At 69.7% G+C, this 90,789-nt stretch carries 86 protein-coding genes, 3 pseudogenes and 1 riboswitch; of the genes and pseudogenes, 52 read left to right on the plus strand and 37 right to left on the minus strand.

Features of this window, described 5'->3' with window-relative positions; translation table 11 throughout:
* Positions 1–23 precede the first annotated feature (23 nt).
* On the minus strand, positions 24–1,070 hold the full coding sequence (locus ACIBCK_RS10510; protein WP_399388703.1) for a YncE family protein: 1,047 nt from the start codon (positions 1,068–1,070) through the stop codon (positions 24–26).
* 419 nt (positions 1,071–1,489) lie between these two features.
* On the opposite strand from ACIBCK_RS10510, the gene ACIBCK_RS10515 reads away from it, so the two are divergent.
* The 4 genes from ACIBCK_RS10515 (at position 1,490) to ACIBCK_RS10530 (ending at position 5,937) form a co-directional block, all read left to right on the plus strand.
* Entirely contained in the window at positions 1,490–2,737 is a 1,248-nt protein-coding gene (locus tag ACIBCK_RS10515) for a glycosyltransferase (RefSeq protein ID WP_399388705.1), read from the plus strand.
* Positions 2,738–2,885: 148 nt separating this feature from the next.
* A complete protein-coding gene (locus tag ACIBCK_RS10520; protein ID WP_399388707.1) occupies positions 2,886–4,139 on the plus strand; it encodes an ABC transporter substrate-binding protein in 1,254 nt (417 codons plus the stop codon).
* Positions 4,136–5,089 (plus strand): carbohydrate ABC transporter permease, encoded by a 954-nt coding sequence (locus tag ACIBCK_RS10525; RefSeq protein WP_399388709.1) that lies wholly within the window; start codon positions 4,136–4,138, stop codon positions 5,087–5,089. The genes ACIBCK_RS10520 and ACIBCK_RS10525 overlap by 4 nt, the downstream gene beginning before the upstream one ends.
* Entirely contained in the window at positions 5,086–5,937 is an 852-nt protein-coding gene (locus ACIBCK_RS10530; protein WP_399388711.1) for a carbohydrate ABC transporter permease, read from the plus strand. The genes ACIBCK_RS10525 and ACIBCK_RS10530 overlap by 4 nt, the downstream gene beginning before the upstream one ends.
* Positions 5,938–6,032: 95 nt before the next feature.
* Here ACIBCK_RS10530 and ACIBCK_RS10535 read toward each other — a convergent pair whose 3' ends face one another.
* The 3 genes from ACIBCK_RS10535 to ACIBCK_RS10545 all read right to left on the minus strand — a co-directional run bounded on the left by ACIBCK_RS10535 (position 6,033) and on the right by ACIBCK_RS10545 (position 9,556).
* The gene (locus tag ACIBCK_RS10535; RefSeq protein WP_399388713.1) at positions 6,033–6,758 is read right to left on the minus strand and encodes a transglycosylase SLT domain-containing protein; all 726 of its coding nucleotides are present in this window, start codon (positions 6,756–6,758) and stop codon (positions 6,033–6,035) included.
* Positions 6,759–6,763: 5 nt separating this feature from the next.
* Positions 6,764–6,918: riboswitch (cyclic di-AMP (ydaO/yuaA leader) on the minus strand.
* A 705-nt stretch (positions 6,919–7,623) separates the two neighbouring features.
* Positions 7,624–7,815 carry a hypothetical protein gene (locus tag ACIBCK_RS10540; RefSeq protein WP_399388715.1) on the minus strand — a complete coding sequence of 64 codons (192 nt, stop codon included), beginning with the start codon at positions 7,813–7,815 and terminating at the stop codon, positions 7,624–7,626.
* Positions 7,816–8,248: 433 nt separating this feature from the next.
* The gene (locus tag ACIBCK_RS10545; RefSeq protein WP_399388717.1) at positions 8,249–9,556 is read right to left on the minus strand and encodes a benzoate/H(+) symporter BenE family transporter; all 1,308 of its coding nucleotides are present in this window, start codon (positions 9,554–9,556) and stop codon (positions 8,249–8,251) included.
* A 152-nt stretch (positions 9,557–9,708) separates the two neighbouring features.
* Here ACIBCK_RS10545 and ACIBCK_RS10550 point away from each other — a divergent pair, with 152 nt between their 5' ends.
* Complete coding sequence (locus tag ACIBCK_RS10550) at positions 9,709–10,278, plus strand: helix-turn-helix domain-containing protein (RefSeq protein ID WP_399388719.1); 570 nt, start codon at positions 9,709–9,711, stop codon at positions 10,276–10,278.
* A 32-nt stretch (positions 10,279–10,310) separates the two neighbouring features.
* On the opposite strand, the gene ACIBCK_RS10555 is transcribed toward ACIBCK_RS10550, so the two are convergent.
* Entirely contained in the window at positions 10,311–11,819 is a 1,509-nt protein-coding gene (locus ACIBCK_RS10555; RefSeq protein WP_399388721.1) for an MFS transporter, read from the minus strand.
* 84 nt (positions 11,820–11,903) lie between these two features.
* On the opposite strand from ACIBCK_RS10555, the gene ACIBCK_RS10560 reads away from it, so the two are divergent.
* Complete coding sequence (locus ACIBCK_RS10560; RefSeq protein ID WP_399388723.1) at positions 11,904–12,353, plus strand: winged helix-turn-helix transcriptional regulator; 450 nt, start codon at positions 11,904–11,906, stop codon at positions 12,351–12,353.
* A gap of 195 nt (positions 12,354–12,548) precedes the next feature.
* Complete coding sequence (locus ACIBCK_RS10565; protein WP_399388725.1) at positions 12,549–13,223, plus strand: hypothetical protein; 675 nt, start codon at positions 12,549–12,551, stop codon at positions 13,221–13,223.
* 58 nt (positions 13,224–13,281) lie between these two features.
* Here the strand turns inward: ACIBCK_RS10565 and ACIBCK_RS10570 are convergent, their stop codons facing one another.
* Positions 13,282–14,283, minus strand: coding sequence for a helix-turn-helix transcriptional regulator (locus tag ACIBCK_RS10570; protein ID WP_399388727.1), 1,002 nt, complete (start codon positions 14,281–14,283; stop codon positions 13,282–13,284).
* A gap of 148 nt (positions 14,284–14,431) precedes the next feature.
* Here ACIBCK_RS10570 and ACIBCK_RS10575 point away from each other — a divergent pair, with 148 nt between their 5' ends.
* Complete coding sequence (locus ACIBCK_RS10575; protein ID WP_399388922.1) at positions 14,432–14,827, plus strand: RidA family protein; 396 nt, start codon at positions 14,432–14,434, stop codon at positions 14,825–14,827.
* A gap of 33 nt (positions 14,828–14,860) precedes the next feature.
* Here the strand turns inward: ACIBCK_RS10575 and ACIBCK_RS10580 are convergent, their stop codons facing one another.
* Positions 14,861–15,280, minus strand: coding sequence for an arsenate reductase ArsC (locus ACIBCK_RS10580; protein ID WP_399388729.1), 420 nt, complete (start codon positions 15,278–15,280; stop codon positions 14,861–14,863).
* A 47-nt stretch (positions 15,281–15,327) separates the two neighbouring features.
* On the opposite strand from ACIBCK_RS10580, the gene ACIBCK_RS10585 reads away from it, so the two are divergent.
* Both ACIBCK_RS10585 and arsB read left to right on the plus strand, forming a co-directional pair.
* Complete coding sequence (locus ACIBCK_RS10585) at positions 15,328–15,633, plus strand: ArsR/SmtB family transcription factor (RefSeq protein WP_399388731.1); 306 nt, start codon at positions 15,328–15,330, stop codon at positions 15,631–15,633.
* Positions 15,633–16,757: an ACR3 family arsenite efflux transporter gene (arsB, locus tag ACIBCK_RS10590; protein ID WP_399388733.1), complete on the plus strand. Its 1,125-nt coding sequence runs from the start codon at positions 15,633–15,635 to the stop codon at positions 16,755–16,757. The genes ACIBCK_RS10585 and arsB overlap by 1 nt, the downstream gene beginning before the upstream one ends.
* Positions 16,758–16,792: 35 nt before the next feature.
* Here arsB and ACIBCK_RS10595 read toward each other — a convergent pair whose 3' ends face one another.
* Positions 16,793–16,984, minus strand: coding sequence for a hypothetical protein (locus tag ACIBCK_RS10595; protein ID WP_399388735.1), 192 nt, complete (start codon positions 16,982–16,984; stop codon positions 16,793–16,795).
* A gap of 58 nt (positions 16,985–17,042) precedes the next feature.
* Here ACIBCK_RS10595 and ACIBCK_RS10600 point away from each other — a divergent pair.
* A pseudogene (locus ACIBCK_RS10600) lies at positions 17,043–17,258 on the plus strand (nitroreductase family protein); the annotation flags it as partial.
* 7 nt (positions 17,259–17,265) lie between these two features.
* Here ACIBCK_RS10600 and ACIBCK_RS10605 read toward each other — a convergent pair.
* The 3 genes and pseudogenes from ACIBCK_RS10605 to ACIBCK_RS10615 form a co-directional block, all read right to left on the minus strand.
* A pseudogene (locus ACIBCK_RS10605) lies at positions 17,266–18,646 on the minus strand (amidase family protein).
* Between the two features lie 74 nt (positions 18,647–18,720).
* On the minus strand, positions 18,721–18,933 hold the full coding sequence (locus tag ACIBCK_RS10610; protein ID WP_399388737.1) for a hypothetical protein: 213 nt from the start codon (positions 18,931–18,933) through the stop codon (positions 18,721–18,723).
* 53 nt (positions 18,934–18,986) lie between these two features.
* The gene (locus ACIBCK_RS10615; RefSeq protein ID WP_399388738.1) at positions 18,987–20,243 is read right to left on the minus strand and encodes a cytochrome P450; all 1,257 of its coding nucleotides are present in this window, start codon (positions 20,241–20,243) and stop codon (positions 18,987–18,989) included.
* 488 nt (positions 20,244–20,731) lie between these two features.
* On the opposite strand from ACIBCK_RS10615, the gene ACIBCK_RS10620 reads away from it, so the two are divergent.
* From ACIBCK_RS10620 to ACIBCK_RS10630, 3 genes are all read left to right on the plus strand, one after another.
* Positions 20,732–20,959 (plus strand): DUF5133 domain-containing protein, encoded by a 228-nt coding sequence (locus tag ACIBCK_RS10620; RefSeq protein ID WP_399388740.1) that lies wholly within the window; start codon positions 20,732–20,734, stop codon positions 20,957–20,959.
* Positions 20,960–21,078: 119 nt separating this feature from the next.
* Entirely contained in the window at positions 21,079–21,405 is a 327-nt protein-coding gene (locus ACIBCK_RS10625) for a plasmid stabilization protein (protein ID WP_399388923.1), read from the plus strand.
* Positions 21,406–21,560: 155 nt separating this feature from the next.
* Entirely contained in the window at positions 21,561–21,974 is a 414-nt protein-coding gene (locus tag ACIBCK_RS10630) for an SsgA family sporulation/cell division regulator (protein WP_399388742.1), read from the plus strand.
* Positions 21,975–22,006: 32 nt separating this feature from the next.
* Here the strand turns inward: ACIBCK_RS10630 and ACIBCK_RS10635 are convergent, their stop codons facing one another.
* Positions 22,007–22,234, minus strand: coding sequence for a DUF5133 domain-containing protein (locus ACIBCK_RS10635; RefSeq protein WP_399388744.1), 228 nt, complete (start codon positions 22,232–22,234; stop codon positions 22,007–22,009).
* Between the two features lie 509 nt (positions 22,235–22,743).
* On the opposite strand from ACIBCK_RS10635, the gene ACIBCK_RS10640 reads away from it, so the two are divergent.
* Complete coding sequence (locus tag ACIBCK_RS10640; RefSeq protein ID WP_399388746.1) at positions 22,744–23,616, plus strand: SDR family oxidoreductase; 873 nt, start codon at positions 22,744–22,746, stop codon at positions 23,614–23,616.
* Positions 23,617–23,629: 13 nt separating this feature from the next.
* Here the strand turns inward: ACIBCK_RS10640 and ACIBCK_RS10645 are convergent, their stop codons facing one another.
* Entirely contained in the window at positions 23,630–25,207 is a 1,578-nt protein-coding gene (locus tag ACIBCK_RS10645) for a phytoene desaturase family protein (protein WP_399388748.1), read from the minus strand.
* 53 nt (positions 25,208–25,260) lie between these two features.
* Complete coding sequence (locus ACIBCK_RS10650; protein WP_399388749.1) at positions 25,261–25,716, minus strand: SRPBCC family protein; 456 nt, start codon at positions 25,714–25,716, stop codon at positions 25,261–25,263.
* Positions 25,717–25,867: 151 nt separating this feature from the next.
* Here ACIBCK_RS10650 and ACIBCK_RS10655 point away from each other — a divergent pair, with 151 nt between their 5' ends.
* Complete coding sequence (locus ACIBCK_RS10655) at positions 25,868–27,184, plus strand: APC family permease (protein ID WP_399388751.1); 1,317 nt, start codon at positions 25,868–25,870, stop codon at positions 27,182–27,184.
* A 15-nt stretch (positions 27,185–27,199) separates the two neighbouring features.
* Here ACIBCK_RS10655 and ACIBCK_RS10660 read toward each other — a convergent pair whose 3' ends face one another.
* Positions 27,200–27,643 carry a DUF2267 domain-containing protein gene (locus ACIBCK_RS10660; RefSeq protein WP_399388753.1) on the minus strand — a complete coding sequence of 148 codons (444 nt, stop codon included), beginning with the start codon at positions 27,641–27,643 and terminating at the stop codon, positions 27,200–27,202.
* Positions 27,644–27,847: 204 nt separating this feature from the next.
* Positions 27,848–28,279: an Hsp20/alpha crystallin family protein gene (locus ACIBCK_RS10665; protein WP_367038614.1), complete on the minus strand. Its 432-nt coding sequence runs from the start codon at positions 28,277–28,279 to the stop codon at positions 27,848–27,850.
* Between the two features lie 130 nt (positions 28,280–28,409).
* Here ACIBCK_RS10665 and ACIBCK_RS10670 point away from each other — a divergent pair, with 130 nt between their 5' ends.
* Together ACIBCK_RS10670 and ACIBCK_RS10675 are read left to right on the plus strand one after the other, a co-directional pair.
* Positions 28,410–29,066, plus strand: a complete 657-nt coding sequence (locus tag ACIBCK_RS10670) for a type III effector protein (RefSeq protein ID WP_399388755.1) — start codon at positions 28,410–28,412, stop codon at positions 29,064–29,066.
* A 289-nt stretch (positions 29,067–29,355) separates the two neighbouring features.
* Complete coding sequence (locus ACIBCK_RS10675; protein ID WP_399388757.1) at positions 29,356–32,343, plus strand: CARDB domain-containing protein; 2,988 nt, start codon at positions 29,356–29,358, stop codon at positions 32,341–32,343.
* Between the two features lie 83 nt (positions 32,344–32,426).
* Here ACIBCK_RS10675 and ACIBCK_RS10680 read toward each other — a convergent pair whose 3' ends face one another.
* The gene (locus tag ACIBCK_RS10680; protein ID WP_399388759.1) at positions 32,427–33,461 is read right to left on the minus strand and encodes a sulfotransferase family protein; all 1,035 of its coding nucleotides are present in this window, start codon (positions 33,459–33,461) and stop codon (positions 32,427–32,429) included.
* Between the two features lie 134 nt (positions 33,462–33,595).
* Between ACIBCK_RS10680 and ACIBCK_RS10685 the strand changes: the two genes are divergently transcribed.
* Positions 33,596–34,711, plus strand: coding sequence for a MerR family transcriptional regulator (locus ACIBCK_RS10685; RefSeq protein WP_399388925.1), 1,116 nt, complete (start codon positions 33,596–33,598; stop codon positions 34,709–34,711).
* 147 nt (positions 34,712–34,858) lie between these two features.
* Here the strand turns inward: ACIBCK_RS10685 and ACIBCK_RS10690 are convergent, their stop codons facing one another.
* A complete protein-coding gene (locus tag ACIBCK_RS10690) occupies positions 34,859–35,362 on the minus strand; it encodes a transglycosylase SLT domain-containing protein (protein ID WP_399388760.1) in 504 nt (167 codons plus the stop codon).
* 452 nt (positions 35,363–35,814) lie between these two features.
* On the opposite strand from ACIBCK_RS10690, the gene gvpO reads away from it, so the two are divergent.
* The 10 genes from gvpO to ACIBCK_RS10740 are packed head-to-tail and all read left to right on the plus strand — an operon-like array spanning position 35,815 to position 41,812.
* Positions 35,815–36,144 carry a gas vesicle protein GvpO gene (gvpO, locus tag ACIBCK_RS10695; RefSeq protein ID WP_399388762.1) on the plus strand — a complete coding sequence of 110 codons (330 nt, stop codon included), beginning with the start codon at positions 35,815–35,817 and terminating at the stop codon, positions 36,142–36,144.
* A 39-nt stretch (positions 36,145–36,183) separates the two neighbouring features.
* Entirely contained in the window at positions 36,184–36,690 is a 507-nt protein-coding gene (gvpJ, locus tag ACIBCK_RS10700) for a gas vesicle protein GvpJ (protein WP_399388764.1), read from the plus strand.
* A gap of 2 nt (positions 36,691–36,692) precedes the next feature.
* Positions 36,693–37,484: a GvpL/GvpF family gas vesicle protein gene (locus tag ACIBCK_RS10705; protein ID WP_399388766.1), complete on the plus strand. Its 792-nt coding sequence runs from the start codon at positions 36,693–36,695 to the stop codon at positions 37,482–37,484.
* Between the two features lies 1 nt (position 37,485).
* On the plus strand, positions 37,486–37,728 hold the full coding sequence (locus tag ACIBCK_RS10710; RefSeq protein WP_399388768.1) for a gas vesicle protein GvpG: 243 nt from the start codon (positions 37,486–37,488) through the stop codon (positions 37,726–37,728).
* A gap of 44 nt (positions 37,729–37,772) precedes the next feature.
* A complete protein-coding gene (locus ACIBCK_RS10715) occupies positions 37,773–38,990 on the plus strand; it encodes a histone protein (protein WP_399388770.1) in 1,218 nt (405 codons plus the stop codon).
* Between the two features lie 6 nt (positions 38,991–38,996).
* Complete coding sequence (locus ACIBCK_RS10720) at positions 38,997–40,055, plus strand: SRPBCC family protein (RefSeq protein ID WP_399388771.1); 1,059 nt, start codon at positions 38,997–38,999, stop codon at positions 40,053–40,055.
* Positions 40,056–40,063: 8 nt separating this feature from the next.
* Positions 40,064–40,429, plus strand: a complete 366-nt coding sequence (locus ACIBCK_RS10725; RefSeq protein ID WP_399388927.1) for a gas vesicle protein — start codon at positions 40,064–40,066, stop codon at positions 40,427–40,429.
* A complete protein-coding gene (locus tag ACIBCK_RS10730; protein WP_399388773.1) occupies positions 40,429–41,301 on the plus strand; it encodes a GvpL/GvpF family gas vesicle protein in 873 nt (290 codons plus the stop codon). The genes ACIBCK_RS10725 and ACIBCK_RS10730 overlap by 1 nt, the downstream gene beginning before the upstream one ends.
* Positions 41,298–41,534 carry a gas vesicle protein gene (locus ACIBCK_RS10735; protein ID WP_367038579.1) on the plus strand — a complete coding sequence of 79 codons (237 nt, stop codon included), beginning with the start codon at positions 41,298–41,300 and terminating at the stop codon, positions 41,532–41,534. Before ACIBCK_RS10730 ends, ACIBCK_RS10735 begins: the two co-directional genes overlap by 4 nt.
* A complete protein-coding gene (locus ACIBCK_RS10740) occupies positions 41,531–41,812 on the plus strand; it encodes a gas vesicle protein K (protein ID WP_399388775.1) in 282 nt (93 codons plus the stop codon). The genes ACIBCK_RS10735 and ACIBCK_RS10740 overlap by 4 nt, the downstream gene beginning before the upstream one ends.
* Before the next feature lie 6 nt (positions 41,813–41,818).
* Here the strand turns inward: ACIBCK_RS10740 and ACIBCK_RS10745 are convergent, their stop codons facing one another.
* Positions 41,819–42,319 carry a polyketide cyclase gene (locus tag ACIBCK_RS10745; protein WP_399388777.1) on the minus strand — a complete coding sequence of 167 codons (501 nt, stop codon included), beginning with the start codon at positions 42,317–42,319 and terminating at the stop codon, positions 41,819–41,821.
* 50 nt (positions 42,320–42,369) lie between these two features.
* On the minus strand, positions 42,370–42,924 hold the full coding sequence (locus ACIBCK_RS10750; RefSeq protein ID WP_399388779.1) for a L,D-transpeptidase family protein: 555 nt from the start codon (positions 42,922–42,924) through the stop codon (positions 42,370–42,372).
* Positions 42,925–43,274: 350 nt separating this feature from the next.
* Here ACIBCK_RS10750 and ACIBCK_RS10755 point away from each other — a divergent pair, with 350 nt between their 5' ends.
* Entirely contained in the window at positions 43,275–44,072 is a 798-nt protein-coding gene (locus tag ACIBCK_RS10755; RefSeq protein ID WP_399388781.1) for a phytanoyl-CoA dioxygenase family protein, read from the plus strand.
* Positions 44,073–44,243: 171 nt separating this feature from the next.
* Positions 44,244–45,233: an SDR family NAD(P)-dependent oxidoreductase gene (locus ACIBCK_RS10760; RefSeq protein WP_399388782.1), complete on the plus strand. Its 990-nt coding sequence runs from the start codon at positions 44,244–44,246 to the stop codon at positions 45,231–45,233.
* Positions 45,234–45,372: 139 nt separating this feature from the next.
* On the opposite strand, the gene ACIBCK_RS10765 is transcribed toward ACIBCK_RS10760, so the two are convergent.
* Positions 45,373–46,197: an alpha/beta fold hydrolase gene (locus ACIBCK_RS10765; protein ID WP_399388784.1), complete on the minus strand. Its 825-nt coding sequence runs from the start codon at positions 46,195–46,197 to the stop codon at positions 45,373–45,375.
* Between the two features lie 88 nt (positions 46,198–46,285).
* The gene (locus ACIBCK_RS10770; protein WP_399388786.1) at positions 46,286–47,188 is read right to left on the minus strand and encodes a sigma-70 family RNA polymerase sigma factor; all 903 of its coding nucleotides are present in this window, start codon (positions 47,186–47,188) and stop codon (positions 46,286–46,288) included.
* Between the two features lie 87 nt (positions 47,189–47,275).
* On the opposite strand from ACIBCK_RS10770, the gene ACIBCK_RS10775 reads away from it, so the two are divergent.
* Complete coding sequence (locus ACIBCK_RS10775) at positions 47,276–47,734, plus strand: carboxymuconolactone decarboxylase family protein (RefSeq protein ID WP_399388787.1); 459 nt, start codon at positions 47,276–47,278, stop codon at positions 47,732–47,734.
* On the opposite strand, the gene ACIBCK_RS10780 is transcribed toward ACIBCK_RS10775, so the two are convergent.
* A complete protein-coding gene (locus ACIBCK_RS10780; RefSeq protein WP_399388789.1) occupies positions 47,703–48,356 on the minus strand; it encodes a GyrI-like domain-containing protein in 654 nt (217 codons plus the stop codon). The genes ACIBCK_RS10775 and ACIBCK_RS10780 overlap by 32 nt on opposite strands.
* A gap of 40 nt (positions 48,357–48,396) precedes the next feature.
* On the minus strand, positions 48,397–49,350 hold the full coding sequence (locus tag ACIBCK_RS10785; protein ID WP_399388791.1) for a YihY/virulence factor BrkB family protein: 954 nt from the start codon (positions 49,348–49,350) through the stop codon (positions 48,397–48,399).
* 177 nt (positions 49,351–49,527) lie between these two features.
* On the opposite strand from ACIBCK_RS10785, the gene ACIBCK_RS10790 reads away from it, so the two are divergent.
* Positions 49,528–50,142 carry a class I SAM-dependent methyltransferase gene (locus ACIBCK_RS10790; RefSeq protein ID WP_399388793.1) on the plus strand — a complete coding sequence of 205 codons (615 nt, stop codon included), beginning with the start codon at positions 49,528–49,530 and terminating at the stop codon, positions 50,140–50,142.
* A 95-nt stretch (positions 50,143–50,237) separates the two neighbouring features.
* A complete protein-coding gene (locus tag ACIBCK_RS10795; protein WP_399388794.1) occupies positions 50,238–50,537 on the plus strand; it encodes a hypothetical protein in 300 nt (99 codons plus the stop codon).
* A 116-nt stretch (positions 50,538–50,653) separates the two neighbouring features.
* Here the strand turns inward: ACIBCK_RS10795 and ACIBCK_RS10800 are convergent, their stop codons facing one another.
* Positions 50,654–51,508 (minus strand): calcium-binding protein, encoded by an 855-nt coding sequence (locus ACIBCK_RS10800; protein ID WP_399388796.1) that lies wholly within the window; start codon positions 51,506–51,508, stop codon positions 50,654–50,656.
* Positions 51,509–51,713: 205 nt separating this feature from the next.
* On the opposite strand from ACIBCK_RS10800, the gene ACIBCK_RS10805 reads away from it, so the two are divergent.
* The 3 genes from ACIBCK_RS10805 to ACIBCK_RS10815 all read left to right on the plus strand — a co-directional run bounded on the left by ACIBCK_RS10805 (position 51,714) and on the right by ACIBCK_RS10815 (position 55,344).
* Positions 51,714–52,277 (plus strand): dihydrofolate reductase family protein, encoded by a 564-nt coding sequence (locus ACIBCK_RS10805; RefSeq protein ID WP_399388797.1) that lies wholly within the window; start codon positions 51,714–51,716, stop codon positions 52,275–52,277.
* Positions 52,278–52,452: 175 nt separating this feature from the next.
* Complete coding sequence (locus tag ACIBCK_RS10810) at positions 52,453–53,925, plus strand: FG-GAP and VCBS repeat-containing protein (protein ID WP_399388798.1); 1,473 nt, start codon at positions 52,453–52,455, stop codon at positions 53,923–53,925.
* Positions 53,926–54,234: 309 nt separating this feature from the next.
* Positions 54,235–55,344, plus strand: coding sequence for a serine hydrolase domain-containing protein (locus ACIBCK_RS10815; RefSeq protein WP_399388929.1), 1,110 nt, complete (start codon positions 54,235–54,237; stop codon positions 55,342–55,344).
* A 44-nt stretch (positions 55,345–55,388) separates the two neighbouring features.
* Here ACIBCK_RS10815 and ACIBCK_RS10820 read toward each other — a convergent pair whose 3' ends face one another.
* Positions 55,389–56,207 (minus strand): GntR family transcriptional regulator, encoded by an 819-nt coding sequence (locus tag ACIBCK_RS10820; protein WP_399388931.1) that lies wholly within the window; start codon positions 56,205–56,207, stop codon positions 55,389–55,391.
* A gap of 265 nt (positions 56,208–56,472) precedes the next feature.
* On the opposite strand from ACIBCK_RS10820, the gene ACIBCK_RS10825 reads away from it, so the two are divergent.
* The 9 genes from ACIBCK_RS10825 (at position 56,473) to ACIBCK_RS10865 (ending at position 72,409) form a co-directional block, all read left to right on the plus strand.
* On the plus strand, positions 56,473–57,741 hold the full coding sequence (locus tag ACIBCK_RS10825; protein ID WP_399388800.1) for an extracellular solute-binding protein: 1,269 nt from the start codon (positions 56,473–56,475) through the stop codon (positions 57,739–57,741).
* A 120-nt stretch (positions 57,742–57,861) separates the two neighbouring features.
* Entirely contained in the window at positions 57,862–58,746 is an 885-nt protein-coding gene (locus tag ACIBCK_RS10830) for a carbohydrate ABC transporter permease (protein ID WP_399388933.1), read from the plus strand.
* Positions 58,743–59,579: a carbohydrate ABC transporter permease gene (locus tag ACIBCK_RS10835; RefSeq protein ID WP_399388802.1), complete on the plus strand. Its 837-nt coding sequence runs from the start codon at positions 58,743–58,745 to the stop codon at positions 59,577–59,579. Before ACIBCK_RS10830 ends, ACIBCK_RS10835 begins: the two co-directional genes overlap by 4 nt.
* A gap of 50 nt (positions 59,580–59,629) precedes the next feature.
* A complete protein-coding gene (locus ACIBCK_RS10840; protein ID WP_399388803.1) occupies positions 59,630–61,195 on the plus strand; it encodes a beta-N-acetylhexosaminidase in 1,566 nt (521 codons plus the stop codon).
* 74 nt (positions 61,196–61,269) lie between these two features.
* Positions 61,270–62,631, plus strand: coding sequence for a cellulose binding domain-containing protein (locus tag ACIBCK_RS10845; RefSeq protein ID WP_399388934.1), 1,362 nt, complete (start codon positions 61,270–61,272; stop codon positions 62,629–62,631).
* 296 nt (positions 62,632–62,927) lie between these two features.
* On the plus strand, positions 62,928–69,407 hold the full coding sequence (locus tag ACIBCK_RS10850) for an SDR family NAD(P)-dependent oxidoreductase (RefSeq protein WP_399388805.1): 6,480 nt from the start codon (positions 62,928–62,930) through the stop codon (positions 69,405–69,407).
* A gap of 43 nt (positions 69,408–69,450) precedes the next feature.
* Positions 69,451–70,668: a geranylgeranyl reductase family protein gene (locus ACIBCK_RS10855; RefSeq protein WP_399388807.1), complete on the plus strand. Its 1,218-nt coding sequence runs from the start codon at positions 69,451–69,453 to the stop codon at positions 70,666–70,668.
* A gap of 170 nt (positions 70,669–70,838) precedes the next feature.
* Complete coding sequence (locus ACIBCK_RS10860; protein WP_399388936.1) at positions 70,839–71,411, plus strand: FG-GAP repeat domain-containing protein; 573 nt, start codon at positions 70,839–70,841, stop codon at positions 71,409–71,411.
* Between the two features lie 230 nt (positions 71,412–71,641).
* Positions 71,642–72,409 carry a hypothetical protein gene (locus ACIBCK_RS10865; protein ID WP_399388808.1) on the plus strand — a complete coding sequence of 256 codons (768 nt, stop codon included), beginning with the start codon at positions 71,642–71,644 and terminating at the stop codon, positions 72,407–72,409.
* A 22-nt stretch (positions 72,410–72,431) separates the two neighbouring features.
* Here the strand turns inward: ACIBCK_RS10865 and ACIBCK_RS10870 are convergent, their stop codons facing one another.
* The 5 genes from ACIBCK_RS10870 to ACIBCK_RS10890 form a co-directional block, all read right to left on the minus strand.
* Entirely contained in the window at positions 72,432–73,028 is a 597-nt protein-coding gene (locus ACIBCK_RS10870) for a GTP-binding protein (protein WP_399388810.1), read from the minus strand.
* Positions 73,009–73,458, minus strand: coding sequence for a DUF742 domain-containing protein (locus ACIBCK_RS10875; protein ID WP_399388812.1), 450 nt, complete (start codon positions 73,456–73,458; stop codon positions 73,009–73,011). The genes ACIBCK_RS10870 and ACIBCK_RS10875 overlap by 20 nt, the downstream gene beginning before the upstream one ends.
* Positions 73,455–73,919, minus strand: coding sequence for a roadblock/LC7 domain-containing protein (locus ACIBCK_RS10880; RefSeq protein WP_399388814.1), 465 nt, complete (start codon positions 73,917–73,919; stop codon positions 73,455–73,457). Before ACIBCK_RS10880 ends, ACIBCK_RS10875 begins: the two co-directional genes overlap by 4 nt.
* Positions 73,916–76,393, minus strand: a complete 2,478-nt coding sequence (locus tag ACIBCK_RS10885; RefSeq protein ID WP_399388816.1) for a nitrate- and nitrite sensing domain-containing protein — start codon at positions 76,391–76,393, stop codon at positions 73,916–73,918. The genes ACIBCK_RS10880 and ACIBCK_RS10885 overlap by 4 nt, the downstream gene beginning before the upstream one ends.
* A 147-nt stretch (positions 76,394–76,540) precedes the next feature.
* Positions 76,541–77,323 (minus strand): MHYT domain-containing protein, encoded by a 783-nt coding sequence (locus ACIBCK_RS10890; protein WP_399388817.1) that lies wholly within the window; start codon positions 77,321–77,323, stop codon positions 76,541–76,543.
* Positions 77,324–77,677: 354 nt separating this feature from the next.
* On the opposite strand from ACIBCK_RS10890, the gene ACIBCK_RS10895 reads away from it, so the two are divergent.
* Entirely contained in the window at positions 77,678–77,986 is a 309-nt protein-coding gene (locus ACIBCK_RS10895; RefSeq protein ID WP_399388819.1) for a hypothetical protein, read from the plus strand.
* A 21-nt stretch (positions 77,987–78,007) separates the two neighbouring features.
* Here ACIBCK_RS10895 and ACIBCK_RS10900 read toward each other — a convergent pair whose 3' ends face one another.
* From ACIBCK_RS10900 to ACIBCK_RS10910, 3 genes are all read right to left on the minus strand, one after another.
* A complete protein-coding gene (locus ACIBCK_RS10900) occupies positions 78,008–78,442 on the minus strand; it encodes an SAM-dependent methyltransferase (protein ID WP_399388820.1) in 435 nt (144 codons plus the stop codon).
* A gap of 90 nt (positions 78,443–78,532) precedes the next feature.
* Positions 78,533–79,417: an aldo/keto reductase gene (locus tag ACIBCK_RS10905; RefSeq protein ID WP_399388823.1), complete on the minus strand. Its 885-nt coding sequence runs from the start codon at positions 79,415–79,417 to the stop codon at positions 78,533–78,535.
* A gap of 13 nt (positions 79,418–79,430) precedes the next feature.
* On the minus strand, positions 79,431–80,438 hold the full coding sequence (locus ACIBCK_RS10910; protein ID WP_399388824.1) for an NAD-dependent epimerase/dehydratase family protein: 1,008 nt from the start codon (positions 80,436–80,438) through the stop codon (positions 79,431–79,433).
* Between the two features lie 71 nt (positions 80,439–80,509).
* On the opposite strand from ACIBCK_RS10910, the gene ACIBCK_RS10915 reads away from it, so the two are divergent.
* Together ACIBCK_RS10915 and ACIBCK_RS10920 are read left to right on the plus strand one after the other, a co-directional pair.
* Positions 80,510–81,427: a LysR family transcriptional regulator gene (locus ACIBCK_RS10915; RefSeq protein ID WP_399388826.1), complete on the plus strand. Its 918-nt coding sequence runs from the start codon at positions 80,510–80,512 to the stop codon at positions 81,425–81,427.
* Between the two features lie 170 nt (positions 81,428–81,597).
* The gene (locus ACIBCK_RS10920) at positions 81,598–82,347 is read left to right on the plus strand and encodes a dienelactone hydrolase family protein (RefSeq protein ID WP_399388828.1); all 750 of its coding nucleotides are present in this window, start codon (positions 81,598–81,600) and stop codon (positions 82,345–82,347) included.
* A gap of 47 nt (positions 82,348–82,394) precedes the next feature.
* On the opposite strand, the gene ACIBCK_RS10925 is transcribed toward ACIBCK_RS10920, so the two are convergent.
* A complete protein-coding gene (locus ACIBCK_RS10925; protein WP_399388830.1) occupies positions 82,395–85,121 on the minus strand; it encodes a LuxR C-terminal-related transcriptional regulator in 2,727 nt (908 codons plus the stop codon).
* Between the two features lie 469 nt (positions 85,122–85,590).
* Here ACIBCK_RS10925 and ACIBCK_RS10930 point away from each other — a divergent pair, with 469 nt between their 5' ends.
* The 3 genes from ACIBCK_RS10930 to ACIBCK_RS10940 all read left to right on the plus strand — a co-directional run bounded on the left by ACIBCK_RS10930 (position 85,591) and on the right by ACIBCK_RS10940 (position 88,890).
* Positions 85,591–87,330, plus strand: coding sequence for a putative Ig domain-containing protein (locus tag ACIBCK_RS10930; protein WP_399388832.1), 1,740 nt, complete (start codon positions 85,591–85,593; stop codon positions 87,328–87,330).
* A 221-nt stretch (positions 87,331–87,551) separates the two neighbouring features.
* On the plus strand, positions 87,552–88,499 hold the full coding sequence (locus tag ACIBCK_RS10935; protein WP_399388834.1) for an endo-beta-N-acetylglucosaminidase H: 948 nt from the start codon (positions 87,552–87,554) through the stop codon (positions 88,497–88,499).
* Positions 88,500–88,653: 154 nt separating this feature from the next.
* Positions 88,654–88,890, plus strand: a complete 237-nt coding sequence (locus tag ACIBCK_RS10940) for a hypothetical protein (protein WP_399388836.1) — start codon at positions 88,654–88,656, stop codon at positions 88,888–88,890.
* Between the two features lie 84 nt (positions 88,891–88,974).
* On the opposite strand, the gene ACIBCK_RS10945 is transcribed toward ACIBCK_RS10940, so the two are convergent.
* The gene (locus tag ACIBCK_RS10945) at positions 88,975–90,444 is read right to left on the minus strand and encodes an FG-GAP-like repeat-containing protein (protein WP_399388837.1); all 1,470 of its coding nucleotides are present in this window, start codon (positions 90,442–90,444) and stop codon (positions 88,975–88,977) included.
* Between the two features lie 175 nt (positions 90,445–90,619).
* Positions 90,620–90,789, minus strand: a pseudogene (locus ACIBCK_RS10950) (ABC transporter permease); the annotation flags it as partial.

Consider the following 90,789-nt stretch of genomic DNA (forward strand, 5'->3'; position numbering starts at 1 on the left):
CTGCGCGGGGGCAGCGGACGCGGTCACCCGGCGCGCACATCCTGGCCGGAGGCAGCGGGCAACAGCACCGCGGAGTCCGGTTCCGACCGGGTGGCGAAGCCGCCGACGACGGTGAAACGGTCCAGGTCGACGACGGCGATCCGATCGGTGCCCAGGAGGGATACGTACGCCCGTGCCTTGCCCGGATGGAGGGTCACCGCCGACGGGGTCCCGTCGAGGTGAAGGGAACGGATGCGCCGCAGGTCGGTGCCCCATACGGAGAGGGTGTTGGCGACGATGTCCGTCACCAACAGCCGTTCGTCATCGAGCGTGTAGACCCGCAGCGGGTCTCCGCCCGTCTTCCTTGTCCGCCGCACCTTCATGGTGCGGGCGTCCAGGGCGACCAGTGCGGAACTCTTGCGAGCCCCGACGAAGAGCGTCTTCTCGTCCCGGCTCAGACAGCTGCTCTCGGGCAGCTGGCCGGGGGTGACGAGGACAGGCGGGACGGAGGCGTCGTGCGGGCGCACGAGACTCACCGTGTGGGACAACAGCCCAGTGACATAGGCTCGTTCGCCGTCACGGCTGAGCGTGAACAAGTGGGTCTTCACCCCGTGGGTGGGTACTGCCCTGGTCGGCGCGAGGTCGGTGGCCGGATCGTCGAACCCGAGCAGCACCGCCTTCTCCTCACTCAGCGCGTACAGCCGGTCGAGGCGGTCGATGCCCATCCCGTGGATGCGATTGAAGGGCCGGGTGTCGATCGTGCGGGCCAGGGACCGCTCGGCGAGGTCGATGACGAAGACAGCGGAGCCGCCCTCGCCGACGGTGGAGGACATGCGTACGCCGTAGTGCCCGACGTAGGCGAATCGTCTGCGCGAGTCGACGACCATCTCGTGGGGATAGTCGGGGAGTTGGACGGTCCGCAGGCGCTTGCCCGACTCGACGTCGTAGAAGCTCACCGCGTGGCTGCTCTTCTCCACCACCAGCAGTACGTCGGCTTCCGCCACCCGGGAAGCTGCTGACGCGGGTGTGGACAGCCCGCTCGCCAGCGTCCCCGCACCCATCGCCTTGATCACTGTCCGACGCGTCGCCACAGTCCCGCACCCCGATCTCTCGCCAACCTGCTTGCTCGCCTGCCCGCCATCGTGATCGGCGAGGGAGCCTGGCGTCCAGACAGCCCGCCCGGAATACACGGGAGGCTCCGACGAGTTGCCGTCGCGCGTGGGGCACGAGCCTTGTGGCGTAGAGGAAATGCGCAGGATCGGCCTGTTTTCGGCTGCGTAGGGGGAGGACGGTAGGGGTAGGGCGTACCGACCGCGACGAGCTCCCCTCCACGGCCGGTGCAGCCCGACCATGGACGCCGGCGAAGCGGGAACGCGTCGGCGTTCATGGGCGGCAGGGGGTGGGAGTGGGGGAGGGGCGGGGCACGGGGCCAGCTTCCCGCGCGCCGACACGCCATTGAGCGAACTCGTCGCGCTCGGCGCACGATCCCGGGGTCTGACATCCTGACGCGGTGCGCGTACTGATCGTTACGGCGGGAAGCTGGGGCGACGTCGCCCCCTTTACCGGACTGGGCGTGCGACTGCGCTCGGCGGGTCACGAGGTGGCCCTCGCCACCCATGAGCGCTTCGAGCAGGCGGTGACCGCCCACGGCCTCGGCTTCAGACCCCTGCCCGTCGACCCACGGCAGGAACTGGCATCGCAGGACGGTCAGGGCCTCGCCAGAGCGGTCAGCCCGCCCGTCGCCATGGCGCGATTGATGCGCATGGCGCGGGCGTTCATGCCCCGGCTGACGGCCGGCGTCGCGGACGCCGTGCGAGAAGGCACCGATGTGGTGCTGAGCTCCACGGTCACCGACCCCATGTGCGCGGCACTCGGCGAGGCACTGGACCTGCCGAGCATCGGGGTCTACCTCCAGCCGGTCCACCCCACGGGCGCCTTTCCGCCGCTCATCAGCGGCGCCCGCTCCCTCGGGGTGCACGGCAACCGCCTGGCCGCCCAGGCCCTGTGGCTCGGCAGCGACCCGATCTTCGCCCCCGCGGTCAGCGCCCTGCGCCGCGAACTGGGCCTGCCGCGCCGCCGATTCGGCGGTCCGCTCGGCCTGCCGCGCGGGCGTACCGTCCTGCACGGCTTCAGCCCGCGGATCGTCCCCCGCCCCACGGACTGGCCCGCGGGACACGAGGTGGGCGGCTACTGGTGGCCCCCGGCCGACCTCGACTGGCAGCCTGATCCGCGCCTGGTGGACTTCCTCGACGCGGGGCCACCGCCGGTGTTCGCCGGCTTCGGCGGTTTCGTCACCGCCGACTCCGGGCGGCTGAGCACCCTGCTCGCCGACGCCCTGCGCCGCGCGAAGGTACGCGGCATCATCCAGGCCGGCTGGAGCGGCCTGCACGCCGAGAACGACGACCTGATCACCGTCCAGGAAGTCCCGCACGCCTGGCTGTTCCCCAGGACAGCCGCCGTCATCCACCACGCGGGCGCCGGCACCACCGCGGCCGGACTGCGCGCCGGTACCCCTTCGGTTCCCGTCCCCGTCCAGCTCGACCAGAACTTCTGGGCCACCCGCCTGCACACCCTGGGCCTTTCATCGAGACCGGTGCGCTACCAACGCCTGACCGTGGACCGCCTCTCCCAGGCGATCACCACGGCCGTCCACAGCCCCGTCCTGCGGGCCCGCGCCCAGGACACGGCCACGATCCTCGCCCGGGAGGACGGCACTCGGCAGGTCCTCGCCGCGATCGAGCGACTCGGCCGACGATGAGCCCGGTGAACGACCCGGGGCGAGCCCGAGCACACCCTCCCCCCTGCCGCAGGCCGACACACGGCCGTAGTCCCTCTGTCGTAATCCGGCTGCATGGTTGATCGTTGGGCCGTCGGGATCAGCCGTACACCGAACAGGGGGACGACCTATGACCATCAGCCGCAGGGGACTGCTCGGGGCGGGCGCGGCGTTGGGGATGCTCACCGGATGTGGCTCCAACACCGGCCGGGACGACGGTGGTTCAGGAAACGGGCCGAAGCTGTCGCAGTGGTACCACCAGTACGGCGAGCAGGGCACCGAGCAGGCCGTCAAGAAGTACGCCGCCGCCTACAAGAAGGCGAACGTCACCGTCCAGTGGCGGCCCGGCAACTACGACGAGCAGACCGCGGCCGCACTCCTCACCGACTCCGGACCTGACGTCTTCGAGGTCAACGGCCCCTCCCTCGACCAGATCCAGGGCAAGCAGGTCGCCGACCTCACCGAGCTGTTCGACGGCGTCAAGGACGACTTCAACCCTGCCGTCCTCGCCCCGAAGACGTACGACGGCAGGATCTGGGGCATCCCTCAAGTCGTCGACATGCAGATGCTCTACTACCGCAAGAGTCTGCTCGCCGACGCGGGCGTGCAGCCGCCGAAGACGCTGGACGAACTCGTGGACGCCGCGAAGAAGCTCACGTCGAAGAAGACGAAGGGCCTGTTCCTCGGGAACGACGGAGGCGCCGGAGTCCTGGGCGGCACGCCCCTCTACGCGGCAGGCCTCGAACTCGTCACCGCCGACGGCAAGGTCGGCTTCGACGACCCGGCAGCAGCCCGCGCCCTCGGCAAGGTCCACCGGTTGTACGCCGACAAGTCGCTGCTCCTGGGCGCGCCCGCCGACTGGTCCGACCCGTCGGCGTTCGTCCAGGGACTGACCGCCATGCAGTGGTCGGGCCTGTGGGCGCTGCCCACCGTGCAGAAGGAACTGGGCGACGACTTCGGTGTCCTGCCGTTCCCGAAGGACGGTCCTGCGGGCAAGCCGTCGGTGCCGGTCGGGGCGTACGCCGCCGCGGTCAGCGCCCGCAGCAAGCACCAGAAGGCCGGCAAGGACTTCCTCAAGTGGCTGTGGATCGACAGCACCGACCGGCAGGAGGACTTCGCCCTCTCGTACGGATTCCACATCCCGGCCCGCATGTCCCTGGCGAAGAAGGCCGAGAAGCTCAGCAAGGGCGCGGCGGCCGACGCCGTCCGCTACACCACGGATCACGGCCACGCCGAACCCCTCCTGTGGACCCCGGCCAGCAGGAGCGCGTACCAGGACGCCCTGAGCCGCATCATCAAGGACGGCGCGAGCCCCGACGGCGAACTCAAGAAGGTCGTGCGCAAGGTGTCCGACGAGCTCGGCCGGGTGAAGAAGAAGTCGTGACAACAGCAGCCCCTCGCGAGCAAAAGGCAACAGGGCGAAGGAAGTTGTGGGGCCACCAGAACCGCACCCTCTGGTTCTGGGTGTTCGTCGGGCCCTTCCTGCTGGGCCTCGGCGTCTTCACGTACATCCCGCTCGGCTGGAGCGTCTACCTCAGCTTCTTCGACGCCCACAACACCGTCACCCCGGACGACTTCGTCGGACTTGGCAACTACACCGACATGCTGCGGAACGAGGCGTTCACCGACAGCCTGTGGACCTTCCTCGTCTTCTCGCTCTTCATCGTGCCCGCGACCTACGCGCTCTCGCTCGCGCTCGCCCTCATGGTCCACCGGCAGCGCCGCGCCCAGGCGTTCTTCCGTTCGGTCTTCTTCCTGCCCGCCGCCTGCTCCTACGTGGTGGCCGCGCTCATCTGGAAGATGTCGATCTTCAACGGCGTACGGTTCGGGCTCGCCAACACCGTCCTCGGCTGGTTCGGCGGCGACCAGATCGCCTGGCTCTCGACCACCGACCCACCCTGGTACTGGGCCGTCATCGTCACCGTACGGCTCTGGCTCCAGGCGGGCTTCTACATGGTGCTCTTCCTCGCCGGGCTCCAGCGCATCAGCCCCACCCTCTACGAGGCGGCGGCCGTGGACGGGGCGCGACCGGGCTGGCAGGTCTTCCGTCACATCACGTTCCCGCAGCTGCGGGCCACGTCCGTAGCGGTGGTGCTGCTCCTGGTCATCAACGCCTTCCAGGCGTTCGACGAGTTCTACAACCTGCTCTCGGACTCGCGCGGCTACCCGCCCTACGCCAGACCGCCACTCGTCTACCTCTACTACACGGCGCTGGGACAGGGGCAGAACCTCGGCCTCGGCAGCGCGGGCGCCGTCCTCCTGGCCCTGATCATCGCGGTGGTGACGGTAGGTCAGGCGAAGTGGTTCGGGCTCGGCAGGAAGGAGGCGGAATGAGAGACCACTCGAGGAACGACGCGAGGGTCAGGGCGGGACGCGCGCTGCGGCTCTCGCTGCTCATCGCGCTGGCGTTGCTGTTCCTGATCCCCTTCTACCTCCTCGTGCGCAACGGCCTCTCGTCCGAGAGCGACATCACATCGCCCGAGTGGACCTTCTTCCCCTCCACACTGCGGTGGGGAAACATCGAGGAACTCTTCGACGACACGTCGGTACCGTTCGCCCGCTCTCTGCTCAACTCCTCGCTCATCGCGGTCGCGACGACGCTCGGCACGCTGCTGCTGGCCTCACTCGCCGGCTACGGCCTGGCCCGCATCCCGTACCGCCACGCGAACAAGGTGTTCTACGCGATCCTCGGCACCCTGATGGTCCCGGCCTCCGTCACCTTCGTGCCGACGTTCGTCCTGGTGTCCTCGCTCGGCTGGGTGTCGACGCTGCGCGGTCTGATCGTCCCGACCCTGTTCTCCGCGTTCGCGTGCTTCATCTTCCGGCAGTACTTCCTCGGATTCCCACGGGAGTTGGAGGACGCGGCGCGTGTCGACGGGCTCGGTTACTGGCGCACGTACTGGCGGGTGGTCGTGCCCAACTCCAGGCCGGTGTTCGCGGCGGTGGGCACGATCGTCTTCATCGGCGCGTGGAACTCGTTCCTGTGGCCGCTGGTCATCGGCCAGGACCGTGACGCGTGGACGGTGCAGGTGGCTCTGTCGTCGTTCACCACATCGCAGGTGATCAGACTGCACGAACTCTTCATCGCGGCCGCCGTGTCGATCGTGCCGTTGCTCGTGGTGTTTCTCTTCTTCCAGCGGTGGATCGTGGCGGGGGTGGAACGCTCGGGCATCGACGACTGACACCACCGCATCGTGCAGGCCTGAGCCCCGGACACCTGGCGGGCCGGGGCTCAGAGCGGAAGAAGGGCGAGGGGCCGGATACGCGGCCGTGCGGCCTAGTACGGGCCGTTCACGTTGTCGATCGAGCCGTACCGGTCGGCCGCGTAGTTGCACGCGGCGGTGATGTTGGCGACCGGGTCGAAGCTGTCCAGCGAGGTGCCGGGCACGTGGTAGGCGTCGAACGTGGGCGCGATGACCTGCAGGAGCCCCTTGGACGGGGTGCCTGCGGCAGCGTTGACGTCCCAGTTGTTGGTGGCCAGCGGGTTGCCGGAGGACTCGCGCATGATGTTGCGGTGGATGCCCTCGTACGAGCCGGGGATGCCGCGCTGGGCCATGATGTCGAGCGATTCCTTGATCCACCCGTCGAGGTCGTTCGTGTACGCCTTCTTCGCCGGGGCGGAGGCGGGCTCGGCGGCGGACGCGTCCTTGCGCTCGGAGCGGTCCGCTCGCTCGGCGGGGGCCTTCTCGCCGAGGGTGAGCTTGAGGCCGGGGTGGATCAGGGCCGGGTTGCCACCGAGGGCGTCACGGTTGTCCTGGTACAGCTTCTTCCAGCCGCCGCTCAGCGAGTGCTCGCGGACGATCTTGGAGAGGGTGTCGCCCGCGGAGACGACGTAGGTCTTCGGGGCGGCGGCGGGCTTCGCGGCCGCGTCAGCCGGCGCGGCGGTGGCGGCGGTCGCGCCGAGAACCGGGAGTACGAGCACGGCCCCACCCGTGCCCGCGGCGGCGAAGCCCCGGCTGAGCGAGCTGGACTTGGGACGGCGGTGCTTACCCTTTGCAGGCATGACGAAATTCCTCTCCGTCGCCTACGAGGTGAGCTGTCGGGTTCGGACGGGAGATGTCCGGTCGCACAGCACGTGCGACTTCACCCCTAGCCGTTCCGCAATGCGGATCGGCGGCTTACCTGGGTCCCCCGCTCCTGCCGAGCGTCAGTGATTGATGGGAAGGGTTTCCGGACAGCGGCAGGATTCGGCGTTCCATCCGGATTGAGGTGACGTTAAGCGAGAAAGGCCGGACGGAACAAGGGCGGAATTCAATTAGGGAATGCGAGAGTCCCGCCCTCGCCGAGAGGGACCGCGCTCCTCCAATGATCGAATAGCCCCAACTTTCTTTGCGGAGAACGAAAGCGCGCCGATCTGTCTCCCTCGGACCCTGGGCGGTCGATGTGACCTATTCCACTGAATGGGAGAGGGGTGGGAGGGGAGTCGCGCGCGGTTTGGATCGCGCCATTTCGTGCTAGGGCTGCGCAATACGGGACAGGCTTTATTTGCGTCATTAACGGTGTGTAGAGGTAATTTATGCGGGCAAGATGGACACGGAGTGTGGGTGATGTTCTGTGCAAAAGGGGCATTTTGTTCATCGGTGGGGTCGATGAAGGTGGTGTCCCGGGCCAGGATGACTTCCTCGTCAGCCCGAGAGATGGCGCGGCAGAACAAAACCCTTTCGGTATCTGGCACTTGCAGGGAGGGCGATTGCGGCACGCGCGCGAGGAGTTCGAGGTGGTCCGCTTTCGAGGAGTTCGCTATCGGCGTTGTCGCTGAGCCAGGCGATGTGGTCTCCAAGAGCGGTCAACGGGTCCAATAAATAGGCCGGTTGTGGGTTTGCGTCCGAGGGCGTAAACGAAACCTGGGGCCGGAAGCGGGCGCGGTGCTAGATGTCGCTGTCTCCGCTGGGTAGTTCGTTGTGGCCCTCGGTCCAGTTGTTGACCCACCCGCACACCCCGCACGCGTAGCGGCCGTTGACGCCCGACACCTGGGTTCCGCACCGGCGGCAGTCCGTCGTGGTGATCTCCTGGGAGTCCAGGAATGCCATGGCCGGCGTATGGGGCCGTTCGGATGTCATGCGCTCGACCCTATCTGTGAGGTTGAGGTGGGCCTGGGGCGGTCATGATCAGGCGTGTGATGCAGGTTCCTCCGAAGCCCTGAGCGCCCTCGCTCAATGCCATTCCGAGCAGGGGAGCTGAGGCGATGACGACCTCAGTGCTGCGGGCCTATTCGCGTTACGGGGAGCCTGAGTTCGGCAGCACGCGGATCGAGTTGCGTCCCGAAGCCGCCCACGTCCCGTTGCTGTACGGGCTCGGAGTGACGCTTCCCGCGATCCAGTGGCACGTCGACGCGGCTACCGAACTCCCGCCCGGCGCAGCATGGTTGGCGTCCCGCGCGGCCTGGCCCCACGGTTGGGCTCGGAGCGACCGGCCAGGCAGGGCTTCGACAGGGCCGGTTGCACATCGAGGCGGTGGCCGACGGACGCTAGGCGGCCTCGGTGTGGTCGGTGTTCACGCTGAGGTTCGCTCGGGCGTGCGCGAGGTTGCCGTGACCGCCTGTGGGGTCTGCTCGGGCTCGAGCGCGGACTCGGGCGAGGGGTCGGGCGAGGGGTCGGGTTCGGGCGCGGATGTAGTGGCTCGGCGCCGACGCCCCGCCGACGCGATGACGCTGGTGAGTACTCCCGCGAGCAGCCCCCAGAACGCGGACCCGATGCCGAGCAGCGTCACGCCGGAGGCCGTGGCGAGGAAGGTGACGACGGCCGCCTCCCTGGACGCGGGGTCCGACAGGGCGGTGGCCAGGGAGGCCTCGATGGTGGCGAGCAGGCCGACCCCGGCGACGGCCAGGACGAGAGCGTGCGGCATCGCGGTGAGCAGCGAGGCGACGGTCGCGCCGAGCAGGCCGACGCAGAGGTAGAAGACCCCTGCCCATGCGGCCGCGAGGTAGCGCCGCCGCCGGTCGGGGTGGGCCCCGTCGCCGGTGCATATCGCGGCGGTCATCGCCGCAAGGTTGATGCCGAACGCTCCGAACGGCGCGAGCACCGTCTGTACGGCGCCCGTCCACGTCAGGACGGGCGAGATCGGTGCCTCGTAACCGGAGCCGCGCAGCACGGCGACTCCCGGCAGATTCTGCGAGGCCATGGTGACGACGAACAGCGGCACACCGACGCTGATCAGTACTTTCCAGTCGAACTCGGGAGCGGTGAACACGGGCTGAGCGAGCGACAGTTGGATGCGTTCCAGGTGCCAGCCGCCGATGAGGACGGAGGCGACGACACCGCCGCCGAGCGCGATGAGCACCGCGTAACGGGGCAGGAGCCGACGCGCGAGGAGATACAGCACGAACACCGGAAACGCGATCGCGAAACTGCCGCCCATCTGGGAGAAGAGCCCCGTCCCGAACTCCAGCAGCACTCCGCCGAGCAGCGCCGAGGCCAGGGGCACCGGGATCCGGTCCATGATCCGCGCGAACCATCCCGTCAGACCGCTCACCATGATCAGTACCCCGCAGAACACGAACGCGCCCACGGCCTTCCCCATGGACACCCCGCTCAGGCTCGTGGCGAGGAGCGCGGCGCCGGGCGTCGACCAGGAGGTGAGGATCGGGGCCTTGTGCCGCAGCGACAGACCCACGCTGGTCACGGCGATCCCGACGCCGAGTGCCAGCATCCAGGAGGAGACCTCCCGGGCGTCCGCACCTGCTGCCCGCGCAGCGGTGAACACGAGGGCAGCGGCGCTGGTCACTCCGACGGTGACCGCGATGAGCCCAGCCGCCAGGGCCGAGGGCGGTGCGACGGCGCGGATGCGGGCGAGCGGGGACATGGGGGCATCACTTCCGGAGGGGGTGAGGTGCAGAGGGGTGGGGGACGGGCGCGAGCGTTCCGTAAACAGATCGTTCTGTTTGTGGAACACTAAGGACGCGGGTGGCGGCAAGTCAAAGCGCCGGTGGGCGCAGGAACGGACGGAACCGGCGGATGGGTCTGAACGACGAGGTGGGGCGCAGGCTGAAACGACTGCGCCAGGACGACGGCCTGTCCCTTTCGGAGCTCGCACGCCGCTCGGGCGTCGGCAAGGGCACGCTCTCGGAACTCGAGACGGGTCGGCGCAACCCCACCCTGGAAACGCTCTACGCCCTGACCACCGCCCTCGGCCGCCCGCTCAGCGCCGTCCTCGACGACCCGGCACCCGGCGTCGCGGCGGGCACGGGCGGAGTCTCCGGCAGCGCCGTCACCGCGGTACTCCTGGAGCGGTACGAGGACGAGGGCGCGGCCACGGACGTCTTCCGCGTCACCATCGCCGATGGCACGACCCAGGAGTCGGCCGCGCACGTCCCGCACACCTCGGAAAGCCTGATGGTGCTCGCCGGTACCGCGGTCGTCGGCCTGCCGGACGCACCACAGATGGCAGGGCCCGGCGGCCATGCCCACTGGCCTGCCGACGTTCCGCACTTCTATAGCGCACCGCAGGGCGAGGTCCAGGGCATCCTCTTCGTCCGATACCCGAAGGGCCCGTCCCTCAAGGACCCTGCCCAGCAAGGGGCTTGAGGGCAGGTGGCCGTTCGTATCGAGCCAGCCGTTCAGTTCTCGTTCGGCGAGGGAACGGTGAGCTCTTCTGCGTTCATCACGGGCGCGCCGGCCGGTGCCGCGACGGCGGAAACCCCGGCGTCCGAGGCCTTCGGGGAGCGCAGGACCACGGCGGCAAGGAGGATACCGAGCACCTCCAGTCCGGCGGCCACGGCGAAGGACACGTGGTAGCCGCCCGTGGTGGCTTCGGCGGGGGTCTTGCCCTCGCCGAGCAATGTGTCGGCGCGATACGCGGCCAGCGCGGCGAGGATCGCCACACCGAGGGCCCCGCCGATCTGCTGCGTGGTGTTGACGAGTCCCGAGGCGAGACCCGAGTCGGCCGGGGTTGCACCGGACATGGCGAGCCCGATGAGGGCCGGGAGCGCGAGGCCTGCGCCGGCACCCAGCAGGAGCACCGACGGCAGGATGTCCACGGCGTAGGAAGCATCCACGGGCACGCGGCCCAGGAGGGCCAGCGCGACAGCGGTGAAGACCATGCCGGAGAGCAGCACGGCTCGCGGACCGAAGCGGCTGATCAGCTTCGCGGAGCAACCGAGCGAGATCACGGCGATGACGACGGGGCCCGGCAGGTAGGCCATGCCGGTCTTGACCGAGCTGTAGCCCGCCACCGACTGCAGATACAGGGCGAGCAGGAACTGGAAACCGAACAGGCCGGCCACGAACAGGAACATGACTCCGTTGGAACCCGACAGATAGCGGGAGCGGAACATCCGTAACGGCAGCAGCGGAGTGCCCGCCTTGGCCTGGCGCAGCACGAATCCGGTGAGCAGTACGAGCGCGAGGGCGCCGTATCCGAGGGTTCCGGCGGACCCGAGACCGTCGCTCTCGATCTTGTTGATTGCGTACACGACCAGCATCAGGCCCGAGGTCACCAGGAACGCACCCACCAGGTCGGCACCGGTGCCGAACCCGAGGCCCTGGTCGGGCTCGATGAGACGGACGGCGGCGACGAGAATGACGACTCCGATCGGCACGTTGATGAAGAAGATGGAGTTCCAGCCGACCGCCTCGGTGAGGACACCGCCGGCGATGACGCCGACGGAACCCCCTGCGGCGGCGACGAAGCTGAAAATGCCGATGGATGTGGCCTGTTCGCGGGGTTCTTGGAACATCGTCACGATCATGCCCAGGGTCACGGCGCTCGCCATGGCACCTCCGACGCCCTGGACGAACCGGCCGCAGATCAGCAGTTCCTGACTGCCCGCAAGCCCGCAGAGCAGTGACGCCGCCGTGAACAAGGTGATGCCGGCCAGGAACATCCGCTTGCGGCCGAGCAGATCGCCGAGCCGGCCCGAGAGCAGCAGGAGCCCACCGAACGCGATCATGTAGGCATTGACGAGCCAGGCGAGGTTCGACCGGGTGAAGTCCAGTTCCCTGCCGATCGTGGGTAACGCCACGGTGACGACGCTGCCGTCCAGAATGATGATCAGAGTCCCCGCGCAGAGCGTGTACAGCGCCAGCCGGCGTTTCCGCTCGGTCGGGGCGGCCGTGTCGGCAGCCATGAGTGACCTTCTCTCTCAAAGGGAACGACTTGTTACTGGGCTCATCATGTGTGACTCTCAAGTGCCGTGGAAGGAGGCACTTTTATGTCCCAGAGGAACAGCGCTGTGACCGCGAAGGTGCGGGCGAAGGCCGTCGACCGCGCCGTGGAAAACAAGGACTCCGCCTCCGCCGATCACGAGCGGACTGCGTGCACGGTGCTCCGGGTCCTTGAGCGGGTCAGCGGTAAGTGGGCGATCGGCATCCTGCTGGAGTGCGCGCACGGGCCTCGCCGGTTCACCGAGCTGGAGCGCGCGGTCAAGGGCATCAGCCGCCGCATGCTGACGCTCACGCTGCGCAATCTGGAGCGTGACGGCCTGCTGATCAGGACGGTCTACCCGGTGGTGCCGCCCAAGGTGGAATACACGGCGACACCGATGGCCCTGGAGCTGTACGAGTCACTGGTGGGCCTCGCCCAGTGGGCCGAGCGCCACCGATCCGCCATCGCCGACGCACGGGTGGAGTACGACCGGGGCGCGGTCGACCCCGTCGTGTGAGTTGTGAGAGGTCGTGTGAGCGACTGCCTGCCGCATGACCCGCCTCGCGCCTTAGCCGGAACGGACCGGCGCGCAATGCGGCACGGCGTGCTCCGGTGCGCCTGGCTGCGCCCCGACGCAATCGCTGGACCCGGCCGGTGTGCGTCGGGAGGGTGGGGGGGAGAAGCTCGTAGCTTCCCCTGCGAAGGAGAGCCCGTGATCCACATCAGCGAAACGCTCGTCCTGCAGACCGTAGAGGACTTCCTGACGCCCGAGGAGTTGTCTCAGCTCCGCAAGATCATGGACGACGAGCAACACACCACCGGCTGGACGCCCCGTTTCCAGGCCGAAGTCGTCCGCGCCCCCGCATCTGCCCAGGAACTCCTGCGGCACGCCACCAACCGCGCCCTGCCCGCCATCCAACGCGCCATGCCGTCCATCAAGGCCTGTGCCGACTGGGGATACACCGAACTGACCTCCGGCGGCCGGGTCCCTACGCACCTGGACGGCATCCCCGCCCTCGGCACCCTCCCGCACCGGATCGGCCGCATCGGTGTCGTGCTCGAAGAAGCGGACGCCGGGGGAGAGTTCTACGTCGAGACCACCTCCCACGACGGCGTCTGGACCGGAGCCGTGGCCGGTGAGGCGGACGGGTTCCAGCCGGGCACGGCACTCACCCACAAGCTGCCGCACTCACCGGGCCCGGACACCCACCAGCACGACAGCGAACCGGAATGGCTTCGAGGCGCGGCACGCAGCCGCTGGATCACCGACGCCGGGCCCGGCGTAGCCGTCGCCTATGGCGCCCAGGTCATTCATGGCGTGTTGCCCGTACGCGCCGGCCGCCTGCGCAAGTTCGTCACCGACCTGCTCGACTCACCCGCCGACTGACTGACCGCACGGCGCGCCTGCCCGAATGAAGCCGGCACGCAGTTACGCCCAACTCGTCCTACGGTCCTCGGGCGGGCAGCACCGGCCAGGCCGGGTTTCCGTAGCGGTCGGCCAGTGCGGACGCGCGGTCGCGCAGCGAAGTGCGCAGCGACTGCGGGGCCAGGGCCTCCGCGTCGATGCCGAGTTCCCACAGCGCCCATTCGGCATGCCGTGCGTCTTGGAAGGTCACCTCCAACCGCAACCAGCCGTCCGCGTCGGGGTCTTCCGCGCGGACGGCCAGCGCGGTGTCCAGCAACTCCTCCCGCCGCGCCGAACTCACCCTTAGCAGCACGGTGATGTGGTCGCCGCCGGACAGGAACTGGGCCGAGCGTTCACGCCAGATCCGGTCCAGGTCGACCCGGTCGGGGCGCTGTGCCGTTTCGGGGAGCTCCTCGGCGGCCAGTACCCGCGACAGCCGGTAGGTGCGATCGGCGCCGGATCTCGTCGCCAGCAGGTAGCTCCGGTCGCGTGCGGTCACCAGGCCGATCGGATCCACCGTGCGCCACTGGGGCGCCTGGCCCGTGGCCGCGTAGTGGATGCGCAGCTTGTGTCCGGCGAGCACCGCGCGCCGCACCTCGATCATGGTGGCGCCTGGTACGTCCTCAGCGACCAGGCGGCGTGAGAGCAGGTCGGTCTCCGGCTCGACGAGGAACCGCTGGGCCGCGTCGCTCGCGGTGGCCCGGTGGCTTTCGGGCAGCGCGTCGACCACCTTCCGCATGGCCGAGACCAGCGCCGAGCCGAGGCCGAACGCCTGCTCGCCGCGCCCCGATCCTGCGGTTAGCAGAGCAAGGGCTTCCTCGTGGTTGAGGCCGGTGAGTTCGGTACGGAAACCGGGCGACAACGCGAAACCGCCGTGCCGTCCGCGTTCGGCGTAGACCGGGACGCCGGCCGCGGACAGTGCTTCGATGTCGCGCAGCACAGTGCGGGTGGATACCTCCAGCTCACGGGCGAGCGTGTCCGCGGTCAGTCGACCGCGCTGACGCAGCAGCAGCACCAGCGAGACCAACCGGTCGGCGCGCATCCGGGAACTTTATCGAAATACATGACCAAGGGTGTCGTGAATTGTTGCGAGGCTCATCAACGGACACGACATGAGGCGCGGCGGCTGCCGAGCCGAAATCCGGTGGCCGGTGCGTACTCCCCTTGAACTGAATGGAGCTGACGTGACAGTGGAAAGAACGGCGATCAACCCGGTGACGTGGTCGGTGGACATGGGCTTCAACCAGGGTGAGGTCGTCTCCGGGCACACCCGGACGTTGTACATCTCGGGACAGACCGCGATGAGCGAGGAGGGCAAGCCCGAGCATGACGGCGACATGGCGGCGCAGTTGGCACGGAGCGTCGACAACCTGAAGTCCGTGCTCGGCGAGGCCGGCATGTCTCTCGCGAACCTCGTCCGGCTCAACGTCTACACGACCGACGTCGATCTGCTCTTCCGTCACTACGGCGTACTTGCCGGGCAGTTGGGCACCGCGGGGGTGGCTCCGACCACCGCGATGCTCGGGGTGACGCGGCTGGCGATCCCCGGGCAGATGGTCGAGCTCGAAGGAACCGCCGTCGCGTGACGTGACCGCGGTCAGGCCGCGCCGCCGGTTCTCTCACCTGCCCGGGACGGCGTCGATCTCCGCGATCAAGGCCTCGACGCGGGTCCTGATCGCATCCCGGATCGGGCGCACTGACTCCACACCCTTGCCCGCGGGGTCTTCCAGCGCCCAGTCGAGGTACTGCTTGCCGGGGAAGACGGGGCAGGCGTCGCCGCAGCCCATGGTGATGACGTAGTCGGACGCCTGAACGGCCTCGGTGGTCAGGACCTTCGGCTTCTGGGCGGCGATGTCGACGCCGACCTCCTTCATCGCCTCGACGGCGGCCGGATTGACCTGCTCGCCGGGGGCCGAACCGGCGGAGCGGACCTCGATCCGGTCGCCCGCGAGGTGGGTGAGGAAGCCGGCGGCCATCTGCGAGCGCCCGGCGTTGTGGACGCAGACAAAGAGCACGGAGGCGAGGGGAGGGGTGGTCATGGGAGGCCTTCCGTCGCGAGCGTCGAGCGATGTGACAGTATCAGTCCATGCTGACTTCAGTCGACGCTGATGTGATGCGGGTGCTGGGTGACCCGCTGCGTCTGAAAATCGTGACCCTGCTCGCCCAGGAGACGCTCTGCACCACGCACCTGGTGGAGGAGACCGGCGCCAAGCAGACCAACCTCTCCAACCACATGAAGGTGCTGCGCGAGGCGGGCCTGGTGGAGACCGAGCCGTGCGGGCGCTTCACCTACTACAAGCTGCGCCCCGAGATGCTGGCTTCGGTCTCCGCGCACTTCGCCGAGCTCGCCGCCTCCGCTCGCGCTGCCGCGGACAACAAGCGGGCCTGCTGATGAGCCGTACCGACACCACTCCGCAGACGGCCCGGGGAGTGGCGTCCGGCGAGGGCGTCGTCGCCAAGCTCTCCACGCTCGACCGCTACCTGGCCGTGTGGATCCTCCTGGCCATGGCCATCGGCCTGGGCCTTGGCAGACTGGTCCCGGGCATGAACGACACGCTGGCGAAGGTGGAGGTCGGCGGGATTTCGCTGCCGATCGCGCTCGGTCTGCTCGTCATGATGTACCCGGTGCTCGCGAAGGTGCGCTACGACAAGCTCGATGCGGTCACCGGCGACAGGAAGTTGCTGGCGTCATCGCTGGTCATCAACTGGCTCGTCGGCCCCGCCGTCATGTTCGCACTGGCCTGGATCTTCCTTCCCGACCTGCCCGAGTACCGCACCGGCCTCATCATCGTCGGCCTGGCCCGCTGCATCGCGATGGTCATCATCTGGAACGACCTCGCGTGCGGCGACCGCGAAGCCGCCGCAGTCCTGGTGGCGCTCAACTCCGTCTTCCAGGTCATCGCCTTCGGCCTGCTCGGCTGGCTCTACCTGGACCTGCTGCCGGGTTGGCTCGGCCTCGGCAAGGGCGAGCACCTCGACATCTCCATGTGGAAGATCGCACTGAACGTCGTCATCTTCCTGGGCGTCCCCCTCCTCGCCGGATTCCTCACCCGCCGCATCGGCGAGAGGAAGCTGGGCCGAGAGAAGTACGAGTCCAACTTCCTTCCCCGGGTCGGTCCTTGGGCTCTCTACGGCCTGCTCTTCACGATCGTCGTCCTCTTCGCCCTTCAGGGCGGGACGATCACCTCCCGGCCGCTCGACGTCGTACGGATCGCGCTGCCGCTGCTCGTGTACTTCGCGGTCATGTGGTTCGGTACGTTCGCGTTGGGCAAGGCGATCGGGCTCGCCTACGACCGCACCGCCACCCTGGCTTTCACCGCGGCGGGCAACAACTTCGAGCTGGCCATCGCCGTGGCGATCGCCACGTTCGGCGTCACCAGCGGGCAGGCCCTCTCCGGGGTGGTCGGCCCGCTCATCGAGGTCCCGGTACTCGTGGCCCTGGTGTACGTCTCGCTTGCCTGGCGCAAGAAATTCCCGCCCGGTGTTTCCGTGGGTGTCTCCGCCGACAGCAGGTGAACCTCTGGGGCCGGCTCCTTCTCGTCAGCTTCTCGTCAGCTCGTTCCCGGCCGGGAATGATCGAGGAGGATTTCCGCTGCCGCCCAGGCGTGCCGGCCGTAGTCGGCTTCGTCCAGCACCATGGCGCGGCTGGCCGCCCCGTCCGCGAGGGTGGCCAACTGCTCGGCGAGTGAGCGGGGTTCGCGGCAACCCAGCTCCGTCACCAAGGCGGCGATCAGTTCCACCATGCGCAGTTTCTGCTCCCGGGCGTAGGAGTGCCCTGTGCTCTCCGGGTCGGGGAACCGCGACTTGGAGAGCCTGCGCTTCTACGGCGCGCCACACGCGGCGTTCCTCTTCGTCCACGGTGACGGAGAGGCGCGGCTGGCCGCGGATGTCGGCGCCTATATGCAGACGCTGCTCCTGGCGATGACCGCGTACGGCGTCGACAGCTGCCCGCTGGGGCTGTTGAGCTTGAGAGGCAAGCGGGCTCCGGTCGAGTCGACCGCCGCCCTCCACCGCTAGGTCCTGCTCACCGTGGCGTGCCGGACCCGACCGTCGGCAGGTAGCGCGGTGCTCGCCAGGCCTTCAGCCGGTGCTCCACCGCGGCCCCCAGCGTCAGAAGCTTGCCGTCTTGATGGTTACCGGCCATCAGGAGCACGCCGACGGGAAGTTCGTTCACGGACCCGGCGGGCACCGAGAGGGACGGATATCCGGCGACGGCCGCCGGTGTGGAGGACGGGATGACGTCGTTGTCGCCGCGCGCGCAGTCGGTCGTCCAGGCGGGCGGGTTAGTGGGCGCGGCGATGGCGTCCAGACGGTGAGCTGCCATGGTCTCGTCGATGGAACGCCGGGAGAGGTCCTTCAACTCGGCGCGCATCGCCCGGTATTCGGGGTCGGTGGTGGGTGGCGCGGCGAGTGCCTGCTCGAACAGCTCCTGGCCGGCGAAACAGGTCTGTTCCTCGGGGTGGTCGCGGTTGAACTCGATCAGCTCGGCGAGGTTCCGGGGGCCTTCGCGCGTGCCGAGGTAGGCGTCGATGTCCCGGTGGAACTCGCTGAGCAGCGCCGGGAATTCGAGCTCGGTGAGCCGAGCCTGGTACGGGGGAGTCACCTCGACGACCACGGCACCCGCCTTGCGCAGCTTCTTCGCCGTACGGGTCATCACCGCGTCCACGTCGGACCCGAGCGAGGGCAGACGCCACAGCCCGATCCGCTTGCCGCGGAGGTCGGCGCCGTGGGCTGTCGCCGCCGCGTCCTTGGTTGTGAGCGAGCCGCCCCCGCCCTGGCCCTGGCCCTCGCTCAGAACAGAAAGCGTGAGCGCGGTGTCGATCACGTTGCGTGCCATCGGCCCCGCCGTGTCCTGCTCGGCGGAGATCGGCACCACGCCCGGCCATCGGTCTCGGTACCGATCGCGACCTGCGACAACGACGCGGCGAGCGCGGCGGCCGAGCCGGACGACGATCCGCATGGATTCCGATCGAGGACGTACGGGTTGTTGGTCTGGCCGCCCACCGCCGACCACCCCGAAGTCGGCTTCGCGCCACGGAAGTTGGCCCACTCGGAGAGATTGGTCTTGCCGAGGATCACCGCCCCCGCCTTGCGTAGCCGGGTCACCAGCGCGGCATCGGTGCCGGGCGGACTCCCGGCGAGCGCGAGCGAACCCGCCGTCGTCGGCATGTCACGGGTGTTCGGGTCAGGGCCGACGAGGTCAGCGAACCGCCCGCCATACGCGCCTATAACTCCGGAATGGTCACGGTGTCCAGATCCATCCCGGGTGCGAGAGCCGACCCGTTCGGCGGAGACGAGCTACCCGTGCCGTGCTCAGCTGCTTGCGCACCAGCGTTCGGTACGCCCGTCAGAAGGGACCCCGCGACCAGGGCGGCTGTCATTGCGGCAACGCTTCTGTTCCCCATGCGGATCAGCGGACTACACGGGGACCATCCGGCGCAAGGGTGCGGGGTTTTCGTAGAGCGTGAGGCCGCTACTGCTACTGCTGGACGTCCGCCTGTGCGGAAGGGCTGGGCGTGAGTGCGTCCGCGCCTTCGCTGTCCCTCTCCTTGTTTCGTTCGTCGCCGAGGACACGGGTCTCCGCGTCTTCCGCTTCGTCGAAGATCTCCTCGGCGGCGGTTTCCGCGTGCTTCGGCTTCTGCCCCTTCTGGTGTTCATTCTGGTGTGCGTCGCGGTGCTCGTGGTTGCTCATGCCGGGTCTCCATCCATCTGGTTCTGGTTTGCGTCGCAGCTCGTCACGCGTCGTCAATGCCCCGCGGCGATGACGAAGCCACTGCGGGGTCTCGTCGGCATCCGGTTCAACGGGATGCGCAGGTCCTGCTCCGGGACGTCGTACTCCAGCTGAGCGAGCCGTGGAAGCAGGGTGCTCAACACCGCCAAGGTGATGTCCTCGCCGGGGCAACGGTGGCCCTGGGACGCGTCTCCGCCGCCCTGCGGAACCAACTCGTTGCGACCGGGTTCGCGGCCCACGAAACGCTCCGGGTCGAACATGTAGGGGTTGGGCCACAGCTCCGGATCGTGATTCTGGCCGTAGAGGTCGAGGAGGACGAGAGAGCCTTCCGGGATCGTTTCGCCGTGCCACTCCACGTCGCCCGGAGCAAGGCCCGCGACGAACGGCGCGAACGGGTAGAAGCGCCGGAGTTCGTGGGCGAACGCCCGGCCATAGCCGTCCCGGTCCTGGGCCAGCCGCTGCCGTAGCGCCGGGTTCCGGTGCAGCGCATGGGCGCCGAACACGGTGTACCAAGTGACGGCGACGGTGGGGCGGATGACGTTGAGGATCTCCACGGCGGCAGTCCGCGGATCGAGCAGCTCGCCGCCGGCGTCGCGATGCGCGGCCACGGCCCGCACCACCGAGTCCGGCCCCGCGGCGTCCGCCGAAGTGCCACCATCCGTCGAAGTGCCACCGGCCGCCCGCATCTCCTCGACCAGATCCGCCAGCCGCTTCTCCTGGCGCCGCCGGGCGCGCCGGGCCCGCCAGTGCCGGGGCCCGGCGGTCGCGAATCCATCGACCATGGCCACCAGGTCCCGCGCGGTGCGCCGTGCCTCGCCGTCCGGGCCCTCAGTGAGCGGCACTCCTGCCCACCGGCACACGGCACGTGTGATCAGGAGGCTCACCTCGTTGAACAGCGTCACCCGCGGATGAGCGGTCCACTCCTTGCTCGACCGCTCCCACTCCGCGGCCACCTGCTGGGCCAGACGGGCGATGTCGGACGGGTCCTTGAGGAGCGAGACGAAGAGAGCCTTACGTCCGCGGTGCTCCGTTCCGTCAAGGGTGTGCACCGCACCTTCGCCGAACAGCGTGCTCAGCACCGGTTCGGGCAGGGCGGAACACCGCCGTACGTGGTGCTCGTCGTAGAAGAAGGCCACGGCGGCCGGCCCCCGCAGGGCGATGGCGGGTTTGCCCAACAGGCGTGTGCGGACGGGCCCGGGGCCCTTGCGGCGGCTCAGGTCGGGAAGCCACGCATACCCCTGCGAGAGGAGAGGCAGGGTGCTGTCCAGCATCGGTTTCCTCCTGGATGTCTTTCCGCTCGCCCGTGGGGGCCGCTCTCTGTCCAGCCTCTGCCGGGCCCGACGCGGACACCACTGGAGCGGCGCCGAACCCTTCGTGATCACGGTGTCGGGTGCCCCGCCGGGTCGCGATCATTCGTCGGTGTCATGAGCAGGCACGAGCAGTCATGAGCCGTCCGAGGCGGGACTTTCGTCCCGGTAGGGGAGCGCGCGCCGGGGCACGGGAGCAGAGCTCGACCAGCGAGGTCCGAGGGACCGGAGGAGGGAGACAATTCATGCGAACGATCAGGCGCGTGAAGCGCGTGCTGTACGGGGCTCTGTGCCTGCCCGGAGGCGAGCGGCGGCGTAGCCCTCCATGAATAGCGAGCGATTGCGCGGGCACAAGATGGCGGCCGACAGCGCTTCACCGCACTCCTTGCACGTCTTCTGCACCGCACTCCTTCACCGCACTCCTTCACCGAAACCCATGAGAGGAGCACCCCGTGCTCAGGCCCCACCCCACCTTCCTGCACACCCTGCTCGAAACCTATGCCTCGCTGCGACACATGCAGGCCCGAGAGGATTCGGCCGAGGTCCGGCGGCGGATGGACGACGTCCTGTACACCTTGTGCGTCTCCACCGGTAAGCGGACGCCGGAGTCGGCTCTGGCGTGGGCCCGCGCTCAACTGGCCGGAGTGCACTCACAGGATGACGCCCGACTGTCCGCCTGAATGACTGGCCGGGCGCCGCGTGGGTACTGGTGTGAAACTTGGAAATGCCCGAAAGGCGGCCCCTGCGGCCACTGCGAGCACACGCCGTGACCGGAGCCAAGAAGAACAGCGAGGTCAGCATGCCGGCTGGATCCAGCAACAAGCGCGAGCGTCAGTACGAACACATCAAGGAGAGCGCCGAGGAACGCGGTGCCTCCAAGGGCAGGGCCAAGGAGATGGCGGCACGCACGGTCAACAAGGAGCGCGCCCGCTCCGGTGAGTCGAAGAGTGCGAGCAAGACATCGACGAAGGACCCGAAGTCCGCGCCGCAGCGCGGCGGGGAGCGTTCCCACAGCGGGGCCCAGGGCCCCACCCGGGACCAGCTTTACGAAGAGGCCAAGAAGAAGAACATCGACGGCCGTTCGTCGATGAACAAGCAGCAGCTCAAGAAGGCCCTCGGACGCTGAGACACCAGACGCCCGCGGCGGTGTGCACCGCCGCGGGCGGTCGTCTTTCCGCCGGTCCGGCCGGATCCTGACGCCATGCGTCAGTCTTCGGTCTCCCTTCACCCAGGTGGCTAATGCTGGGCATGTATGCGCGTCGTGCGGGAACCCCGTGTTCCATGGACTCCAGCCTCACCTGCCCCATCAGGTCTCACCTGCGCGTCGACGCCCTTGACCTGGTACTCGAAGCCGAATTGACCCTCACCTACGCCACCAAGGACCCCCTGGCCGTCACCCTCACTTTTCCGCCGCCCGCGGCCGGACGGGCACCGACGGTCTGGGTGTTCTCCAGGGATCTGCTGGCCTCGGGGCTGCGAGCACGGACAGGTGAGGGCGATGTCGTGATCCGGCCGAGCGGGCGGCACCGGGTGCTGGTGACTCTCACGTCCCCGAGCGGACGAGTCCAGGGTGAACTGGAGCGGGCACCGGTCGAGGCGTTCGTCCGAGAGGCGTACGCTCTGCTGCCCGCTCCCGAGGAGAGCGCGGCACTGGGCCTGGACGAGCTGGTCACAGCCCTTCTCGCAGCACCCTGAGCCAAATAGAGGCGTCCCGCAGCCCTAAGTCCTCACACCGGCTGCGGGGCGCCCGGTTCGCCCTCGGCCATGGCCACGTGCGCCCGCGCGGCGGCGAGCGCCCTCTCCACCTCACGGGTTCCGGTGGAGACGCAGAGGGTGTACGCGATGTCCTCGAGCCTCTGGCGGTTCTCGGGGGCGCGGTTGCGCATATGCAGCGCACTCAGGGCCTCGTACTGTTCCACCAGGTTGCGCAGTATCCTCGGGTCGGCCATCAGCACGGCAGGTCTCCTTCGCTCTCGACGGGCAGGGGTGAACGTCCTCAACATGCGGTGGTGCAGGGGGGACCGGCACCATCCGGCACGCCCGGGCGCGCACCACGGCAGGTGGAGAGTGGGCGAGGTGGCTACCGGCGCGTACCTGTCCACAACCGCGGTGCGCGAGCCGGGACAGGCCGACGGACGCCGGATTTCCTGCCCCATCTCGAGTTCATCGCCGAGGTCGACGAGATGGCCGCCGAGGCGGGTTTCGTGTGGATGGCGGTTGAGGAAGAACAACACTCGCTCCGTGGAAGCAGGGCTTTTGGGCGCGGCCGCTTCCTGACCTCAAAGTTCAGTGTGCCCACGAGAGAGCTCCGGACGCCACCCGGCGGTGTGACGTGAGCCGCACGAGCCCGGGGTTTGGGCCCTCCGCTGCCTGGTATGCGGGTCCCGGCGCCGCCTGCCACCATGACCGTGTGCGTCCGGCGGGTGGAGCACCCGTCGTTGCCGTCCCGCCCGGAGGAGTTCTCGTGACCGACCGGAAGCATGTACTGCGCGGTCGCACAGCTGTCGTGACCGGCGCCGCGCGCGGTGTGGGCGAAGCCATCGCCAGAGAACTCGCCGATCGAGGAGCCGAAGTGGCCCTGCTCGGCCTGGAGGAGAAGTCACTGGCCCGCGTTGCCCAGGAGCTGCCCACCCCGTCGCGGCACTGGCACGTGGACGTCACGGACGCCGAGGCGATGGCGCGCGTGGCCGGAGAGGTACGCGAACAGCAGGGCCCCGCATCGGTCGTCGTCGCCAACGCGGGGGTCGCCGAGGGCGGACCGCTCGTCGACTCGGACCCCGCGAGCTGGCAGCGCGTCATCAACGTCAACCTCGTGGGCAGCGCGAACACCGCGCGGGTCTTTCTGCCCCAACTCCTCCACACCCACGGCTACTTCCTGCAGATCGCCTCACTCGCCTCCATCGGCGCCGCTCCGCTGATGAGCGCCTACTGCGCGTCCAAGGCGGGCGTGGAGTCCCTCAGCCAGTCCCTGCGTGCGGAGGTCGCCCCCCGGGGTGTCAGAGTGGGCGCCGCCTATCTGAGCTGGACCGACACGGACATGATCCGTGACGCCGACCAGCATGCCGTCCTGCGCGAACTGCGTGCGCACATGCCTGCGCCGGCCCGGAAGGTCTATCCCCCGGAGCACGTGGCCGGGCGTCTGGTGGACGCCGTCGAGCGGCGGGCGGCCACCGTGTACGTGCCGGGGTGGCTGCGGGCCGTGCAGTTGGTGCGGGCCGGCCTGCCGCCCCTCGTCAGCAGGTACGCACGCCAGGAGTTGACGCGCTCGGAGTTCTCGTCCACGGGCCTGCTCGGGCCCGGCGGGCGCGCGGCTGAGACCCCCACCGGGCCGCGCTGAGGCAGCTCCGAAGTCAGCCCGGCCGAAAGCGCCGGTCGAGCCGGCCCCGCAGCGCGGCACGGGCCGCGTTGGCTCCGGGAGCGCCGTGGACGCCGCCCCCCGGGTGGGCGGCGGCCGACGCGAGGTAGAGGCCCTTGACCGGGGTCTCGGGTCGGCCCGTGCCCGGAGTGGGGCGGAACACCAGCTGCTGGTGGGCGGAGGCCGTGCCGCCGTTGATCGCACCGCCGTGCAGGTTGGCGTCCATGGCCTGGAGGGTGGACGGGGCGAGAAGACGCCGGGATCGGATGCGGGAGCGGAATCCCGGCGCCCAGCGTTCCACTTCGTTCTCCATGCGGTCCGCCATGGCTTCCTGTTCCCGCTGGTCCCAGGCACCGGTCAGGCCGTCGTCACCCGCGTCGCCCTTGATCCGCTGCGGGACGTGCGTGTAGGCCCAGGCTGATTCGGTGCCGGACGGCGAGCGCGAGGCGTCGGCGGTGGTCATCTGACCGAAGAGGAGGAACGGGCGGTCGGGCACCTTCCCCATGGCGATCTGTGCCGCGAACTGGGTCAGACCGTCGACGCCGTCGGCCAGATGGACCGTCCCCGCCGTGGCCGCCTCCCGCGCCGTCCAGGGCACCGGCCCGCTCAGCGCCCAGTCGACCTTGAAGGTCGCGAAGTCCCACTGGAACCGGCGCAGATCCCCAAGGAGGCGCCCCGGCAGATGCCGGGCGTCGACGAGATCACCGAACAGCGCCGGTGCGGACACGTCGGCGAGAACCGCGCGGGACGCGGGGACATCCTCACCTCCGGCCGTGCGCACGCCGACCGCGCGTCCGGACCGTACGACGACCTCACTCACGCGCTCCCCGCACCGGACCACGCCCCCGTACCGTTCGAGCCGCCGCACCAGGGCCGCCGTCAGCGCGCCCGCACCGCCGACCGGAACAGGGAAGCCGTACGTCTGGCCGAGCATGGACATCAGCCAACCGAAACCTCCGCTGCCCGCCGCTTCGGGGCCGAGGTCCGCGTGCAGCGCGTTGCCGGCGAGCAGCAGCCGGCCGCCCTCGCCGCGGAACTCCTCCTCGCCCAGGCGCCGGACCGGCAGCGCCATCGTGCGGGCCATCCGCAGCCCGCCCGCGCCCCGGAGCTTGGCGGCGAGGCGGATCCCGGACCGTACAGGGGGGAATGGGGTGAAGAGCGCCCCCAGGATGTCGGGGCCGATGCGGTTCCAGGTGGAGCAGAGGTTGAGCCAGGCGGCTCCGTCGCCCGCCGCGAACGTGTCGAGACCTGCTGCCGTCTCCGCCGCCCCGCGAGCGAGGACCGCGCACCGGCCGTCCGGCAGGGGGTGCGCGAGGACGCGGGGAGCGTGGCTCCAGCTGAGCCCTTCCTGCTGGAGCTGCAGGTCCGCGAGGATAGGGGAGGCCGCGGCGAGGGGATAGAAGGCGCTGAAGAGATCGTTCACGTAATCGGGGTGCACACCGCGATCGCTGCGGACGGCACCGCCCGGCTCGTCCTGCTCCTCGAGAACTTCCACACTCCATCCGGCGTCGGCCAGCAGATTCGCCGCGACGAGACCATTGGGCCCCGCACCGATGACCACCGCGTCCGGCATCCCTGACTCCTGACGTTCGCTTCGCCGACGTGCTCGACCTGATCGGCCTGTCTTCAGGCAGATTCGTACGTGCGCTTCGGTGACTTCTCCACGACGTCCGCCAGCCGGGCGAGCATGGCGCGGTGCCGCAGTTGGATCAGGGCGTCCACGGCCGCGTTGTGGAGCATTCCGCCGGGCCCGGTCAGCGGGTGCTCGTCGACGATGACCAGGGCGTACTCACCCCAGGGCCGTACGTCGAGAGCGATGCGCGCCGCACCGAGCCATCCGCTGTCGGCCTCGAGCTCCAGAATGCCGGGCTCTTCGCACCGTCGGACGGTCGTGCGGCCCGACAGCGTCCGCCACCCCACCCGCACCGTGTACGTGATGCTGGAGCCGACCTCGGGCCAGTCGCCTTCCCTGGGCTCCGAATCGGATGTGCCGACCACCCAGTCGCCGTAACGCGAGCCGTCCGCGAGTACCGCCCAGACGTCTGCCACGGACCGCTTGATCAATCGGTGTCGTACGGCCATTCGGCTCTCCAGCCCTCGTCGGAAACGGAAGCCCGCGTCGGATGCTGCGGCTCCCCGGTACCCGGCCCGTCCGTTCTCACTCCTGTTCACCCTCGCAGGCGTTCGGTGGGTCCGCCGCCTGCCGGACGCCGAATCGGGTACGTGTGTGCGCGTGAAATCTCCCCGCACCAATTCCGAAGCCTCCGAGCCGACCGCGCTCAAGAAGGCGCTGACCACCCCGCTGCTCTACTTCTTCATCCTTGGAGACGTCCTCGGCGCTGGCGTGTACGTCCTGGTGGGTCAGGTCGCGGCCGACACGGGTGGTGCCGTCTGGGTACCCCTCGTCGTGGCGCTGTGCCTGGCACTCCTGACGGCGGCCTCGTACGCCGAACTGGCCACGAAGTACCCCCGGGCCGGCGGCGCCTCCCACTACGCGACCCTGGCCTACGGGCCTTTCGCGGGGTTCCTCGCCGGTTTCTGCATGCTGGCCGCCGGCATCGTGTCGGTGGGCGCCCTGGCCCGCGGGTTCGGCGGCGACTATCTGGCGGAGTTCGTCACGCTTCCCGTGGCCCTCGTCGCGGTCGTGTTTCTTGCCGCCCTTGCCCTGCTGAACGCGCGGGGGATCAGTGAGTCGACGCGGGCCAACGTCGTCGCCACCGTCATCGAGGTGAGCGGGCTCCTGCTCGTGATCGGCCTCGGCGTCTGGATCGTGCTGCGCGGCGACGGTGACGTCGGGCGGCTCACGGAACTGGGCACACCGGAACACGGGCCCGCGGCAGCGGTGCTGAGCGGCGCGGTCCTCGCCTACTACTCGTTCGTCGGATTCGAGACCTCCGTCAACGTGGCGGAGGAGACCCGTGACCCGCGCCGCTCCTATCCGCGGGCCCTCTTCGGCGCGCTGATCACCGCGGGGGCGGTCTACGCCCTGGTCGGTGCCGCCGCCGCGGCGGCCGTGCCGACCAAGACGCTCGTCGAGTCCAGCGGGCCGCTCCTCGAAGTCGTCCGGGCAGCCGGCGGCGTTCCCACGGAGCTGTTCAGCGCCATCGCCCTGGTCGCCGTCGCCAACGGCGCCCTGCTCACCGGCATCATGTCGTCGCGCCTGGCCTATGGCATGGCGCGCGACCGGCTGCTGCCGAGTTTCCTCACGAAGGTGCTGCCGGGCAGGCGTACGCCATGGGCGGCGATCGCCGTGACCACCGCGTTCTCGCTTCTCCTCGCGCTGACCGGCGACGTGTCGACGCTCGCCTCGACCCTGGTCCTCCTGCTGCTGGTGGTCTTCTTCCTGGTCAACACGGCGGCTCTGGTGCTGCGTCGCGACGCCACCACGCGGGACCACTTCCGGGCCCCGACCGTGGTGCCGGTGCTCGGAGCGGTGTCCTGCGTGGTGCTCGCGACGCAGATCGAGGGCGAGGTGTGGCTGCGGGGCGGGATCGTCCTGCTGGTGGGCGCGGTCCTGGGCGCCGTCACCGCTGTGCGGCGCCGCGCCTGAACCCCGCCCCGGGCCCTACGCGGCCTGGATCAGTTCGGCTCGGCCGAACAGGAGCGCGTAGCCGGAGGGGAGTTGGGCCAGCATGCGGGTCAGGAGGCCGGGGCCGGCGAGGTCGGCGACGGCGGCCAGGACGGCGCCGGTGTCCCAGCGCGTGGTGGCGGGACTCGCCCCTGCGCGGGTGGCGAGATCCTTGACGAATCCCCAGCCGGTGAGGGGTTCGGTGGCGGGGATCTGGGCGGTGAGGATGAGTGCGGCCTCGACGGGCATGCGGGCGGCGAGATCGACGCGTTCCTCCCCGGTCAGCTGCCTGCCAAGGCCGCCGATGACCAGCCGGACGGCTTCCTCGGCGCGCTCCCGGGTGGGGTACGCGCCCTCGAAGCGGACCTTCTCCAGCATCTGCTGGAAGGTCATCGCGGGGAGGGGCCGGGAGAGTTCAGGGCGTTCGGAGATCACTGACATCGCGGAGTGCGCGCCTTTCTCGTCGCAGAGGTTGTGTCGCGGATGCGGGCAGCTGGAGAGCACCCGCGGGCGGGGCGTGGGGTCGTGGGGTGAGCCGAGGGAAGTTTGCGAGGGAGGCCGGGCGGGAGCCGACTCGGCCCGGGCGCGGAGGAGGAGCCGGGGGAAGGCCGCCAGTCCTCCGCGCCAGTCGTCCGTGGCTGGGGCTCAGCCGCGGATCTCCCTCCGGGACGCTTCGTTCCCGATGGAGACCTTGCGGGGCTTGGCACGCTCGGCGATCGGGATGCGCAGGGTCAGCACACCCGCGTCGTAGTCGGCCTTGATGCGCTCGGTGTCCAGCGTGTCGGCCAGCACGATCTGGCGGGAGAACACGCCCAGTGGCCGCTCGGACAGTTCCATCTGGACGTTCTCGGACTTGGTGACCGGTCGGCGCTCGGCCTTGACGGTCAGCATGTTCCGTTCCACGTCGATGTCGATCGCCTCGGCGGTCACGCCGGGCAGATCGAAGGCCACCACGTACTCGTCGCCTTCGCGGTAGGCGTCCATGGCCATCGCGGACGGTCGCGACCACGTTCCGGGGCCCACCAGCTGCTGGGCGATGCGGTCGAGCTCGCGGAAGGGATCGGTGCGCATCAACATCGCGAAACACCTCCATAGGTCAGGGCAGTACCTGCCAATGCGCTTCACCTGCTCTAGGTTGTAGCATGTCATCCAATCGATGACAAGGTAGATGTCGTCCATCGGATGACGCCGAGATGAAGGAGGCCACATGGCAGCGACCGGCGCACCGGAATCACCCCAGGCAGAAGCCCGGAATCCGGCCTCTTTCCCGGCCGCGGCCTCCGCTCTGGAGGCCATCAGCGACGCCATGGACGTCGCCCGACGACGCGGCGCGGGTGCGGCTCCCGCCGGGGGCACCGACCTGGAGCAGGCCTTGGCCTCCCTGCTGCTGCTGCGCGAGGTCCGTGAGCAACTCGCCGCGTGGGAAGCGGGGTTGATCGAAACCGCACGGCACGCGGGAGCCAGCTGGGCCGACCTCGCGCGCCCCCTGGGGGTCGCAAGCCGCCAGGCCGCCGAGCGGCGCTACCTGCGCCAGCGCCCCGGGCCGACCGGAAGCACCGGCGAGCAGCGCGTACAGGCCACCCGGCAGCGCCGCGCCGCCGACCGCAGCCGTACCGCCTGGGCCCGGGAGAATGCCGCCGCCCTGCGCCGCATCGCCGGTCAGGTCACGTCACTCACCGGTCTCCCGCCGCAAGCCCAGGTTCCGGTCGGCCATCTCGACGCGGCTCTCGCCGACGACGACCCGGCGGCCCTGATCGACCCGCTGAATGCGGCTTGCCCGTACGTGGCGCGCACCCACCCCGCTCTCGCCGCCCAGCTTGACGGGCTCATCGGGCACCTCGAAGAGAAGGACGCACGCAATTAGGCGACGGTTATCAGCAAAAAACTGACCATTACATGGCGCCTATGCGGCTTAATCTGCAAGGGCGACACCAGCTCCTGCCCGTAATGTGCGCATTAAGTACCGAATCCGTGTTGCTTCAGCAGGCGTCACTAGGAGTCAGCCCCTCCAGAAGCCGAGAATCTCGTAAGTCTGTTGATTATTTGCAATCTCTGCCACACATCTTGCGTTCTTGTGTCGCTCGCGATTGAGTGCTGACGCGTACCGCAGATACGGGTTGGCATATGTCATGAACGCGTCAGAGAGGACCACCGTGAGATGGAGACAGCGGAGCCGGCGCACCATAGGCGCCTGGCTCGTCGGCGCCCTGTTAGCCGCCGGGCTCCTGCCCGCCGCCGCCCACGCAGCGCCCGCGGCGCCCAAGTCGGCCGCGAACCTGGCGCTGAAGAAGCCGATCGAGGCGTCCACGTCCACCCAGAACTACTACGCACCCAACGCCAACGACGGCAGCACGAGCACCTATTGGGAATCGAGCGGCCATCCGTCGACGCTGACCGTGAAGCTCGGCGCTGACGCGGAGCTCGACTCCATCGGGCTCAAGCTCAACCCGGACGCGGCCTGGGCGGCCCGTAAGCAGAGCATCGAGGTGCTCGGACGCGCGCAGTCCACCGGCGACTTCAGCACGGTGAAGGCTCGGGCCGACTACACCTTCGACCCAGCGGGCAACCAGAACCGCGTGACGATTCCGGTCTCCGGGCGCTACGCCGAGGTCCGGCTGAAGATCTACTCCAACAGCTCCGGATACGGGGCCCAGGTCGCGGAGTTCGAAGTCAACGGAACCCCGGCACCCAACCCCGACCTGACCGTGGCCGACCTGAGCTGGCGGCCCGCGCAGCCCAGCGAGAGCGACGCCATCAAGGTCGACGCCACCGTGCGCAACACGGGCTCGGCGGCCTCCGCCGCCACCACGGTCGACGTGAGCCTGGGCGGGACGGTCGCAGGCAACGCCGAGGTGGGCGCGCTCGGCGCCGGTGAGTCGGCCACCGTACCGGTCGACATCGGCAAGCGGGCGCAAGGCAGTTACACCGTGTCCGCGGTGGTGGACCCCCGTGACACGGTCCCCGAACAGGACAACGACAACAACAGCCGCACCGCCGCCGCGAAGCTGACGGTCGGCCAGAGCCCAGGCCCCGACCTGGAGGTCACCGGCATCACGTCGAACCCGGCCAACCCCGCGGTCGGCGCCGACGTCGCCTTCGCGGCCAAGGTGCACAACCGTGGGACGAGCCCGGTGAGCGCCGGATCGGTGACCCGTCTGACCGTGGCCGACAAGACACTGAACGGCACGACACCCGCCATCGCCGCGGGCGAGAGCGCCACCGTCGACCTGTCGGGCAAGTGGACCGCCACCAGCGGCGGCGCCACCCTCACCGCGAGCGCGGACGCCACCGATGTCGTGGACGAGACGAACGAGGACAACAACGTCTTCGCGCGCTCCATCGTGGTCGGCCGCGGCGCGGCGACGCCCTACGTCGAGTACGAGGCGGAGGACGGCAGGTACGAGGGCACGCTCCTCGAGGCGGACGCCGAGCGCACCTTCGGGCACACCAACTTCGCCACCGAGTCATCGGGCCGCAAGGCGGTACGCCTCAACTCGACCGGTCAGTACGTGGAGTTCACGTCGACCAGCGCCACCAACTCCATCGTCGTACGCAACTCCATCCCCGACGCACCAGGCGGCGGCGGCCAGGAGAAGACGATCAGCCTCTACGCCGACGGAAAGTTCGTCCAGAAGCTGACCTTGTCGTCCAAGCACAGCTGGCTGTACGGCAACACGGACCAGCCCGAGGGTCTGACCAACAGGCCTGGTGGCGACGCGCGCAGGCTCTTCGACGAGTCGCACGCCCTGCTCGCGCAGACCTACCCGCAGGGCACCAAGTTCCGGTTGCAGCGCGATGCCGGTGACGACGCCGCGTACTACACGATCGACTTGATCGACCTGGAACAGGTGGCACCTGCGGCGAGCAAGCCCGCCGCGTGCAAGTCGATCACCGAGTACGGGGCTGTCCCCAACGACGGCATCGATGACGCGGACGCGATCCAGAAGGCGGTGACCGCCGACCAGAACGGCGAGATCGACTGCGTATGGATCCCGGCAGGCCAGTGGCGTCAGGAGAAGAAGATCCTCACCGACGACCCGCTGAACCGGGGCCAGTACAACCAGGTGGGCATCAAGGACGTGACGATCCGCGGCGCCGGCATGTGGCACGCGCAGCTGTACTCGCTGATACCGCCGCAGGACGCGGGCGGCATCAACCACCCGCACGAGGGCAACTTCGGCTTCGACATCGACGACAACACCAAGATCTCCGACATCGCCATCTTCGGCTCGGGCACCATCCGGGGCGGCGACGGCAATGCCGAGGGCGGTGTCGGTCTCAACGGCCGCTTCGGCAAGAACACCAAGATCTCGAACGTGTGGATAGAGCACGCCAACGTCGGCACCTGGGTCGGCCGTGACTACAGCAACATCCCCGAGCTGTGGGGACCTGGAGACGGCCTCGAGTTCAGCGGGATGCGCATCCGCAACACCTACGCGGACGGCATCAACTTCACCAACGGCACCCGCAATTCGACCGTCTTCAACTCCTCCTTCCGCAACACCGGTGACGACGCGCTCGCCGTGTGGGCCAGCAAGTACGTCAAGGACACGTCGGTCGACGTCGGCCACGACAACGTGTTCCGCAACAACACGGTGCAACTGCCGTGGCGTGCCAACGGCATAGCGGTGTACGGAGGTTACGGAAACAAGATCGAGAACAACCTGATCTACGACACCATGAACTACCCCGGCATCATGCTCGCGACCGACCACGACCCGATCCCCTTCACCGGGCAGACGCTCATCGCGAACAACGGGCTCTACCGCACCGGCGGGGCGTTCTGGAACGAGGACCAGGAGTTCGGCGCGATCACCCTGTTCGCGCAGGGGCCGAGCATCCCCGGTGTCACGATCCGTGACACCGACATCCACGACTCGACGTACGACGGCATCCAGTTCAAGACGGGAGGCGGCGCCATGCCGGACGTGAAGATCAGCGACGTGACGATCTCCAAGTCCAACAACGGCTCCGGCATCCTCGCCATGGGCGGAGCACGCGGCAGCGCGACACTCAGCAACGTGCAGATCAGCGACTCGCGCGACGGGGACATCCTGATCGAACCGGGCTCGCAGTTCGTGATCAACGCAGGAGGCGCGGGCCTCGACCCTGACGTACCGGGGAAGAGGCAGGGACTGTAACGGCAGTTTCAGCAGCCTGAATTGACCGGTCCACTCTCCACCAGGCCGCCCGGATCTGTGTCTCAGATCCGGGCGGCCTGTCGTCACCTCGGCTGCTCTTCCAGCGCACGGATACCCGGCGCGCAGCTGATCCTCAGCTCGTCCAGTCCGGCCGCCGACAGCTGCTTCTCGGCGGAACCGCGGCGGCTGCCGTCGAGTTGGGCGCAGGCGCTGTCCAGCCATGGGCGGGCAGGGTCGATGCCGACGAATGCGGCCAGGCGGGCGAGTTCGTCGCGGGGGGAGTCGATGAGGTCCTCGTAGGCGAGCGTCATACGTTGGTCGGAGGGCAGGGCGTCGAGGAATTGTGCGCCCTGGGTGACGAGTTCGGACCACAGGACGCCGAACCGGTTCAGAGGGAAGGGGCGGTCTCGTACGAGGGTGGGGTCGAAGGACTCTTCGAGCAGCGGCGCCAGATCCGGAGGCAGGGAGCGCACCTGCTCGGCCGTCAGATCGCCGAAGCTATCGACGCCCGTCCGTTCCCTGATCTCGCGCATCAAGGTGATCACGCGGTACCCGGGATGGCGGCTCATGGACAGGGCGCAGTCCGGCCCGTCGCGATGGAGATGCACGAATTTCGCGTAGGGGAAGGCGGCACGCAGCCTGGGAGCCCAGCCCGTCGAGTAACCGGAGCGTTCCACGACGGCGGTGCCCCCGAGCCGTGCGCCGAGCAACTCGAAGAGGGCTTCGTGGTGTTCGGCGGCGGGGCGGTCGGGCCAGTCGACGACCGCCGCGCGGATTTCGTCGAGCAGGCCGTCGGGGTCTTCGGTGAGGTGGGGCAGCACCATGAGGGAGAGCGCGGGGATACCGGGGCTCTGCCCCGTGTACTTCCCCGGACGGCGTGTGTAGAGGAACTCGGGCATCAGGAGCCCACTGCGGATCATGCTCGCGAAGTACGGGGTGGGCCGGAAGAGGGCTTCCCAGAACTCCGCGCCCGAGACCTGGCCCTCGGGAAAGGCCGCGTCACCGACGGAGGCCATGTACTCGTTGAGGCTGAGTACGTCGGGGTGCGTGTTGAGGATGCGGGACAGCGCGGTGGAGCCGCTGCGGCCCGTACCGATCACGAAGGTCAGGCTGCGCAATGTCGCTCTCCGAAGACAAAGGGCGGGGATTCGAGGGCTGTGTGCACCTCAGCACATTCGCGCCGAGGGCACCAGGTGGCAGCCGGGCCATGAGTGTTGACCCTCACGTGGCGTCAGGCCGCATAGTCATCGGCATGGAGGAACACCTGACCGTGGGACGCGTGGCCGAGCTGGCCGGCGTGAGCGTTCGCACGCTGCATCACTACGACGAGATCGGCCTCGTACAGCCGTCGGCGCGGACCGCGGCCGGTTACCGCGCCTACTCGGCGGACGACGTCGAGCGGCTGCGGGAGGTGTTGGCCTACCGGCGGTTGGGTTTCGGATTGCGCGAGATCGCGGACCTCGTCGACGACCCGGCCGCTGACGCCATCGCGCGTCTGCGCCGGTTGCGTGGCCTTCTGCTGGAGCAGCGGGACCGCGCCGCTGCCATGGTGACGGCCATAGACAGGGAACTGGAGGCACGGGCGATGGGGATCAGGGCGACGCCGGAGGAGCAACTGCAGGTGCTCGGAGCGCAGTTGTACGAAGCCATCGGGTCGGCGTATCCGGCCACGCGGCGCACCGAGCCGCGTATCGCCGCGCGGGTCTGGGACGCGCTCGGGGACGCACGAACGGTACTGAACGTCGGGGCAGGCACCGGCTCCTACGAGCCGCCGGACCGCGAGGTGACCGCTGTGGAACCGTCGGCGGTCATGCGGGCACAGCGCCCCGCGGGGGCGGCGCCGTGCGTGTCCGCCAGTGCGGAGAGCCTGCCGTTCGAGGACCAGTCCTTCGACGCCGCGATGGCCTTCAGCACCGTCCACCACTGGGACGACCCGATCGCCGGGCTGCGCGAGATGCGGCGCGTGGCCCGCCGCGTGGTCGTGTTCACGTACGACGCCGACGCGACCGGCTGGCGTGATCGGTTCTGGCTCACCCGCGACTACCTGCCCGAATTCGCCGGCCTTCTCGCCGAGTGGCCTTCCATGGCCGACCTGACCCGCGCGATCGGCGGCCGCGCGGAGCCGGTGCTCGTCCCGTGGGACTGCGCCGACGGCTTCTTCGAGGCGTACTGGCGCCGGCCCGAGGCGTATCTGGACGAGCAGGTGCGCCGGGCGGTGTCGGTGTGGACCAGAGTCGGGCCGCAGGCCGAGCAGAGGGCGGTGAAGAGCCTCCGCGACGACCTTTCCTCAGGCAAGTGGACCGAGCGCAACCGCGACCTCGTCGCCCTCGACGCGGCGGAGCTGGGCCTCCGCCTGCTCGTGGCCTGACGGGGCGCGGCTCGACGGCGGGCGCACGCGGGGCAAGCCGTATACGGGACCTTCGGCACCGGTGACAGGGACCTGGGCCACTTCTCTGGGGCCCAAAGGTCACATCGGCTGTCACATCAGTGGTGGCTCTGCCGGGAGTGAGACGGCTCAGTACGCGGAGTCGACGTTGTCGATCGAGCCGTACTTGTCGGCGGCGTAGTTGGCGGCCGCGGTGATGTTGGCGACCGGGTCGGTCAGGTTATTCGGCGTGCCGGACACGTGGTACGCGTCGAAGGTCGGCTGGATCACCTGGAGCAGACCCTTGGACGGCGTGCCGTTCTGCGCGTTCACGTCCCAGCCGTTCTGGGCGTTGGGGTCACCGGCGGACTCACGGATGATGTTGCGGTGCAGGCCCTCGTAGGAACCGGGGATGCCCTTGGACTTCATGATGTCCAGGGACTCCTTGATCCAGCCGTCGAGGTTGTTGGGGTAGTTCTTCTCGGCCTTCGCGGCGGCGGCAGGCGCCTTGGCCGCGGCGGAGTGCGGCTCGGCGGCCTGGGCGGGGGAAGGGGCCACCGTGAGCAGAGCGGCCGCGGCTCCGGCCGTGGCAAGACCCGCGACGGAGAACGAGCGGATACGGGCGATGCGGGTGGTGCTGGTGCGCGTGGTCATACGGGAGTGAACCTTTTCCATGGGGGACGTGGCGCAGGAGCCTGGGCGGCCGTAATGGCGATGTATTCGCGCCGGCCGCGCTGCTCCGGCCCTGCGATGTCGACCATGGTTAGCGGTGACGGGAAAGCGACGCAAGGATGTGACGTACTACCCGGCTACGCAGAAGATCTGCCGGTGAAGGCCATTGCGTCGATTCGGCGGCCGGTGAGCGCCTATGGCGTCTACTACCGCGCTTAGCGTGTGATGTGGCCCCTATGGGCGGGCTCACAAACTGAAGGCCGAGTATTCCCGGAACCCCCTCGCCTATTCCCCGCTCGCCCTTTTGAATTCGGGCATGGGGTATTCGCTGGGGTCGCGCCCCGGGGTGATCGGCCTGGAGGCGGCACAGCCCCCTGCACCTGTTCGGTCTATCAGCCCGTGCCGTCGGCGACCAGGCGTTCAAGAGTGGTCGCATGACCGAGCGCTCACGACGCACCCAGGCCACCGCCCCCCGCCGGCCGGCGAAACGGGCCGACGAGCACGGCGCCCCGGACCTGCGGGAACTGGTCGGCGAGGCATGCCGGACGCTGACCGAACTCATCGGTCACAGCGCTGAAGGTGTGTCGGCCGTCTGCCCGACCGAGAGCGACGGCTGGCGGGTCAGCGTGGATGTGCTGGAGGTGGCTCGGATCCCGGACACCACCAGCCTTCTGGCCACCTACGAGGTGGATCTGGACGCGCACGGACGCCTGACGCAGTACCGCAGAGTCCGCCGCTACCGACGCGGCTGGGCGGACAGCTGAGGCGCACCTTCTGCGCCGTCGAGAGGAACAGGCCCCTTCATGACCACTACCTACAGTGAGGACGTCGTCCCCTGCGCGCCCCGTGCGGGCACGCTCTACGACGTCCTGGAACTCATACTCGACCGCGGCATGGTCATCGACGTCTTCGTCCGGGTCTCACTGGTCGGCATCGAGATCCTGAAGATCGACGCGAGAATCGTCATCGCGTCCGTCGACACCTATCTCCGCTTCGCAGAGGCATGCAATCGCCTCGACCTCGAACACGATTCACGTAGCAAGACCGTCCCGGAACTCTTCGGTGGCGGCGCGGCCACGGTGGGCAAGGCCGGCGCCAAGAAGGCCGTCCGTTCCGTCGGCGACAAGGTCAAGGACACCCTGGGTCTGGAAACAGGCTCGGACGAGGACGACGACGAGGAAGAAGAAGAGCGCGAGACGAGCCGTCCACGCCGCAGCGCCTCCTCGCGCTCGTCATCCCGCTCCCGCTCCACATCTCGTGCCGGTCAGCGCCCGCGCGCCCGGCGCCGTGACGAAGACGAAGAGGACTGACCGTGCCGACACCTCCCGGCCCTCCCGGCCCTCCCGGCCCTCCCGGCCCTCCCGGCCCTCCCGGCCTGTACGTGTACGCCATCACCGGCCCCGAGACCGCCGCACACGCCCGCCACTGCCGGGCTGTCGGCGACGGGAACGCCACTGTGTCAGTGCTGGGCCAGGACGGTCTGGCCGCAGTCGTGAGCCGGGTGGCCGGACGTCCGCGGGCGCGACGGCGGGACTTGAGCGCCCACCAGGCCGTGCTCGGCGTGCTCGCCGAGCACGGCCCCGTCCTGCCCATGCGCTTCGGCGTGATCGCGCCCGACGAGGAGGCCGTCCTGACCGGACTGGACTCCGCCCGGGAGGCACACCTCGCCGCACTGACGCGCCTGGAGGGTAAGGCCGAGTGGAACCTCAAGGGTGAGTCCGTGCCCGAGGCCCTGCCCGACCTGCTGCGCGAGGACGCCGCCCTGCGCGCCCTGCGCGAGACGACACGGCGACGCCCGGGTTACGAGGCGAACGTGCGCCTCGGCGAAGCCGTGGCCGGCGCACTGCAGCGCCGAGCGGAGCAGGCCGCCGCCGACGTGGTGGCCGAGCTGCGCCCCCTGGCCGCTGAGATGCGCGAAGGGCGCGACGGTGCCGCGGGGGCCATGAACGTCTCCTTCCTCGTGCCGCAGAGCGCCGAGACCGCCTTCCGGCGGGCCGTCGACCTGCTCGCCACCCGATGCCGTGGACGGATCACGCTGACGCTCACCGGTCCCTTGCCCTGTTACAGCTTCGTGAGCGCCGACGCCGTACCCGTAGGCGCGTGACATGGGGCTGGTCAGCGGCATCCTGCTGCTCCCGCTGGCGCCGATCCGCGGCGTCGGCTGGATCGCGGACCGGCTGATCGAAGCGGCGGAAGACGAGCTGTACTCGCCGGATGCCGTCAGGGCTCGGCTCGCCGCCCTCAACGAAGCCTTGGACCAGGGCGACATCGACCTCGACCAGTTCGAACGCGAAGAGGAGCACCTGCTCGATTTGTTGGAACGTCGTCCTTACCGAACGGCCTCCTGACGCTGTGCGCGGCGGCGTCGGCCTCGACCCACGGGAAGTTCCTGATGAATGAATGCAACCGGATCGCTCTCGGCGCGGCAGTAGCCGGGGGGTACCTCCTAGGGCGTACGAAGAAGGCAAAGTTCGCCTTCGCCGTGGGCTCGTATCTCGCGGGCCGCAAGTTCGGCCTCTCACCGCAGGAACTGCTCAGACAGGGTGCCCAACGCCTGCGTGAGACACCACAGTTCGCCGACCTGAGTGAACAGGTGAGAGGCGAGCTGATGGACGCGGGGCGGGCCGCGATGTCCGCCGCGGCCGGCCGTCAGTTGTCCTCCTTCACGGACAAACTCGCCGAGCGCACCCAGTCCCTGCGCTCTTCGCGGGACCGCGACGACTACGAGGACGAGGACGAGGACCAGGGCGACGCGGAGTACGACGACCGTGACGAGCGGTACGACGACGAGGCCGAGGAAGACGAGGCCCCGGACGATGAACCACAGGACGAGGCCGACGACGTAGAGGCCGAAGACGAAGAGGACGAAGAGGACGAGTACGAGGACGGCGATGGCGAGGACGAGCCGTCGGCGCCTTCTCGCGGCCGCACCTCACGTCGGCATCGCGGCGCCACCAGCCGTGACGATCACGACCACGACCGACGGCGCTCGAGCCGCGACGCTGAACGCCGGTCGACTCCGCGCCGGAGGTCAGGTCGGGAGCGCTCCGCCCCCAGGTCGGGAGCGAAGAAGTCGCAGGGCAAGAAGCCCGCGATAGCGCGTTCTGAACGCGACGGGTCCAGGGGCAGGAACGACGGGTCGGAACCTCCCGCCGCCAAGAAGACGTCCGCGGGCAAGAAGACTGCCTCGGCGAAGAAGGCGTCCCCCGCCAAGAAGTCCGCGGCAAGGAAAGCGCCGGCGAAGAAGGCCGCTCCAGCGAAGAAGGCTTCCCCCGCCAAGAAGGCTTCCCCCGCCAAGAAGTCCGCCGCGAAGAAGTCTCCCGCGAAGAAGTCCGCCCCGGCGAAGAAGACCGCGGCGAAGAAGTCGACCTCCGCGAAGAAGACGGCAGCGAAGAAAACTGCGAAGTCCACTCCCGCGAAGAAGACAGCGACGAAGAAGACAGCGACGAAGAAGACAGCAGCGAAGAAGACAACAGCTAAGAAGTCAGCGGCGAAGAAGACGACAGCTGCAAAGAAGACGCCAGCGAAGAAGACGACAGCGAAGAAGACCGGCGCCGCCAAGAGGTCGAGCGGCAGAGCGACGACGTCGCGTTCGAGGCAGAGGAGCTGACCGGCCATGGCCGAACGGAAGAAGAGCGCCGGCAGCGGCGAGGAGTCGGGCATGGACCGGCTCCGTGACGGGCTCACCGACTTTGTCGATGCGCAGGCACAGAACCTGACGGACAAGTTGGGTGACGCGCTCGGTGGTCTCACCGACAAACTGCAGGGCGTGGCGGACAACGGCGGGTCCCTCCCCAAGATGGGCGCCCGGATGCTTCAGGGCGATTCGCCCGTGAAAGCCGTCGTGGCGGAGAAGGCCAAGGGCATCAAGGACAGTGTCGTCGGTAAGGCGAAGGACCTGTTCTCCTCCGGCGGCGGAGGCGGGGGAGGGGCGGGCGACACGAAGGTCACCAACATCGTCGAGGCCATCGACGTGGGTCTCCCGCTGCGCACGGTCTACGACCAGTGGACCCAGTACGAGGAGTTCAGCAGTTTCACCAAAGGTGTCCGCAGCGTCTCGATGTCCGACGACGACGTGAGTTCGGACTGGAAGGTGAAGGTCGGTCCGTCCAGCCGGAGTTGGAAGGCGACGGTTCAGGAGCAGGTGCCCGACGACCGGATCGTCTGGACGTCGGAAGGCAGCAAGGGCAGCACCCGCGGGGCCGTCAGCTTCCACAAGCTCGCCCCGGCGCTGACCCGTGTCGTCATGGTCGTCGAGTACTACCCCGCAGGCTTCTTCGAGAAGACCGGCAACCTCTGGCGTGCCCAGGGCCGTCGTCTGCGGCTCGACCTCAAGCACTTCGCCCGCTACGTGACGCTCAACGCGGACGAAGAGGTGGAGGGCTGGCGCGGTGAGATCCGGGACGGCGAGGTCGTCCGCTCCCACGAGGAGGGCCTGGAGGACGACGACTACGACGACGAGGGTGAGGGCAACGGCGGCGAGTCCGAGTACGAGGATGACGCCGAGGACGAGGAGTACGACCAGGACGCCGAGGACGCCGAGGAAGGCGACCCGGAGGACCAGGACGATGAGGTCGACGAAGAGGACCAGGACGACGAGGAGGATGAGGACGCCGAGGACGACGAGGACGAGGACGAACGGCGGCCCCGCGCCCGATCCGCCCGAAGGCGGTGACCGGCTCCATGGACGGCCTCGACACCTGGCGCTCCGCACCTCAGGCATCGGACCTCTCCCGTCCCGCTGACGGAAGCCTCGCCGACATCCTCGAACGGGTGCTGGACAAGGGCGTCGTCATCGCCGGAGACATCAAGATCGACCTGCTCGACATCGAGTTGCTCACCATCCGGCTCCGGCTGTTCATCGCATCCGTGGACACCGCTCGCAAGGCCGGCATCGACTGGTGGGAGACGGATCCGGCCCTGTCGTCGAGCGCCGCACGCGACGACCTCCGTGAGGAGAACCGTCGGCTGCGCGCGCAGCTGGAAGAGCTCTCGCCCGCCGACGAAGGACCGCGTCGACCGGAACGGACGAAGGAGAAGCCCCGCTGATGGCTACAGCGTCCACCCCCGCGCACGCCGTGTGCGTGTTCGCCGTCCGTCGAGGCCGAGGCCCGGAGCTGCCCGCGGGTCTGTCGGGCCACGAGGGAGGCGGCCCGCTGCGTCTTGTTCCGGCCGGTGCCCTGTGGGCCGTGGTCCAGGACGTTCCGGCCCACGAGTACTCCGAAGAGGCGCTGCGTGAGCGGCTGTCCGACCCTGCGACGCTGGAGCGGTGCGTACGGGACCACCACGCAGTGGTGACCGCCTTCGCCGCGCGGAGCGGGGCGGTTCCGTTGCCGCTGGCCACGCTCTATCACTCCGAGGAACGGGGCCGGGCCGCCCTGGTGGACAACGGGCCGTGCTTCGAGCGCACTCTGGAACGGATCACGGGCCGGGACGAATGGGCGGTGAAGGTCAACCTGCTCACCCCCCGGGAACAGCCCACGCAGCCCCCGCAGCCCCCGCAGACGTCACAGCCCACGCAGTCGGCATCCCCGGCGCGGAACGACGAGGCACCCGCACCCAGCGGCCGGGCCTACCTGGCCCGATTGCGCGAGCGCGGCCAGGAACGGGACGACCGGCGGCAACGCGCCCTGGATGCAGCTGAGTTGCTCGACCGTGCCGTCCTGTCGGTCGCGGATGAGACAGTGCGCCGCAGACCACACAGCGCCGAGGTCGTCGGCCGTGGACGTACCCAGATCATGAACTCCGCCTATCTGGTCCCTCAGCAGAGCGGGGCGGAACTCCTCGCGCTCCTCGACCGGCTGCGGGACGCACCCGAATTCGAGGGGTGCGAGGTGGAAGCCACCGGCCCGTGGGTGCCGTACTCGTTCGTGGACGCGCCCTCCTACGCGGAACCCGATGCCGTTGGGAGCCACGCATGAACCGTCACACGGCCGCGCAACCTGTCGCCTGGCAAGGCCCGGACAGCGGCGCCCCTATCGGTGTGCCGCTCGTCGACCTCCTCGACCGGGTGCTGGCCACCGGAGTCGTGGTCAGCGGCGACCTCGTCATCGCCATCGCGGAGGTGCCTCTGGTACGCATCTCGCTGCACGCGCTGCTGGCGTCCGTGAGCGAGCGTGTTCCCGCGCCGTGGGCGGACGGAGGGCCGCTGTGAGCGGGACCTCCCGATTGGACCTGGACCCCGACGCGGTCGGCCGTGACCTGGCCTCCCTCGTCCTCACCGTCGTCGAACTGCTGCGCCAGCTGATGGAGCGTCAAGCCGTGCGCAGGTTCGACGCGGGCGACCTCACCGACGAACAAGAGGAGAAGGTCGGGACCGCGCTCATGCTCCTCGACGAGCGCATGAATGACCTCTGCGAGCGTCACGGCCTGCGTCGCGAAGACCTCAACCTCGACCTTGGCCCGCTCGGCTCCCTGCTCCCGCACGACTGAGCGGGGTCACTGCTCCACGTTCCGCGCCAGGATTCCGAGGGTCGCGCGAAGGCCTGCCTCGGGGATGACCGGGAAGATGCCCGCGTCCCGGTACCGTTCCTCGATCTCGCTCCAGTCGTAGTACGAAGTGACCAGCGTGCCGCCCTCGGTGGCCTGGAGCCGGTAACCGTAGAGGTGCCGGATGGGGGGCTGGATCTGGCCGGAGATGGTCCACTCGATCAGGGCGTCCTGCTCGAACCGCGTGATGATCACCGTGACGTCGTACTTGCCCAACGGGTAGTCGTTCAACGCCTCACGGTCCATGTGGACGACGAACTCGTCACCGGCCCCGGACACGGACTTGCCCTCGGCGGACTGCAGCATGCCTGAACTGTCGATCGCCACGTGCCCGGCGGGTTCACACAGCAGGGCGAAGATCTTGTCCGGGGAAGCGGCTATCCGACGCTGCACTTCAAAGCGCTCGGTCGGTTCTGCCGGGCCCGTGGTCTCTGCGGTCTCTGTCGTCATGCGGGCCACCCTCGCACGATCACGTTACGCACGACCAGCGGAAGGCAGGATCAGCGCGTGACCGATTCGATGTCACCCATGGCGATGACGGGGTTCATCTGGGGGTCGAGCCATTTCAGGAGTTCAGTCATCTTTTTGCGCGGCAGTGCCACACATGCCTGCGTCGGCCCACCGTGATCCATGTGGACGAAGATTCCCCCGCCGGCTTCTTCTCCAAGTGGCCGTACGAGGTCTCTGGGCGGGGTACCGGGCTGGCGGTTGTAGTTGATGGCCACCACGTGGTCGAAGGCCCCTTCGAGGGACTGCCCCAAGAAGCCGACGCCGTCCTCGTCGTAGACGGGGGACTCGTCGTAGGGCAGCTTGGACCCCGGGTCGGGCAGGAGCCCCCCGGCGTCGGTGAGGTCGAACACCCCTACCGGAGTGGACCGGTCGCTCGCGGTGTGGTGCTCGGTCCAGCCGCGTTGACCGTTGCGGGCCGGCCAAGGCTCGAAGGCCCTGCGCCATCCGGTAGTGGCGTCACGTTCGTACAAGTGGACCGTGGAGTAGCTGGAGTCCGGTGCGTCCCCTGTGACCAGGACGACTTGCCTCGCGTCGCGGCGGTCCACGGCCTTATGCATCCGCGGCCCGAGTTGCGGAATGGAGGTGACCCGCTTCGGGGGCGGGATTTTGCCCTCAGCATTGTGCGGCGGTGCGTTGTTTCCCGACCGGCTGTCGGCTGGAGCCTTGCCGTCGCCGCATCCACTGAGGGAAACCATGCAGAGGAGCAAGGGGGCGATCAGTCGCGGCAGCGTATTTCTGAGCACTCCCGCATTATCTTTCAATTCTATTAATTTGCACGGAAGCCGAGAGTGAGAGCGTGTCGAGACCCCTGCTCTCCGGGGCATCAGCGGCACCCGACAAGGGAGGTGCGGATTTTGTGGGGTGATCGGGAGCGGTGCCGCCGCACGATGGGGCCATGGATGACACGACCTTGGTATCCCGATTTCTGCGCGACGGCTTCGTGAAGCTGGAGGGCGCAGTCGCCCCGCGCGTGGCTGCACATTGCGCCCGGCTGCTGTGGCGAGAGACGGGCTGCGACCCGGACGACCCGGCGACCTGGACGCAGCCCGTGCACTGGGTGCCCGGCATGGGACAGGGGCCCTTCGCCGCCGCACCCAACTCCCCGGCCCTGCACCACGCGTACGACCTGCTCGTCGGCGCGGAACGCTGGGAGCCGCGCTACTCGCTGGGCACGTTCCCGCTGCGTTTCCCGCACGAGGAGGAGCCGGACGACGCCGGCTGGCACATCGAGGGGAGCTACCTGCCGGAGGGCGAGAGCTGGTACTTCACCAATCTGCGCTCCCAGGGGCGAGCCCTGCTGATGCTGTTCCTGTTCAGCGAGGTCGGTGAGAAGGACGCCCCGACCCGGATCCGGGTCGGCTCCCACCTCGACGTGCCGAAGGTTCTGGAGAAGCACGGGGAGGACGGGGCGAGCGGGCTCGACCTTGCGCCTGATCTGGTGGCGGCGTCCGACCACCGGCCGGTCGCCCTCGCCACCGGGTCGCCGGGTGACGTGTTCCTGTGCCATCCGTTCCTGGTGCACTCGGCGCAACCGCATCACGGGACGGCGCCACGCTTCATGGCCCAGCCGCCGCTGATGCCGGCCGCGCCGTACGAGCTGGAGCGGGCCGACGGCGCGTACTCACCCGTGGAGATCGCGATCCGGCGGGGCCTGGGGCAGCCGACCCCCGGCCCGGACGGGGACGGCATCTGACGCGCGGAGCGGACACCGAGACCACCACTATCACCGCGACCACCACTATGTTCCCGGACGAGGAAAATGGGATGATCAAAGTGCTGTTCGGGCCCTGAATCCAGGCGTCGGCCACGAGGCACCGGTGCCTCGTGGCCGGGCCGCGGGCGGCCGAGAGAAGGGATCGTCACCATGCCCACGTCGCATTCCACGCAATCCTTGTCCGGACTGACCGCGCTCGTCACGGGTGGATCACGGGGCCTCGGTCTGCTCATGGCCGACCGGCTCGCCGCGCGGGGCTGCACGGTGGTCATCGCGGCGCGCGACCCGGAAGAGCTGGCGTCCGCCCGCAAGAAGCTGTGCGCCCGCCGACGCGGCGCCGTCATCCATACGGCGGTCTGTGACGTCCGGGACCAGGAAGCCGTCCACCTAGCCTTCCGAGCCGTTCACGACACGTGCGGCGGCCCCGACATCGTCATCGCCAACGCCGGGATCATCCAGGTGGCTCCTGTTGAGGCCATCGGGGCCGCGGAGTTCAGGGATGCCATGGAGACCATGTACATGGGGGCCGTGCACACCAGCCTCGAGGCACTTCCCTACCTCAGGGAGAGCGAGCACGGCGGCCGGCTGGCTCTGATCTCGTCGGTGGGCGGCCTGCTGGGCGTGCCTCACCTCCTGCCCTACGCCGGCGCGAAGGCCGCGACCGGTGTACTGGCCGAGGGCCTGCACGCGGAGGCCGCGTCCGCCGGAGTGAGTGTGACGGCTGTCTATCCCGGGCTGATGCGGACCGGCTCGCATCTTCAGGCCCAGTTCGGTGGTGCTCACAGCAGCGAGTACGGCTGGTTCTCGGCACTGGCCGGTGCGCCGGTCATCTCGATGAACGCACAGCGAGCCGCGGAACGCATCGTCAAGGCCACCGTCCGGCGCCGCGCCCGCCTGGTCCTGACCCCCGCCGCACGCGCCGCCGACCTGGCCCACGGCCTCGCCCCGGCCGCCGTCACCCGCCTCAACGGCGCGCTGGCCCGAGTGCTGCCCGGGACATCCGGGGGCCGCCGTCCCTTGCGTCCCGGCAAGGACATCGCCCCGCCCCAGGGCGCCCTGAGCAGCAGGTTCCAGGCGTGGGGCAGCGCGCTGAACGAAGAGGCCGCAGACGCCTACAACGAGCGGGACGACAAGGGATGACCCCGCCTTCGCGCTCGCTCCGCGGCTAGCCCTGGGTGCGCGGGTGAACCGTCATGAGGATGCAGCCCCCCAGCTGCCGTGACGGCGCCGACTCCGCCGTCCGCGCGGGGCTCCGGGCCGGGAATGCGCATGGCGCTCCTCACTTGGCCGAGGGGAATCCGGCGGTCAGGAAGGCCGACAGCTGGCCTGGTGCGTCCTCCTGGAGAAGGTGGCCCGCTCCCTCGACCCAGTGCAGCTCGGCGTGCGGGATGCGCGCGTGTAGCCAACTGGCGTACTCCGGGGGCAGGATGCGGTCCTCCCGGCCCCAGATGAGGCGCACCGGAAGCGACATGCCGCTCAGCAGATGCTCGTACGCGGCTGTGTCCGACTGCCTGATCTGGCGGTACTGGCGGTAGAAAGCGGCCTGTCCCTCGGGGCCTCGCCACGGTGCGAGGAACGCGTCGAGTACCTCCGGTCGCAGACCGATGTGCGTCGCATGGCGCATATGGCTGGCGACCAGCGCTTCGTGAGCGTAGTCCGGAAGCTGCGCGAGGGCATCGGCGTGCTCCAGGATGAGCTGGAAGAGCCCGCGCTCCCACTCACCGCCGCTCACCGCGTCGAAAAGCGTCAGGTCCCGGTAGCTCCGCTCCTCGAGCAGCAGTGTCCGAAGAGCCACGGCCCCGCCGATGTCATGGGCGACGACGCTGGGGCAGGACAGCTCCCAGTGGTCGAGGAGCCCGGCGAAGTTCCTCGCGTGAGCCGCCAGGCTGAGGTCTTGGCCCTCGCGCTGGTCCGACTGGCCGAAGCCGAGGTGGTCGAACACGAAGACCCGGCGGGTACGGGCGAGGGCCGGTGCGATGTCCCGCCAGAGAAGGGAGGAGTACGGGGTGCCGTGCACCAGCACGACCGGGTCGCCGCTGCCCAGCGCCCGCCACCGCACCACCCCTTCAGGCGTCTCGAACTCCTCGCCAAGTGTCCAGTTCACTCGTGGCCTCCCTCTCCGTGCGTGATCAGAACCCTTCAGCAAGAGCATGACCGTTATGGCCCCCGGCAAGCGGCCCAGCCGATCTACTTCAAGCCCCCTGGACGTCCTGCCGAGCTCGCACCGGGTTCGGCAGGTCCATGAGCGCGAGTCTGGCCGGGTCGACCACGGCGGTGATCTCGGTGATGCGGCCGTCGGTGACGGTGAAGGAGAGCAGGGCGGCCGGGGTCCCGTCCTGGCTCCAGGAGATGACACCGGGGCGGCCGTTGACGGTGACTTCCTGGCCTCGTGCCGCGCTGCCGGCCAGTCGTGCGCGGGTGGCGACCTCGGTCGCTCCGAGCGTGACGAACCGACCGTCCGGGGTGTCGACGGTGAACTTCACCTCCGGGTGCAGAACCTGCAGCAGCCGCTCGAACTGACCGGCGCCGGCCGCGGCCAGGAAGGCTTGGACCACTTCGCGTTGCTCCCGTCCGGCGCTCGTCGGCTGGCGGGCGGCCTGTACTTTCCTGCGGGCGCGGCTCGTGAGCATCTTGGTCGCGTCGGCGGACTTGCCGAGAATCGTGGCTATCTCCCCGTGGGGCACGGCAAACACGTCGTGCAGCACGAACGCCAGTCGTTCGTCCGGTCGCAGCGAGTCGAGGACCGTGAGGAGCGCGAGGCCCACGGAGTCCCCGAGCGCCACCAGCTCTTCCGGAGCCGGGGCGTCGTCGATCGTCACGTCGAACTCGGACGGCTGGTCGTCGTAGGAGACTTCCGGGCGCCTGCGGCCCGACCGCAGGACGTCGAGGCTGATGCGGCCGACCACGGTGGTCAGCCAGCCGCCGAGGTTGTCGATGGTGCCGGTGCCCTGACGGGACAGACGCAGCCACGCCTCCTGGACCACGTCCTCCGCGTCGGCGTGTGATCCAAGGACCCGGTAGGCGACGCCTCGGAGCCGTTCGCGGTGGGACTCGAAGGCATCGACGATCGGATCCGTGGGCTGGGTGTCGGGCATGTTGTTACCTTCCTCGAAGCTGCTCCGTCATAGGGGTGACGGTCAACAGCCCGTCGACGTAACCCCTTTGAAGGAGTGCACTGCCACATGGAGAACCGTCTCAAGAACAAGAACACGAGCAACCCCGACCTGTGGACCGCGATCTCGCATCTCCACAAGGCGATTGCCGCCGGAGGCGTCGACCCGAAGCTGCTCACGCTGGTGCACCTGCGCGCCAGCCAGATCAACGGCTGCTCGGCGTGCGTCTACGCCAGTGTCGCCGGGGGCAAGAAGGCCGGTGAGACCGACGAGCGGCTGCACAATGTAGCGGCCTGGCGTGAGGCGCCGTTCTACACCGATGCGGAGCGCGCGGCACTGGCCCTGACCGAGGGCGCCACCCGGTTGCAGGATGGCGCGGATGGCGTCACCGACGAGATCTGGGAAGAGGTCAACGCCCACTTCACCGAGGAGGAGGTCGGCGCGATCAACCTGGAGATCGCGCTGACCAACTTCTTCAACCGGCTCAACCGCACCGTCAAGGAGCCGGCCGGGCAGACCTGGGGCTGAGCGACCGAGCCTTCACGGGCTGCCGCAGGACCGTCCTGAGTTTGGCGGGGTCGGTCCTGCGCGGGTCGCTGAGGTAGATCTCGTGGTGCAGCCCCGCTTCCCGGAGGTCGTTGGCAGGCAGGTACTCCTGGTGCAGCTCGGTCAGGATCGGTGTCTCGTCGTCGTAGGAGCCGATGTGGAGCACCTGAGCGCTCGTGCCCTCGCGCAAGGTCTCCGAGTGGACGTGCGCGATGGCCGGGAAGCCCTTCTTGGACAGGGCCGTGTGTTTGGCGTCATCGATCATTTCGTCGGTGACCCAGGCGGGGGCGTGGATGAGGAGTCGCCATTGCCAGTTGTCCTTGAGCCTGGCCAGGAAGTCGTCCATGTTCTCCGCCCACCAGAGTCCTTCGAGCGGTCCTACGACGAAGTCCTTGCCGAGGTCGCCTTTGCTCGCGAATTTGACGGTGTAGGCAACCGCGTAGAGCGCCTCGACCGCGTGGCGGTACGCGGCGCTGGAGTTCGGGTCGCCGTGTCCGTCGACGGCGAGGTAGCGGAGCTCGGGGATCTCGACGATCTCCCAGTCGGTGTTCTTGGGCGCGTAGCACGTCTTGAGCTCGCGCTTGACGTCGTATTTGGCGGCCATGCCGAGGTGTGCCCTCCTACTGAGACTGCTCTGAGCTTCCTCATACTCCCGGGTCCGCCTGGACGGGGCCGGGATTCAGGGCACGGGCCGCTTCGAGTTGGGCCGCGAAGGCCAGACCCAGGAAGAGAGCTATCGACGTCAAGTAGGCCCACAGGAGCAGGGACATGAAGGCGCTGAGCGGACCGTAGACGGTGTCGAAGGAACCGCTGAGCGAGAGGTACAGGCTCAGCAGACCGGTCAGGCCCGTCCACAGCAGGAGGTAGACCGCCGCTCCGAACGCCAGCCAGGTGTAACCGGGTTGACGCCGCCGAGGTGCGCGCCGGAACACGACACTCGCCGCGACGAGCGCCAGCACGAAGCCCAACGGCCAGCGCAGCACTCCGAACACGGTGCTCACCCCGTCCCCGGCATCGAAGACGGTCACCGCCGCGGCCGCCAGGTCGGAGCCCGCCACCATGACGACGAATCCCAGGCCCAGGGGCAGGCCCGCGGTCACGGCCATCGCCAGGCCGCGCAGGTACTTGCGGTGGAAGGGCCGGTCGCGTTCGTTGCCGTAGATGCGGTTGGCGCCGCGTTCGATCTGGCACATCGCCGTGGTGACGTTGGACAGCGAGAACACGAGCCCGAACCAGAGCGCGACCTGCGTTCCACCACCCGCGGTACGGCGGCTGCGGGCCAGCGCCTCGTCGACGACGTCGGCGCTCGGCCCTTCTGCCATACGGTGAATGACCACCTCTGCGAACCGGCCTATGTCCTGCGTGTGCAGCACGCTCGACAGACCGACGAAGACGATGGCGAGCGGGACGACCGCGAGGACCGTCTGCAGCGCCAGTGCCCGGGAGTGGCTGAACCCGTCGGCGTAGCGGAAGCGCACGAACGCATCGCGCAGCAGCCGCCAGCCCCCGTAGTGACGCAGCGCCACGAAGGCCTCGTCGCCGGAGAGCTCATCGCCCTCCATGTCCCGCGTCTGAGGAACCGTCGTCGCCGTACCCATGCTCCGCCCCCGATTGCCGTCCGGTCGCACGCCGGAAGGAGGTTCCCGCGTACCAGTGCCCGGTGCCCAGGCCTCGACGCCGTAATCCGGCACTGCCGCGATCCGGGGCAGTTCACAGACGATCAGGAAATGGCTGGGCGTGCTGGTCAGGCGCCCGGTGCGTCTACGGTGTCTGTCATGAGCCGATGGGAAGAGTTGACCGGTGGGACATCCGGGGAGGACTACGCTGCCCGGTTCGCCGCCCTGGCCGGCAGTGGCAAGGACATGCACGGTGAGGCACGGCTGTGCGCCGCGCTGGTGCCCGCCGGGGCGCGGGTGCTGGATGCCGGGTGCGGTACCGGCCGGGTCATGATCCGTCTGGCGGAGCTCGGGTATGACTGTGTCGGGGTCGACCGCGACGCGTCGATGCTGGCCGTGGCGCGCAGGCAGGCGCCGGAACTGCCCTGGATCCAGGCCGACCTGACCACGCTCGACCCGGCCGAACTCCAGGTGGGGGAGGGATTCGACCTCGTGGTCGCCGCCGGCAACATCTTCCCGCTCCTCGCCGCGGGCACCGAGGCCGCCGCCGTCGGCCGTCTGGCGGCGACTCTGCGCCCGGGCGGCCTCATGGTCGCCGGCTTCGGCCTGGACGAGGCCCACCTGCCCGTAGCACCCTCCATCACCCTGTCCGAGTACGACGCTTACTGCACCGCGGCCCACCTCACCCTCATGGACCGCTTCGCCACATGGGACGCCGATCCCTACGGGGGCGGCGGCTATGCCGTCAGCGTGCATCGGGTGGAACGCGCTTGATGGTCCGCGGGGCCCGGAAGACGGGCCGCCGCTACATCCAGGCCGTCCGAAACCACTTACGCCAAGGAGTGTCAGATGGGATCGCAACTCAACCCGTGCCTCGCCTTCATCGAGAACGCACGGCAGGCGATCGAGTCGCCACTCTCCGCACCCCGGACGGCTACACGCTGATGGTGTGGGACGTCCGGGAAGGGATGCCCCACACCCCGGGCAACAACGTCGCGGTCCTTCTTGACGGTGGCGACACCAAACTCCGTGGCTACTTCGAGAAGCTGTCCGTCGGCGGCACCGTCACGCTGCCTCTGGAGAAGCAGTCATGGGGAGACGAGGCCGGCTCGCTCGTCGACCGGTTCGGGGTCACCTGGATGGTCAACATCTCTCAGCAGCCCGGATAGATCGCGGGGCGGCAGCAACGGCCGATGCCTGAACTCGGGTGTACGGCAGGGGCTTGGCCCCCGCCGTAGTAACTCGCGGCTCGGGTGGGTCGGGGCCTCGGCCCTCGGAGGGTTGTTCAGTCCTGGTGGACTTCGTTGTGGCCCGGGCCGCCGGAGAGCGTGTCGGTGCCTGTGCCGCCCCACAGGACGTCGTCGCCGCTGTTGCCCCACAGCGTGTCGTTGCCCGCCTCGCCGTACAGCTTGTCGTTGCCCTTGCCGCCGTAGAGGACGTCCGCGCCACCCTTGCCGTGCAGGACGTCGCTGCCGTCCTCGCCGTGCAGGTTGTTCTCCTCGTCGGTGCCGGTCAGGGAGTCGTTGCCGGGGCCGCCGAAGCAGTCCGTGCTGCAGCGGGTGAGGGTGTCGTTCCCGGCGTCGCCCCACGGGCCGAAGCCGAACGGGCCGCCGCCGCCCTCGAGGCGGTCGTCGCCGTCACCGCCGTGCAGGAGCGCGGACGCCGACGCCTTGATGACATCGTTGCCCTCGCCGCCGTGGACCCCGGCCCAGGCCTGGCTGTCGGGCGCGAGGGTCGCGGTGTCGTTCCCGTCGCCGAGTTCGATGTCGTAGCTGTCGGAGTCGTCAGAGTTCTCCGGGATCTTGACGGCGCACCGCACGGCTGTGCGGTCGCCCTCCTCGGGGTACGCGCACTCGTCCCACTCCGCAGCGTCGGCGGAGATCGAGATGTCGTACTGGTCGTGGAAGGTGATGACGTAGTAGGAGTCGTGCTCGCCGCGGTGGTCGATCTCCTCGTCGACCGTCACCTTGTTCTGCTGGCCGGGAGCCGCCTTGTACCAGAGCTCGCCGTCCGCGACGACGACGGAGGCCGTGGTCGCGGCGGCGGACGGGGCGGCCTGGACGGCCGAGGTCGTTAAGACGGCCGTGCCGAGCGTCAGGGCGAGGGTGGCGGTGGCTGCGATGGTCCGGTTGATGCGCATGCGGAAGTGCCCCTTCGGGGTGTGCGTGTGCAGTGGTGCCGCTGGTCATCGAGTTAGACAAGAGGTCCAGGAACGGAGTTGCCCGGCGGCTCATGAACAGCGGCGGACAGAGTGATGACCGGTACGTGGACGGCGCGCGAGCCGCGATGAGCCCAACGGCGTCAGGCGGTCCTAGTGTCGAAACCCTCAACAGAGGAGGACTGCGATGCGCAAGGTGACCTACTCGATGGGCGTCTCGCTCGACGGTTACATCGTCGGGCCGGACGGCGGCTTCGATTGGACGGGGCCCAACGAGGATCTCTTCCGCTTCGCCACCGACCAGGTGCGGGAGCTCGGAGTCCATCTGCTGGGTCGGCGGCTCTACGAGACGATGCTGTACTGGGAGAACGCCGAGCGGGATCCCTCGCTGCCGGACTCCAGGCTGGAGTTCGCCGCGATCTGGAACCGACTCCCGAAGGTGGTCTTCTCCACCACACTGTCAGCGGTCCGGGGCAACGCACGCCTCGCCTCCGGTGGCCTGGCCGAGGAGATCGAGCGGTTGAAGGCCGCGCCGGGGAAGGGGAACATCGCGATCGGCGGCGCGGCGCTCGCCGCTGAGGTGGCCGCCCTGGGGCTGATCGACGAGTACCGGGCCAAGGTCTATCCGGTGCTGGTCGGCGGTGGCATCCCGTTCTTCCCTCAGCGTGAGCGACGCGTGGACCTCGAACTCGTCGAGACCCGCACCTTCGAGTCGCAAGTCGTCTATCTCCGCCACCGCGTGGTGCGTTGAGGACAGGACTGCCGCATCGGCTCGCGGCCTCGCTCTGCCGGCGCGGGGCCACGGCCGGGTCCGCTCCCGTTCAGTTGCCGTTCGCCGCACAACCATCGGGCGTTTCCGCGTGTCTCGCAGGTGAATCGCATCCGCGCGCACGTGTCTCGACGTCGCTCGCGCTCAAGGAGGAACCGTGGGCATCCGCCGACCCGCCATATCGACCGCCGTGGCCGCCGCTCTGATCGGGACGCTCGGCGTACCGATCGTCGCGGGCACCGCATCCGCCAAGGACGGCGCGACCGTGCGCGAGGACTTCGACGGCGACGGCCACCAGGACGTCGCCGTCGCCGCCCCCGGCGCGAAGGTCGGTGGGCACGCTCAAGCCGGCCACATCACGATCAGCTACGGCTCGGCGAGCGGCCTCGACCCCGCGCGCACGACGGTCATCACCCAGGACACCCCCGGCGTCCCCGGCACCTCCGGCGACAACCAGGTCTTCGGCTACACGATGATCTCCCGCGACCTGGACGGCGACGGCCTGACCGATCTGGCGGTGGTCGCCCGCGACTACCGGCCGGAGAACAACGTCAACGGATCGGTGATCGTCCTGTGGGGCCGGAAGACCGGTGTCTCGGGCCAGGGCGCCGTCCGTGTCGGCGCTCCGGCCAACGCCCAGGTCGGGGACGACATCACCGCGGGCGACTTCGACGGGGACGGAAACGCGGACCTGTTCATGGGCAACGGCGAGGACTACGACTACCACGCCGTGCTCTACGGCCCCTTCGCCCGAGGCGGCACCCCCGCCCGCGAGCAACAGGTGAAGGTGTACAGCACCGACAACTCCATCAACTCGACGGCCACCGGCGACTTCAACGGCGACGGCATCGAAGACCTCGCGACCTTCTACGTCTACGAGAACCACGCCGAGGGCGGCAAACTGTGGCTCGGCACCGAGGCCGGCCTGTCCACCGCCCCGCGGCCCCTGTCCTCCGCGTCCAGCACCGCCGTCGCCGACTTCGACCAGGACGGCAGCGCCGACATCGCCACCCGGATCTTCCCGGGCGGCGACACCGAGGGCACCGAGGAGGACCCGGGCACCGTCAAGATCTACTACGGTTCGCCGGCCGGCCCCAGCCAGACCCGCACGCAGACGATCACGCAGAACACGGCGGGCGTGCCCGGGGCGAGCGAGAAGGGCGATCAGTTCGGCGGACGGCTGAGCACGGGCGACGTGAACGGCGACGGATACCCCGACCTGGCCGCCGGTGTACCGGGCGAGGCGATCGGCTCGAAGGCGAAGGCGGGCGCTGTCGTGCTGCTCAAGGGCGGCAAGGACGGGCTCACCGGCAAGGGCGCGCAGGCGTTCCACCAGGACACGGCCGGTGTACCGGGAGTCGCGGAGTCCGGTGACGTGTTCGGCGGGTCGCTGCGCGTGCTCGACGTGACGGGGGACGGCAAGGCGGACTTGGTCGCGGGTGCGCCCGGGGAGAACCTCGGCGCCGTCGTGAACGGCGGCGCGGCGTGGATGCTGCGCGGCACCGCCTCGGGCGCGACGGGCTCGCAGTCGGTCGCGTTCAACCCGGTGGACATCGGGGCACCGGCGGGGCAGGCACTGTTCGGCGCGAACCTGAGCGGCGACAACGGCCCCGGCACGGTGATCCCGTAGCGGACGCGGCCCGATCTCGGGAGCGGGACGGACGGACGTCGTCACTCATTGAGGTGCAGCACGGCCACGTCACGTAGGTCTTTGATCGGTGGTTTGTTTCTGTACATCCTGTTATGGGATGAATCGGAAGGCCTCTGGTGAGAAGCACTTTGGTGCCGGCAGACCTGTGGGCCCGGAAGACCAGGTGCCCTGCCGGCAGCTGGTCGTGCTGACGTCCCACCGCGCTCACGTCTCAGGAGTCCTTCCGTGCCAACTCCCAGCCTTCCGCAGGTCCGCCTGCCCCTGGTCGCTGTGCTGGCCGCTGCCTGCATGACCGGCCTCGTGCAGGCCCCGGCCCAGTCCGCGGACGTCCCCGCCGACGACCACCGTTCACTGCGACGGCAGTTGCAGGAGCTGACCACCGCTCCCGGCGGCCCGCCCGGGGCGATCGCCGTCCTCAAGCGCGGATCTCGCACCGAGATCTACCGGGCCGGGCTCGCCAAGACCGGCACCGACCGTCCGGTCAAGGCCACCGACCACATGCGCATCGCCAGTACGGCCAAGGCGTACAGCGGCGCGGTCGCCCTCCAGCTCGTCGACCGCGGGAAGCTGCGGCTGAACGACACCATCGGCAAGGTGCTTCCCCGGCTGCCGCGCGCATGGCACCGGGTCACGCTGCGCCAGCTCCTGAACCACACCAGCGGGCTGCCGGACTTCAGCGCGAACCCGGAGTTCCTGGCCCTGGTGACCGAGAACCCGCGCCGCCACTTCGACTCCCACCGGCTCCTGGACTTCGTCGCCGACGAGCCGTTGCTGTTCCGGCCGGGGTCCCGCTACACCTACTCCAACTCCGACAACATCGCCGTGGCGCTGATGGCGGAGGCGGTGACGGACCGCCCCTACGAGCATCTGCTCGCCGAGCTCGTGTACCACCCGCTGGGCCTGCGCAGCACCAGCCTGCCGCAGGGCTACCGGATGCCCAGGCCTTACATGCACGGCTACGACGTCACCCCGCCGAACCCGCCCGAGGACCTCAGCGAGGTGCTGAGCGCGTCGGGCGTGTGGGCGTCCGGCGGGATCATCTCGACGCCGAAGGACATGACGTCCTTCATCCGCGGCTACGCGGGCGGAAAGCTGATCTCCGACCGGACCCGCCATCAGCAGCTGAACTGGGTGAAGGGCGCATCCGAGCCCGCGGGCCCCGGCAAGAACAAGGCGGGTCTGGCCATCTTCCGGTACACCACCCGCTGCGGTGTGGTGTACGGCCACACGGGCAACTTCCCCGGTTACACGCAGCTGATCGCAGCCACCCCGGACGGCAAGCGGTCGCTGACCGTCTCGCTCACCACGCAGATCAACAAAACGAACAAGCCGGATCTGCTGAAGCGGCTGCGGGCCGTGGAGGAGAACTTCGTCTGCGCGCTGTTGCGCAAGCGGTAGGCAGTTGGCACCCGGGGGGGGGAGGGGGGCAGGGGCGTTCCCGTTCAGATGGCCTGCACGTCGCCGCGGGTCGAGGAGGCGACCGTGTCCCGGTGGGCGAAGTCACCGGGCGGGATGCCGGGGTGGTGGCCGGCCGGCTGCTGTGTCGCGCTCGACGCGGCGGCCGGGCCGAGGGTGAGGCGGGAGACGATGCGGTAGCGGTCGCCGCGGTACAGCGAGTGGACGTACTCGACCGGGATGCCGGAGTGGTCCGAGGTGAGCCGCTCGACCAGCAGAGCGGGGGAGAGCTCGGGCACTTCGAGCACCTCCGCCTCGGCCCGGGTCACCACCGTCGGCTCGATCGTCTGGGTCGCTTCGCGGACATGAACGTCATGGTGTTCGCTCAAGTGCTCGTACAGATCACCGCTCTCCAGTTCCTGCGCGGAGAGTCCGGGCACCAGATCGGCGCGGATGTGCAGGTGCTCGATGGCCATCGGGGCGCCGTCGACGAGCCGCAACCGGGCCACGTAGACGATCCGGGCGGCGGGGGAGAGTCGCAGCTTGCGGCCGACGCGGGCGCCGGCCTGGATGGTCGTGAACTCCAGGAGCCGGCTGGACCAGGCGCCGCCCGCGCGGGGCACTTCGAGGCCGTGCGCGGGTGAGATCAGTTCCTGGGTGATCTTCTCCGGCGCGACGAACATGCCACGCCCGTGTTCGCGTACCAGAACGCCCGCCGCGACCAGTTCGTCGACGGCCGCGCGCAGGGTGGGGCGCGAGACCCCCAGATCCGCGCAGAGCGCACGCTCCGAGGGGATGGGGTCGCCGGGACGCTGTGACTCGATGAGCTGCAGGAGATGGTCACGGACCCGCTCCCGTTTGAGCACCGCTCCCGAGGAGCGCCGCCCGACCCCTGCCTTCGCTGTCCCGCCCGCGTCGTTCGCGTCGGTGGTCACTGTCCGCCCCCTCGTGCCGTACAACCAGCTGTCTGACCAGTTGACCACGAAAGCACGGAGATCGACCACCGAATCATCAACTCCCCTGAGTGCGGCGGGGGTTGACGCGGCCAATGGTCTATGCCAGTTTTCTCCCTCACCAGAGGTCACTTGACCAGTTCGACGCTGGTCAGGTCCGGCACCCCAGAGGTGAACCGTGAAGTTCCGTCTACTCGCCGGTGTCTCCGCGCTCGTCGCGGTCGCCGGGCTCAGTGCCTGTTCGTCCGGCTCCGGTGACGGGGAGTCCGCCGGAGGTGGGAAGACCGCGATCGATGTGTGGCTGATGCGCGACAGCGTCTCGTCCGCCTTCCAGAAGGACTTCGAGAAGCGCTTCGAAGCCGCGCACCCCGACATCGACGTACGCATCCAGATCCAGGAGTGGGACGGCATCGGCGAGAAGGTCACCGCCGCGCTGGCCAGCAACGACGCCCCCGACGTCATCGAGACGGGCAACACCCAGGTCGCCCAGTTCGCGCAGAGCGGCGGCCTCCTCGACCTGAGTGACAAGGTCGACGGACTGGGCGGTGACGCCTGGCTCAAGGGGCTCGCCGAGCCGGGAGCCTGGGAGGGCAAGCAGTACGGCATCCCGTACTACGCGGCGAACCGCGTCGTCATCTACCGCAAGGACCTCTTCGAGAAGGCCGGCGTCGACGCCGCCGCGATCAAGACCCGCGACCAGTGGGTGGCCGCGACCAAGAAGCTCAACAAGGGCTCTCAACAAGGCATTTACCTGCCGGGGCAGAACTGGTACACCTACGCGGGCTTCGTCTGGGACGAGGGCGGTGACCTAGCCACCGAGTCGGGCGGCACCTGGGAGGGCACGCTGGACAGCCCCGAGGCATTGCGCGCCATGGCCTTCTACAAGAAACTGCAGGCCCTCGGCAAGGGCCCGAAGGACTCCGACGAGGCGCAGCCACCGCAGGCCGAGGTCATGGCCAAGGGCCAGGTCGCACAGCTCATCAGCGTGCCGGGCGGAGCCAACGTCGTCACCCAGAACAACCCTGAACTCAAGGACGAGCTGGGCTTCTTCCCCATCCCCGGCAAGACGGCGGACACCCCGGGCGCGGTCTTCACCGGCGGCTCCGACCTGGTGATCCCGACGGTGTCGCAGCACCACGACGCCGCGTTCACCTTCGTCAAGGAACTGACCGGCGACAAGTGGCAGAAGAAGCTCGCCGTCGCCATGAGCTACGTCCCCAACAAGACCACGCTCGCCGACGCGGTCGCCGACGATCCGGGCGCCTCCGCCATGGCGGCCGGAGCGGCCGTCGGCCACGCCACGCCGAACACGCCGGGCTGGGCCGCGGTCGAGGCCAAGAACCCCATCAAGGACTACCTCACCGCCGTCCTCACCGGAGGAGATCCGAAGCGCGAGGCCGCCGAGGCGTCCGACGCCATCACCGACGCCATGAAGTCCGGCTCCTGAGCAGCGCGTTGACCCCGCCCGCAGAATCCGCAGCGAGAGGAGTGCGCCGTGACGATCACCCGTGAGCCGGTGGTGTCCCGACCGCCTCGGCGTACGCCGACCACCGCGCCACGCGCCACCATGTCCGGCATCTGGCCGTACCTGCTCGTGGCACCCGCGGTACTGGGAATGCTGTACCTGCTCGTCTACCCGCTGGCGCGGGCCGTCCTGATCTCCTTCCAGGACTTCGGCCTGCGCCAGCTCATCCTCGGTGAGGCGCACTTCACCGGCTTCGACAACTACACGGAACTGCTGTCCGACCCGCGGTTCTGGGCCGTGGTGCGCCGCACCTTCCTCTTCATGGCCGTCAACGTCGCACTGATCATGGTCATCTCGACACTCGTGGCGCTGATGGTGGAACGCCTGGGGCGGTTCGGCCGCACCGCCGTGCTCAGCGCGCTCGTGCTCACCTGGGCGATGCCCGTGGTCGCGGCGACCACCGTGTTCCAGTGGCTCTTCCACTCCGAGTTCGGGATCGTCAACCACGCCCTCACCGGCCTCGGATTCAGCAGGTTCGAAGGCTATCCGTGGCTGGCACACGGCCCCGCGGCCTTCGCCATCCTCGTCACCCTGGTCGTGTGGCAGTCGGTGCCCTTCGCCGCGATCACGCTGTACTCGGCGCTGACCACCGTGCCCACCGAGCTCTACGAGGCCGCGCGCATCGACGGCGCATCCGGCTTCCGGATCTTCCACTCCGTCACGCTGCCGATCGTCCGGCCGATCTTCATGCTCGTGCTCTCCCTCGAAGTCATTTGGACGTTCAAGGCGTTCGTGCAGATCTGGGTGATGACCCGCGGCGGCCCCGGCGACGCCACGACGATCCTGCCCGTCTACGCCGTACAGACCGCACTGGCCCAACAGCGCTACGACCTCGGATCGGCCGCGTCGATGCTGACCGTGCTGCTCATGTCCGGCGTCCTTGTCGCCTACTTCCGCCAGATGTTCCGACAGGAGAACGAGCTGTGACGACCTCGCGCGCACTGCGCCGCCTGCCGCTCAACATCGCGGCCACCGTGACGGTCGTCGTCTGCCTCTTCCCCGTCTACTGGATGGTCACCACCGCCTTCAAACCGTCACGCGACATCCAGTCGGAAAGCCCCCAACTGCTCCCGCAGAGCTGGACGTTCGACCATTTCCGGCGGGCCGTCGACGCGGACGGGTTCGCGCTGTTCTGGCGCAACAGCGTGCTCGTCACCCTGGCCGCCGTGGCTCTCGCCCTGGTCGTCGCGCTCGGCGCCTCGTTCGCGGTGGCCCGGATGCGCTGGCGAGGACGCCGTCAGTTCATGCTCATGGTGTTCATCGCGCAGATGGCACCGTGGGAATCCCTGATCATCCCCGTCTACATCATCTCCCGGGACACCGGCATGCTCGACCGGCTGCCGACCCTGACCCTCGTCTACTTCATGATGACGCTGCCCTTCACCGTCGTCGTGCTGCGCGGCTTCATCGCCACGATCCCTGCCGAGCTCGAGGAGTCGGCCCAGGTCGACGGCTGCACCCGGTTCGGCGCGTTCCGGCACGTGGCGTTCCCGCTGCTCGCGCCCGGTCTGATGGCGACATCGCTGTTCGGCTACATCACGGCGTGGAACGAGTTCGCCTACGCCAACTTCCTGATCATCAAGCAGCAGGACCACCGGACGCTGCCGGTGTGGCTGTCCTCGTTCCACAACACGTTCGGCACCGACTGGGGCGCCACCATGGCCGCCTCGACCCTCTTCGCGCTGCCCGCGCTTGCGATCTTCCTGCTGCTGCAGCGACACGTGACATCCGGGTTCGCCGCCGGCGCCGTCAAGGGCTGACCCGCGACCGCGCCCGTCCCGCATCCCCACGCCCGCACCGGAGGTCCGCCGTGCCCGCGTCCCGCCCCGCCCTCGTGCCCGCCCCCACCCAACTGACGCACCGTCCGGGCCACTTCACGCTCGGCCCGCACACCACTGTCCGCATCACGCCGGGCGCCGAACCCGCCGCCACCCTCCTGCGTACCCTCATCGCGCCCGCCACCGGGCTCCCGCTCCACCCGGCCCCCGACGGGCCGTTCGTCCTCGCCCTCGACCCGGGGCTCGGCGGTCTCGGCACGGAAGGCTATGGCCTGACGATCTCGCACGACGCCGTGCTGCTGCGAGCCGCCCACCTCACCGGCCTGCTGCGCGGGATCCAGACGATACGACAACTGCTCCCCGCCGAGGCCCTGTCGCACCGTGCCCGGCCAGGCGTGCCCTGGCACCTTCCCTGCGTCGAGATCACCGACGTGCCGCGGCGCGCCTGGCGTGGCTTCATGCTGGATGTGGCACGCCACTTCCAGCCCGTGGCGTTCCTGCGCCGCTACGTCGATCTGCTCGCCCTGCACAAAGTGAACGTGCTGCAACTGCACCTCACCGACGACCAGGGCTGGCGTCTGCCGGTCGCCGACTATCCGCTGCTGACCGAGGTGGGCGGGCGGCGTGCACAGTCGATGGTGGGCCCCGCCGGGTCCGACGTCTTCGACGGCATGCCGCACGAAGGCACCTACACCGACGGGGAACTGCGCGACCTCGTCACCTACGCCACCGCCCGCGGCGTCACGATCGTGCCGGAAGTGGAGATGCCCGGCCACACCCGCGCAGCCCTCGCCGCCTACCCCGAACTCGGCGCCGTCCCCGGGCGCCGGCTCGATGTGTGGACCCACTGGGGCGTGTGCGACACGGTCCTCGGCGTCCACGACCCCGCCCTCGACTTCTGCCGCACCGTCCTCGACACCGTCCTGGACATCTTCCCCTCCCCACATGTGCACATCGGGGGCGACGAATGCCCCACGACCGAATGGGCCGCGAGCGCCGCCGCCCGCGAGCGCATCGAGGCCGAAGGTCTGTCCGGGCCAGGTGAGTTACGAGGATGGTTCCTCGGCCGGATCGGCGCCCACCTCATGGAGCGCGGCCGCATCCCGACCGCGTGGGCGGAGACGGGCGAAAGCCTGCCGCCCGAGTTCACCGTCATGACCTGGCGCGACCCCGAGCACACCCAGGTCGCCCTCAAACGCGGCCACGCCGTGGTCAGCGGCCACTACAAGGCCACCTACCTCGACTACGCCCAGTCCGCGTCCCCGGCCGAACCACCCGCCCAGCCCGGCGCCGTGGTCGATCTGCGGGCCGTGCATGACCACGACCCACCCGACGACCCCACCACGGGTGGGGAACTCCTCGGCGTACAGGCCCAGTTGTGGACCGAGTTCGCCCCCACCGCCGCACACGTCGACTACCTGGCCTTCCCCCGGCTCGCGGCGCTCGCCGACCGGGCATGGCACGGGGCGTCCCCCTGGCCCTTGGCACGCGCACGTCTGACCGCACACGGTGCCAGGCTCGCCGCGCTCGGCGTGCGGCACGGACCGTTCGACCCGTACATCCCCGTCCCCCACCGTTCCGGAGAGGAATCGAGATGAGTCCTGCACGAACGCCCCGAAAGCCCTTCCGCCCCGTACTCACGAGATCCGCACGCTGCGCCCTCGTCGCCCTGATGGGCTGCACCGGTCTCGCCGCGCTGCCCGCAACCGCCACCGGCGCCGCCGCGGGCGATGTGTCGGTGCAGTACCACACCGGCTCCACCGGCAGCGACCAGGCCGAACCCTGGCTGAGGGTGAAGAACACCGGTACATCCGCCGTGGCGCTCAGCGGCGTGAAGCTGCGCTACTACTTCAAGGCCGAGTCCGCGAGCGCCACCTACCGCTTCGCCTGCTCGTGGGCCGTGAAGGGCTGCGGCAACATCACCGGCACCTTCGGCACGCTCGCCCACCCGACCGCCACCGCCGACCGCTATCTGGAGATCGGATTCACCTCGGGCGCTGGTTCCCTCGCCGCCGGAGCCGACAGTGGCGACCTCCAGCTCCGCTTCCACCGCTCCGACTGGCAGTCACTGAACCAGCACGACGACTACTCCTTCGGCGCCGCCCAGTCCTCGTACGCGAACTGGACGAAGGTGACCGCCCAACTGGACGGCGCGACGGTCTGGGGGACCGCCCCCGAAGGCAACGACCCCACGGATCCGACCGACCCGACCGATCCGCCCGGCGACGGAGCGAGCCTCTTCGACGACTTCAACTACACGAAGCACGACGACCCCGCCATCTCGGCCCACGGCTGGAACGTGCGCTCCAACTCCGGTGGTCCAGGGGTGCCGGGTGCGACCTGGGCGCCGCAGAACGTGACGTTCTCCGCCTCCGGTGGCAACTCCGTGATGAACCTGGAGACATCGACGGCGGGCACGGGCGAGAGCACCAAGCAGACCGAAGTACTCACCAAGGCAATGAAGTTCAAGAACGGGACGTACGCGGCGCGCGTGAAGTTCAGCGACGCCCCCAGGAGTGGTCCGGACAGCGACCACCTGGTGCAGACGTTCTTCACCATCAACGACCTCAAGGCGCCGATGGCGGACGACTACGCCGAGTACGACTTCGAGTATCTGCCCAACGGAGGCTGGGGCGAGCCGTCGAACATCCTGTACGCGACGTCCTGGGAGACCTACAACCCGGACCCCTGGCAGGCCGTCAACCAGCACACCGAGAGCCGGCAGAGCTACGCGGGCTGGCACGACCTGGTCGTCACGATCGACGACAACTCCATCAAGTACTACGTCGACGGGCAGCCGTTCGGCACGCACGACGCCGCGTATCTGCCGGAGCGGCCCATGTCGATCAACTTCAACCAGTGGCTGATCGACCTCGCCGGACAGACCAGCACGACCCCGCGCGCGTACGACCAGCAGGTCGACTACGTCCTGCACGTCAAGGACCACGTGCTGACCCCCGCACAGGTGGCCGCCAAGGTGGCCGCGTACCGCAGCGCGGGAACGGCCTTCGAGGACACCGTCCCCTCTTCGTGAGGTGAGGGACGGACACGTACAACCGGTGCCCGCACACCCACGTGGTGTGCGGGCCCTGGCACGGAGTACCGCCCCTTCACGCAATGATCGTTTAAGAACCCGCCCAAGCGACTGAACCTGTTGCATCGAGGCGTTCGCACGCACAAGTGCGCTACTGGTTACGTCCGTACGCCCTACCGATTTGTCCGCAGGCATGACGAAATGGGGCCTCCACGCATGATCGATCTGACGGCGTGGAGAGCGCGCCGGGCGGCCGGCCGCTTCCTTACGTACTCGTGATGAAGGACGGACCTCCCATGCATGCACACCCCGGCCTCGAAGAGACCGGAGCGGGCCAGGACGAGCCGATTGCCATCGTCGGAGCCGCCTGTCGGTTCCCGGGCGAGGCCCGGTCCCTCTCCTCGCTGTGGCGGTTGCTGATGGCGCGCCGGGAGACGGCGCGGGAGGTGCCGGCCGAACGCTGGGAGCAGGCCGAACTGGCAGGCCTGCCCGCCCAGGTGGCGGCCCGGCTGCGGTACGGCTGCTTCCTGGACGACGACGTCTACGCGTACGAGCCGGAGTTCTTCGGCATCAACGCGCAGGAGGCGCCCTGGGTGGACCCGGAGCACCGGTTGTTGTCCGAGGTCGCCTGGGAGGCCATCGAGCACGCGGGGATCCCCGCGCAGCGTCTTGCGGGTACACCCACGGGCATGTTCTTCGGGATCTACCAGAAGGACTACATGCTGCGTGTGCAGCGGCCGTTGGAAGAGGCCAACGCCTACGCCATGTACACCGGCTTCGACAGCATCGGTCCCGGCCGGGTCGGTTTCATGCTGGATCTGAAGGGCCCGCAGGTCGTCATGGAGAGCGCCTGCGCCTCCGGCCTCGTCGCCGTGCACACCGCGTGCCAGAGCCTGCGGGCAGGCGAGTCGGACGTCGCCCTGGCCGGGGCCGCCATGCTGACCCTGGGCCCCGAGGGCGTCATCGCCCCGGCCCTGTGGGGTGTGTTCTCTCCCACCGGCCGCTGCCACGCCTTCGGCGAGGGCGCCGACGGCTACGTCCGCGGCGAAGGGTGCGGCGTGGTCGTTCTCAAGCGCCTCTCGGACGCGGTCCGGGCGGGGGACCGGGTCCTGTCCGTGGTGCGCGGCACGGCCGTCAACCAGAACGGCCGCGGCACCCGGCTCAGCGCGCCGTCGGAACCCGCGCAGATCGACCTCTACCGCATGGCGTTGGAGCGTGCGGGCGTCGAGGCCGGCGACGTGGGCATGGTGGAAGCGCACGGTCCGGGCACGGCGGTGGGCGACCCCATCGAGTTCGCCGCCGTTGCCGCGGTCTACGGCAAGGGCCGCGACCAGTGCGCGCTGGGGTCGGTGAAGACCAACATCGGTCACACCGAACCGGTATCGGGCGTGGCGGGTCTGCTGAAGGCCATCGCCTCCCTGCGCCACGGCATGGTGCCGGCCAGCCTGCACTTCAACGGCTGGAACCCGCAGATCGACCCCAGCGGCACCCGCCTGTTCGTGCCCACCGACACGACCGAATGGCCCGTACGGGACAGCGCCCGGCTGGCCGCGGTGTCCTCCTTCGGCATCAGCGGAACCAACGTCCACGTCGTACTGGAACAGCCCCCCGCGCTCCCCGGCGCCCGGCGAGCCGCCCGCCCGAAGCCGGCTGGCGACTGCGGACCGGACCGCCACGGCGAAGCGCCCTGTGTGTTCCCGCTCTCCGCCGGTACGCCCGCCGCCCTGCGGTCCGCGGCCGATCGCCTGGCGAAGTGGCTGAGAGGCGAGGGGTCACAGGCACCGCTCGCCGACGTGGCCCACACCTTGGCCACGCGCCGGTCACCCTCCCGCGAACGCGCAGCCGTGGTCGCCGCCGACCGGCCGGAGCTGGTCGCACGGCTGGCCGAACTGGCAGTCGGAGCGACGCCCGCCGCCGGGGTGGCCACCGGCAGGGCGGTCCCCGACGCCGGCCAGGGTGTGGTGTGGGTCTTCTCGGGACACGGCTCGCAGTGGGCGGGCATGTGTCAGCAACTCCTGGGCCGTGACCCGGAGTTCACCCGGGTCATCGACGAGCTCGAACCGCTGGTGGCCGAGGAGTCCGGCTTCTCCCTGCGCGAGACGCTGGGCCGCCCCGAGGTGGTGACCGGGTTCGACCGGGTGCAGCCGGTTATCTTCGCCATCCAGTTGGGCCTCGCGGCGATGTGGCGATCCCACGGCGTCGAACCAGCCGCCGTCATCGGCCACTCCATGGGAGAGGTAGCCGCCGCCGTCGCCTCGGGAGCGCTGAGCGTCCGCGACGGGGTACGCGTCATCTGCCGCCGCTCCCGCCTGATCCTGCGGGCCGCCGGGCAGGGGCTGATGGCCTCTGTGGCCCTGAGCCGCGCGGAGGTCGAACGGCTCCTGACGGAAGGCGATGTGCGGGGTGTGAGCGTCGCGGTCGTCGCGTCGCCGGAGAACACCGTGGTCGGCGGTGACGCCGACCGCATCCGCCGGCTCGCCGAGGAGTGGGACGCCCGCGGGATCGGCATCCGCGTGGTCGAGGTGGACGTCGCCTCGCACACCGCCCACATGGACCCCATCCTGCCCGACCTCGCCGAAGCGCTCGCCGAGGTCACCGGCACCACACCGCAGGCCGCCTTCTACAGCACCGTCTCCGAGGACCCGCGCGAGCGCGCCGCCTTCGACGCCTCCTACTGGTCGGACAACCTCCGCGAAGTGGTGCGCTTCACCGACGCGGTCAAGGCCGCCGCCGAGGACGGACACCGGCTCTTCGTGGAGATCGGCCCCCACCCCGTCCTCTCCAACCCCGTGCAGTCCACACTCAGCGCACACGGCCACACCGACACCGCGGTCGTACCCTCCCTGCTGCGCGACAGCGACGACATGCTGGCGTTCCACACCAACGTGGCGGCCCTGCACTGCGCGGGACATCCGCTGGACTGGGCAGGCCGCTACGGCGAGGGCGCGCTGGCCGACGTACCGCCGACCACCTGGGAAAGGACCCGGTACATCGTCGATCCGTCCCCGCTGCGGCAGTCGGGCGGAGCCCAGTGCGCCCCGGCCTCGCATCCGCTGACCGGACCGCACACCGCGGACCCCGACGGCGAGGGCCGCCACCTGTGGCAGACCCGCATCACCCCGGCCACCTTCCCCTGGCTCGACGCCCACCGGGTCAACGACGTGGCCGTGGTGCCCGGCGCGGCCCTGTGCGAGATGGCCATCGCCGCCGCCACCGACCTGTACGCCGTCGCTCCCGGGCGCCTGCGCGTCACCGGCATCGATCTGCAGCGGCTGCTGCTGCCGGCGTCCGAAGGCACCTCCATCACCGCCACCGCCGAGCGGACCGACGCGGACACGGCCCGCTGGCGGATCGTCAGCACGGCCGCCGACGGCACGCACGTACAGCACGCCCAGGCAGCCCTGCACCGCACGGCCGACGACGAGCCCGCCCCGCACGGCTGCGACCCGCAGCAGCTGCTCGCTGAATTCCCGCAGGTGCTGGCCCCCGCGGACGTCTACCGGCAGATGCGCGAAGAGCGCGGAGTGCAGCACGGCTCGCCGTTCCTCGGCCTGCAGGCCCTGTACGCGGACGGGACGCGCGCCGACCATCCGGGCGCCCGCCTCCTTGCCCGCATCGGCGTCCCGGACGAGGGCCGGGCCGGAGCGCAGGCCCTGCACTGGCACCCCGTCGCCCTGGACACCTGCCTCCAGGCCGTCGCGGCCGTCGTCCTGCGCACCGGCCTCGTGCCCGCCGGAGGCATCCTGCCCCGCGGCATCGACACGCTTCGGCTCTACGGGACGGTGCCGCTCAGCGGGTACTGCCTGGTCACCCTCCACGTGCTCGAAGGCGAGCGGTACACGGCGGACTTCCGGCTGTGGGCCGACGACGGAAGCTTGGTCGCGGACGCCACCGGAGTGGAATTCCGGCACGTACCCGCCGAGAGCGCCGAAGAACGCTTCGCCCACCGCCTGCTGCGCACCAGCTGGGAGCCGAGCGAGCGGCCCGCGCCGAGCACGGAGCCCGGAACGTGGACGCTCCTGGCGGAAACCGGACGCCTGTCGTACGCGACCGCTCTGGGCGAGGCTCTGGAGCAGCAAGGCGCCGTCGTAGGCATCCGGACGCTCGACGCCGACAGCACATCGCCGGACGGAGCCACGCCGACTGCGCCCCGCGGACCCGACGGAGAGGCAGCGCGGTCCGTGGTGTACCTGCCGGCGACCGGCAGCGGACCCGACGACACGACGCCGGATGCCCGTGCGCGGCGACAGGTCGCCCGCCTGGTGGAAACGGCCCGCTCCCTGGCGCAGGCGACGCAGAAGCCCCGGCTGTGGACCCTCACGACCACGGCTCAGCAGGTCATGCCCGATGACCTGCCGGACCTGGGGCAGGCCGGTCTGCGCGGCCTCGCCAGGGTGCTGAGCTACGAGCACCCCGAACTGCGCCCCAGCGTCCTGGACACCGACACCGGAACACCCGTCGCGGAAGTGGCCGCGGAACTCCTGGCCTGCCCCCAGGAGCAGGACGAGATCGCCTACCGGCACGGCACCCGTCACCTGGCGCGCCTGCGCACCGCCCCGCTGGACGAGCGGGAGCGCCGGCACACCTCCGTCGACCGCGGACGCGACCGTGTGGCCCTGCACCTCGCGCGCCCCGGCGACCTGGACTCCTTCGAGTTCGTGGCCCAGCCGCGCCGCCGTCCCGCCCCGGGCGAGGTCGAGATCCGGGTCGAGGCGACCAGCGTCAACTTCATCAACGTGCTCCAGGCGATGGGCGTCTACCAGAAGTTCAGCGCCGGTGAAGAGCCCATGGACGTCAGCGCGTTCGACGGCGCGGGCGTCGTCACCGCACTCGGGGCAGGCGTCCACCACGTGCGCGAAGGCGACCGCGTGGCCGCCATGTTCGTCGACGGGTCCCAGTCAGCGGTCATGTCCTCCTTCGCCACCGTCCACGCCGACTGCCTCCTGCCGGTGCCGGACGCAATGAGCACACCGGACGCCGCCGCCCTGCCCTGCGCCTACCTGACGGCCTGGTATGCCCTGCGGCACCTGGCCCGGCTGCGGTCGGGGGAGAAGGTACTCATCCACTCGGCGAGCGGCGGCACCGGTCTGGCAGCGCTGAACCTCGCCCGAGCGTCCGGCGCGGAGGTCCTGGCCACTGCCGGAAGCGAGGCCAAGAGGGCCTACCTGCGGGGTCTTGGCATCGAGCACGTCATGGACTCCCGCACCCTGGACTTCGCCGACCAGGTGCGCGAACTCACCGCCGGCCGCGGCGTCGACGTCGTACTGAACTCCCTCACGGGTCCGGCGCAGACCGCCGGTCTCGACCTGCTGGCACACCGGGGCCGGTTCATCGAACTCGGCAAGCGGGACATCTACGCCAACACCCGCCTGGGCCTGCTGCCCTTCCGCAACAACGTCACCTTCACCGGCGTCGACGTACTGATGATGATGCAGCAGGACCCGGAGCTGCTCGCCGAGGGCTACCGCGAACTCGGCGGCATGCTCGCCGAGGGCACCCTGCCGCCGCTGCCCGTCACCGAGCACCCCGTCGCCGAAGCGCCGTCGGCCTTCCACACCATGGCCGGCGCCCGGCACACCGGCAAACTCGTCCTCACCTGGCCGGCCACGGGCACCGACACCCTGCCCATGCGCCCCGAGGACGTCCCCGTCGTCAGGTCCGACGCGAGTTATCTCGTCACGGGTGGACTCGGCGGCCTCGGCCTGCTCGTCGCCCGGTGGCTCGCCGAACGCGGCGCTGCCGCCGTCGTCCTCACCTCCCGCAGCGCCCCCACCGCGGACGCCGACGCCGCTCTCGACGCCCTCACCGAGGAGTTCGGCACCCGAGTCGAGGTCGTACGCGGAGACCTCGCCGAGCCGGGCGTCGCCGACACCCTCGTACGGTCCGCCCTGGACTCGGGCCACCCCCTGCGCGGTGTCGTGCACGCCGCGGCCGTGGTCGAGGACGCCACCGTCACCAACCTCTCCGCGGACCTCCTGGAGAAGGTCTGGCGGCCCAAGGCGACGGGCGCCTGGCTGCTCCACCAGGCCGTCGACGGCCTGGACCTGGACTGGTGGGTGAACTTCTCCTCCGCGGCTTCCCTCCTCGGCAACCCCGGCCAGGGCGCCTACGCGGCCGCCAACGGCTGGCTGGACGAGTTCACTTCCTGGCGCCGGGGCCTGGGTCTGCCGACGACCTGCATCAACTGGGGTCCCTGGGCGCAGGTGGGGCGCGGCGCGGTGATGGAGGACCGTGGCTACGCCATGATCACGCCCGAGGAGGGGATCGCGGCTCTGGAGCGCATCCTCGCTCACGACCGCGACCGCACCGCCTACACGCCCATCGACCTGTCCCGGTGGCTCGAGTCCTACCCGGACACCGGACGCACCGCCTTCTTCGCGGAGATGGCCGCTCCTGAAGCGGGTGCGGAACCCCTCGGCGGACGGAGCGCCCTGCTGGACGCCCTGCGGGAAACCGACAGTCCGCAGCAGCGTCAGCAGATGCTGCAACCCGAGGTCGTCGGCCACATCGCCGCAGTGCTGCGCCTGGGCGCCGACCGGCTGGACGCCAACACCTCCCTCGTATCGCTCGGCCTCGACTCACTCATGGCCATCGCGCTGCGCAACCGCCTCCAGCGCGAACTGGCCCTGGACATCCCCACCACAGTGATGTGGACCCACCCGACCGCCTTCGCCCTCACCCGCTACCTCCTGGCCCGACTGCATCCCGAGCAGATTCATGACGAGGCCCAGGATGAGCCGGAGCCCGCGGTCACCACGTCGGTCACCCCCAACTGACCTCACCTGCCCACCCACACACCCGACCGCTTAGGTGACCCGAATGCTCCCTCCTTCCAACTCGACGCCCGCGCCCGGCACATGGGATGTGATCGTCATCGGTGCGGGCCCCGCCGGCGCCACCGCGGCCCGCGTCGCCGCCGAGACCGGCTGCCGGACGCTGCTCCTGGAGCGCGCCGCCATCCCCCGGTACAAGACCTGCGGCGGGGGGCTCATCGGAGCCTCCCTCGCCGCTCTGCCCCCCGGCCTGCCCCTGAACGTCTACGACACGGCCGGCCGGTTCACCTTCTCCCTCAACGGCACCAAAGAACGCACCCTCGACTGCGCAACGCCGACTTGTGCCATGGTCTACCGCAGTGAACTCGACGCCGCGCTGACCGAGTTGGCCGCGGCGGCAGGCGCCAAGGTCCAGGACAGCACCGCGCTGACCACCCTGGACCAACAGGACGACGGCACCGTCACGGTGAAGACCAACCGCGGCGAGACCCTCCGCGCCCGAGCGATCGTCGGCGCCGACGGCAGCGCCAGCAGAGTCGCCCGCTACGTGGGCGTGGAGTGCGCCCAGGTCGACCTCGCCCTGGAAGCGGAGGTCCCGGTCGACGCCAGGACGGCCGAACGGTGGCGAGGCCGGGCGCTGATGGAGTGGGGCCCACTGCCCGGCTCCTTCGGCTGGGTGTTCCCCAAGGGGGACGTCTGCACCGGCGGCGTGGTGGCTGCCCGCGGCAACCCGGCCGCCCTGCGCGCCTACAAGGAGGACTTCCTCCGCCGCCACGGCCTTCTGGGCCCACGCCCCCTTCACGACACCGGCCACCTGACCAGATGCCGCCGCTCCGACTCCCCGCTGGCCCGGGGGCGTGTACTGGTCGCCGGTGACGCGGCGGCGCTCGTCGACCACTGGTCGCGGGAGGGCATCTCCTATGCCCTGCGCTCAGGCGATCTCGCTGGTCACGCGGCCACCCGCCTGGTCGCCGCCGCGGGCCAGGAGGCGGGCACCGTCGCCGCCGAGTACGGACGGCAGATCAACGACGTGCTCGGGGTCGAAATGCGCGCCAGCAGCGTGCTGATGGGCCTCTTCAGCCGTAGCCCCGGCCTCGTCCACACAGCACTGACCCGGCTGCCCCCGGCGTGGCGACGACTCGACGCGTACGTATCCGGCCACACCAGCGTGGCGGGAATCATGACCACCCCGGTCGCGCGCACCGCCACGGCCCTGGCCGGCCGGTTTTCACCAGGAGCCACCAAGGCACTCGCCAAGGGGTGACCCGTATCGCGCCCTTTGACGTGCGCTAGTCGGAAGGTAGCGGGGCGGGAGTACTGCGTCAGTGGCCCCGGCCAGAGTGGGTGTTGTTCCAAGGAGAGAACAACACCCACTGAGGAGTTCGCAGATGTTCCGCAGGAACGGTCCCGTGCCTGTCCGGCGCCACGACACTGATCGGCGACCTCGACGGCGACAAGCGCCCCGACAAGATCATCAACCCGGGGCACACCGGCACCAAGATGACCGTCCAGTGGGGAGCCGCGGACGGCTCCTTCGGCAGCGAGCAGAACGTCGCCGAGCTCCTCGGTGCGAAGACGGGCGAGGTCGCCACCGCCGCGGTCGCCGACTTCCAGAACGACGGCACCCTGGACATGGTCGTCAACCTCGTCACGCCCTCCGGCGCGGACGACCCCAACACCGCACGCGTCGCCGAGTTCCGCCCCGGCCCGCTCAAGCGGTCGAACCTGGGCTCCGCCGCCGCCAAGCGCTCCGACATCGGCACCCAGGGCGAGGCCAAGCAACTGCGCATCGCCCACTACGGGGACGACGCGTACCCGGACCTCGCGGTCCTCAACAACGCGGGCGACGGCGTGTGGGAGCGGTCCATCCGCCTGACGAAGCCGGTCGGCGGCCCCGGCTCGTACGACTACGAACTGCAGCAGAAGTACGGCGAGACCGGGACCCCGGCCGAGCCGCCGGCCATGCCAACCGATGGGTGGAAGCACTTCTACAAGCCCTGCTCCTGACCCCAACTGGGTGTCGCCGGACCGCCCTTCGCGCACCGGCGGCGCCATGCTGCCTGATGCCTACCGCCCAGGGGCTTCGTATATCAGTCGGTACGTCTCCGCTGCGACCCAGCAGTGGACCTCGATGGCATCCGCTGCGTGATCTCGATACCGGATCCCGCACGGCTGGAGTAACGTGCACATCTTCGGCCGGCGCGAGCCGTACGGAGTCCTCGAAGGCCGAGTACACCTTGCATCTCACCGTCCCTCCCGCGCACGACCGCCTCAGCGCCGCCCTGGAGAACCTCTCCGTCACCTTCCGCGGCATGACCGCACGCCCGGACGAGCACAACTGCGAATGTCACTGGGGCAGTCCGGAGGACCTCGCTCTTCTGAAGACGCCGGATGCCGAACTGGACCCGGACCTCCTGCGCAGAGCCTGGCAGGCCACCGACTGGAGCGATCACGCGGCCGTACTGCGCCGCATCCTGCCGCAGTTCGCCACCGCCCTGGTCGAAGGTCGCGCGGAACCCCTGTTCGGCCTCGAGGAGGCCGGGGACTCCTTCGCCCGCGGCAGATGGCAGCAGTGGCCCGCCGACCACGCCGGTCCCGTACGCGAGTTCCTGCATGCCTGGTGGGTCACGAGCCTCACCGATCCGGACGCGGCCGTCCCGGCACACCAGGTGTTCGCGGTGTGTGCCGAGGCGTCCGGAACGCTCCGGCCCTGGCTCGCCGACTGGGAGCAGCAGACCGGCAGCCTCAGCGACCGACGGCTCGCCGAGGCTGCCGCCAAGTGGGAGTACGAGCTCCTGGGAGACAGCCTTCCGTGGTACGTCCACTGGTACGACCACGACGAGGAGACGATGCGCGCCGACCTGGTCACCTGGCTCCTCGGCCACGGCGCGACACGGCTCCGGGAGGCGGGCGCGTCGCAGGATCTGCAGCACCGCATACGGTTGCTCGGGCTCACCGATGAGGACCGCTGGAGCGATCCGCACTGGCCGGGCCACCGCTACTGACGGCCGACGCTCCGGGACGGCGTCAGTGGGCGATCAGCTCCCGGCTCAGGACATGCTCGACCAGGGAGATCAGGACCTCCTTGCCGGACTCCCTCTCGCGTACGTCGCAGAGCAGGACGGGAGTGTCGGGGTTCAGGTCAAGGGCGCGGGCCACAGTCTCGGGGGAGTGGCTGCGGATCCCGTCGAAGCAGTTCACGGCGACGATGAACGGGATGCCGCGGCTCTCGAAGTAGTCCACGGCGGGAAAGCAGTCCGCGAGCCTTCGGGTGTCGGCGAGGACGACCGCGCCGAGGCTGCCCGTGGCCAACTCGTCCCAGACGAACCAGAACCGGTCCTGACCGGGCGTGCCGAACAGGTACAGGGCGAGGTTGTCGCGCAGGGTGATGCGGCCGAAGTCCATGGCGACCGTGGTCGTGGACTTGGTGGCCACCCCCTTGAGGCTGTCCACCGGACGGGAGGCCTCGGTGAGGGGTTCCTCGGTACGCAGGGGGCGGATCTCGCTGACCGACTCCACCAGCGTGGTCTTCCCGACGCCGAAGCCGCCGGCGATCAGGAGCTTGAGCGCGGTGAAGTCGGCGGTCGCCGAATGCCGCGTGCGGTCAGAGTGCGCGGAGGCCATTGATCACTTCTCGCAGGAGATGGGCGGGAGGATGTTCGCTCCCGGCGGCGGTGGCGGTGGACTCGGGCGGGGTGATGTGGATCAGGCCCTGGGCCGTGAGGTCGCCGAGCAGGACCCGCACCACACCGAGGGGCAGCCCCGAGTCCGAAGCGAGGTCAGCCACGGGGCTCGGGCCCTGGGCGCTCAGCGCCAACAGCGCGCGCTGCTCGGGCGGCAGCGGGCTGCGCGGGGTGCCGGCGGTGGGCCGCACGATCGCCATCAGGTCGACGCGCTCGGCGCCGTTGTCCGTGCGGGCACGCCCGGCGGTCATGGCGTAGAGCCGGACCAGGGGGCCGGCCTCCGCGTCGTACCGGTCGGTCCAGGCCTCGGCGGAGCGCTCGCCCGGTCCGCCCTGGCTGCCCGGGTGGCGGTTGGAGGGCCGGCCCGTCATGAGGCCTCGCCGTCCGGTGTCGGAGCGTCGTCCGACCGCATGGGCACGGTGAGATGTTCGCGCACCCGGTCGACCAGCAGGGCCATCTCGTAGGCCACCAGGCCGATGTCGGCGTGTCCGTCGGTGAAGACCGCGATGCAGGAGCCGTCGCCGGCGGCGACCACGAAGAGGAAGCCGTCCTGCAGCTCGACCATGGTCTGGACGACGCCGCCCGCGTCGAAGTGCCGGCCGGCCCCCTTGGCGAGGGAGTGGAAGCCGGAGGCGATGGCGGCGAAGCGCTCGGACTCGTCGCGGCCCATCGCCTGCGAGGCCCCGACGCACAGTCCGTCGGTGGAGAGCATGATCGCGTGCCGCACCTCCGCGACGCGGTCGACGAGGTCGTCCAGGAGCCAGTCGATGCCGCCCGCGCCGTGGCCGTCGCTCGGATCGCCCACGGTGGTGACGGAGTAGGTCGGCGTCATCGGTCTTGGGACCCTTCGTCGTTCGCAGTGTGGTGGTAGGACTCGGGGCCGGGTGCGTGTGGACCGGCCGGTTCGTCGCGGGTGGCGGAGGCGCGGCGCCGACCGGAGCGCAGCGACGCCATCGTGGCGCGGGCGGCTTCGGGGGAGCGCACGCGCGGGCCGGGTTCGGGGCCTTGGGCCGCGTCCTGGTCCGTGCGGAGTTCGGGCGCGAGGCTGGCCTGGCGTACCCGGCGCGGCAGTTGGCTCTCGTCGTCCGGGGCCGGGGCCGGTGCCAGGGCCGGGGTGGGTCGCGCGGTGGGGGCGGCCGGGCTGTCCGGTCGCTGGGGTGCGGCGTGCCGGGCGTGGCCGGGGAGTTGGCGGGGCGCAGGGTCGCCGCTGTCCACCGGGCGAGGCTCCCTGGCGGGTGCGGGTGCGGGTGCGGGTGCCGGTGCCGGTGCTTGTGCCGGTGCCACCGTCGGCCGTTGGCTGCGCTCCCGCTGGGCGGGGATGCGCGTCAGATGCGGCTCAGGAGCGGTCGCGGGACCGGACCCCTCCACCCCCGACCGCTGCGGCAGTGACCGCAGGCCCGGGTGCGGGGCCTCCAGGAGGTGCTGCGGGAGGAAGATGAGGGCGGTGATGCCGCCGTAGACCGAGCGGCGCAGCGTCACCTCGATGTGCTGGCGCTGGGCGAGGCGGTTGACCACGAACAGGCCGAGCTGGCGCGAGTCGAGCAGGTCCACGTCCGCGGCCTGGATCTTCTCGTTGGCCGCGGCGAGCGCCTCGTCGCCCATGCCGAGACCGCGGTCCTCGATCTCCAGGACGGCGCCCGCCCCGACCTCCTCGGCGCGCACCATCACGGGGGTGTGCGGCGGGGAGTACGAGGCGGCGTTCTCGGTGAGTTCGGCGACCAGGTGGATGAGGTCGGCGACCGCCGAACCGGCGAGCCGCAGGTCGGGAATGTTGTCCAGGTGGACCCGCTCGATGTCCTCGGTCTCCGCGATGCCCGCGCGCACGGCGTCGATCAGCGGGACCGGTGTGCGCCAGGCGCGTCCGGGCGCGGAGCCGGAGAGGATCAGGAGGGACTCGGCGTGGCGGCGCATCCGCGTCGTCAGGTGGTCGAGGCGGAAGAGGTCCTCCAGGTCCGTGGGGTTCTCGGTGCGGCGCTCCATGGTGTCGAGGAGTTCCAGTTGCCGGTGCAGCAGCAGTTGGCTGCGGCGGGCCAGGCTGACGTACACGCCGGAGACGCCTGTCAAGACGGCGGCGCGCCCCGCGACGGCGCGCAAGGCGGCGCGCTGCACCGTGGTCAGCGCCGCACCGACCTGGCCGATCTCGTCCCGGACCGGGTCGCGGGAGAGCGGTGCCTCCTTCTCCAGGTCGAGGGTGTCACCGCCGTGGATGCGGCGGATGGCGGCCGGCAGCCGATGGGCTGCGAGCTCCAGCGCGGAGTTGCGCAGTCCGGTCAGGTCGGCGACGAGCCCGCGTCCGATGCGTACGGAGAGCAGCAGCGCGAGGATCACACCGAGCAGGCCGAGCAGTACGGCGAGGCCGGAACTGCCGAGGTTCGACAGGGAGTACGGCTTGGCGTCGGCGCCCGTGCCGATCGCGTCCCCCTCCGCGGCGGCGAGCCCGGACAGGGTGGGCCCGGCGGCCGAGTGCCAGCGCGCGTCGGTCACGGCGGTCGCGGCGCCGGACGGGCCGGCGGCGAGGATGTCGTCCTGGGCGTCGGCCAGGTCGGCGGCGGTGGGGGAGTCGAGCACCTTGCGGTAGGCGGTGGCGTCCTCGGCCCGCAGGTCGGACACCGCCGCGTCGGCGAAACCACGCTCCTGTGCGACATCGCCGACGAACGTACGGTACTGGGCCGCGGACATGGTCCCGCTCGCCCGCGCGGCGCCGAGCACGGCATCCTGGCGGCTCAACGCCTCGCGGGAGCGGGCCAGTTCGAGCACGGTACGGGTGGCGGACGCGCGGTCGGGCTGATCGGCGCCCGCGAGTTTGGAGCGGACCGCGAAGGCCCGGTCGACGGCCTGGCCGTAGTCGGAGAGCACGGCCGAGGCGCCGCGCGTGCTGTCGCGCCGTTCACCGAGCGCCCCGGCGCTCGCGAGCAGTGAGCGCACCCGGCCGGGCAGCGCCGCGTCGAGGGCGGCGAGGTCGGTGCTGCTGGAGCGGACACCCGCGCGCAGCGCCGTGACGGTCTTGTCCGTACGGGCCTGGGCGGCGTCGAAGTCGTCGCGGGCGGCGCCGCCGGGCGTGGCCTGGTACTTCAGGGCCGCGGCTCGCTCGTCCTGCACCGCGGAGGTGAAGTGTGCGACGGGCCGCACCAGGGTCGCGTTGATCTGGCGCAGCTGCTCGGTGGATGAGACCTGGGAGGCGGTGGTGACGGCCGCGTGTCCCCACAGGGCCATCAGCGAGAGGACCGGCACGGTCAGCAGCGTGACGACCTTCGCGCGGATCGATTTGGGGCGCCAGCGTTCGGGCACCAGAGGGCGTGCGGGCATGACGAAGGGGCTCCTTGGCGGTGCAGGAGTGTGCGGGGCGCGCGCAGTGCGTCGGCCCGGGGGAATGCGCGGCGCCGGCGTGCGTGACGCAAGGGCGTGCCGCGGCGGGGGAGAGGGCGGGCGCGGGCCGGGGCGGGCCGGCTGCCGTCAGGCGACGGGGAGTTCGACCTCGTGCAGCGGGCGGGCCGCGGCCTCGCTCTCGGCGCGCTCACGCGCCGTGGGGGACAGCGCGACGAACGCGCAGGTCAAGAAGAGGAAGGAGCCGAGCACCACGGCGAGCGGCAGGATGAAGGCGGTGGCGCTCGCGCCCTGCAGTGGCGCGGTGCCGGCGTGCACGTGCACCGAGACGGCGGCCATGCCCGTGTAGTGCATGCTGCTCACCGCCAGGCCCATCACGAGCGAGGCGACGGCCGCGACGGCGGGCCCCCGTACGGACAGCGCGGCCCACAGGGCGGCGGAGGCGGCGGCGATCGCGATCAGCACGGAGGCGGCGACGAGAGCGGGATCGTACGAGAACGAGCCGTTGAGCTGAGCGGCCGCCATGCCGATGTAGTGCATCGCGGCGACGCCGAGACCGGTACCGATACCGCCCAGCGCGACGGACCGCGGCCGGGACTTTCCGTAACCGGCGGTGAAGACGCCCGCGCCGACGACGGCGATGGCGACGACGAGGCTGAGCAGCGTCAGCGGAATGTCGTAGCGGATGGCGGTGCCCTCGACGGTGTAGCCGAGCATCGCGATGAAGTGCATGGTCCAGATGCCGGCGCCGATGGCGACGGAGGCACTGATCAGCCAGTTCCGCTTGGAACGCCCCCCGGCTGCCAGGGCGCGCACGGTGCAGCGCAGTCCCAGCGCGGCGCCGACGACGGCCATGGCGTACGACAGGACCGGAGTGGCCCAGCCTCCTGCCATGTGGTGCATGTGACCCACGGGATTCCTCTCACTTCGCTGTGTCGGCCCCCCGGCGATCCGGGACGCTAGCACGCAGTGGATCTCTGGCCCGGAGGCACGAAATCCGCTTCATGTGAGGGTTACCGAACAGTAAAGCCCGAGTTCACGGGCCTGCACGCACAGAGGACCATCACTGATCGCACACATTGGTGCGACTCTTGTCACGCCGCGTATCGAACCGCTTGTGACACCGGGGGCGAGAAGCCCGGTTCCGGACATGCGGGACATGGTGGCCCAGGGTCGGCGCGGCGCAGGAGAGTTCGGGCTGGGTTAGTCACCAGGCGAAAGGGAAATAGGTGTGGCACACGAGCACCACCCATGCGAGGAGCCGTCATGTCCACCTTTGTGATCACTGTCCCCGGCACCTTCCTCACCGACATCGATGAGGCAACGCGCGCGGCATTGGAGCGAGGACTGGCTTCTCGGCACACGGAGGTAAGTGAGGACGAGGGCCTGGATCTGCTCACGCTGGACGATGGCGGCCGTTTCTCGGTACGCCTCGAAGTGCGGGCCGCCGACCGCTACGAGGCGGAGCTGGAAGCCTCCCGGCTAGTCACCACGGCTCTGGAGGAAGCGGGCATCAACGTGCCGGACGCCCCGCTCGGCCCTCCGGCTGTCACGGGCATCGACAGCGATCTCTGACTCGGCGTGCGGTTCTTCGGTTCATCGCACAGGGATGACTAGTTCACGTAGTGGGTCGCCGCCGTCGATGAAGAGTCGCGCGTTCGCCGTGGTGGCCACGGCGATACGTTGCATCGCCTGGCGCCCGGCCTCGGGGTGGCGTCCGTCGAGGGCGCCGACGCGGATGGCGAACACGAGGTCGTAGGGCTCTTCGTGCGGTTGCAGGACGAAGTCTTCGGCCGAGACATGGCGGACACTCATGCGGCCTGATCCGATCTCCTCGGCCGCGGCGGCTCGCGCCTGGGCGATCGCGGTGGCGGACCTGTCGATGGCCAAGATGTGGCCTGTGGTGAGTCGGCTCGCGACCTCGCGCGCGGTCGCCCCCGGCCCGCACCCGATCTCGAGCACCCGAAGGTGGGGCTGGAGGGGGAGGGCGGTCACGATCGCGGCGAGTCGCGGCGACAGACGGATCGGCACGGAGGAAAGCATAGGCGCCGGTCGGCCGACGCACACCGACTGCAGGGGTGTGGTGAAGGGGCCCTGCGCTCGGGGTGTGCCCGCGCCAGTTCATCTGGGGCGTGCTTCGTCCAACTCGCGCTGTTCTGCTGTGCTCAGTTCGAGGTCGGCTGCCTCGGCGGAGGCCTGGATGGATGCCGGGCGGCTGGCGCCCGGTACGGGGATCATCACCGGGGAGCGGTGCAGCAGCCAGGCCAGCGTGATCTGTTGCGGGCTGACGCCGCGCTCGGCTGCGACGCGGTGGAAGGCGGTGTGGGCGGTGACCGGCCCGGAGGGACCGTCGAGGGAGCTGCGCGAAATCCCGCCCAGCGGGCTCCAGGGCAGGAAGGCGAGCCCCAGTTGAGTGCTCAGGCGCAGCTCGGGCTCGCTGTCGTGGACGGCGGGTGAGTACTGGTTCTGTACGGAGACCAGGCCCTCACCCAGGATGGCGTGCGCCTCGCGGATCTGACCGGTGGTGACGTTGGAGATCCCTGCGGACCGGATGGTGCCGGCGTCGAGCAGTTCGCGCAGCGCACCCACGGAATCCGCCCAGGGCACGGCCGGGTCCGGTTTGTGCAGCTGGTAGAGGCCGATGGCCTCCACGCCCAGGCGCTTGAGGGATGCTTCGGCGGCGCGCTTGAGGTGGGAGGGGGTGGCGTTGACGGTCCAACTGCCGTCGCCGGGGCGGCCCCTGCCGCCCTTGGTGGCGATGAGCAGGTCGGAGGTGTCGCCGCCGTAGCGGGCCAGGGCGCGGGCGATGAGGAGTTCGTTGTGCCCGGCCTCTCCGGCGTGCCAGTGGTAGCTGTCGGCGGTGTCGATGAGCGTGACCCCGGCGTCCAGGGCCGCGTGGATGGTGGCAGTCGCCCGCTGTTCGTCCGGGCGGTGCTCGATGGACAGCGGCATGGCGCCCAGGCCGACCGCGCTTACGGAGGTGCCCCCGATGGTGCGATAGTGCATGGTCAGTTGCTCCTCAGGCAGTGGTGGCGTGGGAAGTGGTCGCGGTGGACGGCGCGTTGAGGGCTTCGGCGACGGCGGCGGGGAGCCACTGGGCGGTGTCGGAGAAGCGGAAGCCCAGTTCTTTCGCGCGGGCGTTGCTCATGGCGTAGTGGCGGTCGAAGGAGAACGGCGAGGCCTGCTCGCCCACGCCCACGCCTACACCCGCACCCGCTCCCGCAGCCACATCTACACCCGCGCCCACGGTGCGGTAGAGGGCCTCGGTGCCTACCTGGGCGGCGATCAGGGCACTCAAGGCGCGGACGTCGAGCGGGCCGTCGGAGCATGCGTTGAGCGGCCCGGTGAAGTCGGTGGCCGTGGCCGCCCACAGCAGCAGGTCGGCCAGCTCCTGGTAATGGATGAAGACCGTGGGCAGCGCATCGGCGTGCACGGTGATCTGGGTGCCCCGGCTGATGCGCTCGATGTAGTGGGCCAGCCGGCCGGTGAACTCCTGAGGGCCGCCGCCCAACACGTGCGCGCTGCGCACGGTGGCGAAGTCGAACCCGTGATGCCGCGCGAGGACTGCCTCCGCCTGGCGCTTGCCCTCGGCGTAATGCCCCTCCAGATACGCCGCGTCGTGCCAGGGCAGGTCCGTCTGCACCCGCCACGTGGCAGGATCCACCGTCAGTTCAGGTATCGGAGTGCCGCTCGGGACCTCGGGCAGTGCGGCGGTCGCCGGGTCGTAGACCTCGATCGTGGAGGTCATGACGTAGCGCCGGGTACGCCCGCTGAAGACACGTGCGGCGATAGCGGCCTGCACGGGCGTGTAGCAGACCTGGTCCACGACCACGTCGAAGCTTCGGGCGGCCAACGCGGCGACCAGGGCAGCCTCGTCATCGCGGTCGGCGACGAGGTGCTCGACCCCTGCCGGCGGCGGGACGGAGCCGCGGTTGATCACAGTGACCTGGTGGCCTGCCGCTTGCAGGCGCTGCACCAGGAGCTTGCCGAAGTAGCGGCTTCCGCCGATCACGCAGATTCTTTGCATGCCCCTCATCCTGGCCACCTATGGTTGCCAGTAGAAGTGACCGCTTAGTGGATCCGTATTAAGGAAAACTGTTGATCGATGTGCAGCGGCTCCGGGTCCTGCGGACAGTGGCCGAACACGGCAGCTTCAACCGGGCGGCGGCAGCCCTCCACCTCACGCCCTCGGCCGTCTCCCAGCACGTCGCCGCACTCGAGCGCAGTCTCGGTGCCCAGGTTGTCGCACGCAGCACCCGCGGAGTCACCCTCACCCCGGCCGGGGTGATCATGGTGGGGGCCGCCGAGTCGGTCGCCGCGGAGCTCGTGCACGCCAAGCAGCAAGTCGACCAACTCGGCAGTGGTCGCAGCCAGATCACCATCGCCACCTTCACCAGTGGCGGCAGGCTCCTGCTGCCCGACGCCCTCGCCCGCCTGGCAGCCGTCCACCCCGGCACCCTAGTCCACGTCCGGGAAGCCGAGCCCGAGGACAGCCTGCCGCTGGTCCGCCAAGGCGCCGTGGACGTCGCCATCGCCTACCACTTCGACGGCCCGCTGCCCGGCCGGCTCGGCCCGAGCACCGGCCTGGCGTGGACGACGCTCATGGAGGATCCGCTGCATGTCGTCCTGCCTGACACTCATCGGCTGGCCGGCCGCACCTCGCTCGACATCGCTGAACTGGCCGCCGAACCCTGGGTACTCGGCTGCCTCAAGACCGAGGCCTACCTGCGCCGCCACGCCGAAAGTGCCGGCTTCGACCCCGAGGTACGCAGCACGACGACCGACTACTTCTTCGCCCGCTCGCTCGTTGCCGCGGGCGTGGGAATCTCCTTGATCCCCTCCATCGCACTGACCCCGCGGATAGCAGGAGTACGCACCATCCCCATCGCACCGCCTGCGCCGACCCGGCACATCGGCGTCGCCACGATCCTCCGCCGTCGCCATCCGCAGGTCATGACGCTGGTAGCGGCCCTGCAGGACCAATCGCCGACGCTGGACTATGCTGCGCGGCGATGACTACCGGGACGGCTTCGCGCCACACACAGAGCGGTTACCCGGTGCTCTCCTGAGCGCCGTAGGGGCCGGATCGGGCCCGCTGTTCGAGCGAGGATCTCGCGCTGCCGCGCGGGCTCCTCCTCCGTCGTGTTGATCTCGAGCTCCGCACATCAACCACGACAGGAGAAGTCATGCCCACCAAGACGTTGCAGATTCCCACCCCGGACGGTCGGTCCGACGCATTCGCCGCATTTCCCGACGACGGCGAGCGGCACCCGGGGGTGCTGCTGTACGCGGACGCCTTCGGCATACGGCCCGTTCTGGAAGAGATGGCCCGCGAACTGGCCGTGCACGGCTACTACGTGCTCATCCCCAACTACTTCTACCGTCACGGCCCGGCGCCGCTGCTCGAACTTCCCGAGCACATCGGAGAAGAGGCCCGGCCCTCCATCCTCGCCCGGCTGATGCCCTTGATCAACGAACACATCGCCGACGGACGTGTCGAGAGCGACGCGGACGCCTACCTCACGTTCCTCACCGCACAACCCGAGGTCGCTGCCGGGCCGGTGGCCGTGACCGGCTACTGCATCGGAGGCCTCCTGGCGATGCGCACCGCCTCGGCCCACCCCGGCCAGGTGGCCGCCGTCGCCGGATTCCACTCCCCCGTGATCGCGGACGGGCCCGACGGTCTGCACCGCCTTCTCTCCAAGATCACCGCCCAGGTGCACCTCGGCCACGCCGAATCGGACCTGACGCCCGAGGCCCTCGGCGAACTCAACCGGGCTCTGGACACCGCAGGTGTCGCCTACACCTCCGAGATCTACCCCGGCACCGTCCACGGCTACACCATGGCCGACACCGACGCCTTCAGCGCTTCCGGGCTGAAGCGGCACTGGGAGCGCCTGCTGGATCTCCTGGACGGGACCCTGGGCAAGGGCTGACAATCCGTTCTCCAGTCGGTCGGGCAGGCCTGCGGATGCGGCAGCAGTCACTGCTGCCGCATCCGCAGGGCGAGTTGAGTGCGTGACGTCAGGGACAGCTTGCGGTAGATGCGGCTCAGGTGGGCCTCGACCGTCTTGACGGAGATGAACAGCGTGCTGGCCACCTCCCGGTTGGATGCCCCGGAGGCAACATGGCGGGCGACGTCCGCCTCGACCTGCGTCAGTTCCTGCCCGGGGCCGGTCGGCGCGGTGCGGTCGAGTCGGTGGAGGAGGTGCTGGGTCCGCTCGGCGCGGTAGGTCGCCTGGGCCCGCGTATAGAGGTCGTGGGCGTGTTCCCGGTGGCTGCGTGCGGCTGCCGCCCGGCGCCGTTTCTGCTCTGCCTGCCCCAGCAGAACCAAGGTGTGTGCGTGCTCGAGGGGCAGGTGCGAGTCGTCGAAGCTGTGGGCGGCTTCGGACAGCCGGCCGACGGCCTGGTCGCTCCGGTGATGGTGGAGGTCGAGCCGCGCCCGGCTGCGGAGGAGGGCCGCGGCGACGGCCGGGGCCGGCCGGGGATGCTCCTCGGCGAGGCGGGTGAGAAAGTGCTCGGCCTGGTCCGGCCTGCCGGCCAGGGTGAGTGCGTCGGCATACAGGTGGTGCCACTTGAAGGCTGCGAGGTCGGCGGTGAGTTGATGCTGCTCTAGGCGGGCCACCTCACTGAGGGCCGCCGCTGCCGCCTCGAACTGGTGGAGACACAGCAGCGATTGGGCCAGGGCGTGCAGATTGCGCGCTGTGAAGATGCTGTCCTCGTCCTCCTTGGACTGCTGCAGACCCCACTGGGCGGTGACGGCGGCCTGGCCGGGGCCTTCCCTTTCGACCTGTACGAGGGCGTGCGTGGCGCAGGCGGGACCGGGGGAGAGGCGCATCGTACGGGCGAGATGCAGGGCGCGTCGGCTCCAGGCTTCGGCGGCGGCGACGTGGCCCCGGCGCAGGTCGCTCTCGGCGAGACTGCGCCAGATCTCCTGTAGGTCCTCGGTGCTGCCCGTGGCCTCCGCGTGCCCGAGCAGATGGTGCAGACCGCTCTGCGTGGTCGGGTGGTCGTCGTCATAGAGGGCGTGACGAAGCCTCAGATAGTGAGGACTGTAGCGAAGTTGACCGGAAGGTGGGTCTGGGCTGACCGCGAGCGCCCGGTCGAGGGTGGCCTTGGCGTCCCCGCGCTGGGTGAGGCGTTCGATGCGGGCTTGCATGGTCAGGGCGGCCGCCTCGATGTCCGGCCGTGCGCAGGAGCGGGCGTCGAGCGCCGCCTGCTCGGCGGCGGCCAGGGACTCCTGGGGCCGGCCCGCGATGTTGTGCCGAATGGCCGTGTAGAGCCCGAGCCGGGCGCGGAGCGAGGCATCGGAACGGGTCAGGGCCGCCAGACGCGCCAGGGTCGCGCTCTGGTTCTCGAGTCCCTGGCCGTGCGCGTCAAGGAGCGCCAGCAGTGCCTCCGCCTCGGCGTCGGGCGCGCGCAGGAGGGTGAGGGCGGCGACTGCGCGTGAGGCGAGGACGGCGTCTCCGGCGTCGGCTGCGTCTCGGCACGCCTGGAGCCAGCGCTCCAGGAGGAGGGGCCGGTCGTCGGTGGCGGTGCGGTTCGCCGCCAGTTGCATGAGCTCCGCGGCGAGGCCCGGCTCGGCGCAGGAACGGGCTGTGCGGGCCGCGGTGACTCCCTCCTTGGCGGCTCGCTCATCGGGGCCGGGCGTGGCCAGCAGACGATGCCGGGCTGCGGCGAGTGGGTCAGGGGAGGCGGCTGCCAGAGCGTGGTGGAGGGCTGCACGCTCGGTCGGATCGATCGCGAACTCAGCCTGCCTTCGCAGGAGTTCGGAGGTGAAGGAGACTCTTCCCGCCGGGTCGCGGACAATGAGGCCCGCTCTGCCCGCACGATCCACGTCGCGTTCGGCGTCGTCGTACCCGCAGGCACAGAGCAGCGCGGTATCGGCCGACCGGGTCAGTGCCAGCGCGGTGAGGGCGCCCCGCCAAGGGGAGGGCACCGACTGCCACCAAGCCTGTGCCAGGCGGGCCGACTCGGCTGCGGGCTGCCCGTGGTCCGTGCCGAGTTCGCTCGCCGCGGCGCGCGCCAACAGCGGATGGCCGCCGCTGTCGCTGTGCACCGAGGCAGCACGCCCGGCGGCGAAGCCTTGGGACACGAGGGCCGCGGCGACCTCGGCCTCGGTCAGCATCCGTAGCTCGGTCCAGGGGACGTGGCCCCCGCCGAGCACGGCGCTCAGCTCACCCGAAGCGCAGTGGGCGGACGGAAGCGAGAAGGCCAGCCGCAGCCGGGAAGGGGGCAGCGTACGGCAGCAGAAGTCCAGGACATCCAGGCTCAGTTGATCAGCCAGATGTGCGTCGTCGATCAGTACTGTCCAGCCCCCGGCGCCATCGTCGAGGCACAACTGCCGTACGGCCCTTGCCGCGGAGGCGATAGACGGCGGGTCCGGATCAATAGGCTCTGGAGGCGGACGTAGGCCAAGGTGCGACGCGGCTTCCAGCGACGGCGGCAACATCCCGACCAACTGCGCAAGAAGCCCGTACGGTTCACACTCAAGCTGCCTGCTCCCCGCCAGCGACAGACGCCGCGTGTCCTCGGCGGCGCCGACCCGACGGGCCAACTCCCGTAGTACGTACGACTTTCCCGTGCCCCAGGGCCCGCTCACCACGACTCGGCCCAGCGCACACAGGTCAGCCTCTGCTTCCCGCAGCGCCCGCCCCTGCTCCGGCCACCATGCGTCGCTCCCGCCGCACCCCTCACGCACCTCGGTCACGCCCGTGAGCCTAGGTTCTGGGGCTCGCCCCATCCAGCACGGACCCTGCGTGCAAGGGAAAACCCTCAGGCCCCCGCCGGAGTCGTGAGCCCCCGCCACCGGGAGACGACACCCCGCCATCCCATGGTCACCGTACGAACGACCCGCCACATGGCAGGTGCGGCTCGCGCGGGACCGGCTGATCCGCGTCGGCGACCGCTATCGGCGGCCTGCCCTTGGTGACGACGAGACGCCAGGGACATCTCTGATGGCCACGGCCGGCCAGTGCCACGAGGCTGCACGGCTATCGGACCACGCCGCAACGCGGCAGTCACTGCAACGCCGCACCGCGGCAGTCACGCCAACGCCGCACCGCGGAAGTCACGCCAGCGCCGCTCCGCGGCAGTCACAGCAGCATCGCACCCCTGCAGTCACCACCGCGGAGCGTCAGTCACAACAGACCGGTCACCACAGAAAGGCAGGCCCCACCGTGCCCATCACCCCCCGCAGCACCACGCTACGTGCTGCCCTCGCAGGCACCGTCGCGTGCCTCACCCTCGCCGCGTTTCCCCAACTCGCCTCGGCGCAGGCCACGTCGACCCCACCCCCACCGGCCCCTGGCCTCCTGTCCGCACTCCAGCGCGACCTGAACCTGACGCCGGACCAGGCCCGTACCCGCCTCGCCGACGAGAGAGCGGCCAGGGACGTGGCCACCCGACTCCGCTCCACCATCGGTGACCGGGTCGTCGGCATGTGGTTCGACGGTGCGTCGGGAAAGCTGCACGCCAATCTCAACGGCTCCGCGGACGCGGCCACCGCCGGACGGCTCGGAGCCATCGCCCACCGCACCGCCTACACACCGCGCGAGTTGACCGAGGCCCTCGCCGTGATCCGCGGCCAGGTCCGCGACGTTCCCGGCGTCGTCTCCTGGGGCGTCGACCAGCGTGCCGGCCGGATCGACGTCGTCACCGCCGCTGACCGCCACACCCCGGAGACCGAGCGCCTCCTGGAGCGCCTGCGCAGCCTGGGAGACATCGTCAGCCACTCCACGGTCGCCGACGCACCGCGCCAGCAGCAGGGCAGCGTCGTCGGCGGCGAGAAATGGATACCCGGCAGCGAGAGCCCCTGCTCCGTCGGCTTCTCGGTCACCGCCTCCGGCGGCGCGAAGGGATTCCTCACCGCCGGGCACTGCACCAACGACGCCAACCAGCCCGCTTACGGCAAGGACGGCAGTCGCGTCGGCACCTCCAACCAGGGCGGAAGCCACAGCATCAACGCACGCGAAGGCGACTTCGGACTCGTGGCGGTCGATCAGGCCGGATGGGACCTCTCCCCGAAGGTCTCCGGCTACGGGCAGGGTGACGTCACGGTCACCGGTTCAGCCGAGGGTGTCGTCGGCCAGAGCGTCTGCCGCTCCGGCCAGACCAGCGGCTGGCGCTGCGGAGTGATCACCAAGGTCAACCAGAGCGTCGACTACGGCAATGTCGTCATCGACGGCCTCTCCTGGACGGACGCCTGCTCCTCCGGGGGAGACTCCGGGGGGTCCTACGTCACCGCCACCGGTGGCAAAGCCGTGGGGCTGCACTCCGGGGGCGGCAGCGCCACCTGCGGCAGCTCCGGCACGACCAACACCATCTTCCAGCCGGTCAATGAAGCCCTGCAGAAGTGGAACCTGGCTCTGGCCACCAGCAACCCGCAGCCCGGCGACGTCACCGTCGGTGCCGTGAGCGACCGGAGCGGCACGGTGGGGCAGAGCGCCACGCTGAACAACACCGCTCAGGGTGGCACGGCCCCCTACCGGTGGAGCGCATCGGGCCTGCCCGCGGGACTGCGGATCGACGCGAGCACCGGAACCGTCACCGGAACACCCACCACTGCCAGCACCAGCACGGTGACCCTCACGGCCACCGACGCCGCCGGCAAGACCGGCAGCACCACGTTCAACTGGACCGTCACCGCACCCGGCGGCGGCACCCTCGCCCTGACGCACCCCGGCAACCAGACCGTCTACACCGGCCGCCCCTACTCCCTGCCCCTGACCGCGAGCGGCGGCACCGGAGCCCGCACCTTCACCGCCACCGGCCTGCCCGCGGGCCTGGCCATCAACGCCGGCACGGGCACGATCTCCGGGTCCCCCACGGCCTGGGGCATCCACACCAGCCGGATCACCGTCAAGGACGGCGCGGGAAAGACCGCGGCCATCACCGTCAACTGGAACGTCTTCAACTAGGCGAAGGCATCGGCCAGATCGGCGGATCGGAGGCACCGCCCAAGCGGTGCCTCTCGCGTGTCCGGACGGCAGGTTCGCGACCGCGGTGAGTCATGGGTGGGAGTCGTGAAGAGTTCACGCACGGTTCTGGGGATTCGGTCGGGGGAGCGAAAAGATCGGGGAGCTCACCGGCGCTTCCGAACGAGTCGGGCGCCGACCGTGCGATGGGAGACCGATCAACGATGTTCACTCTGGTACGGAGCAGAGTGCGGACCGCCGCGCTCGCTCTCTCGGCCGTCGCGGCCCTCGCTTTCGGCGCGACCGCCACGACGGGCGCGTCAGCGGCCCCCGCCCCCAGCCCCAAGCCCGCCCCCGCATCCGCTCTCGCGAAGCAAGGGCCAACCTCGGTGGCGTACGTCGAGGTGAACAACAACAGCATGCGCAACGTCGGCAAGTACACGCTTGCAGACGGCGGCGACAACGTCTTCGACGTAGCCGTGATCTTCGCCGCGAACATCAACTACGACACGACCAAGAAGTCGGCGTATCTGCACTTCAACGAGAACGTGCAGCGTGTCCTCGACAACGCCGACACCGAGATACGGCCGTTGCAGCAGAAGGGCATCAAGGTCGTCCTCTCGGTCCTCGGCAACCATCAGGGCGCCGGGTTCGCCAACTTCCCCTCGCAGCAGGCGGCTTCGGCGTTCGCGAAGGAAATGTCGGACACCGTGACCAAGTACGGACTCGACGGCATCGACTTCGACGACGAATACGCCGAGTACGGCAACAACGGCACCGGCCAGCCCAACGCCAGCTCGTTCGTGCACCTGGTGTCGGCACTGCGCGCGAACATGCCGGACAAGATCATCAGCCTCTACAACATCGGTCCGGCCGCATCGCGCCTGTCCTACGGCGGCGTCGACATCTCCACCAAGTTCGACTACGCCTGGAACCCGTACTACGGCACCTGGCAGGTCCCCGGCATCGCACTCCCCAAGTCGAAGCTGTCACCGGCGGCCGTCGAGATCGGCCGGACCTCGCAGAGCACGGCCGCCGACCTCGCCCGCCGCACCGTCAGTGAGGGATACGGCGTCTATCTGACGTACAACCTCGACGGCACCGATCGCAGCGCCGATGTCTCCGCGTTCACAAGGGAGTTGTACGGCAGTGACGCCGTTTACACGCCGTAGGGCGCACGCACACCTCAACGCATGGCCATGCGGCGGGGTTTGCCACATCCGTCAGGACTGAGTCCCTCGCAGGCCGCGCTGACGACAACGATGTCGGGGGCGCGGCCGCTACGCTCGACTGCCGGTATCGGCAGTGGTCAACTTTGGGGGGTTCATGACGAGCTACTCGATCTCGGTTCGCTTGCAGCGCACGACGGTGGAGGAGGCCTACGTCTCCGTTCCGGTCAGCGATGCCGTCATGCAGGACGAGCGGGCCGAAGACGGGTCGTACCGCCTCGACACGGAGAAGTTCGTTGCCGCCGCGATCGAACTCGGCGGCGGAGCCGCATGGCTGCCGGAGCACCAGCAGGTGGCACTGCACCCGATCCAGCAGGCTCCTGACGACGTATAGCTGATCAGCAGCCACTGGGTCCGCTACGGCTGTGGCGCACCCAGCGGCTGTTCAGTAGCTACTCAGCGGCTACTCAGTGGCTGTTCAGCGGCTGCTCAGCGGATTTCCGTAGGCGTGAGCCGTGGAGAGGTACGGGAGTCCGAGCGTGCGGGGCGAGAAGGCCGCCGAGGCGCCGGCCGACCCCTTGGGGAAGAGCCACGCGGCGCCCAGGGAGGAGTTCTCGCCCGGCGATCCGACCGTCACGTCCGGTACGCCGTCGGCGTTGTGATCACCCGCGGCGACCGCCCCGCCGAAGGCGTCACGCGCCTCGGCCACGCCCGGGACACCGGACGTGTCCTGGTTCCAGGAGAGGGAACTGGCGGCGCCCTTGGCGTCGACCAAGCCCTGAGCGCCACCGCGCACCAGCCAAGCGGCTCCGGCCCCCGTCCGGCTTCCGATGGCCTCACCCGGAGCGCCCGCGATCAGGTCGTCGCGGCCGTCGCGGTTGACGTCGGCGACGGCGAGGGCGGCGCCGAAGCGGTCGCCGTCCTCGGCCACCCCCGGCACGCCCGCGGTGTCCTGGTTGAGCGTCTGCGCACGGGTGCCGAACGAGCCGCTCGCAGTGCTTCCGTAGTGGACGTGGATGCCGCCGCCCTTGGCGAGACTCTCGGGACCGCACGGGTCGTCGATGTTCTCGTCGGCTATCTCACGGCATTCGCCCAGCGCCAGGTCGTCGTGACCGTCACCGTCGAAGTCGCCGGCGGCCAAGGCGGTCACGCCGGCGTTGTCCGTGTTCCAGAAGTTGGCCATCTCGGACCGGTCGGCGTCCCACTTCCACAGTCGTACGTGGGACTGCGCGCTGGGGACGCCCGAGGTCCAGTACGCCACGGCCAGGTCCGCCGTGCCGTCGCTGTCGAAGTCGCCGGTGGCCAGAACGGGGGCGCGGCCGCCCATGGGGGCGGCGACCACGGTGGTGACCAGGCTGTCCTCGCCCTGGATGACCCGTGCGACGACCTTGTCCGTGCCACCGACCACGATCGTTTTGTTGCCGCCACCGGTGAGGTCGGCCGCCGCGATCGACATGCCGTACGCGGCCGAGGGCGAGGGCCCGGTCAGGACTGTCGACCCCGGCCCTGGTCCGGTCTTCGAGCCGCCTACGACGGTGACCATGCCCGCGTCGCTGCCGCGGTCGGTGACGTCCTCACCTGGGGCACCGGCGAGCAGTTCCGCGATGCCGTCGCCGTTGAGGTCGGTCAGGGTCACGGAAGCCCCGAAGCGGTCGCCTGCCTCCGGAGATCCGGGAACTTCGGGGGTGGCCTGGGTGACACGGAGGCTTCCATGGGCGCCGACGCCCTTGGGCCCACCCCGGACGACGTTGACGTACCCGGCCTTGGCCCGCCCGTCCACGGTCCCGCCCGGGACACCGACCGCGAGGTCCGCGTAACCGTCACCGTTGAAGTCGCTGGTGGCGCTGCGGGGCGCGGCAGCGGCGGCACCCGGCGGGAGCAGGAACCCGGCGGCGGCGGCAGCGGCGGCCGCGATGGAGTACGTCAAAATGCGGCGGCTGCGAGGCACGGTGGCTCCCACTCGGTCGACGGAGTGCGGTTCTGGGGTGCGGTTCTGTCTGGTGTGACCGTCGAAAGGGGGAGCTGGTTGTACGGGGATTCACCTGCCGTCTCCGTCGGGTTCAAGGTGCGGGCCGAGGCGCCTCTCTGGTGGAGTACTTCGGCCGGGGGCAGGAACGTAATGGCTACGTCGGGTCCTCGTTGAACTTCGACTTGGACCAGTAGTAGCCGAGCACGGTCAGTCCCAGGCACCAGGCGAGGGCGATCCAGCCGTTGTTGCCGATCTCGCTGCCGAGGAGGAGGCCGCGCAGGGTTTCGATGGCGGGGGTGAAGGGCTGGTACTCGGCGATGGGCT

The organism is Streptomyces sp. NPDC051218 (assembly GCF_044455475.1).
Classification (GTDB): Bacteria; Actinomycetota; Actinomycetes; order Streptomycetales; family Streptomycetaceae; genus Streptomyces.

Excerpts from the sequence above, each read along its gene's own strand:
- ACIBCK_RS10520 (WP_399388707.1), top strand. The coding sequence starts at position 2,886 with ATGACCATCAGCCGCAGGGGACTGCTCGGGGCGGGCGCGGCGTTGGGG.
- ACIBCK_RS10530 (WP_399388711.1), top strand. The coding sequence starts at position 5,086 with ATGAGAGACCACTCGAGGAACGACGCGAGGGTCAGGGCGGGACGCGCG.
- ACIBCK_RS10535 (WP_399388713.1), bottom strand. The coding sequence starts at position 6,758 with ATGCCTGCAAAGGGTAAGCACCGCCGTCCCAAGTCCAGCTCGCTCAGC.
- ACIBCK_RS10540 (WP_399388715.1), bottom strand. The coding sequence starts at position 7,815 with ATGACATCCGAACGGCCCCATACGCCGGCCATGGCATTCCTGGACTCC.
- ACIBCK_RS10545 (WP_399388717.1), bottom strand. The coding sequence starts at position 9,556 with ATGTCCCCGCTCGCCCGCATCCGCGCCGTCGCACCGCCCTCGGCCCTG.
- ACIBCK_RS10550 (WP_399388719.1), top strand. The coding sequence starts at position 9,709 with ATGGGTCTGAACGACGAGGTGGGGCGCAGGCTGAAACGACTGCGCCAG.
- ACIBCK_RS10555 (WP_399388721.1), bottom strand. The coding sequence starts at position 11,819 with ATGGCTGCCGACACGGCCGCCCCGACCGAGCGGAAACGCCGGCTGGCG.
- ACIBCK_RS10560 (WP_399388723.1), top strand. The coding sequence starts at position 11,904 with ATGTCCCAGAGGAACAGCGCTGTGACCGCGAAGGTGCGGGCGAAGGCC.
- ACIBCK_RS10570 (WP_399388727.1), bottom strand. The coding sequence starts at position 14,283 with ATGCGCGCCGACCGGTTGGTCTCGCTGGTGCTGCTGCTGCGTCAGCGC.
- ACIBCK_RS10580 (WP_399388729.1), bottom strand. The coding sequence starts at position 15,280 with ATGACCACCCCTCCCCTCGCCTCCGTGCTCTTTGTCTGCGTCCACAAC.
- ACIBCK_RS10585 (WP_399388731.1), top strand. The coding sequence starts at position 15,328 with ATGCTGACTTCAGTCGACGCTGATGTGATGCGGGTGCTGGGTGACCCG.
- arsB (WP_399388733.1), top strand. The coding sequence starts at position 15,633 with ATGAGCCGTACCGACACCACTCCGCAGACGGCCCGGGGAGTGGCGTCC.
- ACIBCK_RS10595 (WP_399388735.1), bottom strand. The coding sequence starts at position 16,984 with ATGGTGGAACTGATCGCCGCCTTGGTGACGGAGCTGGGTTGCCGCGAA.
- ACIBCK_RS10610 (WP_399388737.1), bottom strand. The coding sequence starts at position 18,933 with ATGAGCAACCACGAGCACCGCGACGCACACCAGAATGAACACCAGAAG.
- ACIBCK_RS10615 (WP_399388738.1), bottom strand. The coding sequence starts at position 20,243 with ATGCTGGACAGCACCCTGCCTCTCCTCTCGCAGGGGTATGCGTGGCTT.
- ACIBCK_RS10625 (WP_399388923.1), top strand. The coding sequence starts at position 21,079 with ATGCCGGCTGGATCCAGCAACAAGCGCGAGCGTCAGTACGAACACATC.
- ACIBCK_RS10630 (WP_399388742.1), top strand. The coding sequence starts at position 21,561 with ATGGACTCCAGCCTCACCTGCCCCATCAGGTCTCACCTGCGCGTCGAC.
- ACIBCK_RS10645 (WP_399388748.1), bottom strand. The coding sequence starts at position 25,207 with ATGCCGGACGCGGTGGTCATCGGTGCGGGGCCCAATGGTCTCGTCGCG.
- ACIBCK_RS10650 (WP_399388749.1), bottom strand. The coding sequence starts at position 25,716 with ATGGCCGTACGACACCGATTGATCAAGCGGTCCGTGGCAGACGTCTGG.
- ACIBCK_RS10660 (WP_399388753.1), bottom strand. The coding sequence starts at position 27,643 with ATGTCAGTGATCTCCGAACGCCCTGAACTCTCCCGGCCCCTCCCCGCG.
- ACIBCK_RS10665 (WP_367038614.1), bottom strand. The coding sequence starts at position 28,279 with ATGTTGATGCGCACCGATCCCTTCCGCGAGCTCGACCGCATCGCCCAG.
- ACIBCK_RS10670 (WP_399388755.1), top strand. The coding sequence starts at position 28,410 with ATGGCAGCGACCGGCGCACCGGAATCACCCCAGGCAGAAGCCCGGAAT.
- ACIBCK_RS10685 (WP_399388925.1), top strand. The coding sequence starts at position 33,596 with ATGGAGGAACACCTGACCGTGGGACGCGTGGCCGAGCTGGCCGGCGTG.
- ACIBCK_RS10690 (WP_399388760.1), bottom strand. The coding sequence starts at position 35,362 with ATGACCACGCGCACCAGCACCACCCGCATCGCCCGTATCCGCTCGTTC.
- gvpO (WP_399388762.1), top strand. The coding sequence starts at position 35,815 with ATGACCGAGCGCTCACGACGCACCCAGGCCACCGCCCCCCGCCGGCCG.
- gvpJ (WP_399388764.1), top strand. The coding sequence starts at position 36,184 with ATGACCACTACCTACAGTGAGGACGTCGTCCCCTGCGCGCCCCGTGCG.
- ACIBCK_RS10710 (WP_399388768.1), top strand. The coding sequence starts at position 37,486 with ATGGGGCTGGTCAGCGGCATCCTGCTGCTCCCGCTGGCGCCGATCCGC.
- ACIBCK_RS10715 (WP_399388770.1), top strand. The coding sequence starts at position 37,773 with ATGAATGAATGCAACCGGATCGCTCTCGGCGCGGCAGTAGCCGGGGGG.
- ACIBCK_RS10720 (WP_399388771.1), top strand. The coding sequence starts at position 38,997 with ATGGCCGAACGGAAGAAGAGCGCCGGCAGCGGCGAGGAGTCGGGCATG.
- ACIBCK_RS10725 (WP_399388927.1), top strand. The coding sequence starts at position 40,064 with ATGGACGGCCTCGACACCTGGCGCTCCGCACCTCAGGCATCGGACCTC.
- ACIBCK_RS10730 (WP_399388773.1), top strand. The coding sequence starts at position 40,429 with ATGGCTACAGCGTCCACCCCCGCGCACGCCGTGTGCGTGTTCGCCGTC.
- ACIBCK_RS10735 (WP_367038579.1), top strand. The coding sequence starts at position 41,298 with ATGAACCGTCACACGGCCGCGCAACCTGTCGCCTGGCAAGGCCCGGAC.
- ACIBCK_RS10745 (WP_399388777.1), bottom strand. The coding sequence starts at position 42,319 with ATGACGACAGAGACCGCAGAGACCACGGGCCCGGCAGAACCGACCGAG.
- ACIBCK_RS10755 (WP_399388781.1), top strand. The coding sequence starts at position 43,275 with ATGGATGACACGACCTTGGTATCCCGATTTCTGCGCGACGGCTTCGTG.
- ACIBCK_RS10760 (WP_399388782.1), top strand. The coding sequence starts at position 44,244 with ATGCCCACGTCGCATTCCACGCAATCCTTGTCCGGACTGACCGCGCTC.
- ACIBCK_RS10770 (WP_399388786.1), bottom strand. The coding sequence starts at position 47,188 with ATGCCCGACACCCAGCCCACGGATCCGATCGTCGATGCCTTCGAGTCC.
- ACIBCK_RS10775 (WP_399388787.1), top strand. The coding sequence starts at position 47,276 with ATGGAGAACCGTCTCAAGAACAAGAACACGAGCAACCCCGACCTGTGG.
- ACIBCK_RS10780 (WP_399388789.1), bottom strand. The coding sequence starts at position 48,356 with ATGGCCGCCAAATACGACGTCAAGCGCGAGCTCAAGACGTGCTACGCG.
- ACIBCK_RS10785 (WP_399388791.1), bottom strand. The coding sequence starts at position 49,350 with ATGGGTACGGCGACGACGGTTCCTCAGACGCGGGACATGGAGGGCGAT.
- ACIBCK_RS10790 (WP_399388793.1), top strand. The coding sequence starts at position 49,528 with ATGAGCCGATGGGAAGAGTTGACCGGTGGGACATCCGGGGAGGACTAC.
- ACIBCK_RS10800 (WP_399388796.1), bottom strand. The coding sequence starts at position 51,508 with ATGCGCATCAACCGGACCATCGCAGCCACCGCCACCCTCGCCCTGACG.
- ACIBCK_RS10805 (WP_399388797.1), top strand. The coding sequence starts at position 51,714 with ATGCGCAAGGTGACCTACTCGATGGGCGTCTCGCTCGACGGTTACATC.
- ACIBCK_RS10815 (WP_399388929.1), top strand. The coding sequence starts at position 54,235 with ATGACCGGCCTCGTGCAGGCCCCGGCCCAGTCCGCGGACGTCCCCGCC.
- ACIBCK_RS10830 (WP_399388933.1), top strand. The coding sequence starts at position 57,862 with ATGTCCGGCATCTGGCCGTACCTGCTCGTGGCACCCGCGGTACTGGGA.
- ACIBCK_RS10845 (WP_399388934.1), top strand. The coding sequence starts at position 61,270 with ATGGGCTGCACCGGTCTCGCCGCGCTGCCCGCAACCGCCACCGGCGCC.
- ACIBCK_RS10850 (WP_399388805.1), top strand. The coding sequence starts at position 62,928 with ATGCATGCACACCCCGGCCTCGAAGAGACCGGAGCGGGCCAGGACGAG.
- ACIBCK_RS10855 (WP_399388807.1), top strand. The coding sequence starts at position 69,451 with ATGCTCCCTCCTTCCAACTCGACGCCCGCGCCCGGCACATGGGATGTG.
- ACIBCK_RS10870 (WP_399388810.1), bottom strand. The coding sequence starts at position 73,028 with ATGGCCTCCGCGCACTCTGACCGCACGCGGCATTCGGCGACCGCCGAC.
- ACIBCK_RS10875 (WP_399388812.1), bottom strand. The coding sequence starts at position 73,458 with ATGACGGGCCGGCCCTCCAACCGCCACCCGGGCAGCCAGGGCGGACCG.
- ACIBCK_RS10880 (WP_399388814.1), bottom strand. The coding sequence starts at position 73,919 with ATGACGCCGACCTACTCCGTCACCACCGTGGGCGATCCGAGCGACGGC.
- ACIBCK_RS10885 (WP_399388816.1), bottom strand. The coding sequence starts at position 76,393 with ATGCCCGCACGCCCTCTGGTGCCCGAACGCTGGCGCCCCAAATCGATC.
- ACIBCK_RS10895 (WP_399388819.1), top strand. The coding sequence starts at position 77,678 with ATGTCCACCTTTGTGATCACTGTCCCCGGCACCTTCCTCACCGACATC.
- ACIBCK_RS10905 (WP_399388823.1), bottom strand. The coding sequence starts at position 79,417 with ATGCACTATCGCACCATCGGGGGCACCTCCGTAAGCGCGGTCGGCCTG.
- ACIBCK_RS10910 (WP_399388824.1), bottom strand. The coding sequence starts at position 80,438 with ATGCAAAGAATCTGCGTGATCGGCGGAAGCCGCTACTTCGGCAAGCTC.
- ACIBCK_RS10920 (WP_399388828.1), top strand. The coding sequence starts at position 81,598 with ATGCCCACCAAGACGTTGCAGATTCCCACCCCGGACGGTCGGTCCGAC.
- ACIBCK_RS10935 (WP_399388834.1), top strand. The coding sequence starts at position 87,552 with ATGTTCACTCTGGTACGGAGCAGAGTGCGGACCGCCGCGCTCGCTCTC.
- ACIBCK_RS10940 (WP_399388836.1), top strand. The coding sequence starts at position 88,654 with ATGACGAGCTACTCGATCTCGGTTCGCTTGCAGCGCACGACGGTGGAG.